This window comes from Aureisphaera galaxeae, assembly GCF_028561275.1.
Taxonomy (GTDB): domain Bacteria; phylum Bacteroidota; class Bacteroidia; order Flavobacteriales; family Flavobacteriaceae; genus Aureisphaera; species Aureisphaera galaxeae.
In genome coordinates, this window is sequence record NZ_JAQQTF010000018.1 from 230,687 (window position 1) to 317,944 (window position 87,258).

Here is an 87,258-nt window from a genome sequence, read left to right on the forward strand (position 1 = left end):
GAATAAGCCAGCGGACTATAAAAAATCCAGCTAGGGTTTTAGCAATAATGATGGGAATATCGAAGACGATTTGACCAATGGGATGCCGCTCTGTCCAAAATTTTAGGGAAAGCCAGAATACGGAGAAAAGGGTAAATGCCCAGATTAATTGGTAGTCAGTTTTGTTTAGTTTAAAGCTGATCATCTACCAAATGTAAGACAATACATCTTTTGAAAGGTCAGGGCCTCTGCCACAAATCGGTTAAGATGGGTTAAAATTAAGTTGAAGGGGATTATTGCATTTCATTCGCAGTTACGAAAACAAAAAAGCCCTTGCTTTCGCAAGGGCTTTTTTTCTGTACTCAAGGTGGGAATCGAACCCACACTCCCGAAGGAACTGGATTTTGAATCCAGCGCGTCTACCAATTCCGCCACTTGAGCGTTACGGGACGGCAAAAATACATAAATATTTAATAAAACAATGCAATTCCTTTCAGCATTTTTTTGAAGAACACTCCCTAGTATTTTTTACATTTGCACCCAACGCAACTAAATAATAAAACACAATGTCGCCATCCGTACCAGCACCTAAAATTTTTGCCTGTAAACAAAGTCAAATCTTAGCCCAACAAATCGCCAATGCCTTTGGCGCGCCCTTGGGCAACGTGATCACTTCTACCTATAGCGATGGCGAGTTTCAGCCTTCTTTCGAGGAATCGGTACGGGGAAGTCGAGTGTTCATTATCGGATCTACCTTTCCCAATAGCGATCACCTCATGGAAATGCTTCTTATGTTAGACGCAGCCAAAAGAGCTTCCGCACGACACATTACTGCGGTGCTTCCTTACTTTGGTTGGGCCCGACAGGATCGCAAGGACAAACCAAGGGTTCCTATTGCTGCTAAATTGGTGGCCAAAATGTTGGAAACCGCAGGAGCCACGCGAATCATTACGATGGACCTCCATGCCGATCAGATTCAAGGGTTTTTCGAGAAGCCGGTAGACCACTTATTTGCTTCTACGATTTTCTTACCCTATTTAAAAAACCTGAATCTGGACAATTTAACAATTGCTTCTCCAGATATGGGAGGATCGAAAAGAGCTTATGCCTATTCTAAGGCCTTAGAAAGTGACGTAGTAATCTGTTACAAACAGCGCGCCAAGGCCAATGTTATTTCCCACATGGAATTGATTGGGGATGTACAAGGCAAGAATGTAGTATTGGCCGACGATATGGTAGACACCGCTGGAACCTTAACCAAAGCAGCCGACCTGATGATGGAACGTGGAGCCGCTAGTGTACGAGCGATCTGTACGCACCCTATCCTTTCTGGAAATGCCTATGAGCGTTTGGAAAATTCGCAATTGGAAGAACTTATTGTAACGGACTCTATTCCATTGAAACAGGAAAGTTCTAAAATAAAAGTATTGAGCTGCGCGCAACTATTTGCAGATGTTATGCTTAGCGTGCAACACAACGAAAGTATAGCGTCCAAATTCCTGATGTAGAAACGAAAGGATTTCTTTTCGCTTTTCGTATAAAAAACGTACATTTGCAGCCGCTTTCTAAGGAAGCGGCTTTTTAAATTTAAAACAATAAGATGAAATCAATTACAATTAACGGATCTCAAAGAGAAAGCGTGGGTAAGGCATCGACCAAAGCCCTACGTAATGCTGGAAAGGTTCCCTGCGTTGTTTACGGAGGAGAAGCACCTATTCACTTTTCGGCAGACGAAATTGCATTTAAGGACTTGGTGTACACTCCAAACGTACACACAGTTGTAGTTGCACTAGAAGACGGTACCAAAGTAGAATGTATCCTTCAGGACATTCAGTTTCACCCGGTAACCGATCGCATCCTTCACATCGATTTTTACCAAATCTTCGATGATAAGGAAGTGACCATGAACATTCCTGTAAAACTTGTTGGAAACTCCCGTGGAGTTCGTAACGGAGGGGTATTGCGTATCGTAAACCGTAAACTTCGTGTAAAAGCACTACCACAGGATTTACCAGACTTTATCGAGGTAGACATTACCGAAATGCGTATTGGAGCTAAGATGTATGTTACAGCGGTAGAGCAAGAGAAATTCAAAATCATGCATTCCGACAATGCTGTAATCTGTCAGGTTAGAACTTCGCGTACTGCCGTGGCCGATGAAGATGAGGAAGAAGAAGAAGAAGGAGAAGAAGGAACAGAGGCTGCTGCAGAAGCACCTGCTGCCGAAGCTCCAGCGGAAGAATAAATTTCTATTCCCTAATAATTCAAAAAGCATCCTGTGTTCGGGATGCTTTTTTTATTTTTACCAAAAATAAAGAAAGGAATGCTATCCTTTTTAAGATCACTTTTTGTTTCAGAAAAAAAGAAACCCTACACGACAGGCGATCCTATGAAAAAATTCCTCATTGCAGGTCTGGGAAATATCGGCCCCAAATATGAAAATACCCGTCACAATATTGGCTTTCGGGTACTGGATCATATGGCAAGGGAAAACGATCTTACCTGGGAAACCGTAAAACTTGGGGACATCACCACCTACAAAAAGAAAGGCCGCACATTTTTGTTCCTAAAGCCCAGCACCTTCATGAATTTAAGTGGAAAAGCTGTTAAATATTGGCTGGACAAAGAAAAGATTCCGTTAGAAAACCTTTTGGTGGTTACCGATGACCTTAACCTCCCCTTTGGAACCCTTCGCGTAAAGGGAAAGGGAAGTGATGGAGGACACAATGGATTAAAGGATATTCAGAACGTATTGCAGACGACAAAGTACAATAGATTTCGATTTGGTATAAGCGACTCCTTTTCCAAAGGAAGACAAGTGGATTATGTATTGGGCGAATGGAATGAAGAGGAAGAATCGAAACTAAAAGAACGTTTGGACATGGCTTCCAAAATTGTAGAATCATTCGGCTTGGCCGGGGTACAAATAACCATGAATTCCTATAACGGCAAATAAATTGGAGGAATACACTTCGACTTTGGCATATAACAACGAAAGGGGCTGTGTCGTCACTATTGGCACATTCGACGGTGTTCATGTTGGGCATCAAGCTATTATTAAACGTTTGGTGAAACTAGCCAAACAGGAACAGCTCGATGCTGTACTCCTCACCTTTTTCCCGCATCCTCGAATGGTATTACAGCGGGATACTGATTTAAAGCTAATTAATACCCTTGCTGAAAAAAAAGAAGTACTGGAATCCCTGGGGATCGACCACATGGTGGTTGAACCCTTCACCAAAGAATTTTCCCGACTTACAGCACTGGAATATGTGCGCGATATTTTGGTAAACCAATTGAATGCCAAACATATCATTATAGGATACGATCATCGTTTCGGCAGAAATAGGACCGCCAACATAGACAACCTAAAAGAATATGGCGAAACCTACGATTTCAATGTGGAAGAAATCACCGCACAGGAATTAAATGATGTTGCCATTAGTTCCACCAAAATACGCAATGCACTAAATGATGGGGACATTTCTACTGCGAACAACTACCTCGGATATCGATATACGCTGTCTGGGAATGTAACGCAAGGCAAAGGAATAGGAAAAGATTTAGGATTTCCTACGGCCAATTTAAAGGTAGATCAGGATTATAAATTAATCCCGAAGAAAGGGGTTTATTTAGTTCAGGCTAACCTTAACGGAAGTCACATTTACGGACTCACCAGTATTGGAACCAATCCCACGGTTGGCGGAACACACACGACCATTGAAACATTCTTGATGGATTTTGAAGGAAACCTTTATGACCAACCCCTTACCTTGGAATTCATTACCCACATTCGGGAAGAAAAACATTTTGAATCTGTAGAACACCTCATAGAAGCCATTAAGGCAGACGAAGCCTATGCTAGGCAGTATTTGAAACAACATGAATAAGTTGCTCTTTTCGCGAATCGATAATACCGGATTAGTGCTCTGGAGGATCGCCTTTGGACTCTTAATTGCTTTGGAAGGATTCGGCGCCATTGCCACTGGCTGGGTGAGACGTGTTTTTGTTGAGCCCGAATTTACATTTCACTTCATCGGCTTCGATTTCCTACAACCACTGCCCGGTGGAGGCATGTATATCTACTTTGCCGTTTTGGGGATTCTGGGGGTTTGCGTTATGATTGGATACCGATATAGGTTTGCCATGTTTGCCTATGCATTGATGTGGACTTGTGTGTATCTCATGCAAAAAACCTCCTACAATAACCACTATTATTTAATGATGCTTTTGTGCTGGATCATGGTGTTGCTCCCCGCCAACCGTTGGCTATCCCTGGATGTAAAAAGAAACCCTGCTTTGCGCTCCCTTTCCATGCCACGATGGGTGAAGGTAATTTTAATACTTCAAGTATTTATTGTCTTTACCTATGCTTCTATTGCCAAAATGTACCCCGATTGGTTCAACCTAAAAGCTCCGGCATTACTAATGCTAGGTAAGAAAGAATATTGGCTCATAGGGGATCTGCTGCAACAAACATGGGTACATTATAGCATTGCCTATTTTGGATTGCTATTCGATTTACTCATCATCCCCATGTTCCTTTGGAAAAGGACTCGCTTTTTGGCTTTTTCCCTGTCTCTGTTTTTCCATCTTTTCAATTCGGTGGTATTTCAAATTGGGATTTTCCCATACATGTCGATCGCATTTGCCTTTTTCTTTTTCTCTTCAGAAACTCTGATCAAGCGATTCAAATTAAAAAGGGAAGTGTATACAGGGGACGAAATTATCACGCCTTCGTATGCCAAACCTGCCATCGTGGCTTTCAGCATTTATTTTCTGGTTCAAATAGGGCTTCCGGTTCGTCACTGGTTCTTTCCAGAGGATGTACTATGGACCGAAGAGGGACACCGCCTTAGCTGGCGGATGATGCTACGATCCCGCTCCGGAGCACTCACTATTTGGGTAGAAGACAAGGAAACAGGCAAGCGCACCAAATATCCGTATCGCGAAATGCTTTCTAAAAAGCAACGCCGTAATGTCCAGACCAAACCCGACCTTATTTGGCAGTTGGCTCAGCGTATCCACGCGATTGAAAAGGAAAAGGGAAAGGACGTAGCCGTATATGCCAATTGTCGTGTGAAAATAAATGGCGGGGTATATCATCCTTTTATCGATTCTGAAGTGGATTTGGCCCAAGAAAAGTGGTATCCCTTACAACACCACGATTGGATTTTACCCACTCCTGCCGATTACCACAGCAAAGCGGAAAAAGAATAAATCCAAAACTTCCCATACAGCCTCTTTTTCCCTAACTTTGCGCTCTTAAAATCCTAAGGAAAATGTTACAAGTACAGAACATTCGCGAGCACAAAGAAGCTTATGTAACGGCATTGGCCAAGCGTGGCCTTGATGCCAAAGACATGCTTGAAGAGGTACTGTCGCTGGACGAACTGCGTCGGGCTACCCAAGCAAAATTGGACGAAACCCTTTCGCAATCCAATACATTTTCCAAAGAGATTGGGATGTTGTTCAAAAATGGGGAAACCCAAAAGGCAAACTTACTGAAAGAGAAAACTTCTCAGCTCAAGGTGAGCAGTAAGGAGCTTCAGGAACAATTGAACGATGCGGCGAGCAAGCTGCAAAAAGCCTTGTATGAGCTTCCCAATATTCCTAATGAATTGGTCCCAGCGGGAACCGACGAGAACGATAATGAAGAAGTTTACAGAGAAGGAGATGTCCCTACCTTAGATAGTGCAGCGTTACCTCATTGGGAATTGGCAAAGAAATACGACCTCATCGATTTCGAATTGGGAGTGAAGATCACTGGAGCTGGTTTCCCTGTGTACAAAGGGAAGGGAGCTAGATTACAGCGCGCCTTGATCACTTATTTTCTAGACAAGAATACGGCGGCAGGCTATACCGAATATCAAGTACCTCACCTTGTAAATGAAGCCAGCGGATATGGTACCGGCCAATTGCCCGATAAGGAAGGACAGATGTACCATGTGGGAATGGACGACTTATACCTTATCCCAACGGCCGAAGTTCCCGTAACCAACTTATTTAGGGGAGATCTTTTAATGCACAACCAATTGCCCATTACCTGTACTGGGTACACCCCTTGTTTCCGTCGTGAAGCAGGAAGTTATGGAGCCCATGTTCGAGGACTGAATCGTTTGCATCAATTCGATAAGGTAGAGATCGTTCGTATTGAGCATCCTGACAACAGTTACGCTGCATTGGATGGCATGGTAGACCACGTAAAGGAAATTCTGAAGGAATTAAAGCTACCCTATCGTATTCTCAGATTGTGTGGTGGCGACTTAGGTTTCACCTCTGCGTTGACCTATGATTTCGAAGTATTTTCTACTGCACAGGATCGATGGTTGGAGATTTCTTCCGTTTCCAATTTTGAAACTTTTCAAGCCAATCGCTTAAAACTGCGTTTTAAGGATACCGATGGAAAGAACAAATTGGCCCATACCCTAAACGGAAGTGCCTTGGCATTACCCCGCGTATTGGCTGGAATTTTGGAAAACTATCAAACTCCCGATGGCATTAAAATTCCGGAAGTATTGGTCCCTTATTGCGGTTTCGACATCATAAATTAGGGCTGAAAGGCTGTTTGGGGATAAATCGGCCTAATATTTGAGAAATTTTTAAGAACTCTATTACGTATATTTATCCCATGCGAATTGTAATTATTCTCTTACTACTTTTTGTTTCCTATGGCTCCTTAGGTCAGACCGAAGGTTTGGCCAAAAATTATTTTGAGCAGGGGAAGTATGAAAAGGCGCTTACCATTTTCAAAAAGCTGGTAAAGCAAAATCCTGGGAATAACAGTCAATTTCTATATCTCATAAAGACCTATCAGCAGCTGGAACGCTATGATGAAGCCCAGGTGGCGATCATGGAAAAACTGAATGGACGAAGACAATATCCACAGTACTATGTGGAATTGGGTCACAACTATACGTTGCAGGACAAAGACAGTTTGGCCAACTTTGCCTATCAGAAAGCCATTAAATCGGTAGAAGAAAATCCCATTTATGCCTATATCGTAGGAAGAACCTTAAGCGATTATAGCCGATTGGATGAAGCCGCGACTGTATATGAAAGGGCCATGGAGTTGGATCCGGAGCGGGATTATAATAGTCAGTTGGCTCGTATTTATGGAGAACAGGGAAAATTGGAATTGATGTTCGAAAAGTACATCGATCTCATCCAATCGAACGTAGCCTATCGACCTTCGGCCCAGCGAAATTTCAGTTTCTATATCAACGAAGACCCTACCAACGAGGCGAATATTGTATTCAAAAAAGCATTGTTGAAACGACTACAAGGCAATCCAGATATTCTCTACAATGAATTGTTGAGCTGGTTATTCATTCAACAGAAAGATTACAGAAAAGCATTTACACAAGAAAAAGCAATATACAAGCGTAGCGGCGGTGACCTAAGTGGTATCATTGATTTGCTTCGAATTTCCATGGAGGAAGAAAGCTATGAGGATGCGAAGCAAGTGGCTGAATTTGTAATTGAAAATGCCCCAACCATCGGTGGCAAAATTTCGGGCTATCAATACCTAATGAACATAGAGTTAGAATTGGCCACCGAGGAGGATTATGCGGCCATTCAACAGAAGTACTTGGGTCTTTTCGAAAGATTTGGAGGCGGTTCGGAGACCTATGCCCTTCAATTGGACTACAATGAGTTTTTGGCTTTCAAATTTGGAAAGAAGGAGGAAGCCATAGACAACCTAAAAACACTTTCCAAGAAACGCCTATCGATATATCAAGAAGCACGCATAAAACTAATTCTAGCCGATATTTTGGTCTTCGATGAGAAGTTCAATCAGGCATTGATTTACTATTCGCAGGTTCAGAAAAAGGTAAAAAACGATCGCTTGGCACAGGAAGCTCGATTTAAAGTGGCACGCACCAGTTATTACAAGGGCGATTTCGAATGGTCTTTGGTACAATTGGATGTCCTGAAAAAGTCGGCCTCTCAACTCATCGCTAACGATGCCATGGAACTAGCCTTGATGATACGCGATAATTCCTTAGAGGATTCTACCCAAACTGCCCTAAAAAAATTCGCCAAGGCGGATTTATTGGTACTTCAGAATAGATACAGTGAAGCCAATGCATTGTTCAATGATATCCTTGAAAATCATAAGGGGGAAGCCGTAGAAGATGAAACCTTGTTGAAACAGGGATTCGTTTATGAGACTTTGAATGATTTCGCCAAAGCCGAAGCGAATTACGAAAAGATCATCGAGTTTTACAATGACGATATATTGGCGGACGATGCTCACTTCCGATTGGCAAAACTGTACGAGGAGAAACTGGATATGCCTCAGAAGGCCAAGGATCTCTACGAGCAGATCATCTTTAATTTTGCCGATAGCATCTTCTTTGTAGAAGCCCGCAAGCGATACCGAATGCTTCGGGGCGATGAGATCAATTAAAGATTCCCAAACATAAATACAACCCTAAAAACCAAAATCCCGGTGTATATCTATAACGTTACCATTAATATTGATGAAAGTATCCATGATGCCTGGTTGGAGTGGATGCGAAATGAGCACATTCCCGCCATGTTAGATACCGGCAAATTTTCGAAAGCACTCATGACCCGTGTGCAGGTGCAAGAGGAAATGGGAGGCCTTACCTATTCGGTGCAATATAGAACCGATAGCAAAGCCACCTTGGATAAGTACTATGCGGAGGATGCACAAACACTTCGCGGACAAAGCAAACCTTTTGAAGGCAAGTTCGTAGCCTTCCGTACCGAATTAGAGGTAGTCGCAGAATTCTAAAATAAATAAACCCGATAGGAGTCCTATCGGGCTATTGCGGGGATTAATGGAAATTATAACTGGTTAGTTAGTTTCCGTTACTATAATAAATTCGATCCTACGGTTGGTTTCGTGTTGTGCTTCCGTACAGGGACGGCAATCAATTACCGGCTCCGACTCTCCATACCCTTTCCAAGTAAGTCGGTCCTTGGAAATCCCTTTAGACAACAAATACTTCACAGCAGAAGCTGCACGTCTGTCCGAAAGATGCATGTTATAGGCATCGTTTCCTCTAAAGTCGGTATGTGCTCCAAGCGCTACAGAAACTTCTGGGTTTTCCTTCAATGTCGCTACAACTTTGTTAAGTGTAATCTTGGATATTTCCTTGATTCGGGCACTGTCATAATCGAACAGGATATTGTCGATCTTAATATACGTTTTCTCTTCCTCTACTACGATAGGAGCAGGAATTGCCTTAAGGGTAACGTCTGCTTCGTACTGGGGAGTTCTATTGTCTGTATTAAAAATGGTAGATCCTTTGTAGAACCCTTCTTTACCAGATACGATAGTGTAGTATTCGAAGGAAGATATTGGGAAGTTAAATTCTCCTTTTTCGTTGGTGATCATGTTCGCTACTTCGGTACCATCGGTGTCGATTAGTTTCACCTCAGCATTGGCCAATGGAATTCCTGTTTCAAAATCAAGCGCCTTTCCACTAACTGTTTGCTTCAATACATATTCGGTAATTCGGTAAATGTCATGATTTCCATAACCTCCATCTTTGTTGGAAGTGATGTACCCAATTCTTTCGGTAGCAGGAACAAAGGCAATCTCATCCTTCTCTGTGTTAATGGTGTTCCCAAGGTTAAGAATGGTTACATATCCCTTCTTAGTGCGGCGGGATTTAAACACATCGTACCCACCAATGTTATCATGTCCTTTCGACGAAAAGAACATGAATTTCTGATCGTACGAAAGGTGTGGGAATTTTTCGTCCTTCTCCGTATTGATAAGACCTTCGATAGGTGTTACTTCGCTATACTCGTTGGCACTTTTCACATCCACTTTGAAGATGTCGAATCCTCCTTTAGAGTTAGGCATGTTAGACGCAAAATACAGCGTCTTTCCATCCTTGCTCAGGTGTGGATTCTCAACGGAATACCAATCGCTGTTGAAAGGAAGCGGAGTTATATTGATCCACTCTCCCTGCTTTTCAGGATTCAATTCGGCGCGATACATTTCGAAGTGCTGGGTATCGCCATCCTTGTTTTTTGTGAAGTACATTACGTTTCCTTCTTGATTGAAAGAAACGGTTCCCAAATTCTCATTCTTGTTTAGGATACTAGAAAACAACAAAGGACGGGTTAGGTCATAGTTCTCCAAAATATCACTGCAGTACAATTTAGTGTAAGGTTCGTTGGTTGCAGGATCTTTACGGGAAAGGGCTCCGATCTTTCGAGCGGAAAAGGAAATGAACTTATCCATGAAAAGTCCCGATCCATAATCTGCGTACTTGGAATTGATTCCCGTAGTTAAGGTTTCGAATTTGAAACCATTATCTCCGATTTTATTAAGCGTGAATTCTGTGGTGGCCTCGGCTATTTCTGTGCTAGTCTCCGTACTAGCAAAACCTTGAGCCTTCGTTTGGTTTGTTATGCATAAAAATGCAACGAAGAAGAATATATATTTTCTCATAACGAGAAGGGATTGACATTTTTAGATTCACGCAAATCTAACTTTAAAAAGGAATTTTCCTACATAAATTAGCTGAACTGTATGTTTTTTCGTTCAACTGCAATTTTTAACGATTCCGGATTTTTAATTTAACAGAAGTATTCTTATGCAGGCATAGTTCCCGCGGTATTTCGTCGCAGAAATAGTCCCAGAATTAGACTACCTTTGAAAGCAATATGCAAGATCATGTTCGCGCAAAAAAACACTTAGGTCAACACTTCCTCCACGACGAGCGCATCGCCGAAAAAATAGGCAACACCCTCACTTTGGAAGGCTATAAAAATGTACTGGAAATCGGTCCGGGAATGGGCGTGCTTACCAAGTACATTATTAAGAAACCATTGCAGGTAATTGCGATGGATTTGGATACCGAATCCATTGCCTATTTACAGCAACATTATCTGGAAGAAAACCTTACCATTTTGGAAGCGGATTTCTTGAAGTTTGACCTTTCTGAAATATTTGACAATCAACCACTTGCAATCACCGGAAATTTCCCCTACAACATCTCTTCCCAAATCGTTTTTAAGGCGTTGGAATGGCGTCATAGAATCCCCGAATTTACAGGGATGTTTCAGAAGGAAGTGGCACAGCGTATCTGTGAAAAAGAAGGAAGTAAAACCTACGGTATTTTATCGGTCCTTACCCAAGCATTTTATCATGCGGAATATCTTTTTACTGTAAAGCCAGGTGTTTTTAACCCTCCCCCAAAAGTGGACAGCGGGGTGCTTCGGCTAAGAAGAAAGGAGGATTTTACCTTGCCTTGCGACGAAAGTTTGTTTTTTAAAGTCGTGAAAACGGCCTTTCAACAGCGGCGCAAGACACTTCGTAACAGTTTAAAAACCTTTAATCTGTCCGATAAACTAAAAGAAGATACTATATTTGCCCAGCGTCCGGAGCAACTTTCGGTTACCGAGTTTATAAATCTCACCCAAAAAATACAGGACGATGGCATTTCAACTCACCAGTGAATTCGTTCAGCACATTGAGCATCTCATAGCTCAAAGGGACGGTCTTGGCCTAAAGGAAATGCTGCGCGAATACCACTTCGCGGACATCGCCGAAATCCTAGAAGAGTTAAAATCCGATGATGCTACCTTCCTTATCCAATCCCTAGAAAGCGAAATCACTTCAGAAGCCTTGATGGAAGTGGATGAAGATGTTCGGGAAAAAATCCTGGACCGTCTTTCCCCCAAGGAAATCGCCAAGGAGCTGGAAGAAATGGATACGGACGATGCGGCAGATGTCGTGGCCGAATTGGATGAAGAGATTCAGCTGGAGGTAATCGACAAGATTGAGGACGAAGAGCATGCTGCCGATATTGTAGAGCTCCTCACCTATGATGACAACACTGCGGGGGCCCTTATGGCAAAGGAGCTAATTCAGGTAAAGGAAACATGGACCGTGGCTGGTTGCGTACGGGAAATGCGTCGTCAAGCCAAAAATGTAACCCGCGTACACTCCATTTACGTTACGGACAAGGATGGATTGTTGAAAGGGAGATTGTCCCTTAAAGACCTGCTCACCGCTTCAGAAAAAGCACACATAAGTGATGTGTATATTCCACGGGTGGACTACGTTACCGTTCATACCGAAAACGAAGAAGTAGCTAGGATCATGCAGAAATATGACTTGGAAGCCATCCCTGTGGTAGATGAAAAAGGTGTTCTAATGGGGCGAATTACCATTGATGATATTGTAGATTTCATTAAGGACGAGGCCGAAAAGGATTATCAGTTAGCGGCAGGTATCTCCCAAGATGTAGAAGCCGATGACAACGTTTGGCTCCTCACCCGTGCTCGCTTACCCTGGTTGGTATTAGGCCTTTTTGGTGGATTGGGAAGTGTCTACATCATGCAGGGGTTCGATGAGGCTTTGAGCAAGTTCCCTATCCTATTTTTCTTCACCCCATTAATCGCCGCGATGGCGGGAAATGTCGGAGTACAATCGAGCGCGATCATTGTACAGGGTCTGGCCAATGATATTATCAAAGGAAGTTTGTTGAACCGCCTTATAAAGGAGGTAGGGCTGGCACTTATAAACGGAGCTACTTTAGGCTTGTTGGTCATTTTATTCGGTTATATAGCGGGCCTAGACCAACTGGTAAGCCTAACCATTGCCCTTTCTTTGTTATGTGTCATCATCGTAGCTGCATTAATTGGGACTTTTGTCCCCATTATTCTGGACAAAAAAGGGATAGACCCCGCTATTGCTACTGGGCCGTTTATCACTACAAGCAATGATATCTTCGGAATCTTCCTCTTCTTTTACATTTCAAAAATCATACTGGGATTCTAATGAGCGCCAAGGTTTTCAAACATCGATTCAAGGTTCCATCTTCGGCCATCGATGTTAGAAACCATGTAAACAATCTTGCCTACTTACAATGGTGTTTGGATGCTGCCGAATCGCATTGGGAACAGAATGCTTCCGAAGAAATGAGATCACAATATGTGTGGTATGTGCTCAATCACAATATCGACTACAAGGCATCCGCTTTTGAAGGGGACGAGCTGGAAATTAAGACGTGGGTAGCCTATGCAGAAGGGGTAAAAAGTGAACGCCATTACGAAATCTTAAACGCCAATACAGGGCGTATTCTGGTAACGGCAAAAACCCTCTGGTGTTTTTTAAATGCCAAGAGTTTGAAACCCACGAAGATTCCCGAGGAAATTCGTAATTTGTTCTAAAATTGAAGCGCTATGAATCCCATTAACATCAAAGAAAAATTCGGGAAGTTCTCTAAGCAATGGCACCCCCATCAAATTGCCACTGTAGATGACATGCAGGTAATCCTTGCTAAGATTCAAGGAGAGTTTGTTTGGCACAAACACGATGAGGAAGACGAGCTATTTTATGTTCAGAAAGGAACCTTGGAAATGCACTTTAGGGATAAGGTAGAGATCGTGAAGGAAGGAGAGATTATTGTGGTACCCAAAGGCGTGGAACATTGCCCCAAAAGTGTTGGGGACGAAGAAGTACATCTGTTACTTTTCGAGAAATTGGCCACAAAGCACACAGGCGAAGTGGTCCATGAACGAACACAAACCCAATACCCAAAAATTTAAGCTAGTGAAAATCCTCCTCCTCGACCAAAATCATCCCCTACTACTTGAAGAACTAGAAAAAGCTGGATATAAAGTTACCGAAGACTACACCGCTTCGAAAGAAGAAATCGAAAAAATTATAGGCGAGTATCACGGCATTGTGATTAGAAGTCGATTTAAAATCGATGCCCCCTTTCTCGATGCAGCCAAAAAGCTCAAATTCATTGCAAGGGTAGGTGCAGGCTTGGAAAGCATCGACATTCCTTATGCAAAAAAGAAAAATATCCGATTGATTTCCGCACCCGAAGGAAACAAAAATGCGGTGGGAGAACACGCATTGGGCATGCTATTGTCTCTCTTCAATAAATTGAATCTGGCAGATCGCAGTGTGAAATCGGGCAAATGGGAACGGGAAGCGCATCGAGGAGTAGAGTTGGATGGAAAAACGGTTGGGATCATTGGTTATGGAAACATGGGAAAGGCCTTTGCCAAAAAGCTCAAGGGATTTAACTGCACCGTTTTTTGTTATGATATTTTGGAGAATGTTGGAAACAAAAATGCAACCCAGGTTTCTTTGAAAACCCTTCAGCAAATGGCGGATGTCGTAAGTATACATACCCCATGGACTCCCTTAACCAATCAAATGGTAAATGCCGAGTTCATCTCTCAGTTTGAAAAACCCTTTTGGTTCTTAAATACAGCCCGGGGTAAAAGCGTGGTTACCCAAGACTTGGTAAATGCACTAAAAGAAGGCAAAATCCTTGGCGCAGGTTTGGATGTATTGGAATACGAAAAACTATCTTTTGAGTCGCTATTTGCCGATGAAATTCCCTCAGAATTCAAAGAATTGCTCCAAATGGATAATGTCATTTTAAGTCCTCATGTGGCAGGGTGGACTGTGGAAAGTAAAATCAAGCTCGCCCAGACCATTGTGGAAAAAATACTGAAGCATTTTTCTTAAATTAACTGATTAGTAGGAATTTAAGGATTACGATTGTTTTATAAATGCAATCGCGACAGTAACCAACATGAAAACGAGGAGCTCTACCTTCATCGGACTTTTGTTTTTTACCTTCAGTTTTGCCCAACAAATGTATGTGGTAAATGGAGGTAACGGTCTTAAAATTGTAGACCTAACTACTTATGAGGTGACGGATCTTTTCTCTGTCTCTGTTTCAACTGTCGGACTCTTAACAGACATTGCTTTTAGCCCAGATGGCACCCTCTACGGCGTTACTACCCAAAAGAAAATAGTAGAAGTAGATTTCGATACCGAATCGTTTAATGTGATAGCAGACCTTCCATTAGATGATATCTATACAGGATTGGTTTGCAGTGCAGATAATATTCTCTATACCAGCAAATCTTTATCGGGCACACTCTACCTTTACGATTTAGATACTGGAACCGCCACTACTACCGAGGGAAATTTCTCATCTGCAGGAGACTTCACTTTCTATAAGGGTAATCTTGTGTTCCCAGGTCCGGACGGCCTTTTCATTCATTCATACGATGGTGCGCAAATACAAACCGTTGGCTGTTCCCCTAATCTTACATGGACCTTTGTGAATGATTTCACCAATTGTGATACCGGTATCATATATGGAATTGATCAATTATCCAACCTCATCCGCTTCGATTTAGAAACCGAAGACAGTGAAACACTGGCCAATCTATTTTTGGGTGCTGGCCAAGTATATGGAGGGGCCATACCTAACGAATACATGGCATCCCAATGCCCTACAGAAACCCTGAATAGTGTTTCTTGCAGCTTATCTACAAATGATCCCAATCCTTATGGAATTTCGGCAGGACCCAACCCAGCAAAAGACCAATTGTATATAACGGTCCAGAAACCGTACGACACCTTCAGCCATGCTATTTACACCAATCAAGGGCAGCTGGTAAGGGAAGGAGCAGTTTCTTCCGAATTTATAGACCTATCGCAACTTTCACAAGGGCTTTATTTTTTAACCGTAAGAAATAGTCAGGGGAGCAGCGTGTTTCAGCAAAAAATCATTCGACAATAAGATCCCCTCGATATGAAAAAAATTTACACCTTACTACTATTACTGTTCATGACCACGGGCTTTGCCCAGGAGATGTACATAGTGAATAATTTCAATGAGATAAAGATCATCGACTTAAACGATTTTTCGGTCACTAATCTATTTACGATCCCCACGTCGGAAGCTGGTTTTATTACCGATTTGGCCTTTGCTCCAGATGGAAAGCTTTACGGAGTGACCAATGTTTGGACCATCATAGAAATAGACTTGGTAAGCGAAACCTTTATTCCAGTCACTACACTTCCTGAAGGCGATTCATACACTTCTTTGGTTTGTAATGCGAACAATGAGCTTCTTACCAGTAGGTGGTTGGCTCAAGAGTTATACTCGCATAATCTGGATACAGGAGTTACGGAATTCGTAGATAACGATATTTCTTCTCCGGGCGACTATACCTTTTACAAAGGCAATATGGTCTATCCAGGGTTTTTAAACGATTTCATCAAGGCCTATGATGGAAGTGAAATTGTCAATATCGGTTGTTCAGTCCCTTTGTTATGGACTTTTGTGAACGATTTTGTGGATTGCGATACGAATACCATTTACGCCATGGATCAGTTTGCCAAATTGTATCGCTATGATTTGGAGACCGAAGACTATGAACTCCTGGCCGATTTAGTATCATTAACCGGACAAGTCTATGGCGGTGCCACCATGACCGAATACATGGCTTCGGCCTGCCCTGTACAAAGCTTGAATACAGTCGTCTGTAGTTTGAATACCGAGGATTTCGATCCATACGGTATAGAATTGATCGAAAATCCTGTACGTTCTACCCTTCGCTTTCAAATCGTGAACCCAGCGAATCTTTCATACTCTATTTATAATTTGGAAGGGAAGTTAATTCGAGCCGGAAAATTACAGAATCAAAGCATTCCCATTTCCGAAATCCCAACCGGGGTATATTTCCTTCAATTAGAGGATAGGAATGGTATGACAGCTTTTAGCGAAAGAATCATTAAGGAATAAGTAGATATTTTTCTACTTTTAGGTGTGAAAAAAACCGTTTTTGTTTTTGGCGCACTTATCATTGCTTTGCTCACTTTGTTTCAATTGAGCAAGTTTACTATTTCTTCTGGCAGTCTAGGTATCGAAGTTGTCATAGCCATTATAGCCATTATATTTTTTATTATCGGGGTATATATCAATAGAAGGGCGCGCAATACCTCCACAGAAAACTCCGAAATCCATAAAATTGACGATCAAAAAGTGGCAGAACTTGGGCTCAGTAAACGGGAACACGAAATCTTGATGAAAATTTCGGAAGGATTGTCTAATAAGGAAATTGCCGACCAACTTTTTGTTTCCGAAAGTACCGTAAAGACCCATGTTTCTAACCTATTCACGAAGTTGGATGTGAAGCGACGCACCCAAGCCGTGCAAAAAGCCAAATCCCTAAAAATCATTGTATAGCTGCGATTCCTACTAAAGTATGAGGGAATTTGGTACTTTAGTATGAGTGCATTTTTTGAGGCTCATCTTACTTTTGACCAAACCAAAAAATTAAATCATGAAGAAAACAATTTTAAAGTACGGGGCGTATTCCCTTCTCACCGCAGCGGGACTTTTCTTGATCGCCCTTTTAATTGGAAAAAGTTTAGACTATTCTGTTCAGGAAGTCATCGGATATGTATCCATGGCGCTCTCTCTTATTTTTGTGTTTTTTGGCATTCGCCATTACCGTGACAATGAGAATGAAGGTAAAATATCATTTGGCAAGGCCCTACTATTAGGTTTACTCATTTCACTCTTCGCAGGCATAGGCTTTGGTATTATCGATTATATCTACACCACCGCTATTAATCCAGATTTTGCGGTAGAATACGAAACCAAAATGTTGGCAGACATGAAAGCCACCTTGACCCCTGCCGAATATGAGACACAGAGCAAGGTACTGAAGGAACAGATGGCACAATACGGCGGGTCCGGATTCATGGCATTTATCATGTTCGCCACCGTACTTATCATGGGATTTGTTATTTCCCTCATTTCAGGACTTATCTTACAACGTAAATAATAAAATCATGCAATACGACGCAGACACTGTAGCAGAGTACATCGAGCAGCTACCCGAAGAACGAAAAGACCCCGTTGAGAAATTAAGACAAACCGTAAAGGAAAACCTCCCTAAAGGTTTCGAAGAAGGAATCACTTATAAAATGATTGGGTTTTACGTACCCCATTCCATTTATCCGGCAGGGTATCATTGCAACCCGAAAGACCCACTTCCTTTCATCAATATTGCTTCACAAAAGAATTTTGTGGCGCTCTATCATAGCGGAATCTACGCTAAGCAAGAATTGTTGGATTGGTTTGTGGCAGAATTCCCTAAACATTCGAAATATAAATTGGATATGGGCAAGAGTTGTGTCCGTTTCAAAAAAGTGGAAGCCATTCCATACGATCTCATTGCCGAGCTATGCCAGAAGATGACCGTAGAAGAATGGATCGACATTTACGATACCGCTAGACAAAAAAGATAAACGATTAACCAAGACAAATAATGAAAAATAGAGTTACAGGATTAGGAGGTTTCTTCTTTAAAACAGAAAATCCCGACAAAATAAAAGATTGGTACAAAACCCATCTAGGTATTCCCACAGATCAATACGGCTGGACCTTTTGGTGGAAGGACGAAGCTGGGAATAAATGCTCTACCCAATGGAGCCCTTTTGCCGCAGATACGAAGTATTTTAGTCCTAGTGAGAAACAATTTATGATGAACTTCCGGGTAGAGAACCTCAAGGAACTCTTAGAGGTCCTTAAAGAGGAAGGTGTTACCGTAGTGGGCGAAATGGAAGAATACGATTATGGGAAATTTGGTTGGATCATGGATCCCGAGGGAAATAAAATAGAGCTTTGGGAACCCGTAGACAGTGCTTTTTTATAAATAATTTTTTACATTTATAACTCACTAATGATCAAACCAAAAACATCATGTCAGAAGAAGAAGACAAAAGCCTAGGGGATGACCTAAAGGACAAGGCCAACGAGGCCGCTAACGAAGCAAAAGAAACTGCCAAGGAATTTGCCGATGAGGCAAAAGAATCTGCTAAGGAATTCAAAGAAAGTTGGAACGAAGCGACCAACAGTGGAGAGAACAAGAAACTACTCGCTGGACTGCTCGCTTTATTTCTAGGATCCTTCGGAATTCACAAATTTATTCTGGGATATCAAAAAGAAGGTATCATCCTTGCCGCTATTACTTTGGTAGGATACGTACTGCTGTGTTTCGGTATTGGGTTTCTTCTTGTTATGGCTACTTCCATTATTGGAGTTGTTGAAGGTATTATTTACCTCACCAAGAGTGACGAAGAATTCTACCAAACATATCAAGCGGGCCAAAAACCTTGGTTCTAAAAACGTTAAAGTCTTTGAAAAATTCATCAAAGACTTTTTTTATATGGTTTATTATCGTAATATTGCGATATATAAATTATAGATCATGGGAGTTTCCAAACGTTTTTTACATTCCGTACAAGTAAATCAGTTGGCCGATATGGCCAAGGTCCTTTCACATCCTGCTCGCATTTCCATCCTTAATTACATAGGCGATTGCGAGGGATGTTCCTGCATGCAGATCGCAGGGAACATACGGCTTTCCCAGCCTACTACTTCCCAGCATCTTCAGGTGATTAAGAAATCTGGATTGCTAAAAAGCCGATTTGTAGGGAAGAGCCAATTGTATACCATAAACAAGGATAAGCTCACGGCCTTAAAGGAACTTTTCCATGATTTTTTCGAAACCACAGAACAAAAATGTTGTTAACCCAAATAGTACAACTATGAAAACACAAGAGTTATTAGAGCTACTGAAAACACATCAGGATAAATCATTATTATTCGAATATACCTCTGGGCAATTGGTAGGAGCCAATTACCATATCACCGAAGTAAAACACATAAAGATCGACTCGGTAGACTGCGGAGCCAATTCCGATGCTTGGAATGAGACTGTCATTCAACTTTGGGAAAGCCCTTCAGAATTGGGAAAAACCGAATTCATGTCCACCTATAAGGCCTTGGGTATTCTCAACAAAGTAGGCCGGATGAAAGCCTATGACTTGGCCTCTGAAGTGAAGTTCGAATATGGCAATTCCCTCTTTCACACAGCGCAACTTTTTGTTAACGATTACGAAATACACGGTACCAACCTACTCCTTAAATTAGCCGTGGAAAAAACCGACTGTAAGGCAAAGGAAACCTGTGGCGTAGAAGAACCCGTTGTGGCAGGAAATGTAGATGCTGGTTGTGCTCCCGGAAGTGGTTGTTGTTAAACCATGAAAATCCTTCCGCTCACAAAAGAACATTTTCCTGAAGTAGCCGCTATCTACCAGGAAGGTTTGGATACAGGGATCGCCACGTTCGAAACGGAAGTACCCGGCTGGGAAACCTGGAACCAAAAGTTCCTCCCCGTATGTCGATACGTGGCTCTAGCCAACGAAAGGGTGATCGGTTGGTGCGCTTTGAGCGCTACCTCCAAACGATACGTATATAGAGGGGTTGTTGAGGACACCATTTATATTTCGGAAGCGGCCCGCGGCCAAGGTTTGGGAAGAAAGTTGTTGGAGTACCTGGTTCGGGAAAGTGAGAAGGAAGGGTTTTGGACCTTGCAAGCAGCAATTTTCCCTCAAAATAAAATAAGCATACAGCTACACGAAAAATGTGGATTCCGCATTATAGGCACCCGTGAAAAGGTGGCGAAACGAGACGGAATCTGGCATGACAACGTGTTGATGGAGCGAAGAAGTAAAAAAATAAATTATATGAAAAACATACTTGTGCTCTGCACGGGCAACAGTTGCCGAAGTCAAATGGCCCATGGGTACCTTAATCAAATAGCAGGAGACAAAGCCAATATTTACTCAGCTGGAATTGAAACCCATGGATTGAATCCAGGTGCTGTGGCTATCATGAAAGAAGATGGTATTGATATTACCGGGCATACCTCCAATCATGTGGACGAATACCAAGGAATTGCATGGGACTTTATCATCACCGTTTGCGACCATGCCAACGAAAACTGTCCCTTTATCCCCGCTCCAAACGCCCAACGATTGCATCACAATTTCTTCGATCCATCCAAAGTGGAGGGAACGGACGAAGAAAAACACACTGCTTTTGAAAAGGCCAGAAATGAGATTAAAGATTACTGCGCCAGTTTTAGCGAAGAATTTCTTTAGGATATAAAATTTCATCGCCTATTTCCGATGGCACAGAAGGGAGAGGTACGTACTTTTACGTAGTGTGTATGTGATTAATTTTCATAACTTTACATTCACTAACTAACCAATGCCTAACCCGCACACCAAAACAGGTATGCATATGTAATATCTGTTTCTCCTCTCATTGGGTACCGTGGATTTCACCCCAAGAAATTTCATGAGCATTGTTAAACACTTGTTTCATGAATTTACGAAAATCGTTTATCCTAGCCAGTGCACTGGGTTTGCTAGCTGTTATTGGATGGGAATTCTATTGGCGTGCTCAAGACCGCCTTCCCAATATTGATGACAATAAGGATCTATGGGCCATACAAAGATCCAAACTAAAGAACCCCTCGGACGATCAGGTAGTATTTATAGGTTCATCAAGAATCCTATTCGACATTCAAAATGATCTATGGAGAAAACATACGGGTACCGATCCTGTAATGCTTGCCGTTCAAGGTTCCTCCCCATTGCCTGTACTTCGCGATATCGTAGAGAATACAGACTTTAAAGGAACTATGATTGTAGGGGTAACTTCGGGCTTGTTCTTTTCGACCACCTTTCCCGAAGCGCCGCCTTGGAAAAGGGCACAGAGCAAAGTCGAGTATTTCAATGACCGAACGTATGCGCAACGACTTAATCATCAATTGTCGATCCCGCTTCAAAAGAATTTGGCATTTATAAGGGCTGGGGAAGAAAACTGGGATACAGATGTTGACCTCAAAACCTTGCTTTCGCACCAACGAAAGGGTGAGCGTGCTGGTCCCCTTCCGTCACCATTTAATCTTTTCGAGGAAGTATCGTTGGATAGAAACGTGCAAATGCTAGAGCGTGCAACAAACGATACTGCCTATGCCAATACCATTAAAGTGGCGTGGCAGGATATATTAAAAGGCGACCGTCCTCCGCCAGATAAGGCTTCCACCATGGCATTCTTTCTTGAATATGCCACCAAATTTCAAGAAAAAGGCGGCCAGATTATTTTAGTTCGCTGCCCTTCAAACGGCTGGTTCAAGGAGATAGAAGCCAAAGCCTTTGCGAGAAGTGAATTTTGGGATTCCTTGGTTTTACAATCAAAACTTCCATCGTACCACTATGATGATTACCCCCAATTCAGGAATTTAAACTTACCGGAATGGTCGCATTTATCGAAGGAAGATGCTGATTTTTTCACCACAGAATTGATTTCTATTTTCAAGAATGATGGAGTATTAACGAATCCTAAAACCAAGTAATTATGCTGTTTAACTCGTTAAGCTTCGTCGTATTCCTAGCTATTGTATTAGGACTCTACTATTCTAGATTATTTGCTTGGACCAACAAAAAGCGCATGCTGCTATTGGCTAGTTATGTGTTCTATGGACTTTGGAATCCCCCTCTGGTCGTACTTCTTTGGATATCGACTGTAGTAGATTGGACGGCAGGAAAGAAATTGGCCGTTTTGGAGAACCAAAGGAAAAGAAAACTTTGGCTTTTGCTGAGCCTTTTCGTGAACCTCGGTTTTCTTGCATTTTTTAAATATGGAGACTTCCTTCTCGAAAATTTTACCGCGCTTTTAAACGCTATAGGAGTAGAATATACAGCGCGTCCCATGGATATTATCCTTCCTATGGGGATTTCTTTTTATACATTCCAAACCATGTCTTACACCATAGACATGTACAATAGAAGGATAGAGCGTGCACGAACTTTTCTTGATTTTGCCCTATATGTAACGTTCTTCCCACAACTTGTCGCAGGTCCTATTGTGAGGGCAAAAGAACTAATTACTCAATTTTACGAAGAAAAAAGGGCAACTACCCAACAGTTCCTTTGGGGTCTTTTTCTTTTGACCATTGGGTTATTTCAAAAAGTAGTGCTAGCGGACACCCTACTATCTGGAACGGCCGATGACGTTTTTGGATCCAGGGATGTTTTACACAGCTTGGATGCCTGGACAGGAACATTGGCATTTTCCGGACAAATATTTTTCGACTTTGCTGGCTACTCAACATGTGCCATTGGGATTGCGTTATTGCTTGGAATTCACCTGCCCGACAACTTTCGATATCCCTATGCGGCCATCGGATTTTCAGATCTATGGCGTAGATGGCATATTTCCCTTTCCAGTTGGTTACGGGATTATCTATACATTCCTTTGGGCGGAAACCGACATGGTATCACCCGAATGTACGTAGCCCTAACGCTCACCATGCTTTTGGGCGGCCTTTGGCACGGCGCGGCTTGGACTTTTGTGGTCTGGGGAGCACTACACGGAATTTACTTGATCGTGGAGCGCCTGCTTCGAGGTGCTATAAAAATAAAGATCAATGCGTGGAATGGTATCATCTTAGCCCTGCTCACATACACTTGTGTCAATATTACGTGGGTATTCTTTAGGGCAAGGGAATTCAGTACGGCCAAAAATATGATCCTATCCATGTTCTTTTTAAACGAAGACGGTAAAAAGGTGCTGTACACCTTCGATATTATCAAGGTCATGCTGGTTATTTTAGGCCTATTTCTATGTCATTGGGTTATGAGAAACACCTCCATGAAAGCAGTGGCTGGAAAAACGAACCCATGGGTATTTGGCGTGTTTTGGGCTTTACTATTCTTTTTCATCGTCATCTCGCAAGGTAGTGGGGAACAATTCATCTACTTCCAATTTTAGAAGGCTGTCGCAACATAAAGAATATTATTGTAGCTTTATAGGGAACAATCTATAAACTATGGAGCTAGCAGCCCAAGTTCTTATCGGCGTCGTAGCGGCATTGCATCTTTACTTCATGTATTTCGAGATGTTTGCCTGGACTACCATAGGACGGAGGATTTTCCGGGGATTCCCGAAGGAACTCTTCGAGCCTACCAAACCTCTAGCGGCCAATCAAGGACTTTACAACGGATTTCTTGCCGCAGGCTTAATATGGACCTATTTTATCCAGGATCCTATCTGGAAAGTGAATGTTTCTCTATTCTTTTTAGGATGTGTTGCGGTAGCGGGTATTTATGGTGCCCTTACGGCCCATAAAAAGATTTTCTTTGTACAGGCACTGCCTGCTATCATCGCTATAAGCCTACTCTTGCTTGCGTAACGTCCACATCATTTTCCTAACAAACAGACTAGCAACTATTTTTATATCTTTAAACCAACTCGTTTGTCATGATCCATTTTTTTCGTCGTATCCGGCAAAAGCTTCTGAAGGAAAACAGGCTTCCGAAATATTTACTATACGCCTTGGGTGAAATCGCCTTGGTCATGATTGGTATATTGCTAGCACTTCAGGTAAATAATTGGAATTCCCAAAGACTGGAAAACGACGAAATAGCCATCCGCTATTCCCGTATCCATGATGAAATAACCTCTACTTTAGAGCAAGTGGGAAGAAAAGCTCTACTTATCGATTCCATCGTTGTCAGCAATAATAGAAAATCCCTCAGTGTCCTTAAATCGAGGGATCCGGATTCGGTTCAATCGCTTCACAACACACTATCTTCACTTTCGAGTGTTATAACTGTCACTTACGACATGCCTGCCACCACCGAATTTCTGGAAGAAGGGTACGCTTCTAAAATTGACAATCCCCTACTCAAGGATTTGTTGCTTAGATTAAAGCGATCATTGAGCTTTGCCAATACGGTAGACAATTACTCCAACACCCAATTAAATACACTCATTGAGCCTTATATGATGAAGCATCTGAACTATGCACAAATCATTAAAAGTTCACGAATGATTCCAATTAACAAAGTTGAAGATTTTACTCCATTTTTCGATGATTTGGAATTGGAGAACCTTATCAACCTAAAAATTGAAGCTGACAGAACTAAGGTAAATTACTTAACCGGTTTCAAGAATTTGTTGGAAGCAACGGCTGGGGAAATAGAAAAAGAGCTACAAGAACATAATGATAATTCGTGAAGACGATCACCTCCCATAGAATCCAATCCATAGACTTTCTTCGCGGGATTGTGATGGTTATTATGGCGTTGGATCATGTAAGGGATTATTATCATTTAGGTGCCTGGGCAAGCGACCCAACCAGTATGGAAACTACCACTCCTTGGTTGTTTTTCACTCGATTCGTAACTCATTTCTGTGCACCGGTGTTTGTGTTCTTGGCAGGGACCTCAGCATTTCTATACGGACAAAAACGAACCAAAAAAGAGCTATCCCATTTCCTTTGGACCCGTGGTCTATGGCTCATCCTTATCGAGGTGACCATAAATACGTTTTTCTGGTGGTTCGATCCTTCTTTTGGCTTCATTAACCTTCAAGTACTCTGGGCGATTGGTATTTGCATGATTCTCTTGGCGGCACTCATTCACCTTCCAAAAAATATACTGATCGTATTCGGGCTTTTATTGGTTTTTGGCCACAATCTTTTAGATGACATTACTGCTGAAAGCAGTGGTATAGGTGTTTTTTGGTCGCTACTCCATAAGTATTCTTTTACCACGATAGGCGATCGTTGGGTAGGCATTTCGTATCCCATCATTCCTTGGATCGGGGTCATGGTTCTGGGATATGTCTTCGGATACCTGTACAAGCGAGACTATAATCCTACTATTCGAAAAAAATGGCTCCTGCGACTGGGGGTAGGTTCGGTTTTGCTTTTCTTTCTATTGAGGGGGATCAATATATATGGGGATTTGGTTCCTTGGTCCGTTCAGAAAAACACCACCTACACGATGTTGTCCTTCTTTAATGTGGCAAAATACCCGCCTTCTTTGGCTTTCTTACTTATTACCCTCGGGCCTTCCTTCCTATTCTTGTATGGAGTGGAAAAAGTACAGAACAAGGTTTCCCAGTTCTTTATCGTTTTTGGAAGGGTTCCTTTCTTCTACTATCTCCTTCATATCCTTGTGGTTCATTTGGGAGCGCTTCTCGGTCTTGTCCTTACTGGAAAGGATTGGAAACTAATGATCTTCACCCAAGAGAACTTTACCAATCCCGAATTAGCGAATTACGGATACTCTTTGGGAGTGGTTTATCTCGTTTGGATCGCCGTGGTTCTTATCACCTATCCCTTCTGTAAAAAGTATATGTACTACAAGCTGGCCAACAAACACAAAAAGTGGCTTAGCTATCTGTAAGCCCTACAGAATATGCTATCTTTGGAAGTATGCCTGCCAATTTCTTTAAAATATGGGTATCCGGGACTCTTTTAACCTGCATTATGGCCTGTGGCTCCAAGTCGACCTTACCCGATCCTTTGGAAGCTGGTTGGAAAGGAAGCCCAGTTTGCCAAAAGGTACTGGACAATGCAGACCTACGCATACTGAAATGCACTTTTCCTCCAGGAGTTGGACATGAAAAGCATTTCCATGCCAAGCATTTTGGATATACCCTAGTGGGAAGCACCTTTAGAATTGAAGACACCACGGGTATTCGGGAAGTGAACGTCCCTACAGGAACCGACTTTTATAATGACGGCATCGATTGGCATAGGGTGCTGAACATTGGCGACAGTACCGCTGTATTCCTTATTGTAGAACCAAAGTAAAAGACATGAAATACAACCTTAACGAAGCCATCTCGGTATTGGAACGGACGCCTTCCGTCATGCGATCCCTATTATCGGGTTTACCCGATGTTTGGACCCAACAAAATGAAGGAGGCGACAGTTGGAGCCCTTACGATGTTATTGGGCATTTGGTCCATGGGGAAAAAACAGACTGGATGCCTCGATTGGAAATTGTGTTAAGTGATGGCCCGAAGAAAACCTTCGATCCCTATGACCGTTTTGCGCAATTCAAAATGAGCGAGGGAAAGACCTTGGAAGATTTATTGGGCGAATTCGAATCCCTTCGCACCTCCAATCTAGATACCCTTCGTTCTAAAAATCTGACCGAGCAAGACCTTTCCAAACAAGCCAACCATCCCGAATTAGGACCTGTGGAACTGCGTGAAATGCTGGCGGCTTGGGTGGTGCACGATCTTGGCCATATCGCTCAAATTTCCCGTGTTATGGCCAAACAATACAAGAACGAAGTAGGTCCTTGGCCTAAATACCTTACCATTCTAAACCACACTCCTAAAGAATGAGATTCGTATCCTTTTTGCTTATTATAGTTCTTTGGGGTTGCCAATCCGGTTCGGAGAAAGAACCGTCGCCTGCTACTGAGCCAGCTAATGATATGATAATCACCGACCCTGCGCATCTTGTGGTTTTGGGGACCCTCCAAGATGCTGGATCACCTCACATAGGTTGCAAAAAGGAATGTTGTAAAGCTTTGTTCGAAAATCCAGATCCCTTACGAAAAGTGGTCTCGTTGGGGCTTATTGATCCCAATACTGACAAATACTATCTTTTTGAAGCCACCCCTGATATTTCGACCCAAACCAAAAAACTGAAATTCATAGCGCAGAACGAAAGCGAACTCCCCCATGGCGTATTTCTTACCCATGCGCATATAGGACATTACTCCGGACTCATGTATCTGGGAAAAGAAGCAACCAATGCTCAAAAAGTCCCCGTGTATGCCATGCCCCGAATGAAAAGTTTCTTGGAAACCAATGGCCCTTGGGATCAATTGGTGAAGAATGACAATATCGAAATTACTGAAATGCAACACCAACAACCCGTACAACTATCCGATGCTGTTTCGGTAACGCCCTTCTTGGTACCACATCGCGACGAATATTCGGAAACTGTGGGTTATATCATAGAAGGACCTGTAAAAAAGGCGCTATTTATTCCGGATATCGACAAATGGGAAAAGTGGGGAACATCGATCATAGATGTTATTTCTGAAGTCGATTACGCCTTCTTAGACGCTACCTTTTACCATGGAGAAGAGATCAACACCCGTGACATTTCGCAGATTCCCCATCCTTTTATCATTGAAAGCATGGAACTTTTTGGTTCGCTACCTCCAGAAGAAAAACAAAAGGTGTACTTCATTCATTTCAATCATACCAATCCCGTACTGAATCCTGAAAGTGATGCGTATCAATCTGTGATTGAAAATGGCTTCAAAATAGCCCTTCCCCACACGCTCTTTGCTCTTTAGACTATACTTTCAATCGCAGTTGTCGGTTGCCTTTATCTAAAAGGTACCGCTGCCCTTCAATCTTTACGATGTTTTGGGTCCGTCTATAGATTTCAGTATAACTATCCAGGGTCAAAGCAATGGAGTTCCAATCATTTCCAGCGGTAAGATCAAATTTTACATAAGCATCGTGTTGATCTAGCGCAGCTTCTTTCAAATTTAAGGAAACATCTTTGTCGTTAATCTGAAGCTGTATTTCTGAATTGAAGTAAGCATCAATGTCTTGATAATACTCTGAAAGTTGGATCATGTTTCCATCTGCAGTTTCCGGGCAGAGACGCTTTACCAAATCCAAAGCAGAGCGTAATGTGAAATGTACGGTTAGTGACTGTTCTTCTTCGTTGAAATCATATCCAATCTGATTGGGATTATGCCCACAAACTGTGGACACCATCCCAATACAAACAACCAACAAATGTATCTTCAATTTCTTCATGATTAAAAGAATCTAAAATCATTACTAGGCGTTCCCGAAAAGCACAATGGAGAAGATGGAAAATTATCCGTTATCACATAATAATACTCATCATCGCTTTCTGGTGTTTTTCCAAAGCGTCCGTTGCATTCATCCAATAAAGAAGTGCCATTCACATATTCATAATCCTGAAAGTACGTACCATCGTAACAACCATCGGGAGCTGTGAGGCCATCGCCAGGGCGTGCTCCTTCGAGCAGTTGATAACCACTTTCCAAAGCCATAATCGTATTGCCATCATCATCGTATCCGTACTTATAATAGATGGGGAAACCATCGGCCGCATATCCTACCTTCACCATCTCACTGCCATCTATACCCAAATCGGCCACATAGGCACTTGGCGTCCCATGGTAGTGATACTTCCCGGTAGGTTGTACATGAGCATTGTTGCAATCCAATCCGAGGTTCACCGAATTGGTAAGCGTGGTAATGTTCCAATCCATGTTCACTCCATTGGTGCCAATAAAAAACTCCGCAGTAAAGGGATCCATGGAAACCCCACTATAGAGCACCCCGAACTCATAACCCTGTGCCCTCGTGGTGGTACTTGCTAACGACGGGGTTAAATCTAAACTATAACTAAAATTCTGTTCGCTAATGGTATTGGGGTTTCCTGCATTGGGAAATGAACCTACCAAATGCTCCGGAATACTATTAATCGTAATAACCCGAGTATCCGAACCTGTATTTACAACTTCCGAGTAGATACTATTGGTGCTTATAGCTGTTGTACAGGTGGAAGCATCCAAGTTAATGGAGAAGGTGCTCGATGTATTGGAACAATCGGTAGTCGTCCCTTGGTCGTCATTGTCGTTTGCTGTAGTGTTGGTGTCGTCATCGCCCGTAGAGCAGTTGAGTAATGCTGGAAGTAGCAGTAGGATAAACAGAAGCTTCTTCATAATATATGGTTTTAGTTTGTTCTTTAGGTCTGACTTACAAAAACCGGGAAGGTTTTTATGTTAGGAAGATTTTAACACGGTGATGACATCTGTATGGTTTTCCGATGAAGGATTAACTCCCCATAACTAAAACACTTTTAAAAATGAAATTACTGGAAGATGTAATCGATAGTCTGGCAGACCCAAAAAGTCGTTATGACGTAAAAACATTAAAGGAAATGGGAGTCCCAGAAAAAACCATTTCAAAAATTCAAATGATCGAAAGCCCCAATGTAGCCCTACAATTGGCCATGAATGCCTCGGGAGTTGAAACCCTCAACCTTGCCAGCAAGCTCAAGTTATCCTTGGAAGCGGCCTTAAAGGAAAGTCAACAGGTGCAAAACATCATAAAAATCATGTTCTCGTTAACCTTCGCTTTGGGTTACATTCTTATAGGAATTGCCATTTATTTTGGTTGGAAAGGAGAAACATTTTTGGCGGCTGCCTTTGGGGGATTTGGTATGTTGAGCATTGTTACTTTATTACTGAAAGACCCTCCTCTTAAAATGCAGGATAGCCGATCCAACTATGCCCAGCTTACCCTTGGAATTCTGGCATGGCTCAATGATCTCAACGATAAGGGGGCCATGGCCAGTCTTAATCAAAATTTTGTAACGGAAATATTAAAATCCAAGGACGAATCTACGGACCAAAAACTGAAGGCACACAAGGAATGCATTGAAAATTATCTATCCATTTCGAACACCCAAGTGTCTAATACAGTAAGGTTAATCAATCTTATAGAAGATGTTGCTGAGCCTTCGAACAAACATCGATTTAGTCTTGAAGATCTTTTGAAAGCGGAAAAAGGAATGCAGCAAGGAGTGAAAGAATAATTATTCCTCCTCGCTTCTATTTAGGTATTTTTTCTCGAGTTCGGCCTGGAACTCCTCCATTACCGGTTTTACGGTACTTTCGGGAAGATCGGCAATACGGATGTACATAAGCCCGTCGACTGCGTTATTGAACATAGGGTCCACGTTGAATGCCACTACCTTGGCATTCTGCTTAATATATTTTTTGATAAGTACGGGTAGTCGAAGGCTTCCCGGTTCTACCTCATCGATGAGCTTGTCGAATTTATTGAGATCGGCAGCACTTTCATCGAAAATGAAATCCTTGTCGGCATCCTTCAACTTCACCTTGTATTCCTTTTTTGGGTGAATGTACTGGGCTACATAAGGATCGTAGTAATTGGATTTCATGAACTCTATCATCAAGGATTTTGAAAACTCTGAAAACTGATTGCTAATGCTTACTCCACCAATGAGGAACTTATGCCTTGGGAAGCGAAGTGTTGTGTGTACAATCCCCTTCCAAAGTAAAAACAAAGGCATTGGACGTTGCTGGTATTCCTTCACGATAAAGGCACGTCCCATCTCGATAGACTTGCTCATCATATCATGGAGTTCTTCATCGAATCTGAAAAGGCTTTGCAGGTAAAATCCATCAATACCATGCTTCTCATAAATCTTTTGCCCCAATCCCATGCGATAGGCTCCCACCAACCGTTTAGCATCATTGTCCCAAAGGAACATGTGATGATAATAGGTATCATAATGATCTAAATCCGTGGCATTGTTGGTTCCTTCCCCAACTTCCCTAAAGGTAATCTCACGTAGACGCCCTACTTCTTGAAGAATATTGGGAATAGCCACCGCCGGTGCCAAATACACCTCATAGTTTTTACTCTTAAGTAAACGCTTGCCATCTTCTTCCAAGGCTTTGATCTCTTCCTGCATGGATTCTATGGAAACTGGACCCGCTATTTGCTTGGGTGGCTTATTTATTTTGATGGTCTTGGGAATGGTTTCCAATAATTTCTTCTTTTCGAACGGATTGGAAAGCACATAGGTTTTCTTCCGTAAGAACTCGGTAAATTCTTCCAAGTTTTCATATTCCGCCTGATCCTTAGCCGAAATGGGATTCCCAATCCTCACCTTGATCACCCGCTCTTTTTGGGTAAGCAATTCTGATGGTAATTTTGCGGTTCGCAAGGTATCGCTCAATTTGGCCAACCGATAGAACAACTTGCTGTTCTTGGCATGAAAATAAATAGGCACCACAGGTACCTCAGCTTTTTTCACCAATTTCATAGCGGCTACCTCCCAAGGTTTGTCCACAACCAATTTTCCATCGCGATAGGTAGATACTTCCCCTGCCGGAAAAATCCCTAGGGGATGTCCTTCCCGCAAATGCATGATCGCGCTTTTAAAACCCATAACGCTGCTCTTGGCATCCCTATGTCCTTCGAAGGGATTCACCGGCATTACATACGGTTTTAAGGGTTCAATTCTATGCAACAGGAAGTTGGCAATGATCTTAAAATCGGGGCGATGCTCCAATAACAATTTCAACAGCAAGATACCATCTATTCCTCCCAAGGGATGATTGGAAATGGTAATGAACGATCCGTTTTTGGGAATTCGCTTTAGGTCTTCTTCCGGAATTTCGAACTTGATTTCAAATTCGTCCAACAAGGCATTCATAAACTCGAGATCGCTTCTGTGCTTGTGCTTGTTATAGATCTTGTTCATGGTAGAAATCTTCAAGATCTTCATTAATAACCACCCCATAGAAGTACCCAAAAAGCCGAACTTTTCGACTTTAATGGCCTTAGCTACTTCTTTGGCATTAACAAGTCCCATAATAGGTGGTTAGGATTAGCGATCCCTTCATTGCGAAGGAGAACAAATATAGGGAAACCCCCGAAATATTAATTTACTCGTTTACTACTACTTGCACCGTTTCGGCACTTTCTTGCTTAAGAAGAACTTCCTTCTCTTCGGTTAACGATTTAATCTCCACAGGCTTAGAATGGCGAATCGTATATAACGTAACCCCGTAGTAACAGGTTACCTTAAATTTCTCCCTTAGTTTGGTGAGTAACGCCTCCAGATTGTTGTATTTATTGTCCACACATACCGAAAAGCTAATGGCCGAGTTCTGAATAAGCTCCACCTTCATTTTGTATTGGTGTAGCAAATTGAACACATCGCTAAAGTTGTCTTCCATCATAAAACTAAAGTCCAAAGAAGACAGTGAAATAAGCACCTGGTTTTTCTTCAGGATAAAACAGGAAGTCATAGGATCCAAGGTAACTCCTTTCCCAACGCAGGTACCTTGGTTCTGCGGATTTTCGAAGGATTTTACGAACAATGGAATCTCCTTTCGCTGTAAAGGCTGCAATGTTTTTGGGTGAATTACCGAAGCTCCATAAAAGGCCAATTCTATGGCTTCACGATACGAAATATGTTTGAGCAGTTGGGTGTTGTTGAAATACCTCGGATCTGCGTTCAAAACCCCAGGAACATCCTTCCAAATGGTTACACTTTCAGCATTGAGACAATAGGCAAATATGGCCGCGGTATAATCACTTCCTTCCCGCCCCAAAGTAGTAGTGAAATTATTCTCGGCTTCTGCTCCCAAAAATCCTTGGGTAATGGTAATTCCTTTCTTCTGAACCGTCTCGGTAATACGGGCTTGCGTTCGTTGCCAGTCCACTTTGGCGTCACGGTAATAATCGTTGGTCCTAATGCAGGTTCTTACGTCCAACCAAGTATTGTCCATTCCTATTTCGTTGAGATAGGTAGACACAATGGTTGTGGATACCAACTCACCGTAAGAAACCACTTGATCGTATACAAAAGCATGGTTTATGGATTTGTTCCCTTCCAAAAACTGACCCATATCGGCAAACAGTGCATTAATCTTTTCGAAGATGGGATGCGATTCGTTCGGAAAAAGATCCTTTAGAATGGTCTGATGGTACTGATAGATTTCACTTTTGGAAGCTTTATAATCCTTGGAATCCGAAAAATAATCCCTGACCATCGCTTCGAAGGCATTGGTCATTTTACCCATGGCCGAAACAACGACAACCAGGTCTTTCTCCCCGGTTGTTTTTAGTACTGAAACCATGTTTTTGACTCCATTGGCATCTTTTACCGACGCCCCACCAAATTTGAAAACTTTCATTTGCTTTTGTGTATGCGTATTAGTTATTATCTACAAAATTTTTGATCCCTTCTTCGTCCATCTCTACTTGCCACCAATCGTCCTGCACTTTTGCCCCGGTGCGTTCGTAAAACTTGATGGCACCTTTGTTCCATCCCAACACCATCCAATTGACCCGTTTTACGCCTTCTTCCCGTGCAAATTTCATGACCTCCTTGTACAGTAGGTTCCCTACACCTTTTCCACGCATCTTCTCACGAACTACCAAATCTTCAAGGTGTACTGTTTTGCCTACCCAAGTGGAGAATCGGAAATAGATCAAGGCCATTCCCATAATTTCATTTTCAAACTCAGCCACGAAGCAAGTATACATGGGGTTTTCACCAAATCCAGCGACTTCCAAATCTTCTACAGAAATCTTTACCCCATCCGGCTCTTTCTCAAAGATGGCCAGTTCGGTAATGAGGTCGAGTACATCGCCCATATCCTTGGGGGTCGCTTTACGAATCTGAATGTCCATAGGCAAGAGATTTTCCAGAGCAAATATCGGTTCAATTTTCCTAAAAATCCCGATATTTGGCCCAAATTCACAACAACCTACGCTATAATGCCACAAAAAAACAAGACCCTAGGAGAATTCATTATCGAAAACCAGGGTGAATTCAAGTATTCTTCAGGGGAACTGTCCAGATTAATCAACTCCATTCGTCTTGCCGCCAAGGTAGTTAACCACGAAGTGAACAAAGCCGGTTTGGTCGACATTTTAGGTGCTGCTGGCGACACCAATGTGCAAGGGGAGGATCAACAAAAACTGGATGTGTTTGCCAATGAAGCATTCATCAAAACCCTGACCAACCGAGAAATTGTGTGTGGTATTGCCAGTGAAGAGGAGGATGATTTCATCACCATTAAGGGACGAAACGAAAAGAATGACAACAAATATGTGGTATTGATAGACCCGCTGGATGGTTCTTCAAACATTGACGTAAACGTTTCTGTGGGAACTATTTTTTCCATCTACCGTAGAATCACCCCAGAAGGAACCCCTGTTACTTTAGAAGACTTCCTTCAACCAGGGAAAAATCAGGTAGCAGCTGGATATATCATTTATGGAACCTCAACCATGATTGTATATACCACAGGTCATGGTGTAAATGGTTTTACATTGAACCCTGCTATTGGAACGTACTATCTTTCCCACCCAAATATGAAGTTTCCGGAAACCGGTAAAATCTATTCGGTAAACGAAGGAAACTATGTACACTTCCCACAAGGGGTAAAAGACTACATCAAATACTGTCAGGCTGAGGGGGGCGATCGCCCTTACACCTCTCGTTATATTGGTTCATTGGTCAGCGATTTTCACCGTAACATGATCAAGGGAGGTATTTATATCTATCCAAATACCGCCAAAGATCCGAACGGTAAATTACGCTTATTATACGAGTGCAATCCTATGGCATTTATTGCCGAGCAGGCAGGTGCAAAAGCCAGTAATGGTTTTGAACGTATTATGGATATTCAACCTACTGAACTTCACCAACGTGTGCCTTTTTTCTGTGGCAGTAAGAAGATGGTAGAAAAGGCCGAGTCCTTTATGCAAGGGGCATAAATACTATAGTTGGCTGGTGGATTATTCGTTTTTTTAGTACTTTTATAAGAACTAAAGTAACCAAATCCGTCAATGGCCAAGAAAAACACACCTCAAGACCCTCAACCCTCATTGGATTCTTCTTCTAAAATCGAGGCGATTAAGAACCTCATTTTTGGTGAAAACATAGAACAGTATGACAGTCAGTTCGACACCTTAAAAAAGGAGATTGACAAGCGAAAGAAGGAACTGGAACACTATATAGACGAAGTTCGTAACGAGCTCATGCAGTCCATCGATTCATTAAGCACCGATGTGAATATTAGAATTACCGATCTAGAGGATAACCTTCAAGCAAAAACCAATGCCCTTTCCGAAGAAAAATTGGATCGGAAAACGTTGGGGAAACTTCTTATCGATTTGGGCGAAAAAATAAGCTCTTAAAATACATTCTACCATGGTAGAGGAGGAAGAAGACAAGCTAAAATTGCTTCGTGAAATCCTGTTGATGGACGACAGGGAAGTCGCGAGTGCGGTAAGCCAGCGTCTGGACAAGATTTCCGACACCATTGAAAAAAGGGAAAAGCTAACCCAAAAGATCGATCCCATTTTAGAAGATCGATTGCAGGAATTTGTAGAAAGTATCCCATCCCGTTTGGGTCCGGTCATCACGGAAACCCTTCAGAAACAAATACAAGAATCCAAAGATGAAGTTGTGGAAGCGCTCTATCCCATCATGGGTAAAATGATAAAACGCTATGTGCAGAACGAAATCGCCCGTCTTTCAGAAAACATCAACAAAAAAGTTAACAACACCTTTTCCTTCCAGGCTTTGAAGCGAAAGCTTCAGGCTATGTTTACGGGGGTAAAGGAAAGCGATCTCATTCTTAGTGAAGCCAATCCCCCTATTTTGAATGAGATATTTGTCATTGAAAAAGGTTCGGGCATTTTGCTGGGTAATTTCAGTAAAACAGAAACCTTGGACAAAGACATGGTCTCGGGCATGCTAACAGCCATTAAAAGCTTCGTAGAAGATGCTTTTTCCGCCGGCGCCCAAAACCTAGAGGCCATAGAATACGAACTCTACACCATTCACATCCAAAACTTTTTCAGCTATTACATTGCGGCGGTGGTTTCTGGAAATTACACCCGCAGTTTTGAAAGTAAGATCGAAAACAAATTATTAACCCTTTCCAAAAAACTATCCCCTAAGGTTTCTACCCTCACACGGGAGGAAATCGACTCGTTTTTGCGTGAATTTTTCAAAAAATGGAAATAACAAAAAAGGTTGTCCTTTTGGGACAATTTGGTGTTGGAAAAACATCGATTGCAAGACGTTATTTAATGGATATTTTTGAACAGGACTATGTCCCCACCTTGGGCGTTCAAATACGAAAGAAGGTCTTGGAATTGCCTTCGGGAAGAAAACTATCCATGATCATTTGGGACTTGGAAGGATTTTCGTCTGTGTCCAAAACCCGAGGGTCTTATTTATTGGGTTCGCATGCATTCATCTATGTGTTCGATGTAACGCGGCCTTACACCTATCAAGGAATTAACAAGGATATCGAGTTTATAAAAGAACGCTATCCCAAGGTAATCCTCGAAATTGTTGGGAACAAAATAGATTTGGAAGAAGAAGAAAACATAAACCCTATTATGAAGAAAAAGAAGATCGATGTCACAGGCTATGTGAGTGCCAAAACCGGAGAAGGAATAGCAGCGCTATTTACACGACTTACCAAAAAACTGGAGTCATGAACAAGCAAAGCACATTCTTTTCGAAGAAGATCCAAGAAATCCATGCCAAGCCCTCAGGCGAGATTTTCTTTAGCAGCAATACCATTTTCGATATTTCCGAAAATGAAGACCTCTACTCCCTACACCCTTTTTTCGAAAGTCTGAAACACGAGTTGGAAAAGGAAGGCATCATGGAAAACAGCCTAGCGTTCCCCTGTGTTCAGTTAGAAGTGCATGGCAAAGAAGCCATTTGCGATGTCACCATAAAAAAGGAGTTGGATTTCCTGGCTATATTATTATTCGACTATTCGCAGCATTACGAACATTTGCACGAGGCGGCCCAGGAGAAGAAAAGCGCTATGCTTTTAGAGAAAGAGCATGAACTTAAATTGAAGTATTCTTCAGAAAAAGCGGCTTATTTGGACTTCATCCGTGAACGGCTAGATACCAAGCTTATTTCGGAAATGGAAGAGGCAGTTCGCAAAATCGAACAGCTGAAACGCACGTCCCTTACCCCAGAGCAACGCCAAAACCTTCAGGAAATAGAAGAGATCATTGGAGGATTTCACCTTAAGGCCATTCAAGTGCGGGAAGGTTTGGATTTCGATTTTGATACATAATTAATCGACATAGTTTCTTTTAAACTCTAATGATTTAAATATCTTTACAACCATAATTTTTCAATTTTAAATGGCCCAAACCAAAAAAATAGTACTCCTCGGGCATTTTGGGGTTGGTAAAACCAGTTTACTGCGTCGTTATGTAGACGATGCCTTTAACGAAGACTATCTCGTAACCGTAGGTGTACACGTAAAGAAAAAAGACATCTCCTTGGAGAATGAAACCGTCACCCTGATCATCTGGGATATAGAAGGAAATACGTCTATAGACAAAGCCCGGAAATCCTATTTGTTGGGTACGCACGGTTTCGTGTATGTGTTCGATGTGACCCGGCCAGAGACCTACGAACAGTTGGAGAGCGAGTTTTCCTATTTAACGGAAAAATTCCCGAACGTTCCGGTGAGCTTGGCGGGAAATAAAGCAGATTTGTTTGATAGTGAGTTTACCAAATCCTTTTTCAAGGATCCTATTTTCGAGAATTGCTTTTTCACCAGTGCGAAAACCGGGAATACGGTAGAAGACCTCTTCAAGGATATTGCGGTTAAAACCACCTAACATGAGCCTAAGCAGTTTAAAATCTGAAATTGCCCACAAACGTATACAGGAAATATCGGTTGCCAAAGACGGCACCATCATAGATAGCGATGAGGCTCTTTTTCCCTTTCCCAAAGGAAAAACCATCGCAGCATTTCATCCCTTTTTTGAAGGATTACAAGCATTTCTCCCTACCCTAGAAGAGGACACCAATTTCCCTTGTGTAAATCTAGAAATAGAGGGTTCCCGGAAAATTGTGGACATCGAAATTCTGAATAAGGGCAACGATGTCACCATTCTTTTGTTCGATTTTACAGAACATTACGACGCTTCCCATCCCTTGGTGCAGGAAAAGAACGAAGTTTCCATTGCAAAGAGTAAGTTGGAGTTTGACAAGCGATTGCTGGAAGCCAAGGAAAATTTTAAAAATGGATTCTTGTCCAACCTCAACCACGAAATCCGAAACCCGCTGAATAGCATGCTCGGGTTCTTGGAACTTTTGGGAGAAACAAAGTTGGACTACGAACAATATGAAACGCTTAAGGTAATTCGCAAAGCCGGAACACATGTAAAGACATTGATGGAAGATATGCTGGATATTTCTAAAATCGAAAGAGGTATCATTACCAAAAAACATGTCAATTTCCACTTGGGATATATCCTAGCCAACATTCAGAATCATTACGATCTAAAATATGGAGGCAAAAAGATAGAGTTTATCATTGCCACCGAAGAACAGATGCCCAAGACCTTTATTGGGGATCCCATTAGGTTGAACCAGATACTTTTCAATTTATTGGAAAATGCCTTCAGAAATACAGAACAAGGAGCTGTAACGCTGGATGTCTCTCATGAAAATGTAGACAAGAAAATGGCCAAAGTCGTTTTCACCGTAAGTGATACGGGCCGAGGCATTGCGGAAGAGGATCTATCGAAAGTATTCGACTCCTATTTCCAACTTAAACTGAAAAAGGATAAGCCCTTGGGCGAAGGATTGGGTCTTAAGATTGTTAAGGATCTCGTAGCGCTACTAGAAGGATCCGTTTCCGTAAGTAGCGAGGAAGGCAAAGGAACTACCTTTGTTTGTGAAATCCCGTTCGAAAAACGTGTGTCTAAGAGGGAAAAGAAAACCGTAAAAAAAGGGACGGGTATTTTCCAGAGCCGACGTATTCTTATTGTTGAAAATGACCCTACGGCACAAATGCTCTTCATGAAAACCTTTTTGAACAATGAAAAAGGATATGTGATCGAAATGGCCAATAATGCAGAACATATGTTCTCAATTTTGGCAAAGAAGAAATACGATCTTATTATCCTGAAAAAGGCACTCCCCGATGTAAAGGCGGCCGAATTGCTGAAGGTTTTGAAAGGGGATTTCGAAAATCAGAAAAGAAAGATTCCGGTATTAATGGCCAGTGGAAGTACGCTCATAAATGAGCAGCAGGAAATGCTAGACGCTGGTGTCGATGCCTTTTTGGCAAAACCGTACACAAAAAAAGAGCTTTTCAAAGTCATTGAAAAGCTCATGGGATAACAAAAAGGTATCTCCTTATTATTTTTTGTTCAATAAGTATCTGTAGTCTTCCAAATCCAAACCTCCGTTGAAGATTTCGATAGAGCGCTTTATTAATTTAGCAGCCAACTCCTCGGTATATCCTAATCCGATGGCATAACGCTCCAAAAGATCACGTTCTTCGTCGTCCAACACTTGATCGGCATAAATCATCTTGAACAAATCCAACATACGCTCCAAGCGCTTATCGGCCGAGTTGGGCGGATTAAGCGGGTATCCCGTAGGGTTTTTTAGGATTTCGACATACTTGGATTCGCTAATGTTCAACTTCGTAGCAAAGCGTTTTAGCAATTCCTCTTCGGGTTCACTAATTACCCCATTTGCTGACGCAATATTTACGATGGAAGCAAAATGCCCTATATTACTATTGCGTTCTCCGCTCTTAAATAAATCTGTGAATGACATAGTGTAATTTTATACTGCAAATATAAAATTATTGCTACGGATTTGATTCAATTTTGTTGGGAAAAAAACCTATAAATCTCAAAAAACAAGCGAACAAAACAATACCTTTAAAGTTCCATGACAAAACCTCTCCTCGTTTTCAATTCCAAAGGGATTTATTGCAAACAGGCCGATGTGTATATAGACGCGTGGCGACCTGTGGAGAAGTGCATAGTTACCCATGGTCATTCCGACCATAGTAGAAGGGGACATAAACAATATATTACCCACCATAACAACATCCCCATCATTAAACATCGGTTGGGAGACATTACCGTTTCGGGGAAGGAATGGGGAGAAACTTTTACCATAAATGGAGTCACCTTTTCCTTGCATCCCGCAGGACACATCGTAGCATCCTCCCAAGTACGGGTGGAATACAAAGGAGAAGTTTGGGTTTTTACTGGCGACTACAAAATTGAAAATGATGGATTGTCCACGCCCTATGAACCCATTAAGTGTCATACCTTCATTACCGAGTGCACCTTTGGTCTCCCCGCATTTAAATGGGAACCTCAGGATGATGTCTTCAATGAAATCAATGGCTGGTGGGCGAGAAACAAGGATGAGGGTCGCACCTCTTTACTTTTCGGATACAGTTTGGGAAAGGCCCAACGCCTCCTGAAACATCTGGACACTTCCATTGGCAAGATCTATACCCATGGAGCGGTGGAACAAATGACCCAAGTGCTTCGCGAACACTATGACTTACCTCCTACCGAACTTATCACAGCAAACACGAAAAAAGAGGATATCCTTGGCAATATCGTAGTGGCACCGCCTAGCGCACAGGGCAGTTCCCTCATGAGGAAAATAGGACCCAATGTAACAGCTAGTGCTAGTGGATGGATGACCTTTCGTGGGGCACGGAGAAGAAGGGCTTTGGATCGTGGATTTGTACTCAGCGATCATGCCGATTGGGATGGGCTCTTGCAGGCGGTTAAAGAAACGGGATGTGAAAAGGTGATCGCCACCCATGGTTATACCGAAATATTCTCACGCTATCTGCGGGAAGAAATGGCGTTGGACGCCCGTACCGAAAGCACCCAATACGAAGCAGAACAAAACGAAGCCGAATCGAAAAAAGAGGAGGGCGCATCATGAAACGCTTTGCCGAACTCATAAAGCAATTGGACAGTACCAACAAAACGAATGAAAAAGTAGGTGCCCTTACCGAATATTTCTTGAATGCTCCTGACCCTGACAAACTTTGGACCATTGCTATCCTCTCTCATCGACGTCCAAAACGTCCTGTAAATACCACTTTGCTTCGTGAATGGGCCACCGAACTGAGCCATATTCCATTATGGTTATTCGAAGAGAGTTATCACATTGTCGGGGATCTGGCCGAAACCATTGCCTTGATTGTTCCCTCCTCAAAGGGAAAGACCGACAAGTCCCTTTCTGAGTTCATTGCCGAAATCATCGAACTACGGGAACTTCCTGAATCAGCCAAAAAAGCCTACCTGCATGAAAATTGGCTTTCACTGAATTACTACGAACGTTTTGTATTCAATAAGATCATCACCGGGGGATTCCGTATTGGTGTGAGCCAAAAACTTATGACACGAGCCCTGTCCAAAGCCACGGGAATAGACGAAGATATTTTGGCCTATAAACTCATGGGGAGTTGGACGCCACCTACGACCACTTTTCAGCAACTTATTTTGGAGGAACACGAGAGCGATTACCTCAGTAAGCCCTATCCCTTTTACTTGGCGTATGCGGTAGAAGACGATTTCCAGGAGCAACTGGGAGACATTCAAGATTGGAGTTTCGAACACAAATGGGACGGTATTAGAGCGCAAGTCATTATACGAAATGATGAAGTCTTTGTTTGGTCACGAGGCGAAGAATTGGTGACCGATAAGTATCCTGAATTCCAAAAGTTCTTGGAAGTGGTTCCCAACGGAACCGTATTGGACGGCGAAATACTGCCTTTTCCTGAAGGAAGGATTGGCGATTTCAATCAGTTACAAACCCGAATTGGCCGAAAGAATGTATCCAAAAGCCTCCTGCAGAAAATTCCTGTGATCCTCACTGCCTATGACCTATTGGAATGGAATGGTGAGGATATTCGTTCGTGCCCTTTTGCGGAAAGAAGAAAATTGTTGGAGCAGCTTATTTCCAAAGTCAATTCAAAAGAAAACCATCTATACCTTAGCGGTAGTATGCAGTTCGAAACCTGGGAAGCGGCTGCTTCCGAACGAGAACGTGCTCGCGAAAAACGAAGTGAGGGCTTAATGATAAAACGAAAAGACTCCCCTTATTTAGTGGGTCGAAAAAAGGGTGATTGGTGGAAATGGAAGACCAATCCCTTTACCATAGATGCTGTACTCACCTATGCTATGCGCGGACATGGAAGAAGGGCCAATCTCTTTACCGATTACACTTTTGGCCTGTGGCATGAAGGGCAATTGGTGACCTTTGCCAAGGCTTATTCTGGGTTAACGGATGCAGAATTGAAGGAAGTAGATGCTTGGATTAAAAAGAACACTTTGGAACGTTTTGGACCGGTTCGAAGTGTAACTCCTTTCCATGTTTTCGAAATTGCTTTTGAAGGCATCGCCAAAAGTAGCCGTCATAAGAGTGGAGTCGCTACTCGATTTCCCAGAATTTTACGCTGGCGAAAGGACAAGCCTATTGAAGAAGCCAACACCCTACAAGACCTCAAAAACCTCATCCCAGAATGAATCAGACCGAACTCATACAATGGGCGGAAGGCTGGTTTCAACAGCAGGAATGGCAGGCATTCCCTTTTCAGAAAAAGACCTGGAAAGCCTTTTTACAGGGAAAGCATGGATTACTAAACGCTCCCACGGGAAGTGGAAAAACCTATGCCCTATGGGTTCCTATTGTACTTAATTACATCAAGAAAAATCCGGAATACGCTACAAAAAAGCCCAAAGGGCTCAAAGCCATTTGGATTACTCCCCTTAGGGCCTTGTCAGTAGAAATTAAACAGGCCGCCCAGCGCTTTGCGGATGAAATGGGTACTGGCCTAACGGTAGGGATACGTACTGGCGATACTTCGCAAGCAGAACGAGCAAAGCAAAAAAGGCAAATGCCCGACCTGCTTATCACAACACCAGAGAGTCTTATGCTATTACTTGCTTCTAAGGGATATGATAAGATGTTTAAAACACTCACGGCCGTGGTGGTGGACGAATGGCACGAACTTTTGGGAAGCAAGCGTGGCGTACAAATGGAATTGGCCTTATCCCGTCTAAAAACCATCTCTACCGATTTACGCATATGGGGAATTTCCGCTACCATTGGGAATTTGGAAGAAGCCCAACAAGTACTTTTCGGAATGGACGATCCTATTCAGAAGCAATCTGTCCTCATACGGGCGAGACATAAGAAAAAGGTGCGGGTACACTCTATGATTCCGAAGGAAATGGAGACCTTCCCTTGGAGGGGGCATATCGGATTGCATCTATTAGAGGATTTAGTAAAAATCATCGAGAAAAGTAAGACGACAATTATTTTCACCAATACGCGCGGACAATGCGAAATCTGGTTTCAGAAATTACTGGAAAAACATCCCGAATTGGCAGGAGAAATAGCCATGCACCATGGCAGTATTTCCAAGGAAACCCGATTGTGGGTAGAACAGGCCATTCGCAACGAATCACTTAAGGCAGTGGTAGCCACTTCCAGTTTGGATTTAGGAGTCGATTTTGCTCCTGTAGAAACCATTGTCCAGATAGGAGGCCCTAAAGGAATTGCCAAATTCTTACAACGCGCCGGACGAAGCAATCACCGCCCTGGAGAAACCTCGGTCATTCATTTTTTACCCACCCATGCGTTGGAATTGGTAGAAGCTTCGGCCTTGAAACGAGCCGTTAAAGAAAACGTGATGGAAGCACGAACCCCTTTCTTGCTTAGTTTCGATGTGCTCATTCAGTATTTGGTGACACTTGCTGTGAGTGATGGTTTTATCCCAGACGAAATTTTTAAAGAAGTAAAAAACACCTTTTGCTACCAAGGTATTACCGAAGAGCAATGGCAATGGTGCCTCAACTTCATCACATTGGGAAGTCAAAGTCTCAAGGCCTATGACGAATACAAACGGGTAGAAGTGAAAGCGGGGCTTTTCAAGGTGGAAAGCAGAAGAATTGCCATGATGCATCGATTATCCATCGGCACAATTGTAAGCGACGCCATGATGATGGTGAAATATGTAACGGGTGGATTTATAGGAACCATAGAAGAATGGTTCATTGGAAAAATGAAGCCAGGCGACAGTTTTGTCTTTGCAGGACGTACCCTCGAATTGGTTCGTCTTCGACAAATGGTAGCACAGGTTCGAAGATCGAGTAAGCGCACTTCTAAAGTGGTAAGTTTTATGGGTGGCCGATTGCCCCTTTCTTCCCAAATGAGTAAGATCCTAAGGGAAGAGCTGCAAAACGAAGTGGAGGCCCTTAGAACTAGAGAATTGAAAGCCATGGATCCCATTTTCGAAAGACAGCAATGGGAATCTGTAGTGCCGAGAGCTCATGAATTTTTGATCGAAACCTTTGCCACTAGAGAAGGATATCACGCGCTTTTCTATCCGTTTGAAGGAAGAAAAGTACACGAGGCCATGAGTAATTTATTGGCTTATAGAATGAGTCTCCTATCACCCATTAGTTTCAGTTTGGCCTATAACGATTATGGGTTTGAGCTGTTAAGCGATCAGGAGATTGACATTCAATCGTTGCTGGATAATGATCTGCTCACGACCCAAGATGCCCTTTCCGATTTGGCCAAAGGAGTAAACTCAAGTGAGCTGGCCCGACGGAAGTTTCGCGATGTAGCCGTAATTAGTGGACTTGTATTTCAAGGGTATCCCAACAAGATCATAAAGACCAAACATTTGCAAAGCAATAGCCAATTGTTGTTCGATGTATTTCGGGATTACGAGCCCGACAATTTATTATACCAGCAAGCCTATACCGAAATGTATGAGCACGAGTTGGAGGTAGGGCGATTGCAAAAAGTTCTAGAACGTATTGCCACTCAAGACATTCTCTGGAAACAATGCGATAAACCGACACCGTTTAGCTTTCCCATCATTACCGATCGACTGCGAAGCAAATTAACCTCCGAAAAGTTGAGTGATCGTATTAAAAAGATGAAATTGCAGTTCGATAAATGACCGAGAACGTTCAAATAGCCAATCAGAATTTTGTGTTGCATCCTTCGGGCGCTGCCCTTTGGAAGGAGAAATCTACCTTGCTTATTGCCGACGTCCATTTGGGAAAGATTGCCCATTTCAGAAAAAATGGACTGGCGGTTCCCCCTCATATTGCGGACACCAATTTTGAAAGATTGAATACAGTTATTTCGCAATTACAACCCAAATCCATCTACTTTTTGGGTGATCTATTTCACAGTTATCTCAATGCCGAATGGTTCGTTTTTGAAGAGTGGGTGCAGCAAACACCTTGCGATATGATTTTAGTGCAGGGCAATCACGATATCATTGCGGATCATAAATTTGAAGCCTTGGGGATCCCTGTGAAAGAAGAGCTGGAAGAAGGACCTTTTTGCTTTACACATCATCCCGAGGATATAGAATCGGCCTTCAATATTTGCGGTCATATTCATCCTGCCGTTCGTATGCGCGGTGGTGGCGGACAAGCGGCTACTTTATCCTGTTTCTTTATTTCGGAAAATCAACTTATCCTTCCCGCTTTTGGTATCTTTACAGGGAAGCACCGACTCACCCCAACGAAGGAGGATCGTGTGTACGCCATCGTAGAAAACGAAGTGGTCTGTGTTTCGAATACCCGATAAAACTATGCTAGAAAACCAGAAACACCTTTTTAATCTTCCCGAAAACCCTATTTACTTAAACAATGCCTATATGGGACCGCAATTGAAGTCGGTCGAGCAGATTGGTATTGAGAACTTAAAACGCAAATCAAGGCCTTTTGAGATTACGGCAGCAGATTTCTTTACCGAAAAAGAAGTGCTTCGTTCCCATTTTGCGGAATTGATCCATGCAGACGATCCTAAAAGTATCGCCATTATCCCTTCGGTTTCCTACGGTATTGCCAATGCGTTGGCTAATATTCCCTTTGATGAAGGAGACGGCATTGTGGTTTTGGAAGAACAATTTCCCAGTAACTTTTATGCTTGGAAAGCTTTGGAAGAAGATAAAGGCGTGGTCATTCATACCATTGCTGCACCCCCCATAGCAGCAGGCCGAGGGCGGCGGTGGAATGACCTCATTTTGGAGGCTATTCAACGCACCACCAAAGTCGTAGCCCTGCCCCACGCCCATTGGGCCGATGGAACCCGATTCGATCTGGAAAAGATTCGAGAAAAGACGGATGAAGTAGGTGCCTACCTCATCATTGATGGTACACAAAGTGTGGGTGTACTGCCTTTTTCCGTAGAAAAAATACGCCCCGATGCCCTCATTTGTGGTGGATATAAATGGCTCTTGGGGCCTTATTCTTTGGGCGTGGCTTACTATGGGGAACGTTTCTACGAAGGAACGCCGATTGAAAATAATTGGATGAACCATGTTGGGAGCGAAGATTTCAGGAATCTGGTCAATTACAATTACGCCATGAAACCCAAAGCGGTGCGCTACGATGTAGGGGAGTCGAGCAACTTTATCCTTACCCCTATGCTTATTGAAGGGATTCGACAGTTATTGGAATGGCAACCCGAACGCATTCAGGAATATTGCAAAAGCATTAGTGAAGGCCCTTTACAGCAGTTACAAGACGCAGGCTATTTCGTAGAGGATGCGGCGTATAGAACGCATCATTTGTTTGGTATTTATTTGCCGGATGTATCGCAAATGGAAGCCCTTCAGCAAATAATTCAAGAAGCTGGGATCTTTGTTTCCTATCGCGGAAATGCCGTTCGCGTGTCCTGTCATTTATACAACACCCAATCCGAATTAGAAAAATTGGTTTCCTGTTTTATATAATGATTGACTCCATTATCTTTGCCGGGCTATGAGCAAAGCCCTTGTTCGATCGCTTTTTGATCAGTCTTCGGAAGTCCGAAAACTAGGGGACGCTATTGCCCAAAAAGAAAAAAACATTCCCGTTTCCGGCTTAGTAGGGTCTTCCCTTCCCCTCAGTATTGCCGAAGTTTATAAGCAAGCCGAATTGCCTTTTCTGTTCATCCTGAACGATAAGGAAGAAGCGGCCTATCACTTGAACGACTTAGAAAATCTGTTGGGAGACCAAAACGTGCTTTTTTATCCAGGAAGTTATCGTAGGCCCTACCAAATTGAGGAAACCGACAACGCCAATGTGTTGCTTCGATCGGAAGTACTGAACCGAATCAACTCGCGCAAGAAACCAGCGCTTATTGTAACCTATCCCGAAGCATTATTCGAAAAGGTGGTGACACGAAAGGAGTTGGAACGAAACACCTTGAAGATTGCCGTAGGAGATGAAGTTTCCATCGACTTTGTGAATGAGGTGATGTTCGAATATCAGTTTAAACGCACGGACTTTGTTACCGAGCCCGGGGAATTTTCCGTTCGTGGGGGAATTCTGGATGTATTCAGTTTCAGTAATGACGAGCCGTACCGTATTGAATTCTTTGGGGACGAGGTAGAAAGTATCCGCACCTTCGATGTGGAGACTCAGCTTTCGTTGGAAACCTTGAAGAAAATTTCGATCATCCCCAATGTGGAAAACAAGTTTTTGGATGAAAAACGAGCCAGCTTTCTAAAATACATAGCCGGTAAGACGGTCATCGTACTAAAAAACGAAGAATTGTTGAGCGGAAGTATCGACAAGCTTTTCCAAAAAGCTATCGATGCCTATCATGAGAATCAAGGGGAAGTGAAAGTAAGTCCGCCGGAAGATTTGTTCTGTACTTCCACCTTATTAAAAGACCAACTTTCAGAATTCACCTCTGTTTATCTCAACAATAAAAAGGATTCATCGTTACAAAGCAATATTACATTTAATATAGCGCCTCAGCCTTCTTTCAATAAGCAATTCAACTTGTTGATTGAAGATTTGAACTCCAATACGGAGAAGGGTTATACCAATTATATCTTCTGTAGTAGTGAGGCGCAGGCAAAGCGTTTTCACGACATTTTTGAAGACGCAGAACAACATGTAGATGCCTTCGAGACCGTTGTTTTTCCATTATACCAAGGATTTATAGATCACCATGGGAAGAACGTTTGTTATACCGATCACCAAATCTTTGAACGCTACCATAAATTCCAACTCAAAAACGGATACGCCAAGAAGCAGGCCATTACCTTAAAGGAACTTACCAATTTGGAAGTGGGTGATTATGTTACGCATATAGATCATGGGATTGGGAAATTTGGAGGACTTCAAAAAATAGAAGTGGAAGGAAAGACCCAAGAGGCCATTAAATTGGTTTACGGGGAGCGGGACATTTTGTACCTCAGCATTCACTCCTTGCACAAGATTTCCAAGTACAACGGAAAGGACGGCACCACTCCCAAAATCTACAAGTTAGGGAGTGCTGCCTGGAAAAAACTCAAGCAGAAAACCAAAAAACGGGTTAAGGAAATTGCCTTTAACCTTATCGAATTATACGCCAAAAGGCGTCTGCAGAAAGGATTTCAATATGATCCAGACAGTTATCTACAGCATGAGTTGGAATCTTCCTTCATTTACGAAGATACCCCCGATCAGATTTCATCTACAGCCGATGTTAAACGGGACATGGAAAGCGAGCGCCCTATGGATCGACTGGTTTGCGGAGACGTTGGTTTTGGAAAAACTGAAGTCGCCATTCGCGCTGCTTTTAAGGCAGTGGACAACGGTAAACAGGTTGCCGTATTGGTGCCAACTACTATTTTGGCCTTCCAGCATTTTAAAACCTTTAGCGAGCGATTAAAGGAAATGCCGGTGAATGTGGACTACCTGAATCGTTTCCGATCGACCAAGCAACGGCGAGAGGTGTTGGAAAATCTAAAAAGTGGCCGATTGGATATTGTCATAGGCACACATCAATTGGTAAATAAGGCGGTAGAGTTTAAAGACCTCGGACTTTTAATTATTGATGAAGAGCAAAAGTTTGGTGTTGCGGTAAAGGACAAATTGAAGACCATAAAGGAAAATGTAGATACCCTTACGCTTACGGCTACGCCGATCCCAAGAACATTACAGTTCAGTTTAATGGCCGCTAGGGATTTGAGTGTCATCACCACCCCGCCTCCCAACCGTTATCCTGTAGAAACACAAGTGATCCGGTTTAGTGAAGAAATCATCCGGGATGCCATTCGCTACGAGATTTCACGTGGCGGACAAGTATACTTTGTGCATAACCGGATCGAGAACATAAAAGAAGTGGCGGGAATGCTACAACGTCTGCTTCCCGATGCGAAAATTGGAATTGGCCATGGACAAATGGAAGGGAAAAAGCTAGAGTCGCTCATGCTCAGTTTCATGAACAATGAGTTCGATGTGCTAGTATCTACCACTATTATTGAAAGCGGTTTGGATGTTCCCAATGCCAATACGATTTTCATTAACAATGCAAATAACTTCGGGTTAAGTGACCTACACCAAATGCGGGGCCGTGTGGGAAGGAGCAACAAAAAGGCCTTCTGTTTCTTTATAACACCGCCTTACTCCGCCATGACGGAGGAGGCCCGTAAGCGAATCACGGCTTTGGAGCAATTTACAGAATTGGGTAGTGGATTCAATATTGCTATGAAGGACTTGGAAATACGTGGTGCCGGAGATCTTCTAGGAGGTGAACAAAGTGGATTTATTAATGAAATCGGGTTCGAAACCTACCAAAAAATACTTTCGGAAGCGATTGATGAGCTGAAGGAGAAAGAATTTAAAGATCTCTATGCCGGAACGGAACATGAAAAGAAAAGCTTCTTGAAGGAAACGACTTTGGATACCGATTTCGAATTGCTGTTCCCGGACGACTATGTAAACAATATTACAGAGCGCCTTAATCTCTACAACCGATTGGGTGAATTGAAAGAGGAAGCCGAGCTACAAAAGTTTGAAGCCGATCTAATAGACCGTTTTGGGGCCTTACCTCAGCCCGTTACCGACTTATTGAACAGTGTCCGCATAAAGTGGTTGGCCATTACCATGGGACTGGAACGCGTGGTAATGAAAAAGGGACGTTTTGTAGGGTATTTTATTAGCGATCAGCAGAGTGATTTCTATCAGACAGATACCTTCGGAAAGATTCTGAATGTGGTACAACGCTATCCTCAATTGGTAAAAATGAAGGAAAAACAGACCCGAAATGGGCTTCGATTATTACTCACTATAGAAAATGCAACAAAGGTGGATGAAATATTGCACCGCCTGCGCCAGTTTTTGGCATAACCATTGTTACTAAGAGTTTGCTATATTTACGATTACGATGAAGAAAATTTTACTTGTTCTACTATTAATTCCGACCTTAAATTTTGCACAACACACCATTTCCGGGACTTTTACCCCGGCCGATGAATTTTCTTGGTGCATATTGTATAAGGTAAATTCCGACAGTTTTAGATATGTTGTCGATGGCAAGGTGACCGATGGAAAATTCTCCCTAACACTCGATTCGACCGTGACCAAAGGAGTGTACAAGTTGGTATACGGTATCCCACAGGAGGAACTCAATTTTGATGTGATCTACAACGGAGAAGAAGACATTGAGTTGACTTTTTCCAAAGGAAAGCGTCTTTCCTTTACAGCTCCCGAAGAGAACAAAGTCTTCCAGGAGTATTTGTTCAATAAATTCCTTTTGGATCAGGAAATTTCGGACGCCTACGCTTCGGAACCGGTTGATGAAACAAAAATCATGGAGCTTTTCGCGCGAAAAACCCAACTTCAAAATACTGCCGAAGAGGCCTTGAAGGGGACCTATTCGGAAAGTTTTATAGTAGCCTCCCGAACGTACATACCTTCGGCATTTGAATCCAAGGAAAGTTACGAGGAGAATAGAAGGCAGACTTATTTCAAGTTTTTGGACCCTAACAATCCGGTCCTTCAAAATTCAAGTTTTGTACTCAATCGATTCATGAAGTACATCGGAACCTTTTCCTTGGAAACGGAAATAGCCTCCTATCGTGAATTGGATGCCATTATCAATTTGGTTCAGAACAGTGATCAGACCTTTCAGAAAAACATATTGTATCAGCTTTGGGGAAAATTGGTACTTCAGGAAATGCCAAGAAGCGCGAATTACCTCACCGAAAAATACCTACTGCAATTGTGTAATACCTTGGGCGAAACCGAAATTGTTTCGAAGTTGGAAAACTATAGACGAACTTCTATAGGTATTAAAGTGCCGGATTTTTCTTGGGAAGTAGAGAATAACGGTAAGATAAAAATGCAGCATTTGTACGAATATGATGTGGCAGAAAACTACATTCTGGTCTTTTGGAGTAGCACCTGTTCTCACTGTTTAAAGGAGTTGCCAAAGCTGCAAAAATTTGTCAATACCCTAGATCAAAAGAAATATAAGGTGATCGCTGTGGGAATTGAAGACAACAAATTCGATTGGAAAAACGAAACGCTGCGTTATCCCGAATTTCAACACGTTCTCGGTTTGGGTAAGTGGGAGAATACCATTGCAAAGTCATTTAGCATATCCCAAACACCTACTTTCTTCTTGTTGGATGAAAACAAAATCCTGACAGCAAAGCCATCAGGATTATCCGAACTTGTTGAAATGATTGCTCAGTAAATGACCGTGAAGTAACCCTAAATCTACGGTCTCATTTGTGGTTCGGAATTTATTTCACGAATTTCTTTGAAATGGCAATGTTCCCTTTCGATAGTTCCAATACGTAGGTTCCTGAAGGCAATCGGGAAACATCTATCTCTGAATATATCTGACCTTGCAATACGTCCATCTTTTGAGAGAGTAAACGACTTCCAAGGGTATCGTACACAAATACTTGATACGCCCCAGCAGGTAACTTTCCTTGCAACATGAGCGCATCTTGGGGCGGGTTTGGAAATAATTTCAGTTCGTTTATTATAATTCGATTGTCATTGGCCCCTAAGGTTACCCCATCTATGATGCGAAGGTTCTTAGGCTGAGCATCACTAATGTACAAGCGGTCGTTGGCTTCATCGGCCAATATTCCGTTGGGAAGATTGAATGTGGCATCTTCTAATGGGCCGTCATCACCGCCAGCAACACTCCCAGCAAAAAGAACTACCTCACCAGAAACAGGATCGATTCGGTATATTTTGTGTTCACCCAATTGTGTGGCAAATAGAAATCCTCCTTTGGCCGTGAGAAATCCTAAAAAGTTACTACCTGCAGCCGTCGCTGGAAGCTGAGCGATTTCAACAAGGGTATCATAATTATCGAGTCTAAAGATCTTGCGATCATTAAAATTTCCAATATAAGGAGTGTTCCCAATATAAGCAATACCCGCTGGACCGTTGAGCGGCGATCCAGAGACCAAAACCTCCACGTCTCCAATATCTGCATCCAACAGTTTAATTCTATTGGCTTGGTATTCTACCACCAACATATAGCCATCCATATCTGGCGTTTCCTTAATACCCGTGGGAGTAGTGAATCCCGTGAAAGTGTCCAATAAATTCCCTGAAGTATCGTACATGTATATCGTATTACCCGTATGATCGCAAACAAACACCTCATCGTCGGAGTTCACCCCAATTCCATTGGGATTGGAAAACCCTGTTTGAAAAACGCTTACCTCTCCGGTGGTGGGATTGTATTTATATACGGTATCCCCTCCGAAATCCGAGCCATAGATATTCCCTTGGGAGTCGATCCCCAAGCCATCGGTTATCGTTCCCTCGGTTACGGTAGAAACGGTTTGGGCTTTTAGCCAGCTAATGGATACGAATGAAATTAGTAGTATCAATTTTGAAGTCATAGTCTCTATTTTTAAAAATTTTAAACGAAACTATGACCGGACACCCTTCCAATCGACACATTGTACACAATGGCACCTTATGCGACGCTTTTTTTCTTAATGTAAGAAGAAGGAGGTTCCCCTTTTTGGGCTTTGAAGACTTTATTGAAATTGGATTTGGAATTAAAACCTACTTCCATGGCTAAAGCCAGTAGGGTTTTCTTGAGGTGTTCGCCGTTGGCTACTTTTTCCAAAAACCGTTCAATGCGCATTTTGTTGATGTAATCACTAAAACTACTGTGATAGACATTATTGAGGAACCACGAAAGATTATTGGGGGTGGTATGGAGTTTTTCCGAAAGAGTTTTTAGGGTAATCGCAGGATCCAAAAACACAGATTCTTCGTGCATAAAATACTGGAGTCGTTTCTTGAGCTGTTGAATTTCCTCCGGTTTTAAACGGGCCCTGACCTCTTTGGGTTTTGGTAAGGGAATCCTGAAAATTTCTGGCTGACGTAAGCTGTAGTATCCCACGGCATAGATGAATACGGGTATGGAAATCCATAGGGATAAGTAACTTAGATAAGGAATGTCATAAAAGAAAAAGTTACTGTTCAAAAAACTGAAAACCCAGAACAATAGGCACAATCCCAAACTCCCCAGAAATACCTTTAGAAACTTAGATACTTGTTGGGGATTGGAAAACTCATCGGTTTTTAGTCGATTGAATTTTTTGAAAACACCAGCGGAAATGATCCAATAATAGGCAAAGGAAAGTAATCCTAACAACTCAAAACCGAAATAGAAATAATTGATCCTTCCCGTCTGGTGCCATTCTTGCAACGTTTCCCTTGAAAGACTGAAATACCAGAAAAAGTAAATAACATGTATAATGGTGGGAATGTAATGTGGCCATGAAACCGTGAATGCAGGATTTTCCTGAAATGTCAACCGCCGTACATACATATAGATGAGTGGGCCAATTAGGAAAATGACCGAGTCCACAAAAAGTGCCACATACCATATCCATTCCACTTTAAAACGGAATAAGGATAGCTTTCCTAAGAGCATTAGGACAGAGATGCTCAATATCCAAACCAAAACAGCATTCGCTTGCTTATTCCGTTCTTTCAGCAATCGGAGGGATAGTGCCAAAAATATCCCTTGGGAGAGTCCCGCAATTAAAACAACATCCAAAAAAGTAAACTCGTACACACGCTATGGATTAATACCGCAAAAGTAGTATTTACCTTTGGAGGTAAGGTGTAATTGTATACAAGTATACTTTTTAAGGACGTCGATTTTTACTTTTTGATCATTCTTTGGGTCACAGTGCTTGCCCCATCAGAAATCTTTACCAAATACACGCCCGCTTGCAAATTGGAAATATTCAATTCTTCAGAAATCCGGTTTCCAAAAGAACTAATCGACATTTCAGACAGCAACTGGCCAGAAATCGTATACATTGATACTGTATAGGTTCCTTCATTCAGATCGCCTTCCAATACCAAACGATCTTGGGCTGGATTGGGAGACAATCTCAATATGCTGTTCTGCAATTGGGATTCTTCCGTGCTTAATATTCCTGAAATAATCCGAAGGTTTTTCGGCCCGAAATCCGTGACATACATGGTATCCCCAGCATCATTAAATGCGATTCCGTTGGGCAAAGAAAATGTGGCTTCAGAAATATCACCGTCCATACTCCCTTGAGTACTTCCCGTAAATACGGTGTATACATCAACAAGATCGGGATCTACACAATAGATTTTGTGACTTCCTAAAACCGTACCCCATATTTTCCCTTGGGCATAGGTAATAAAGCCAAGATTGGGGAAAGCCCCTGCTTCTGAAGGTAGTTGTGCGATATACTCCAAATCCCCATTACCCAAAACCCTGAAAATCTTTCGATCCGTGTAATTCCCAACGTACAGGGTGCCGTTTCCATCCATGGCCAATCCCACAGGTCCATTAAGGTCTGCATCACTGGAGAAAGTGGTAATGGTGCCATCGGTTTCCAAAATATTGATAGTATTACCAATGAATCTTGTAAAATACATGGTTTCTTCATCCAGGAACTTAATGATTCCCGAAGGATGCCCACTAATGGGGTAGGAATCGATTTCAGTACCGCTACTATCGAATCTGTAAATCGTATTGCCTTGACCATCGCATACGTACAATTCGTCGTTGGAATTAAACTCTAGTCCGTTTGGGGTATTGAGACCTGTTACAAAAGATTCTACATCGCCCGCGGGGGTAAACTTAAAAACGGTATCTCCCGTATATTGGGAGCAATAAATGTTCCCGTTGCTATCCAAGACAATAGCATCATCGGGCGTCCCCTGTGAAAAAGTGGTTACGGTCTGTGCATGGGCCCATAGGGAAGCCAACGCACACATACAAAAAGTGATAATTTTTAATTTCATAATCCTGAAAGTTTAATGTTTCTACAAACCTACTTTCAGGAAGGGTGCGAATCGACCGTGTGGATACAGACAAACGTAAAGATTAAGCCGCCCGATGTTTTTTTATGTAGTTGCTAGGGGTATCGTTCATGGTAAGCTTAAATGCTTTGTTGAACGTGGACTTGGATTTAAATCCTACATCGAACGATAAGGCCAAAATAGTATGCTGAAGATGTTCTTGGTTTTCTACCTTTTTAATGAACTCATTTATTCTGTGGGTATTGATAAAATCATAGAAAGTGGTTTGATAGACGTTGTTGAGCAACCAAGAAAGATTGTTACTCGAGGTTTGCAATCTTTTGGAAACTTCGGTCAAGGTAAGCTCGCTTTCCAAATAGATCTTCTCGTCCTTCATTAATTGATCAAGCCTCTTCTGAAGTAAGGACGACTCCGTTTCTGTTAGTCTCTTTTTCTGAACCTTGGTCTCCTTTTCTTGAATTACGCGAAACAGATCGGGTTGTTTTAAACTGTAATATCCAATCACGAAGATGAAGGCTGGAATCACAGCCCAGACCAAATCGTAGCTGAAAAAATTGAAAAAACGATCGAACAGCGAATTGTTCACAAAACCAAGGGCCCATATCACGATGATAAGTAGAATGGCCGATAAGAAATAGGTAAGGTAACTCACCGGATTCTGGTCGAAGGAAAAGGATTCTTTGGATGCTTTTTTAAACTTTCTGAGCATTCCGAAGGACTTTATTAAATAGATTAGATTGGATCCTATGGCCGAAACGAAAATTAAATTAAAGAGCGTTTTAAAGGTCCCTTTCAAATAGGCTTCATAATAGGTATCTGGATTATATACTATAAAAAGGGTTAAGGTCAATACCAAAAAAGAGGCTCCCGGTAAAAAATGCCAGAGTGGAAATCGTTTGTTCTCCTTATTCTGAAATAACAATCGCGAGGTATACAGAAAAAGAAGTGGGCCAAATAGATACAGGGGAATATCGAATATCCAAGAATAAAAGAATGTGGCTTTGGTAAGGAAACGTACCATCAATACCCTTCCAATAAGCATGTGGGTAGCGATCCCGATAAGTAATGCCAGAATGGAATTGGCTCTTTTATTAGCCTGCGGAATCCGTAAAATGGTAAGCATAAGGAAGATTCCTTGGCTAATTCCGATGAGTATAATGACGTCGATCAGCTCAAACATTCGTGGCAGGATTGTTTCCTGTAAAAGTACCAGTTTTAACGAAATTGAACGTACGTCTGGGTACAAACACACGCTATAAACATAAATGAAGGGGACTTTAACATACCTTTAAAAATGATAGAAGGCGTTGGGATAGTGCTCCACTTTTTCTGTGGTTTTATTTTTTAGCACGGCGATAATATCGAACCGAACTTCCTTATCCAAATGCTGAGAGACCATATACTCATTGGCAGCCTTCACCAGTAATTTTATTTTCGAAGCGGTTACGAATTCTTGTGGATTTCCGAAGGCAGCGCTATTTCTTGTTTTCACCTCAACGATGACAATTTCATCTCCCTTTGCTGCAATGATATCTATTTCGGCTTTGTCGTAGCGGAAATTACGTTCCAAAATGGCGTAATCCTGCTTCAGTAAATATTGCACCGCAAGTTCCTCCCCCAATTTCCCCAATTCATTATGATATGCCATGCTTCTTCGTATTAAAATTGAAGGGATACTCCAGAATCTTCTACCTGCAAACGAACCGTTCGCCCTAAAACCAAGGGTTGGTTATCTTGAATATGACCTGCAGGAAATCCGAAACAGATGGGATAATCGTATTCGTTAACGGCTTCCCAGATGATCTCTTCGGCCGTTTTCCCAAAAGGAATGGTATTGTCTTTCATATCGTTCATTCCCCCCACAATCAAGGCTTTTATATGCTTCAGTTTTCCGTTTCGTTTTAGGTTTTGAATCATTCGGTCGATATGATAGAGCATCTCGTCCAAATCTTCAATGAACAGGATTTTTCCATCCGTTTCAATATCCGAAGGACTCCCCAATAATGCATACAGGAGTGATAGATTACCTCCTACCAACTTACCATCTGCCATACCCTTCCGATGAAAATCGGATTTCATTTCATATTGAATCCTATGGCTTTGGCCAAACAGCACATTACGAATTCCACTACGGGTAGCCTCGGTTTTAGCATCTATTTCTATGGCCATATTGGCATGTAGGGTCTCTATTCCCAAATTGTGAACATGACTATGAAGTACGGTCACATCACTATACCCAATGATCCATTTTGGATGCTGTTCGAAGTTGGAGAAATCCAAAGCATCGATGATACGAACCGTTCCGTAACCCCCACGAGCGCACCAAATGGCATGAATGGAAGGATCGTCCATCATTTCTTGAAAATCCCTTGCTCGCAACGCATCATTGCCCGCATATTGATGATCTTCGGCATCTATGGTATTGCCCAATCTATAGTGTAATCCCCAATCGGTAAGGAGTTGTAATAATGGCGCCAGTTCTAGTTTGGAAATCTTTCGGGCTGTGGATACGATTCCAACGGTGTTACCCTTAGCCAATAATGGTGGTGTAATCATGCTTCAAAATAATCTTCGAACTAAGATAAAGGTACTTTTTTTGTTGGATAAAAAATAGCGAAAAGCAAAGTCTAATGACTTTGCTTTTCGTCTTTTCCCAAGCTATATAGACCTTACTCTCTAGGATTCCTATTAAAGCTTTTCGGTATTGCGGTAGCTAAAGACCGAATAAGTAACGGGGCAGTGATGCCTACATGTACAGCGAGTAAGCGATCGTTGACCCCAAAATTGGTTTTACCATTAAAATAGATATAACCTACCACAGTAGCCAAGAAGAAATAGATGAAGAGCGAAATATAAAAAGAGGAATCCTTAAGGTCTATCTTCTTTGCTTTGGGTTGTTGCATACGCTCCAACAATGTTAGCAAGGGATACGCCAACCCGCCAACGGCGGATAGGACAACTCCCTCCGAAAATATGGTCGTTAAAAATTCCATTTTAATCAATTCTGTTTTTAAAAATATCCATAAGCCTCCCAATAAAAGGAGTGCGTTCCTTGTATAATTGTCTCGTGGTCAGCTGTCCCTGACCGTTGATCAACACCTTGTTCGATTGGACAGCAATTTGCTCTACCTCCTGGACAGATACTTCGAGGCATTCGGCAATACGATCTGCCGTGATCCAATAATTGTTTCCTTCCAAACAGTTTGCAATACTATCTGCAATGTCCTGTTCCTTGATGGATTTTACGATGGTCTTTGGCTTTTTAACGGTCGCATTTTCCATAATAACCAAAGAATTAAGGAATTCTCGTCTCTATCGTATCGAAAATCGTCTGGATGACACTGTTCTTGAAATGGCCTAGGCTTATTTTCGACACTCCCGCCCTTTCCAAGGCTTTCAGCGCTATTAGATCCTTTTGGCTCTTTACCAGCCACTGAAAATCGTCCGAGGACAGACCTCCGTTGGCAAGCAGTAACGTCCATCGTTCCAGTTTTTCCTGAGAAGCGGCTAGAAAGGCTTCAATATCCTTTTTGGATTCCCGGCCAAACTCCCCATACTTTTCTCCGAAGAGCTGGCTAAGTCGCTCTTTCAGCTCGTTTAATATATCTTCAAATTCCATATCCATTTTTTTAATTGTTTGCTATTAAATCCAACAGTTTCTCTTTGGCTTCTTTGTCCTTTTGCCCTTCGTACCGAATCAAAAGATCCATGGCTTCCATTACCTGGGCTTTTGCTTCGGTAACGAAAATGCCAGAAAGGGTTTCCTTTTCTTTCCATCGTTTAAAGAAGCCCGAAAGCAGGTTCTTTTCCTCGTCCGACAAGATTTGCCACATGGTATAGGTAATGCCATTATTGGGTTTGTTCTTTTCGTACGCTACGATCTTCTCAATCTCCAGTGAGAGGGATTCGATCTCCTCCAAATGATCGGAGTAAGGCAGGGTTGCCTTATCCATAAGTCTTGAAGCTTCGACCTTTATCTCTACCGATTTTTGATAGGAATATTGGTCGTAGGGTGCTGTTTGTAATGCTGTGCATGAGGAAAAAAACATCCCCGAACCTACAATGAGAACAGCTATAACCACTTTTTTTATCTTTTTCATTTGTGTCTAAATTTTGTTCTTTAATTAAATAATTCTTGTCTGGCCCTAACGATGGCCTTTACGTGATAATCTACAATCCTGCTGCGCCCTTCTCGGGTCATAAGGATATGGTCGAATTCTTCCCGATTGTCCATAAAAAAGTTCTCCGTAAGTACTGCCGGCATTTTGGTTTTGGTGAGCACATAGAACCTTCGCTCTTTGTCCAAGTCACCATCGCTAAAGTCCGTTCTCAATTTCCTATTGGGAAACTCCTTTTTGTATTCCTCGCCAAAAATGGTGGCAATCTTATCGCTCTTGGTATTTCCGGGTGAGGTAAAAAACTCACATCCGTTGCCCCCTCCGGCATTGGAATGAACACTTAGGTAAAAGCTCTTACTAGCGGGATATTTATTGGCCCTTTTCACTCGGGTTTCGAGGCGAACATCCCAATATTCTGGGGCCAAGTTGACATAGGCGATATCGAGACGGGTTAACTGCTCGATAATGCCGTTTACAATGGCGCGGTTAAATTCCCCTTCGTAAATGACATTTCCGTTACCCCAATCTTGTCGTTTGCCTGGGGTTTGGTAATCTCCGTTAATAAGGCCACCGTGGCCATTGTCTAGCAGTACGATCATAATTTTAAATATTTGATTATCAGTGTATTAAATTTTGAATAATTCCATTACACGTCTGACATCCCTATGTTACCATAGGATGTTTTATCACACTTTTACGTGCAATTGCTGTAATAAATCAATATGCCATGTCTGTTATCTGTGATGGGAAGTAACATTCCCATCCTGGGGAGAGATAGTGATAACAGGACTACTATATCGTATATTTTAATTCCTCTTGAGCATCTTCATCTGCCTGAAAAACTTCATAAGCATAAGCCCACTCAACTCACCCGATCATTTCTTTCTTGTCCACTGGTCCAGTGTTTTTAAAATGTCTGGAATCCTATAGATCCCTTTCATATTCTGAACCCTTTGCACGGTAAGATCGAGCTCCATTCCGACGCAGGAAACGAACAAGGGATTCTTGCTCTTTCCCCTGACAATCGGAATGCTTACTTTCTCTGTATTGTGAAACGACTTTTTCGCCACTCCAATTACCGGGATCTTCTTATTGAGCGATTCCCAAAGATGACCTCCAAGTCCGAGTTTTTCGTCATTGTCGACAAAAACATGTCCATCGACTAGAATACCCTCCAACGAATCCAAATCTACCCGATCCAGCAGTTTGAGGATACAGGGCAGTTCCCGTTTGTAAAACTGCCCTGGAATATATGCTGCCACCTGTAAAAAGGTTTCCTCGTATATCTCTAGAGGTTCGGTATCGTCCCAATTAAAGAGGACACCAACTGTTTTGGCTGTGCCGTCTTCCCTGTAATATACGTCTATGGCGAGTATCATTTAATAAGGATACTTTGTATCTATTCTTCAGGTACCCAAATACCATTTTCACTAGGTTCCCAAGTACCATTCTCGTAGCCATTTATATAGTATTCGAGGGGTCTTGCTGTTCCAAAGACAATAACTCTTCCTGTTTCTTTCTCTACCAAAAAAGGAGCATTTCCTACAATGGCATATTGAAAGTCCTCTGTTTCGTGATACTTTTTGTTCGTATAATGAAACACATAACCATAGGCTTTCTCCACTGTATATTTATGTAATATGATCATCTCAATACCTGACTCCGTTTCATCTTCTTTCACATACTTTTTCGCTACTTCTATCGCTTTTTCTTTTGTTAACATGTGTATTACCCATTGGAACTAAAACTCGTAATTACAAAGCCGGAACGACCCATAGCTATGCTTAATATCCTAGATAAACATAATAGTCTTCATTTACAATAATCTTAAAACTTCTCGGGGTAACCTCTAATTGCGATATAGGACTTTCTTCAACTGTATAAACCACGGTATCTCCCAACGTACTCTTACTAAAGTCTTTTCCTTCCAATACCTTTTCTATAGGTACGGTAAGATCCCGTCCTTCTATAAACTCTATCTTTATTTCAGAAGAATACTCAAATTCCCCATCGGTTATTTTCTCCTTATCGGCAAAAGAGATGACATCATGACGAAGCATGTAGTCTTTCCCATAGATTTTGAATCCGTTTTCGTCCTCTTCTACATCAGTTTGTCGAATCTTTTCATTCAAAAAATTGGAAGACCAATAATCTCTAGGGAACTTATCCTTATAAGCAATCACCATTAATTCCACTATTTTGTGAATGGGCTCAGTTTTCATAAAACTATAAAACTTCACTTTATCCTCTCTCCACTTTTCCCAGAAAGGATCTGGAGCATCTAATATAGGCCCTCCTCTTTCTTCCCACAAAAATCCTAAATTAATATCTCTAATTTCCATATTTCTATATTTTAAAAGGTTATTCAATATATTTCACATAATCTACACTTCCCTTCATCGCATCATAGACCTGTCTGAACACATAAGCCTCCTGGAAATAAGTCCCTGCATCTGTAAAGGTTTGCCTTGCAAATGCCTCTTGAGAATCGATTAGATCAAGTAAATCCTTCCTTCTTTTGGTAGTAATTCCAACATTTATCATACTAAAGATAGTGCCATTTTTTCCAATGGCCCTTATTTCTCTCAATTCAAAATTCAAAAACACTTTTACATCAGCTAAACTCAATCCTGAACTATTGGGATGATTATGAGTTAATGTAGATCCTTTGAATTTAGAACTTGGCACATGACTCCAGTCAATATAGTCTGGATATTTCTTCCCTTGGTGCTTGATTTCAATTTTTCTTGCATTATTAAGAATCATTCCGTCTTCAACATCAAGATTCCTAATCTTGTCTTCAAACTTTTTAATTTTTGCACTTACCTTGTCTACAGCTTTACTAAAGGTCCGAGCAAAACGGGAACTATAATCTGCTGACTCCTCAACTATCTGGGCCAAGTGGTATAAAGTCTGTTCAAGTTCCTTTTTCTTAACATTGTTCGGAGAGCTATATAATAAATCCTCCCCAACATCCAACGTCTCCCTAGCAGATTTCCTTAACAATCTTTCTACCAGCACATCACTGCCTAAACTCACCATCTCCAGCCAAAATAGATATTCTCGTAACTTATTTGCAAATGGGCTATCACTATCCGCCAGCGTCAACATAGCATTTAAGGTTCCGCTTGTAATCTCGGCTATACTTACTGCAGTTTTTATATTAAACAGTATCCTATTGGGTTTAATGAGTCCAAGTTTCGTAAGATGCCTGAGGTGCCTCAACTTTAGCAAGTTCCCAAAACCTGTTATTGTGGTTACCACATCTACCCCTAACCAGATACCTTTATCAACATTACTCCAACGCTGTTTATCATCGAAGGCTTTAAGGTAAAAAGCAGGTATGACATTGGTTGGAATTTTAATTTCTCCTTCTTTAGGTACATTTGCAAGGGTAATGGGATGAAAGATATTATACTTCCCTATATCCTTTATCTCCTTTTCCAATTTAGGCCCACCTTTTCCAGGGTTCGTCTTTGTATTGTCTAATCGGGTTTCCTCCTTGGTTACCTTAATCTTAAGCCGAGATTTATCTGTTACAAAATCGAAGCTATAATCGTTATTGTAAAATCCAAGGACTTTATTTGTATCGTAAAGAAGAACCTCAGGACCACCAGTGTATTGCTTTTGGTTTTTTGTGTAGTTCGGATTGGCAAAATCACTTAATGACCAAAACTTATAAAGTTCCTGAATAAAAAGTGTAAAGTTGTCATCGCCAATTCCATAGTCATTAATCTTTTTATAGAGTTTTTCGAAAAGACTACCGTTTTGTCCCTTCAGCGATAACCTATAAAAAAAGTTATTGATTCTATTCCTTAAACGATTTTCACTCACCTCATCCTTTTTTACAACCAGCGAATAATCTATTGCCAATGATCTTAATAAACGAATAATAGCTTTCTCTTTATTATTAGTTACCAAACCATCCAAAATAAGGTATAAGTCTCCCCATTTTAAGTCATCATCTCGGTTCTGCAATACAAATTCGGGTGCCTCCCTGTAAAGAAAAGCCAATTGCGACACCTTCTGTTCCGCTTTTAAGAAGGCAGTAGTGTATTTCTTGAGAACCTCCTGCTCTACTTGGCTTCGTTTGTAGGCCAAATAATCGTAGGCTGCATGGTAGTCATCATATGAGTTTGTGGAAATGGCTAAAGCCACCCGGTTGATATCTGATTTGTCTGTATTATTTTTTCTTTGGTCAAATCCCTCATATACAAAAAGGATGTTATAGGAGACTTTCTTCTTTTCCAAATCTATAGACGTCCGCGCCACATAAATATCAGTTCGGACATTCGCATCCTTCTTATTAAGAGCTCCATAGAGCCTAAGTGCGCGTTCCTTTTGATTACTGTCTATGAATTTAAATGGAACATCCACTAGAAAAGTGGAGGAATGCACTTCCAAAGTTTCCCTATCCGTAACCTCTACGGTTGAAGTGGTATTGCTTACATAATCCTTATAGCTATACCCCTGTAGTAGTCCCACTGTCTTCGAAACTTTAATGTCCTCAACTAAGGTTTCAAAATTAATCTTCCCATTATAAAACCCGGTTATGTCTTTTTTGTCAGAAGTAGATATTGTGAGCGGGGATTCAATCCCGAACAACTCTCCAAATTCAAATGTATTATTCATGTTTTCTAATTTTTTAAAGAACCACCCCCCAGGTCTCAACTCCCCAGATTCGACCCAGAGAGCGGTTCAATAATTATTGATTATACTCCAGACGTCGTACCGCCGACCATAATGCTACTTCCATATGCCAGATTTTGGGTGGCATCGTCATTATGACAGCATGGTAAACCGTTCTCCGTAAGTGGGCCCGAATCGGACTGTACAATGGTAAGTGCCGTAGGTACACGGGTTTCCCATTCTTTTTCCACTTTTCCTTCGGTCTGCTCCATTTCTTCTGCAATGGACAGATACAGGTCGTCTTCACGTTCTACCGCCAATTGGTCTCCCATCATAACATCCCCTGTTTCCATGAAATAGGCCACAGCCTTTTCAAAACCAGGACGTACCGGTACGACCATGCGAGCCATTCCACTTTGTAAAAAGGCTTGGAAAATAGGATCAATACCGTTACTCTCTAGGATAAGACTATCCCAACGCCAACGGTTGGAGTAGAAATACGGATAGAAAATATAGGCCATGATCTCCCAATCGAACGCTTGCTCAAAGAACTTTACATACTCCGCATGTCTTTCTAAAGACAAGGTTAAGTGTGGGTGTGTAAGTTTCGTGAGATAATGATTCCTCGCCGTCGAAATACCAAAAGGTCGAGCCAACATATCTATAGCCAATCGCTTCAACTCGCGCTTCTCCAATGCGCGGTTAAGCAATGGATTGAACTCATGCTTCTTGGTAGTGTTCTCCACCTCTGGAAGTGTAGGCTCAAAATTGGCGTACAACCAGTCGTTATACTCATTTACACGATCTTGATAGGCCGCTACAATGGCATCGTAGGTTTCGTTACGCCATTTCTCCATAGCTTCTGGAAGTAATCGTAGTTTAACAGAAACCGAGGAGTTCCCTGCAATATGTCCCACCTGCGAGAACGAGGCCGGAATCTTTTCTACATGTGGAAGGATATCAACAAGTTCACCCCTGTCCATCATTTTTCTGCCTCCAACGAGAACAACTGTATCACTATACTCGTTACCACCATCCTCACTATCACGCCAATTAGCAGAGGCCTTATATGCCTCATAGCCTTCGGGTATTTCCAGATCTACTTTCTCTGCATTACGCTCGTTAAGTCCTGGGAAATCCCCTCCAATCTCGGCTGCCGTGTAGGCAAAGGAATGCCCTATATACATCTCCTCTACAGGTGGAGCTGTTACAACCGCTTTGTAAAGCGCAGCTTTCACATGGTAATCTTCCGGTTGAATATCCGTGGCATCAAAATCTATTGGTGGCGGCTCCGGCGGTGCCAACAATCCTCCAGGGATACCAGAAATCTGCTCTGGGTTCTCCCCTTCGATAGTCTCTATAATGGCATGTTTAAAATAGCGACTGGGCTCTGGCACGTTGAACTCATACATTAAGCGTTTTCCGTAATTTACAAGCCTGTTCGTGTAGATTTTATCAACCCAACGATACACACCGGTTACATGACTAATTCCCTCTCGGTTATCGAATCCATGCTTGTTACTGTCCTCAAACTCTCGAATGATTCTTGAAGTACGCTTCTTGGTCACTTTCTGCACTACACGCTCCAAGGCACGTTGTGTAACCTCCTCTGCATAATTCTGATAAGTATTGTTCGAGTTGGAAGAAGAGGACGAAGATGCTCCGTTATAGTAGGCATCTGCACTGAACTGAGTCTTAGCTGGTCCTGCACCAAAGCTACCACTCACACCAGCAGAAGCGCCATAGCTATAAGCTTTATCCTCATTGACAATAGACGAGACCTCGGTAGCAAGTTCATTCCTTTCGGAAGTAGTAGTATCTGTAAGGTTTTCTACCTCGTTTTCTTCCGTTACTTCGGTCGTATTTTCCGTACTTAAAAGACGTCGGGTAGAGCGCTCCTTATACTCCTTGGCCAAGATATTCTCAATATGAGATACCTCCCCTGGAACATAACAGCATACTTCCTGTTCAACCCTGCGGAAATCGGCCACCCCAATCTTTTTGATACCGTGGTGCTCCACTTTCTTAGATTCCTGAGCATGTTTTTGATTCGTCATTTCACCATTGCTCTTTTGTCCACCTATAATAAGCTCGGTATCTACTTCAAGGATTTCATCGCCATCCAAAGTAATCGTACCTGTTAAGGTAAGGCTCTTGGCCCCTGATGGAATGGTGATCTCTTGTTCATTGTTCGACAAAATCATGGCCCCTGGAGCAGCATCCACTTGCAGGACATCCAATTTATTGGCCGAAACCTCTGATTCGAAAACAATACTAAGATCTGTTTCAGTAATTCTTAAATCGGAGTTTCCTGTGACAAGGTTAATACTCACCATCACCATGTCCAGATTCTTGGGATTTTGGATAGCACTTGCCGAGTAGCTATTTACCGGAATGGCAGGTGCCCCCACCTTTATCATACTTCCATTGAATAATATGCTTCGAGTGCTTTTTTTGGTTCCCTTTCGGTACAATTCACTCTGCCTTTGCACTTCCTCGTTCAACTTCTTGAACAGTAACTCCTCATTATTAACACCTTCTGCTACAATTTTATTGAAGATATTGAGGGTCGTATCCCCTACCTTGCCCTGAAGGTTGTTGCTATCGAAAATACTAGCCGGAGTGTAATTGAGAGTGGGTAGTACAAGATTTGTATACGTGATCTCTCCTGTCTGACTGTCTACCGACTTGGTAGCATTGTCATAGGCCGTTTTTAAAGCACTATCATAGGTTGTTACTGCCTGTGCATACGCATCACGGTTTTCCTGCTCATTTACTTCCACACGCCCTTTCAACTCTTTCTTTACCTCTCGCAACGTGTCCAACTTCTGTTTGGCCTCAAAAGACTCAAGTTGCTTGTTCAACGTTCCGAATTGTTTTTGCGTTGTGGTTTGTCCAATAGGGGCATTGTTTCGAGATGCATGATTGTTCAGCACCCCGTCCTCAATGACCACATAGGCATGTGCCAGACGTTGCAATTCCTCATCGCTATTAATAAGCTTTTCTGCTAACGCGGTTCGCGAATCGTCCTTTTTCAGGAAGTTGTCGGCTACAATCATACGAATAATAGCCTCTCGCACTGCAGCGGATTTCTTGGTCAATATCTGATAATGCAGGTTGTCCCAAAGAGTAATAAGTTGGCTCGTTGTTAAGGTCGGCAACGTAGGTGCCGCAAGTCGACTCCCTACCTGATCGATAGTGAGCGTGTTCTTGTTTTCCATGAGCCAATGAGAAAACTCATAAAGGTCCGGTTTAACGGCCTCGACAGTACTTCGCTTGCTCAAGCCGTTGTACGTTGCGGTTCTGCCCTCCAGCATTGTCCTTCGGGTGTCGGGATCCTTCTCATCCTCTAAGTCAATTAAAAAATGACTGTTCGATTTTTCATTTGAAGGATAATAAACGAATCCCCTCTCTCTTTCTGTTTTTGATAACAATTTCGGGTTCCGGGTCGTGACGAACCGGAACAAAGTAGAAACAATAGGTTCCTTTGCCATAACTAAAATGGTTTAAAAATTAATAAAAAAATGTGTGGGCCAATGGCCCTTTTTGAAGGGGAGATTTACTACCTAATGAGGGAGGGATGGCCTAGTCCGGACGGACATAGACACTACTAGGTATTTTGAACAATCGTTCGCTTATATAACAGCAAAATCCAGACCAATAGTACGTGAATGAAGCTTTAAATATTTGTTAATCTGACCATACATTTATTCAATTCACTGAAAATCAGTAAGATGTATTGGTGTTAATTTCAAGAATCCAGAGCAGTGGTTTAAATTCATGGATGCAGACGACATCTTGGCACTGACATTTTTCTTTCCTTATTGCCACTGTCACTGACAGGAAGGTCCAATATAAAGGACCAAAATTTCCAAATGCGCCGCAAACCCTTATAAAGAAAAGGAACGCTACACTTAACACTTTTATCAAGGAATTGTAAACCTGACAAACACAAATTTTTGGACCTGACATACATCTCATTTTTTCGTTTCTGACACATTTGCAGTGTCAGTTCTAACCATATAATTTTATATAAAAAGAGCCTGAAGATTTTCAGGCTCTTTTCTTGAATGTTAGGCTTTACTCCAACGAACACTGGTGAGTTCGTCACCTAGTTTGTGAATCTTCAGATCCCGTATGAAGTGGCTTCCGCAGCCAAATTCAATCTTGTCACCTTTAAAATTGTCGTGCTTAAACACCTCCAATTTCATGCCTTTTGGCACAAGGGCTTTTAAAGAAGACGCTCTGTCATTCCAACCGGAAGACTTAAGGTGGGTAATGTTCTGGCCTACCTTAATGGCTTTCGTTTTTCCTTTGAACATGTGATGCTGAAACAAGGTTAAGCCTTGCTTTCGCAATGGTCTTGGCGAACCTATACGCTTGCTCAATACGGCTAAGTAATTGCGTACAGCACTTTCCCATCCCGAATCCATATCCACAAACGAAAGTTTGTCGGCATGCTTATCGAGCATATCAAAGTACTTACTAACATCCTGCCCAAAGTAGGCCCCTACTGCGATGCCGATGGGCTTTAAGGGACCGGTAATGGTTTTTACCAATCCACCGTCTTTCTTCTCTACGATCATCTTATTAGGTGAGGACGGTGTTACTGCAGTCCTCTTCTTTTTGAAAAGGAAATAACATTGATCGTCCTTACGGAATTTAAGACAATGCGAAATCTGTCCGTATACAATAAATTCGCCGTCACAATTCACGGACATGGATACGGGTTTTACATTAAACTCATGTTTTTTGGAACTTCCAACTTCGCTAATCTTTAGCTTCTTGGCTTCCGGGCCATCTATGGCCGCTTTCATTGCTTTTTCGGGTACTCCCATGACTAAAAAATTTAAATTAATAATGGAAGCAAGGTAGTTTCGGGACCCTCCGAATCTAGGGGAATGAGCACGGGTATTCAGCACGTATTTTTATCTCAAATGCCGATATCCTTACCAAAAAATGACAGGAAAAGAACTGGGGATTTAAGTGGTCATTTTAAAGCCTTATTCCGAAGGAAGCTGTTTTTTTCCCCAACCTCGTGTGGTACATTTCCCGAATCCCACGTGAAAAAGACCCGAATATGACTCTAGGTGTACTATTCCTCCCAGTTTAGTCGTACATTTATTTGAAAATCAGTTATTTAATTTTAAATCCAATACTATGTCCGATTTAAATTTCAGCATTATTGCACATAAAGGAGAGAAAAGGGACGGCACTAGAATAGAGGGTGAAATCGCCATTCCCTTCGAAGACTTTAGCCAAAATCACGGCAAACCCATTACCAAGGAATTTGCCCTAAAGCTTATTAAAGAAAATGTTTGGGACGATCCCAATTTAAGACAGGACGAAATCGTATCCATTACCTTCGATGCTCGCCCTATTCTCTTTTTATTATCCCAAAAGGATTGTACAGGAATCCGGTTTTATTTTGCCAAACATGGAAGGGATACCAGTGGTAGACGATCCAACACCTTAGTAATGGTGGGCACGGATAAAGACAGGAACGACCTTATCGTTTGGGATAAGGATATTGAACCTCCAGAAGAACGGTTCAAAAGTGTTTTAGACGATCGTTCCCCTTCAGAACCTTCCTTAATGATTCAAGTGGGAGGAGGGGAAACCCTAAAGGAAATTTCGGATAGAAAAGTTCCGATCACCTAGGATGAAAAAGTTTAGCCAATAAATATGTCCACCGAACGATTCATTTACCTAACTGTTTTTACCCTTGCGTTTCTTATAGGAATCTTTTCCTATAAGTACCATAAAGCCTTGAAAATCCTTTTAGGAGTCATGGGATTAGGTTTGTTTGTAGAGTACTTGGTCGAAATTAACAAATACTGGGGACTTGCCACCGAGCCATACCTTTATAATATATACATCCCCTTGGAGTATTTCTTATACGCTTCATTCTTTTATGTGCTGAATACAGGAAGACGGTATCTAAGAAAAGGCATCCTAATTTCCGTACCAGTATTCCTTTTGGTCATCCTGTTATCGCTCGAAATACCTTTGTTGAATGACAAACTCATCACATTTGTCTACACCGTAAGTGGAATTTTAATCTGTACTTGGAGTATTTGGACTTTGTTTGTTATAAAACCGTTGGAAGGCAGGAAATTCGTGGCGCACCCGTTGATCTGGATCTGTGGGGGACTCATTATTTTCTATTCAGGAATCACCCCCTTCAATATTGCCTATAACATTCTCTTGGTTCGGCCAGAATCCTTGGAGTTGCTTTCAACGATCATTCAGAAGGGATTCAACATCTTTTTATACACCTCAATTGGAATTGGATTTGTATGTTCTCATCGGATGAAGATATCATAACCGTAATCATTATAAGCTCTGCTTTGATATTCATTTTCGCCATTGTGGTGGTCATTGCCATTGCCCAGTACCGAGCCAAACAACGACAACTTGCAGAACGGGAAAACACCATTTCGCAAGAACTTACCAAGGCTATACTCGAAGCTAAGGAAGAAACCTTGAAAACCTTTGCAGAGCGTATCCACGGGGATATTCAACAGAGTCTTTCCCTTATAAAATTGAACTTGAATAAGGTACTGATTCAAAAAGACGATCTCGATTTGGATCGAATTGAACAAAGCAAGGAATTGGTTGCCAATACCATAGCTGAGGTAAAAGACCTTTCTAAAGAAATGGATCCCAAATACATTTCGGGCCATACGTTGGAAGAGAACATTGAGCGCCAGTTGGAACGGGTACGAAAGCAAACAGATCTAAAGACCATTTTTCACACGAGCGACATTGAAGTGGTATTGGATGACAAATCCCAAATCTTCTTGCATCGTATAATTCAAGAAGCCATTAATAATATACTGTCGCATGCGGAAGCAAGCAACGTCACTATTGCCATAGTGCATTTGGGTTCCCATTTTCAACTCTCCATACAAGATGATGGCAAGGGTTTCCATCATTCTTCTCCTATTGAAGAAGGAATCGGCATTATTAGCATGCGCAATCGTACCGAACTCATGAACGGCACTTTTCTTATGAAGAGTGACGAGAAAGAAGGCACCCTCATAGAACTTAAAATTCCATTGAAATGAATCCTGAAACACCTACCCGAATTGGCCTTGTAGACGATCATAAACTGATGCGGCACGGCATTGCCGAACTTATTGAGGATTTTGAGGGCTTTACCATCTGCCTTGAAGCCGATCATGGCAAAGACCTAAAAAAGAAGCTTCACTTCTGCAAGGAAAGTGAATTGCCCCATATCATTTTAATGGACATTGAAATGAAGGAAATGAATGGTTTTGAGACCACCAAGTGGTTATTGGGACATCTTCCCGACACCCACAAAGAACTGTACAAGCACAAGGAAATCTACAAAAACATAAAGGTGGCAGCCCTTTCTATGAATGAAAAGGATTTTTCCATTATCGAAATGCTGAAATGTGGTGCTACGGGATATATTTTCAAAGATGCCGAGCCTCATGAACTGTTCGATGCCATTCGAGACATGCGTGACAAAGGATATTACTATTCCCAAGAAGCCAATAAAGTAATTTTGAGCAACCTAAATACCCTAACCTATCATCCTAACCAACAGGAAACCCAATTGCTGCAATGGGCCTGTACGGAATTGACCTACAAAGAAATCGCGGATAGAATGAACCTCAGCAAACGAAGGGTAGATGGCATTCGAGAAGCGCTGTTCGACAAGCTGAACGTTAAAAGCCGTATTGGTTTGGTGATCTATGCCATTCAACGGGGAATCTACAAAGTAGGTTCCTAATTTCCCATCAATTTCCAGTACAAAAACAAAAAGTAAAGCCTTTCGACTTTACTTTCTGTTCTTAAACTTACGGTACTATTTCTTACTTCTTCAGAAGTAATTTTTTAATTTCTGAAGAACCGTCGGCAAAGATGATCTCCACAATATACATTCCTGCCTGTTGCTTGGATAGATCGAATTCTTGCTCCAATTGAGAAGCCCGGGACTCCACGGTAATCCCCTGTAGGTTTTTCACTATGATCCGATCTACTTTCACTTTAGAACCTTTAACAATCGTAAAGGAATTTGCGGTCGGATTAGGCACTAGCGCAATCAATTTACTATCACCCGAAGAACAGCTCAACAAAATGCTCTGGCTCTTCTCACATATTTGACCATTGGTAAGGTTAATATCTGCATGTACCCATAGATAGCAGTTGTCATAATCATTGCCGGACGGCAAGGTAAAATAAGTAGCGTGGTTAGGGCCCGTAGTATTTCCTATAGGTTGTTCCCCGCTTAATCCGCAGATAGCATAACTCCAATCGATAGAAGCGACCCCCGAATTGGTGGACATGGTGATCTGATAATCCAAACAGTTCTCCACTTCATTGATCACAAAATTATTGGTTGGGCAGGTAGGATTGTTGTTAATTCCACAGGTAAGTGTAAAAGGAATCACTACGGTTTCCTCGGCAAAAGAACAGCCACGCGCTGTACTTTCATAATATGTCATGGTTAGCGTGATGTCATATGTGCCATTGTCCCAATTGGAAAAATCGAAAACAAATTCTTTATCATTGCTCGCGGGGGGAATTAATCCTTGGATACGCCATTCGTAATCATAAATGGCATCGCACATGGGACTAGCCGCATTGCTACCAATAAACTTATAACTACATGGGGTGGAATTGGTAAACCAATTCACATATTCGATTTCTGGGTCAATGGTACACGGTTCGTCACATTCAATGTTGCACGTTGTAATGCAGTTTGAATTAGCTACTGTATCACGAATGAGATTCCCTGGTTGCGCTCCAAACCCATTGGCAAAGGTAATATTACCACAATATGACATGATAGAACCTGTGAGTGGTATTCCAGGATTTACACAAAACCCTTCTACACCTCCACAACCGTCTATGGCCGAGCCAGTGCCATACCAAGCACAAGCTCTCGTGTGTGGAGACCCAAATAAATGACCCAATTCGTGGGTAACCAATGCAAGTGTAGGACTCAGGGAAATTCCGTTATGGGCGTAATTGTCGAGGATTTTCGCTACAGATTTGCGTTCCTCAATTTCATTATTACACGGAAGTCCGCCTGCCGCAGCTCCTTCGAGATTAATCCCATCGCCCCGAAAGGTAAGGAGTTGGGCAATATCTCCATTAAATGACCCCGTTTCGGCTGCATATTGGATCAATAAATCGTGTGCAGAATTGAACGTATAAGGATCGGTAACCGTCCATATCATCACATCACTCAGCCTAATGGCAATGTCTTCATTATAATACACAATGGCCGCTTGGTGAAATAAGCCCCTCACAAAATTGTCCACTGCATTTTCGGTTCCAAGAACATTGTACATATCTACTTCGGTTTCAAAATACACATCCACGCATTTCGATACACTAGGAGCTGTGGGAGACTTTCCCAAGAGAACATCCGCATCGATTGGCTTTATTTGGGAATCGTCGAAGGAGCAATCGAAACTACTCTGGTTTTTTACATTGGACGCATCATATATGAGAACGGCATCGTGCTCTTTCGATTTGGTAATTTCATAATTGGTCGTTTCATCCGAAATAATACCCATGATATTATCTTCAAAAAAACTGATGGCCACCAAGCTATTATGGTTGCCTTCGATGATACCGCTGTAATGGCGTTGTTTTGAATTATTCACCACCATTTTCCCAGATTCGGTTTTCGCTACGTAATCGAATCTATCTTCCCATTCCATCAAATTGAGTTTCAAGGTGCCTTTCTTAAAGGGAATTTCTAGGGTAATGACTTTCCTTCCTGTAGGGAGTTTGGAAAAATCATAGTTCAGATAAGTTACTCCGGTGGGATCTACAAACTTGTTGTCCAGACTCGCTACACGCGCTGTATTTTCAGTAAGTACATCACTTACCGCTTGAAACGTTACTCCTTTGGTCTTCTCGTTTACAATATCCCGGGCAACGGGCTTCAGTTGCTGTGCTTGTAGGGATAAAATTCCTAGAAGGCAAACGCAAATAATGGTAATGATTCTCTTCATGATAAAATCGGTATTCGTTACTAAGTCATTTTTTAGGATATACAAGAGACATCCTATTAGCATCCTAATTTATAGCACGATTTTATGGTTTTAAAGCAAAAAATGACGAGCGTATGTCATATAGGAACAAGCGTTTCCAATTCTTGGGTTAACGATAAAGTGGGGAAGGATGTATTGGCTGTGAAGAGAAGGATAGAATACTAAGTAAAAAAGAACCCCGCATTAAGCGGGGTTCCATGATATTATGCAGATTTAATGTTGATTATAGAAATTAGTGAATTCGGCAACTGGATATTCCAAATAATTACAGTTACTATCGGACAAATCCCTAATAGGTCTGGCAATAAGAATATTATTGGTCTCAATATCGGTTGGGAAGGTTATTGCCGTAAAAGTACAATATTCAGCACTTCGGCAAATTATATGTCTAAATCCATCGTTGGTTGAAACTCTACTTAATGGATGCGCTGTCGACACAATTCTATCAAAATCTGTTATATCAAATAGGGTATTTGGAACATAAATCTCGATACAGTTTTCGGTTAGGATGTAGTCGAAGAATATATCCACTCTTTCAGCTACGGTCAAGGGACTAAACTGGTTTCCACCCCCTGGAACAACTGGAAAACCCGGTGTATCCTCCTGGCTATCCGGATGACCATCACCATACTCAATATAGTGACTTAGATAATCTGTAAACTTATTTCTGAAGTGGTTTTCCTCACCAATATCCACAGCGAAAAGTGCCTTGAGACTCACCCTTCCCTTGCCATCTATATGGGTTTCAAATTCATCTCGTAGTTGATGATTGTGCAATAATACTTGTGCGCACAAAAATGAGGTCCATTGAAGTCTATGTTGAAGTGTATCCGATGCAGAAAACCTATTCTCTTTCTTGGTTGTTAGGTCAACATTTTTACTAGTCAAACTATTTGTCTCTGTTTCTAAGGTTTCGGATTCACAGGAAACAAATACTGCAAAAAAGGCAAGTAGTACTAGGGGAAATAATTTTTTCATTAATTCAATTTTTAAATTTTAAAGGGTAAAATAATGGGTTTACAATGAAATTTCCTTAGGGGTTTTGATAGTCGTTGGTTGCTAATTTGTAGGTGCACGAATCTGTTTGGCAGATGTGGTGTATGCGCTTTGTAAATGATTAATTCTTTATAATAAATTTACCTGAATAGGTTTTATTTTCCTTAGTAGTAACTTTACAAAAATATAATCCAGGCGCATATGAGCCCATCGGAATTCCCAAGGAAAAATCCCTGTTCGCAAGAGTGGCAACTTTTTTACCACTAGCCGTAAAAATGTGGATGTTTTTTATTTCTGAACCGTTTGACGGGTTAACATTAAAATAAGCTATGTCCGAAACCGGATTTGGAAAAACGGTCACTTCACTAGATTTCCCATACTCTTCTATCGACAATACATCCGGCAAAAAAGTATAAACGTTATTATAATACTGATTCAAATCATAATTCCTCCCCGTTCCAAGTATCGCTTTGTTACCCACGACATCACAAAACCCCATACCTCTTATTTCTCCCGGAAACATGACCTCTTCACTCCAGTTATCAGTATTAGGATCATACACATACATTTGGTTTCCGTATATTGAAGTTGCTTCTGTCGAGCCTTCCACGTAATATCCTTTATCCTGAATTGAGAATGAGAACCCTCCTGTTGTTTTGTCGGAAGGGCAGGGTTCTTTCTCCTCCCAAACTCCCGTTGTTAAGTCATAAGCATATAGATCGTCAAAGGCACAGGTGTCAAGATCACAACCGGCCCCTATATAGATCGTATCTTCTATCATCCATCCATAGGCCAGCCATCTTACTGGACCAGGAAAATTGTCGAGCATTGTCCAAGTTTCCGATCCAGCATCAAATACCCAAAGGTCGTTATAATGAACAGCATTGTTTAATCTACCAGACATAACATAAGCGCGATTTTCTCCCGATATGGAAACGGCAAAGTTCCTGCCACCTCCAGGGAAATTGCCTAAATAAGTCCAAGAGTCACTTTGTGGGTCGTATCTCCAAAAATCGGATAATGTTTCGGTTCCATTGTATCCAGAGCCCATATAACCATTGCCTCCAGCCCGAAACGAAAAAGCGTTTCTCCTTGCTTGTCCAGGAAAATCTGCTTTTTGACTCCAGTTGTCGGTTTCAATATCATATGCCCAAACTTCGTTTGAATTTATATTGTTTGATGCTCTCCCTCCACCTACATATAGTATTTCGTCTATTACAAAACTAAATGAGCGCTCTATTCCATTCGATGGATGATCAGTAATTTGTGTCCATTCGGATTGCCCTAAACTTTGATGAACGGGTAAATAAAGAGCCAGTAGAATTAAAAATGTGAAAAATTTATTCATAAGAAAATTCCTTAGGGACCATCTAAATAGATCCCTTTGTTTTTATTTTATTAAGTAAGATTGGTTAATTATTCTATACGATCCAGATTTAATGCTGATTGTAGAAATTTCTAAAGTTGATACGGGAATATTCCGAATAATCGCAATTGCTATCTGACAAATCCCTAACTGGTCTTGCTATTAAAATATTGTCTGTTTCAAGGTTTCTAGGGAAAGAGATTCTGGTCGCACAGAATTCAGTTCCGATACATGTTATACGCATTAGTCCAACACTAAATTGACTTGTAGTTAATGGATGCGCTGTAGAGATTATTTTATCTGTATCCCCAGCAGAAAACAATGCATTTGGAACATAAATCTCGACACAGTTTTCATTTAGAACATAATCCATGAATATATCGATTTTTTCTTCTAACGTTAAACTGACGAATTGATTTCCACCCGTTGGAATAACTGGAAATCCAGGTGAATCTTCTTGTGTGTCCGGGTGGCCATCACCGATATTGATGTAGAGAGAAAGGTAGTATATAAATTTATCCCTAAAGGGGTTTGTCCAACCAATACCTTCTTCAAGGAGTTCTTCCAAGACGACATTTCCGTTGGCATCTATATGGGTTTCAAGATCACCGCGCAGTTCAGGGTGATCCAATAACACTCTTGCACAAAGAAAAGAGGTCCATTGAAGTCTATGTTGAAGCAGGTCCGATGCCGTTCTATTCTGTGAGTCGCTGGATAATTCATAAACCATATCGACTTGTTGCGACTCGGGTGTTTCTAGGGTTTCGGATTCACAGGAAATAAATACTGCAAAAAAAGCGAGTAGTACTAGGGGAAATAATTTTTTCATTAATTCAATTTTAAATTTTAAAGGGTAAAATAATGGGTTTACAATGAAATTTGTATACGGGTTTTGATAGTCGTTGGTTTCTAATTTGTAGGTGCACGTATTTATTTGGCAGATGTGTTTAACCGAAGATTCTTTTTATAAATGAGTCTTTTTTTCTACTGGAAACAGGAATTTTATCCCCAGAGCTAGTTATAAGGGTACCATTCACCTTGTACTTTACAATATGGTCTTTGTTCACAATATAGGAGTTGTGACAACGTACAAACTGTCCTTCCGAAAGAAGTTCTTCGACCATCTTCAGCGTTTTGGACACCATAATGCTTTCCTCGTTTACCGCATACACGTGGGTATAACTTCCATCCGCCTTGCAATAGATAATATCATCTTCTAAAAGCGTATAGTACGTTGAGGTCGTTTTAAGAACAATCCTTTTTCGCTCCAATCCCTTAAAATGAATCTGAGAAGCTTCGATATGATCGTGCATTTCTATTGTCGATCTGTGTTCCTGAATGGTTTTCCCTATAGCGGCGATAAAATCATCGTCATCAATAGGCTTCAATACATAATCTAAAGCTCCTACTTTAATGGCCTTTATGGCTTCATGATCGAAAGCCGTAATGAAAATAAGTTGGAAATCTTTATGCCCCAGTTGCGATAGGATATCGAACCCCGTTCCATCGGCAAGTTGGATATCCAAAAGCAACAAATCCGGTTTCATAGATTGAATGATCTTCACCCCGTTTTTTACCGTCGCCGCTTCGCCAATTACAAGGATTTCCTCGCCAAAATGTTTTTCTAATTTCTCGCGAATCTGTACTCGCAGATATTCTTCGTCGTCTATAATAATTGCTCTCTTCATAGCGAATTAATTGATTTTATAAGGAATGAGAAATGAAACAACAACTCCAGGGCCGCCTAAATTATCCCCATTTTTCGGGCTTATTTCAACGTTAGCACCTGTCGTTTTCTCCAAAAACTCTGAGATAAGTTCAGTAGAAATGGACCTCTTGCTGGTATCTTTACTGTCCTGAATGCCCCTCCCATTGTCTTCGATAACACACTGCAGATATTTATTCTTTTTCGTCATTGAAATTTGAATTTTTCCAGGATAATCGATTCCTGAAAACCCGTGCTCAATCGCATTTTCAACAAAGGGTTGTAAAAGCATGGGAGGAATGGAGTAATTACTTTCCGGAGAAAGGTCATGCGTGGCAATTTCATAGGTAAACCTATCGGGAAATCTAAGTAACTGCAATTCTAGATATTGTTTTATGGAATCCAATTCACTATCAATATCAACATAGTTCACCAGCGAATTTTCCAAAACCAAGCGCAACAGTCCCGAAAACTTCAAAAGGTATTTGGAGGCTTTTTCGGTATTGGCCGACATCAGATTGTGAATAGAAGACAACGTGTTGAACATAAAATGTGGACTCATTTGGGCCCGCAACAACCGTTGTTGTAAATAAAGATGCTTTTTCTCGGTCCTGTACTTTCTAATAAAAAAGAACATGGTCCCAATGGTTATGATTAAGAGCAATAGGATTGAAAGCACGATCATTCGGTTCCTCAGTTGGATATTCCTGATCTCCGTCGCTTGCCGTTCGGCCGCTATTTTTTCTTTCTTTTCAGTTTCAATCTTAAGGGCAATGAGTTCTTCATTGTACTTTTTCTGATACAATCGGTCCTGATAGTTAAAAATGGAATCCAAAAGTCTGTTATTGGACATATCAATTTTTCCACTTAGGGATTGCAGGCGCAATTGATAATTTAATGTGCTGCGCACAATTTTTCTACTGATCTTTTCGAAACCAATACGGTATATGGAGTCAATATATTTTTGGGCGAGTTCATAATTTTTAAGTTCAATATGTATTTCGGCTATATTGGCGTAAGCAGTAGCAAGGGACGTATTCTTTTCGAAATCAGGTGCCGCATGAGCCCTTATATTCTCTAGCGCTTTTTGATTGAATCGAAGTGATTCTTCAAATTGGTTATCGAAATACATGTAAACGGCGTAATTCCCGTAGAGCTGCCTTTTAAAATTCCTGTCTAATTTTTGCTCCTGTAAAATGAGGGAGTCTAAAATGGCGTAGGTTCTTTCTTTCTTCTTTAGGTAGTAATAAATATCGGCCCTGGAGATTAAGGCAGATCCATGAATTTTGGTTTCATCTATTTTATTCAGAAATCCTAGTCTGTCTTTATTGTGATTCAGTGCTATTTCGAACTTCTTTTCGCTTTTTGCAATGTTTTCCCGGAAGAATGATGCATACACAAAATATTTCCAGCTTCTAGGTGGAATCTTCTTTTCAAATTCGGATGCGAGGGCATAACAATCGCCAAATTTTGATAGGGCTTTTAATTTGTAGTAGGTAGCATAATATATATCCACTTCCCTTTGATTCGAAATGGTATCGATCGCTTGAGTACTCTTAAAATAATAATAGAATGCGCTATCATTCTTTTGTTTTGTGCTGAAATGCTCTCCCAATAAAAAATAGTTCTCCATGCTAAGGGAATCCATTTCAAACTGAGCGTCTTTCCTCATTAGTAGCTCGGCTTGTTTCAAGTATTGGTAAATGGAATCGCCCTGCGCTTTTTGAGCCTTATTGTGCAATGTAACAACCTGGTTCGCAGTAGTTACATTTTCTGTAATAGGATTGCAGCCTATAATTAGTAGACAGATAAGAGAACACACAAAAGCTCTAAGCATGCGCGAATTTAACAATTATGGGGGTAGGAATTAAGGGAAATATATGGGTATTCATGAATGGTGTACAAGTTATCGTTCTTTCGTGGTCCAAAAAACACTTACTGAATCGTCACGTACGTCTATCAAATGAATCCTTTCGGCTATTTAGAACCTATTGTGGGGTTTCAGTTTTAGGTCAACATTTGTCTTTGAAATTTTAATTGATGTAAAAAGAAATCTTTATGAAAAAGATCCTCCTGCTATTTTTAGTACTGCCCTGTGTTTTCTACGCACAGATTCCCAATGACGGGCCAGAAACCTATTACATAGACCACAACAATCTAGAGCTTCCAGAGACTCCCAATGCTGCAAGCTTTACGCAATATGGAAATATTCCCGTAAGCACAGCTACGGGATTGCCTACTATATCCATTCCTATTTATACTATTGAAGAAGATGGAGTTTCGATCCCAATTGGGCTCTCCTATCATGCATCGGGTGTACAGGTGGACGAACTGGCTTCCTCTGTGGGTCTTAAATGGACCCTTTCTGCCGGTGGCGGGATCTTCAGAACCGTAAAAAACAAACCAGACGATGTAGATGGATGGCTCAGTAATGATTATGGACCTCTTCCCGACAGTTGGTATTTTGACAATGCAATTACCGACTGGTGGTGGCAACAGGCAATGAGTGGCGGAGAAGGGTCAAATGTAGGAGAAGTGAGAAGACGTGATCATAATCCAGACGAATTCTCATATAATTTTGCCGGACATGCAGGAGATTTCATCCTGAAACCCGACGGAACCACCTTAAAAGCCTATAAGGACAATGTGACCATTAACTTCGGATCCACCAGCATGGATGCTACAGACATACATGGAAACTCATACAGTTTTACGGGTTATTTGGAAAAAAGCGGGAACATGAACACCTATGTAAGCACCTCAGCATCTGGAGCCGTAAACTATGATGGTTATGACTGGGATCGAAACACTATTACGGGATGGATGCTTTCCAGCATTACCACCAAAAACAATAAAACCATTTCTTTTGAATACGAAGAGGTAAACGTAACTTATAGCTCTACCCAACCTGTATCACATCATCTAACGGCCTATGGTAATTGTGTTCCTCAAGCTCCTACCATTACCGATGCTAAAATAAGTTCAACAAATACTGCATATGATTATACCTCGCAGCTTATTAAGAAAATCACGACCGATGCTATAATCGTAGATTTTTTCTATAGCGGGACTAATGTGGAAGACAGCCCTTTTTGGAAGCGACAATTGGATAAAATCGTAATAAATGATCGTCTTACCGGTAACCAAAAAGAATACCGTTTCTCCTACGGTATTTTCAATGGAGATGCTCGGCTACGACTACAGGAAATCCAAGAGTATGGACATAATGGAGTCGCAAAACCACCTCATAAATTCTATTATGACTCGGGGGACTTACCTGCAAAATTCTCATATGGGAAAGATTTTTTTGGATACAACAATGGTAAGGTAAATAACCACTCCTTGGTTCCCTACTCGGGATCCATGCAAACATTTTTTGATAACATCAACCAAGGTTCATACCCTGCCAACCATACGGGAGACCGTACTTTGGATACGGCCTTTATACAAAACGGAGTCCTTAATAAAATAGAATACCCATTAGGCGGGAGCACCGAGTTTACCTATGAGCCCAATGCCATAGGTGATAAATATATGGGGGGACTGCGCATAAAAGAAATTATCGATCTAGATGGAGACAGTGCATCATACAACAAAAAGACGTATACCTACCAAGGGCTCAATGGTACCGATAATATAGAACACTACCACTATACAACAAAACATGAAGGAGAATCGCATTCATTCTACTCTAGTTTTATAGCAGCATCTGATGTATACAAACCAGGATATTTTTATGAAAATGTAACCATTACCAGTTTCGATGGTAGTGACTCCCATACCGAAGAACACATCTACCTAAGAAATCTCAATTTTAAAAAATATGATGCGCTTATAAAGGAGCAACGCTACTACAGAGGGAATGACCTTGTGAAAGTAGATTCCTATGAATACAGCACAGTAGGTACTCAAGAACAAGTCCGTTGGAATATTCTTGGACCCATGGTTTGTTATGATCAAACAAATCCTACTAATCCTGAAGGCTCATTGTTTGGGTATGGAAATAAACTGAGTAGTCAATATACTGGGAATAGAATACAAAAGCCCTCGTTAATAGCATCGACCGAGTTTCTAGAAAAAGAGGGCAGTTTACGGCCTTTTACGACGATAAAAACCTATCAATACGACAATGACTTAGTACTCACCACCCAAGAAACCAGCACCGCCAAGCAAATTCGTGCAGCACTCGCAGGGGTGGTAACGTATCCTGAAAACCATCCGAACGGAGAAGTCATCACCATAGATTACACCTACCCACACCACTATACTAATGAGCCAGCAATGGTTGGACTTCCATCGGCTTACCCTATAAGCAAAACAGTACATAGTGATCATGCAAATACAACCATTTATGGACAGTACTTTGTATATGATTCCAATGGAAATATTTCCAAAACCTATCGATATAACAAAGGAGCAAATACAGCAACAAATCCTTACAATTATATTCCTAACATCTATGAAGAAACGACCTCTTTTGTCTTTTCCAATGGCAATATGGTCGAAGCTAAAAACAAGGATGGCATACCCGTCGCCTACATCTGGGGGTATAATGAGCAATATCCGGTGGCCAAAATTGAAAACAGTACGTATGCGTCCATTCCTGCCTCACTTATCGCAGACATACAATCCGCCTCTAATAATACGCAAACCCTTGGAGAACTGCCGCTCTTAACCGCACTGCAAACCCTTCGAAATGTGCTGCCCAATGCCTTAGTAACCAGTTATACGTATCAACCTTTAAAAGGGGTGTCTTCTATAACGGACCCTACAGGCTACGCTGTCTACTACTATTATGACGATTTGCATCGACTCGAAGAAATAAAAGATGCGGACGGAAATCTGATAAGCACAAACGAGTATAACTATAAAAACTAATAGAAGATGAACAAGCAAATAATCACGATCATTTTCCTTTGTGTCTCTTCTATACTAGGAGCACAAACACCTACGGAAAACTATATAAAAAGTACGAGCTATAGTACCCCTACTTCCGATGAAAATGTTACGGAAGAAGCCAAAATAGAGACCATTATGTATTACGATGGTTTGGGAAAACCCATACAATCCATTTCGGAAAGGGGGGGAGGAAACAAGCAAGACCTCATTACCCATATGTCGTATGATGGCTACGGAAGACAATCAAAAGAATACCTGCCCTTAAGCAAATCCCTGAACAATGGAAACTTTTATACCCCTGTTTCGGGTACCATTGTAACCGAACTCAAGGGTTACTACGCCTCTAAATTCCCAAAGGACTTCGACACCTCATCACCTCCCGGATTGAGTTTCAACAACCCATATACCGAAAAGCTCTATGAAAACTCCCCTTTGCATCGTGTGTTGGAACAAGGTGCCCCAGGATTGGATTGGAGAGTCGATAAGAATAGTGATACCGATCATACCATAAAATATGAATACAGTGTAAATAATACTGACGAAGTACATCACTTTACCTTTAGCCAGGGTTTTGCAGCAGGCACGAATCTTCAATATCATGGCTATTATCCCGCTAACACCCTTTATGCTTCTATTGTAAAAGATGAAAACTGGCAACCCGTCGATGGTCTCAAAAAAACCACCATAGAGTATAAAAATAAAATGGGGCAACTTATCCTAAAGAGGAATCACCTAAAAAACTCTATCGACGGTAAATCGCCACAAAAATTGGATACCTATTATATCTATGATGACTATGGCACCCTAGCTTTTGTAATCTCCCCAGAAGGTTCGGACAAGATTATTTCAGAAAATGCTTTGGCCAGTAACTATCAAAGCATCTTGGATGAGTTAGGTTACCAATACAAGTATGACGAGCGCAACCGTGTTATAGAGAAAAAGATCGCAGGTAAAGGATGGGAATACATGGTGTATGACAGACAAGATCGTCCCATCCTTACACAAGATGCCAAGCAACGATTGGATAATGAATGGCTTTTTACCAAGTACGATGCCTTGGGTAGGATTGCATACACTGGGATATTTACAAGTAACCGTTCTAGGACCTATCATCAAAATGCCGCAAACATTAGTGCAAACCCCCTACACGTTACTAGAACGACTTCTGCAACCTCAGTAAATGGAACATTACTTTATTACAATGTCGCAGGGTATCCTACGGCTTCACTAGACATACTCACTGTAGATTATTATGATAGTTACGCAGATCATACTGGAGTTACATTACCGCCAGCAACCCTTTACGGAGCTACTATACTTACGAGTTTACATAGCCTACCCACCGTACGTAAAGTAAGAACATTGGGAACCAATGAATGGACCACTACGCTCACTGGTTATGATGAAAAAAGAAGGGTTGTTTATACCACTTCCCATAGCCAAACATTGGCTACGACCGATGTGATTTGGTTGCAACTGAATCATACCGGCAACATAATAAAAAGCCGCCAGGCGCACACAAAATCTGGGAATGATGCGATCATAACCAAAGATTACTTTACCTACGACCATATGCTTCGCCCCTTAACCCACATGCAACAAATTGATGATACTTCTTGGCAACTCATAAGCAATCATGTTTATGACGATCTGGGACAATTGGTAGATAAAAAAGTGGGAGGAGAGCTCTTTGATAGTGGGTTTACCAACGATCAAAATGTAGCAATTACCGAAGACGATATAATTACCAAAAATTCCAGAGGGAATGCTTGGGATGCTGGTCTAAACACCAAAGGACAATTGGATGATGACGGTGGGATCGCTTTTACGGTAAATTCAGACAACAAATGGTTCGCGGTAGGTTTAAACGACCTACAACAAAACTATGGCCCCGGGGATATGGAATACGCCTTCTACTTTTTATCCTGGAACGGCAAATACAAAATTCGAAGGGAAGGAAGTTATGACAACAACTTTCCTCAAACGGCCTATCAAAATGGTGACCGCTTCAAAATAGAACGAGAAGGAAATACCATTGTCTTTTACCAAAATAATGTAGAAGTCTATAGGCATACCCCAACCGCTCCTTTACCCAATATGGTAGGAGATGTAGGTATGCATACTGTAGGCACCTCCATAAGGGATCTACAGCTCTATACCACAACTATAAACAATCCCTTACAACGAATAGATTACACCTACAATGTACGTGGTTGGCTTACTGATATTAACAATGTTGATGCGGCCCCTAGAAGTACCGATCTTTTTAACTTCCGTATTGCCTATAACAATCCGGAGGTAGCAACGATAACGCCGCTCTATAACGGCAATATCTCACAGACTCTGTGGAAAACGAAAAATACCAATATCGACATTAGAAGTTATATCTACGAATACGATGATTTGAATCGCATTCTAGAAGGCACTTCATATCAGGGAGCTACTTCAGGAACCTTGGCCTTAGTCAACGACCATAACGTATTTGGAATCGATTACGATAAAAACGGTAATCTGCTATCCTTACAACGCAATGGATGGGACGATAATGGACAGGCAAATGGTTTGTGGGACAATTTACAATACACATACGATACAAATAGTAATCGATTGGCTAGAGTTACCGATGCTAGCACAGATGCCCTTAACAACGAAGGATTTACCGTTGTCAATGGTGCCACTGCCACCTATACTTACGACATTAATGGGAATATGCTAACCGACTCCAACAAGGATATTACAAGCATTACGTACAACCATTTGAACTTACCCACTACGATCACTTTCAACAATAATCCTAACAAAAAGATCGTGTATACCTATGATGCTACCGGGATCAAGTTAGAGAAGAAAGTGTATGATGTAGGGATCGATACCAAGACAACCGCATATGCCGGCAGCTATATGTACTCAGACTACGAGCAGATAGGGGTGATGGCACTTCAGTTTCTGAACCATCCCGAAGGCTATCTCCAGCCCACGGCTACAGGCACTTACGAGTTTGTGTATCAATACAAGGACCATTTGGGTAACATACGTCTCTCCTACTCCGACACCAACTTGGATGGCATCATAGATCCTAGTACCGAGATCATAGAGGAATCCAACTACTACCCTTTTGGATTAAAACAGAAGGGGTATAATACCAATATCTCAAGTCAAGGAAACGCATTAGCACAAAACTACAAATACAACAGCAAGGAGTTGAACTCCGAAATGGGATTGGAATGGTATGACTATGGGGCCAGAAATTATCAGGCTGATTTAGGGCGCTGGATGAATATTGATCCTTTAGCTGATGATTATGTTCGATGGTCCCCATATAATTATACAATGAATAATCCTGTTTTCTTCATTGATCCTGACGGAAAAAGGGTGAAAATTGGTGATGAATACTATGAATACGATGAAAATAGAGATTATGACGCTATAGAAAATGATTTTGAACGCGATACTTATATCGCATTGGATCGGTTATATTCCACTGGAGCTTTGAATGTTTGTATAGGAGGTGATGAATGCCAATCGGAATCTCCGAGTATCCTAGATACAATAATTAATGATGAAAATATTACCGTGACAATAATTGAGGGATCGGAAGAAAATGGCTCAAGATACAATCCATCTACTAATGAAATTGAGTTTGTTTCAAGGCAAGGAGTAGCTTTTATTAAAGATGCATCAAAAATAGTAGATAAGAGTAATACTGGCTATAATTCACCTACCTCGGTATTGGGACATGAGATTATCCATAGTTATAACAATAATTTCGACAACGAAAACTATTTAGACAGAAAAAAAGATACTTCAACCGCAGGGAAGATTATTTCATCGACTCATGGAGATCTAAGTTTTACTAATAGAGAAGAACAATATACTACTACCTTGTCAAATCAGGTAAATGAAAAATTGGGAGAAGACAAAAGATCCAATTACGGAATTCAAAGGTATAATGTGGAAAGTCCAACATCGATAAGTCCAAAATTTGAATAATGAAAAACGTAACTTACATTCTATTACTTGTTGGGATATCCATAATCATAGATTCTTGCAGTCAGAAGACAGAAAGGAACTTAGAAATTGAAGTTTTAAAGTTTAGTTCTGAAAAATACGATGATGATATTATTAATGGAGATAACTTGGATCAATTTTTTAATCGAAAGGAGGGCATTACAAAAACTAAAGTTATTCTTTCTTTTGATGATTTGAACGAATTTGATACGATAATTAAGATGTTTAGAAAGGGGAACAAAAGTGCGAATTATTCGTTAGGTGTCGGGACTTATCAATATGCTATTATATACGATAATGATACATTATACTCAAATCCAACTTTTAAAGTTTGGCGAAAAGAAAATAATCTCATTGTTGTTCAATCCGATAAAATTGAAAATATTCTAATGAAATATTTTGAGTAGAACTAGAAACAAGATTCCCCACGCTATCTCCCCTTTGTAACTTTGCTTCACAACAGTAAAGCTTCGCTAAAAGAACACTTTTAAAGGCCTTCCCTCAACAATACAACCACGACGCTCCATGGAGCGTCGTGGTTGTATTG

General features: G+C 41.5%; 84 protein-coding genes and 1 tRNA gene (1 of these 85 running past the window's edge). 53 read left to right on the top strand and 32 right to left on the bottom strand.

Annotated elements, in window-relative coordinates; translation table 11 throughout:
• Together POV27_RS18060 and POV27_RS18065 are read right to left on the bottom strand one after the other, a co-directional pair.
• Positions 1 to 184, bottom strand: the beginning of a protein-coding gene (locus POV27_RS18060; protein WP_272864196.1) for a sensor histidine kinase. The gene continues 836 nt to the left of window position 1, outside the view; only the first 184 of its 1,020 coding nucleotides appear in the window; its start codon is at positions 182 to 184; its stop codon lies beyond the left edge, outside the window.
• A gap of 154 nt (positions 185 to 338) precedes the next feature.
• Positions 339 to 420 (bottom strand) — tRNA-Leu (locus POV27_RS18065).
• A 125-nt stretch (positions 421 to 545) separates the two neighbouring features.
• On the opposite strand from POV27_RS18065, the gene POV27_RS18070 reads away from it, so the two are divergent.
• The 8 genes from POV27_RS18070 (at position 546) to POV27_RS18105 (ending at position 8,743) form a co-directional block, all read left to right on the top strand.
• Complete coding sequence (locus POV27_RS18070) at positions 546 to 1,487, top strand: ribose-phosphate pyrophosphokinase (protein ID WP_272864197.1); 942 nt, start codon at positions 546 to 548, stop codon at positions 1,485 to 1,487.
• 92 nt (positions 1,488 to 1,579) lie between these two features.
• The gene (locus tag POV27_RS18075) at positions 1,580 to 2,224 is read left to right on the top strand and encodes a 50S ribosomal protein L25/general stress protein Ctc (protein WP_272864198.1); all 645 of its coding nucleotides are present in this window, start codon (positions 1,580 to 1,582) and stop codon (positions 2,222 to 2,224) included.
• 78 nt (positions 2,225 to 2,302) lie between these two features.
• The gene (pth, locus tag POV27_RS18080; RefSeq protein WP_272864199.1) at positions 2,303 to 2,935 is read left to right on the top strand and encodes an aminoacyl-tRNA hydrolase; all 633 of its coding nucleotides are present in this window, start codon (positions 2,303 to 2,305) and stop codon (positions 2,933 to 2,935) included.
• 22 nt (positions 2,936 to 2,957) lie between these two features.
• A complete protein-coding gene (locus POV27_RS18085; RefSeq protein WP_272864200.1) occupies positions 2,958 to 3,869 on the top strand; it encodes a bifunctional riboflavin kinase/FAD synthetase in 912 nt (303 codons plus the stop codon).
• Positions 3,862 to 5,199, top strand: a complete 1,338-nt coding sequence (locus POV27_RS18090) for an HTTM domain-containing protein (protein WP_272864201.1) — start codon at positions 3,862 to 3,864, stop codon at positions 5,197 to 5,199. The genes POV27_RS18085 and POV27_RS18090 overlap by 8 nt, the downstream gene beginning before the upstream one ends.
• Positions 5,200 to 5,261: 62 nt before the next feature.
• The gene (gene serS, locus POV27_RS18095; RefSeq protein WP_272864202.1) at positions 5,262 to 6,533 is read left to right on the top strand and encodes a serine--tRNA ligase; all 1,272 of its coding nucleotides are present in this window, start codon (positions 5,262 to 5,264) and stop codon (positions 6,531 to 6,533) included.
• Between the two features lie 77 nt (positions 6,534 to 6,610).
• Positions 6,611 to 8,392: a tetratricopeptide repeat protein gene (locus POV27_RS18100; RefSeq protein ID WP_272864203.1), complete on the top strand. Its 1,782-nt coding sequence runs from the start codon at positions 6,611 to 6,613 to the stop codon at positions 8,390 to 8,392.
• A gap of 42 nt (positions 8,393 to 8,434) precedes the next feature.
• The gene (locus POV27_RS18105) at positions 8,435 to 8,743 is read left to right on the top strand and encodes a DUF4286 family protein (RefSeq protein WP_272864204.1); all 309 of its coding nucleotides are present in this window, start codon (positions 8,435 to 8,437) and stop codon (positions 8,741 to 8,743) included.
• 63 nt (positions 8,744 to 8,806) lie between these two features.
• Here the strand turns inward: POV27_RS18105 and POV27_RS18110 are convergent, their stop codons facing one another.
• Positions 8,807 to 10,417, bottom strand: a complete 1,611-nt coding sequence (locus POV27_RS18110; protein ID WP_272864205.1) for an OmpA family protein — start codon at positions 10,415 to 10,417, stop codon at positions 8,807 to 8,809.
• A gap of 215 nt (positions 10,418 to 10,632) precedes the next feature.
• Here POV27_RS18110 and rsmA point away from each other — a divergent pair, with 215 nt between their 5' ends.
• From rsmA to POV27_RS18230, 23 genes are all read left to right on the top strand, one after another.
• Complete coding sequence (rsmA, locus tag POV27_RS18115; RefSeq protein ID WP_272864206.1) at positions 10,633 to 11,427, top strand: 16S rRNA (adenine(1518)-N(6)/adenine(1519)-N(6))-dimethyltransferase RsmA; 795 nt, start codon at positions 10,633 to 10,635, stop codon at positions 11,425 to 11,427.
• Entirely contained in the window at positions 11,405 to 12,754 is a 1,350-nt protein-coding gene (mgtE, locus tag POV27_RS18120; protein ID WP_272864207.1) for a magnesium transporter, read from the top strand. The genes rsmA and mgtE overlap by 23 nt, the downstream gene beginning before the upstream one ends.
• Positions 12,754 to 13,146: an acyl-CoA thioesterase gene (locus POV27_RS18125; protein ID WP_272864208.1), complete on the top strand. Its 393-nt coding sequence runs from the start codon at positions 12,754 to 12,756 to the stop codon at positions 13,144 to 13,146. Before mgtE ends, POV27_RS18125 begins: the two co-directional genes overlap by 1 nt.
• Before the next feature lie 12 nt (positions 13,147 to 13,158).
• A complete protein-coding gene (locus POV27_RS18130) occupies positions 13,159 to 13,524 on the top strand; it encodes a cupin domain-containing protein (RefSeq protein ID WP_272864209.1) in 366 nt (121 codons plus the stop codon).
• Positions 13,525 to 13,528: 4 nt separating this feature from the next.
• A complete protein-coding gene (locus POV27_RS18135; RefSeq protein WP_272864210.1) occupies positions 13,529 to 14,464 on the top strand; it encodes a 2-hydroxyacid dehydrogenase in 936 nt (311 codons plus the stop codon).
• Between the two features lie 67 nt (positions 14,465 to 14,531).
• Positions 14,532 to 15,533 carry a T9SS type A sorting domain-containing protein gene (locus POV27_RS18140; protein ID WP_272864211.1) on the top strand — a complete coding sequence of 334 codons (1,002 nt, stop codon included), beginning with the start codon at positions 14,532 to 14,534 and terminating at the stop codon, positions 15,531 to 15,533.
• 12 nt (positions 15,534 to 15,545) lie between these two features.
• Positions 15,546 to 16,541, top strand: coding sequence for a T9SS type A sorting domain-containing protein (locus tag POV27_RS18145; RefSeq protein ID WP_272864212.1), 996 nt, complete (start codon positions 15,546 to 15,548; stop codon positions 16,539 to 16,541).
• 24 nt (positions 16,542 to 16,565) lie between these two features.
• Entirely contained in the window at positions 16,566 to 16,985 is a 420-nt protein-coding gene (locus tag POV27_RS18150) for a response regulator transcription factor (protein WP_272864213.1), read from the top strand.
• Between the two features lie 97 nt (positions 16,986 to 17,082).
• Entirely contained in the window at positions 17,083 to 17,589 is a 507-nt protein-coding gene (locus POV27_RS18155; RefSeq protein WP_272864214.1) for a DUF4199 domain-containing protein, read from the top strand.
• A gap of 7 nt (positions 17,590 to 17,596) precedes the next feature.
• The gene (locus tag POV27_RS18160; protein WP_272864215.1) at positions 17,597 to 18,055 is read left to right on the top strand and encodes a DUF1801 domain-containing protein; all 459 of its coding nucleotides are present in this window, start codon (positions 17,597 to 17,599) and stop codon (positions 18,053 to 18,055) included.
• 20 nt (positions 18,056 to 18,075) lie between these two features.
• Positions 18,076 to 18,462, top strand: coding sequence for a VOC family protein (locus POV27_RS18165; RefSeq protein WP_272864216.1), 387 nt, complete (start codon positions 18,076 to 18,078; stop codon positions 18,460 to 18,462).
• A gap of 47 nt (positions 18,463 to 18,509) precedes the next feature.
• Complete coding sequence (locus POV27_RS18170) at positions 18,510 to 18,932, top strand: NINE protein (protein WP_272864217.1); 423 nt, start codon at positions 18,510 to 18,512, stop codon at positions 18,930 to 18,932.
• An 85-nt stretch (positions 18,933 to 19,017) separates the two neighbouring features.
• On the top strand, positions 19,018 to 19,341 hold the full coding sequence (locus POV27_RS18175; RefSeq protein WP_272864218.1) for an ArsR/SmtB family transcription factor: 324 nt from the start codon (positions 19,018 to 19,020) through the stop codon (positions 19,339 to 19,341).
• Positions 19,342 to 19,357: 16 nt separating this feature from the next.
• Positions 19,358 to 19,849, top strand: coding sequence for a DUF6428 family protein (locus POV27_RS18180; protein ID WP_272864219.1), 492 nt, complete (start codon positions 19,358 to 19,360; stop codon positions 19,847 to 19,849).
• A 3-nt stretch (positions 19,850 to 19,852) separates the two neighbouring features.
• Positions 19,853 to 20,755, top strand: a complete 903-nt coding sequence (locus POV27_RS20320) for a GNAT family N-acetyltransferase (protein ID WP_336375846.1) — start codon at positions 19,853 to 19,855, stop codon at positions 20,753 to 20,755.
• A 224-nt stretch (positions 20,756 to 20,979) separates the two neighbouring features.
• Positions 20,980 to 22,017, top strand: a complete 1,038-nt coding sequence (locus POV27_RS18195; protein ID WP_272864220.1) for a hypothetical protein — start codon at positions 20,980 to 20,982, stop codon at positions 22,015 to 22,017.
• A 2-nt stretch (positions 22,018 to 22,019) separates the two neighbouring features.
• Complete coding sequence (locus POV27_RS18200) at positions 22,020 to 23,435, top strand: MBOAT family O-acyltransferase (RefSeq protein WP_272864221.1); 1,416 nt, start codon at positions 22,020 to 22,022, stop codon at positions 23,433 to 23,435.
• A gap of 58 nt (positions 23,436 to 23,493) precedes the next feature.
• Positions 23,494 to 23,856 (top strand): DUF1304 domain-containing protein, encoded by a 363-nt coding sequence (locus POV27_RS18205; protein WP_272864222.1) that lies wholly within the window; start codon positions 23,494 to 23,496, stop codon positions 23,854 to 23,856.
• A 68-nt stretch (positions 23,857 to 23,924) separates the two neighbouring features.
• Positions 23,925 to 24,683, top strand: a complete 759-nt coding sequence (locus POV27_RS18210) for a hypothetical protein (protein ID WP_272864223.1) — start codon at positions 23,925 to 23,927, stop codon at positions 24,681 to 24,683.
• Entirely contained in the window at positions 24,680 to 25,858 is a 1,179-nt protein-coding gene (locus tag POV27_RS18215; RefSeq protein WP_272864224.1) for an acetyltransferase domain-containing protein, read from the top strand. Before POV27_RS18210 ends, POV27_RS18215 begins: the two co-directional genes overlap by 4 nt.
• Before the next feature lie 29 nt (positions 25,859 to 25,887).
• Positions 25,888 to 26,268, top strand: a complete 381-nt coding sequence (locus POV27_RS18220; RefSeq protein WP_272864225.1) for a cupin domain-containing protein — start codon at positions 25,888 to 25,890, stop codon at positions 26,266 to 26,268.
• Positions 26,269 to 26,273: 5 nt separating this feature from the next.
• Complete coding sequence (locus POV27_RS18225) at positions 26,274 to 26,810, top strand: DinB family protein (protein ID WP_272864226.1); 537 nt, start codon at positions 26,274 to 26,276, stop codon at positions 26,808 to 26,810.
• Entirely contained in the window at positions 26,807 to 27,778 is a 972-nt protein-coding gene (locus tag POV27_RS18230) for an MBL fold metallo-hydrolase (protein WP_272864227.1), read from the top strand. Before POV27_RS18225 ends, POV27_RS18230 begins: the two co-directional genes overlap by 4 nt.
• A gap of 1 nt (position 27,779) precedes the next feature.
• Here the strand turns inward: POV27_RS18230 and POV27_RS18235 are convergent, their stop codons facing one another.
• A complete protein-coding gene (locus POV27_RS18235; RefSeq protein WP_272864228.1) occupies positions 27,780 to 28,253 on the bottom strand; it encodes a DUF6702 family protein in 474 nt (157 codons plus the stop codon).
• 2 nt (positions 28,254 to 28,255) lie between these two features.
• Positions 28,256 to 29,194: a YHYH protein gene (locus POV27_RS18240; RefSeq protein WP_272864229.1), complete on the bottom strand. Its 939-nt coding sequence runs from the start codon at positions 29,192 to 29,194 to the stop codon at positions 28,256 to 28,258.
• 143 nt (positions 29,195 to 29,337) lie between these two features.
• On the opposite strand from POV27_RS18240, the gene POV27_RS18245 reads away from it, so the two are divergent.
• Positions 29,338 to 30,069, top strand: a complete 732-nt coding sequence (locus POV27_RS18245) for a hypothetical protein (protein WP_272864230.1) — start codon at positions 29,338 to 29,340, stop codon at positions 30,067 to 30,069.
• Here the strand turns inward: POV27_RS18245 and POV27_RS18250 are convergent, their stop codons facing one another.
• The 3 genes from POV27_RS18250 to POV27_RS18260 form a co-directional block, all read right to left on the bottom strand.
• Positions 30,070 to 31,881, bottom strand: coding sequence for a lysophospholipid acyltransferase family protein (locus tag POV27_RS18250; RefSeq protein ID WP_272864231.1), 1,812 nt, complete (start codon positions 31,879 to 31,881; stop codon positions 30,070 to 30,072).
• 73 nt (positions 31,882 to 31,954) lie between these two features.
• Positions 31,955 to 33,211, bottom strand: coding sequence for an aspartate kinase (locus tag POV27_RS18255; protein WP_272864232.1), 1,257 nt, complete (start codon positions 33,209 to 33,211; stop codon positions 31,955 to 31,957).
• A 19-nt stretch (positions 33,212 to 33,230) separates the two neighbouring features.
• The gene (locus tag POV27_RS18260; protein WP_272864233.1) at positions 33,231 to 33,710 is read right to left on the bottom strand and encodes a GNAT family N-acetyltransferase; all 480 of its coding nucleotides are present in this window, start codon (positions 33,708 to 33,710) and stop codon (positions 33,231 to 33,233) included.
• Between the two features lie 87 nt (positions 33,711 to 33,797).
• Here POV27_RS18260 and fbp point away from each other — a divergent pair, with 87 nt between their 5' ends.
• The 7 genes from fbp to POV27_RS18295 all read left to right on the top strand — a co-directional run bounded on the left by fbp (position 33,798) and on the right by POV27_RS18295 (position 39,210).
• Entirely contained in the window at positions 33,798 to 34,802 is a 1,005-nt protein-coding gene (fbp, locus tag POV27_RS18265) for a class 1 fructose-bisphosphatase (RefSeq protein WP_272864234.1), read from the top strand.
• Positions 34,803 to 34,874: 72 nt separating this feature from the next.
• Positions 34,875 to 35,225 carry a fructose 1,6-bisphosphatase gene (locus POV27_RS18270; RefSeq protein WP_272864235.1) on the top strand — a complete coding sequence of 117 codons (351 nt, stop codon included), beginning with the start codon at positions 34,875 to 34,877 and terminating at the stop codon, positions 35,223 to 35,225.
• A 13-nt stretch (positions 35,226 to 35,238) separates the two neighbouring features.
• Entirely contained in the window at positions 35,239 to 36,060 is an 822-nt protein-coding gene (locus POV27_RS18275; protein WP_272864236.1) for a cell envelope biogenesis protein OmpA, read from the top strand.
• A complete protein-coding gene (locus tag POV27_RS18280; protein WP_272864237.1) occupies positions 36,051 to 36,542 on the top strand; it encodes a Rab family GTPase in 492 nt (163 codons plus the stop codon). The genes POV27_RS18275 and POV27_RS18280 overlap by 10 nt, the downstream gene beginning before the upstream one ends.
• Positions 36,539 to 37,141: a hypothetical protein gene (locus tag POV27_RS18285; protein ID WP_272864238.1), complete on the top strand. Its 603-nt coding sequence runs from the start codon at positions 36,539 to 36,541 to the stop codon at positions 37,139 to 37,141. Before POV27_RS18280 ends, POV27_RS18285 begins: the two co-directional genes overlap by 4 nt.
• Before the next feature lie 70 nt (positions 37,142 to 37,211).
• Complete coding sequence (locus POV27_RS18290) at positions 37,212 to 37,697, top strand: Rab family GTPase (protein ID WP_272864239.1); 486 nt, start codon at positions 37,212 to 37,214, stop codon at positions 37,695 to 37,697.
• 1 nt (position 37,698) lies between these two features.
• Positions 37,699 to 39,210 (top strand): ATP-binding response regulator, encoded by a 1,512-nt coding sequence (locus tag POV27_RS18295; protein ID WP_272864240.1) that lies wholly within the window; start codon positions 37,699 to 37,701, stop codon positions 39,208 to 39,210.
• Positions 39,211 to 39,228: 18 nt separating this feature from the next.
• Here POV27_RS18295 and POV27_RS18300 read toward each other — a convergent pair whose 3' ends face one another.
• Positions 39,229 to 39,654, bottom strand: a complete 426-nt coding sequence (locus tag POV27_RS18300; RefSeq protein WP_272864241.1) for a tellurite resistance TerB family protein — start codon at positions 39,652 to 39,654, stop codon at positions 39,229 to 39,231.
• Positions 39,655 to 39,771: 117 nt separating this feature from the next.
• Here POV27_RS18300 and POV27_RS18305 point away from each other — a divergent pair, with 117 nt between their 5' ends.
• From POV27_RS18305 to POV27_RS18335, 7 genes are read left to right on the top strand one after another with little or no spacing between them, the layout of a single operon-like run.
• Complete coding sequence (locus tag POV27_RS18305; RefSeq protein WP_272864242.1) at positions 39,772 to 40,797, top strand: ligase-associated DNA damage response exonuclease; 1,026 nt, start codon at positions 39,772 to 39,774, stop codon at positions 40,795 to 40,797.
• A complete protein-coding gene (locus POV27_RS18310) occupies positions 40,794 to 42,386 on the top strand; it encodes an ATP-dependent DNA ligase (protein ID WP_272864243.1) in 1,593 nt (530 codons plus the stop codon). The genes POV27_RS18305 and POV27_RS18310 overlap by 4 nt, the downstream gene beginning before the upstream one ends.
• A complete protein-coding gene (locus POV27_RS18315; protein ID WP_272864244.1) occupies positions 42,383 to 44,836 on the top strand; it encodes a ligase-associated DNA damage response DEXH box helicase in 2,454 nt (817 codons plus the stop codon). The genes POV27_RS18310 and POV27_RS18315 overlap by 4 nt, the downstream gene beginning before the upstream one ends.
• Positions 44,833 to 45,477, top strand: coding sequence for a ligase-associated DNA damage response endonuclease PdeM (gene pdeM / locus POV27_RS18320; RefSeq protein WP_272864245.1), 645 nt, complete (start codon positions 44,833 to 44,835; stop codon positions 45,475 to 45,477). Before POV27_RS18315 ends, pdeM begins: the two co-directional genes overlap by 4 nt.
• 4 nt (positions 45,478 to 45,481) lie before the next feature.
• A complete protein-coding gene (locus POV27_RS18325; RefSeq protein ID WP_272864246.1) occupies positions 45,482 to 46,627 on the top strand; it encodes an aminotransferase class V-fold PLP-dependent enzyme in 1,146 nt (381 codons plus the stop codon).
• A gap of 28 nt (positions 46,628 to 46,655) precedes the next feature.
• Entirely contained in the window at positions 46,656 to 50,000 is a 3,345-nt protein-coding gene (gene mfd / locus POV27_RS18330; protein ID WP_272864247.1) for a transcription-repair coupling factor, read from the top strand.
• Between the two features lie 37 nt (positions 50,001 to 50,037).
• The gene (locus POV27_RS18335) at positions 50,038 to 51,351 is read left to right on the top strand and encodes a TlpA family protein disulfide reductase (protein ID WP_272864248.1); all 1,314 of its coding nucleotides are present in this window, start codon (positions 50,038 to 50,040) and stop codon (positions 51,349 to 51,351) included.
• A gap of 49 nt (positions 51,352 to 51,400) precedes the next feature.
• Here POV27_RS18335 and POV27_RS18340 read toward each other — a convergent pair whose 3' ends face one another.
• The 17 genes from POV27_RS18340 to POV27_RS18420 form a co-directional block, all read right to left on the bottom strand.
• Complete coding sequence (locus POV27_RS18340) at positions 51,401 to 52,525, bottom strand: T9SS type A sorting domain-containing protein (protein ID WP_272864249.1); 1,125 nt, start codon at positions 52,523 to 52,525, stop codon at positions 51,401 to 51,403.
• 77 nt (positions 52,526 to 52,602) lie between these two features.
• Positions 52,603 to 53,718 carry a helix-turn-helix domain-containing protein gene (locus POV27_RS18345; protein WP_272864250.1) on the bottom strand — a complete coding sequence of 372 codons (1,116 nt, stop codon included), beginning with the start codon at positions 53,716 to 53,718 and terminating at the stop codon, positions 52,603 to 52,605.
• 89 nt (positions 53,719 to 53,807) lie between these two features.
• Positions 53,808 to 54,932 carry a virginiamycin B lyase family protein gene (locus tag POV27_RS18350; protein WP_272864251.1) on the bottom strand — a complete coding sequence of 375 codons (1,125 nt, stop codon included), beginning with the start codon at positions 54,930 to 54,932 and terminating at the stop codon, positions 53,808 to 53,810.
• Positions 54,933 to 55,014: 82 nt separating this feature from the next.
• Positions 55,015 to 56,130: a helix-turn-helix domain-containing protein gene (locus tag POV27_RS18355; RefSeq protein WP_272864252.1), complete on the bottom strand. Its 1,116-nt coding sequence runs from the start codon at positions 56,128 to 56,130 to the stop codon at positions 55,015 to 55,017.
• Between the two features lie 108 nt (positions 56,131 to 56,238).
• Positions 56,239 to 56,598 carry a YraN family protein gene (locus POV27_RS18360; protein WP_272864253.1) on the bottom strand — a complete coding sequence of 120 codons (360 nt, stop codon included), beginning with the start codon at positions 56,596 to 56,598 and terminating at the stop codon, positions 56,239 to 56,241.
• A gap of 11 nt (positions 56,599 to 56,609) precedes the next feature.
• On the bottom strand, positions 56,610 to 57,506 hold the full coding sequence (locus POV27_RS18365; RefSeq protein WP_272864254.1) for a S66 peptidase family protein: 897 nt from the start codon (positions 57,504 to 57,506) through the stop codon (positions 56,610 to 56,612).
• A gap of 113 nt (positions 57,507 to 57,619) precedes the next feature.
• Entirely contained in the window at positions 57,620 to 57,943 is a 324-nt protein-coding gene (locus POV27_RS18370) for a hypothetical protein (RefSeq protein ID WP_272864255.1), read from the bottom strand.
• 1 nt (position 57,944) lies between these two features.
• The gene (locus POV27_RS18375) at positions 57,945 to 58,232 is read right to left on the bottom strand and encodes a hypothetical protein (protein ID WP_272864256.1); all 288 of its coding nucleotides are present in this window, start codon (positions 58,230 to 58,232) and stop codon (positions 57,945 to 57,947) included.
• Between the two features lie 13 nt (positions 58,233 to 58,245).
• A complete protein-coding gene (locus POV27_RS18380) occupies positions 58,246 to 58,569 on the bottom strand; it encodes a hypothetical protein (RefSeq protein ID WP_272864257.1) in 324 nt (107 codons plus the stop codon).
• 10 nt (positions 58,570 to 58,579) lie between these two features.
• Complete coding sequence (locus POV27_RS18385; RefSeq protein ID WP_272864258.1) at positions 58,580 to 59,050, bottom strand: hypothetical protein; 471 nt, start codon at positions 59,048 to 59,050, stop codon at positions 58,580 to 58,582.
• Positions 59,051 to 59,070: 20 nt separating this feature from the next.
• Positions 59,071 to 59,667 (bottom strand): N-acetylmuramoyl-L-alanine amidase, encoded by a 597-nt coding sequence (locus POV27_RS18390; protein WP_272864259.1) that lies wholly within the window; start codon positions 59,665 to 59,667, stop codon positions 59,071 to 59,073.
• Between the two features lie 276 nt (positions 59,668 to 59,943).
• The gene (locus tag POV27_RS18395) at positions 59,944 to 60,447 is read right to left on the bottom strand and encodes an endonuclease V (RefSeq protein ID WP_272864260.1); all 504 of its coding nucleotides are present in this window, start codon (positions 60,445 to 60,447) and stop codon (positions 59,944 to 59,946) included.
• A 20-nt stretch (positions 60,448 to 60,467) separates the two neighbouring features.
• The gene (locus POV27_RS18400; protein ID WP_272864261.1) at positions 60,468 to 60,791 is read right to left on the bottom strand and encodes a YrhB domain-containing protein; all 324 of its coding nucleotides are present in this window, start codon (positions 60,789 to 60,791) and stop codon (positions 60,468 to 60,470) included.
• Positions 60,792 to 60,852: 61 nt separating this feature from the next.
• The gene (locus POV27_RS18405) at positions 60,853 to 61,410 is read right to left on the bottom strand and encodes a hypothetical protein (protein WP_272864262.1); all 558 of its coding nucleotides are present in this window, start codon (positions 61,408 to 61,410) and stop codon (positions 60,853 to 60,855) included.
• A 19-nt stretch (positions 61,411 to 61,429) separates the two neighbouring features.
• Positions 61,430 to 63,700 carry a hypothetical protein gene (locus POV27_RS18410; protein ID WP_272864263.1) on the bottom strand — a complete coding sequence of 757 codons (2,271 nt, stop codon included), beginning with the start codon at positions 63,698 to 63,700 and terminating at the stop codon, positions 61,430 to 61,432.
• Positions 63,701 to 63,780: 80 nt separating this feature from the next.
• On the bottom strand, positions 63,781 to 67,191 hold the full coding sequence (locus POV27_RS18415; RefSeq protein WP_272864264.1) for a hypothetical protein: 3,411 nt from the start codon (positions 67,189 to 67,191) through the stop codon (positions 63,781 to 63,783).
• A 579-nt stretch (positions 67,192 to 67,770) separates the two neighbouring features.
• On the bottom strand, positions 67,771 to 68,535 hold the full coding sequence (locus POV27_RS18420; RefSeq protein WP_272864265.1) for a hypothetical protein: 765 nt from the start codon (positions 68,533 to 68,535) through the stop codon (positions 67,771 to 67,773).
• A gap of 322 nt (positions 68,536 to 68,857) precedes the next feature.
• Here POV27_RS18420 and POV27_RS18425 point away from each other — a divergent pair, with 322 nt between their 5' ends.
• Genes POV27_RS18425 through POV27_RS18440 form a run of 4 tightly spaced genes read left to right on the top strand, consistent with a single transcriptional unit; the run spans position 68,858 to position 71,459 of the window.
• Entirely contained in the window at positions 68,858 to 69,358 is a 501-nt protein-coding gene (locus tag POV27_RS18425) for a hypothetical protein (RefSeq protein ID WP_272864266.1), read from the top strand.
• A 24-nt stretch (positions 69,359 to 69,382) separates the two neighbouring features.
• A complete protein-coding gene (locus POV27_RS18430; protein WP_272864267.1) occupies positions 69,383 to 70,024 on the top strand; it encodes a hypothetical protein in 642 nt (213 codons plus the stop codon).
• Positions 69,997 to 70,767, top strand: a complete 771-nt coding sequence (locus POV27_RS18435; protein ID WP_272864268.1) for a sensor histidine kinase — start codon at positions 69,997 to 69,999, stop codon at positions 70,765 to 70,767. The genes POV27_RS18430 and POV27_RS18435 overlap by 28 nt, the downstream gene beginning before the upstream one ends.
• Positions 70,764 to 71,459 (top strand): response regulator, encoded by a 696-nt coding sequence (locus POV27_RS18440; RefSeq protein WP_272864269.1) that lies wholly within the window; start codon positions 70,764 to 70,766, stop codon positions 71,457 to 71,459. Before POV27_RS18435 ends, POV27_RS18440 begins: the two co-directional genes overlap by 4 nt.
• Before the next feature lie 82 nt (positions 71,460 to 71,541).
• On the opposite strand, the gene POV27_RS18445 is transcribed toward POV27_RS18440, so the two are convergent.
• The 6 genes from POV27_RS18445 to POV27_RS18470 all read right to left on the bottom strand — a co-directional run bounded on the left by POV27_RS18445 (position 71,542) and on the right by POV27_RS18470 (position 79,476).
• Entirely contained in the window at positions 71,542 to 73,698 is a 2,157-nt protein-coding gene (locus POV27_RS18445) for a zinc-dependent metalloprotease (RefSeq protein WP_272864270.1), read from the bottom strand.
• A 252-nt stretch (positions 73,699 to 73,950) separates the two neighbouring features.
• Positions 73,951 to 74,715, bottom strand: a complete 765-nt coding sequence (locus POV27_RS18450; RefSeq protein WP_272864271.1) for a hypothetical protein — start codon at positions 74,713 to 74,715, stop codon at positions 73,951 to 73,953.
• A gap of 139 nt (positions 74,716 to 74,854) precedes the next feature.
• The gene (locus POV27_RS18455) at positions 74,855 to 76,081 is read right to left on the bottom strand and encodes a Kelch repeat-containing protein (RefSeq protein WP_272864272.1); all 1,227 of its coding nucleotides are present in this window, start codon (positions 76,079 to 76,081) and stop codon (positions 74,855 to 74,857) included.
• 88 nt (positions 76,082 to 76,169) lie between these two features.
• Complete coding sequence (locus POV27_RS18460; RefSeq protein ID WP_272864273.1) at positions 76,170 to 76,928, bottom strand: hypothetical protein; 759 nt, start codon at positions 76,926 to 76,928, stop codon at positions 76,170 to 76,172.
• 118 nt (positions 76,929 to 77,046) lie between these two features.
• A complete protein-coding gene (locus POV27_RS18465) occupies positions 77,047 to 77,787 on the bottom strand; it encodes a LytR/AlgR family response regulator transcription factor (protein WP_272864274.1) in 741 nt (246 codons plus the stop codon).
• Between the two features lie 6 nt (positions 77,788 to 77,793).
• The gene (locus tag POV27_RS18470) at positions 77,794 to 79,476 is read right to left on the bottom strand and encodes a histidine kinase (RefSeq protein ID WP_272864275.1); all 1,683 of its coding nucleotides are present in this window, start codon (positions 79,474 to 79,476) and stop codon (positions 77,794 to 77,796) included.
• A gap of 386 nt (positions 79,477 to 79,862) precedes the next feature.
• Here POV27_RS18470 and POV27_RS18475 point away from each other — a divergent pair, with 386 nt between their 5' ends.
• From POV27_RS18475 to POV27_RS18485, 3 genes are read left to right on the top strand one after another with little or no spacing between them, the layout of a single operon-like run.
• Complete coding sequence (locus POV27_RS18475) at positions 79,863 to 82,682, top strand: RHS repeat domain-containing protein (protein WP_272864276.1); 2,820 nt, start codon at positions 79,863 to 79,865, stop codon at positions 82,680 to 82,682.
• Positions 82,683 to 82,688: 6 nt separating this feature from the next.
• Positions 82,689 to 86,693 (top strand): DUF6443 domain-containing protein, encoded by a 4,005-nt coding sequence (locus tag POV27_RS18480; RefSeq protein WP_272864277.1) that lies wholly within the window; start codon positions 82,689 to 82,691, stop codon positions 86,691 to 86,693.
• Entirely contained in the window at positions 86,693 to 87,118 is a 426-nt protein-coding gene (locus POV27_RS18485; RefSeq protein WP_272864278.1) for a hypothetical protein, read from the top strand. Before POV27_RS18480 ends, POV27_RS18485 begins: the two co-directional genes overlap by 1 nt.
• The last annotated feature ends 140 nt before the right edge of the window (positions 87,119 to 87,258 follow it).

Bases quoted from the DNA above. Each gene is read 5' to 3' on its own strand.
- POV27_RS18070 (WP_272864197.1), top strand. From the start codon at position 546: ATGTCGCCATCCGTACCAGCACCTAAAATTTTTGCCTGTAAACAAAGT.
- POV27_RS18075 (WP_272864198.1), top strand. From the start codon at position 1,580: ATGAAATCAATTACAATTAACGGATCTCAAAGAGAAAGCGTGGGTAAG.
- pth (WP_272864199.1), top strand. From the start codon at position 2,303: ATGCTATCCTTTTTAAGATCACTTTTTGTTTCAGAAAAAAAGAAACCC.
- POV27_RS18090 (WP_272864201.1), top strand. From the start codon at position 3,862: ATGAATAAGTTGCTCTTTTCGCGAATCGATAATACCGGATTAGTGCTC.
- serS (WP_272864202.1), top strand. From the start codon at position 5,262: ATGTTACAAGTACAGAACATTCGCGAGCACAAAGAAGCTTATGTAACG.
- POV27_RS18100 (WP_272864203.1), top strand. From the start codon at position 6,611: ATGCGAATTGTAATTATTCTCTTACTACTTTTTGTTTCCTATGGCTCC.
- POV27_RS18110 (WP_272864205.1), bottom strand. From the start codon at position 10,417: ATGAGAAAATATATATTCTTCTTCGTTGCATTTTTATGCATAACAAAC.
- rsmA (WP_272864206.1), top strand. From the start codon at position 10,633: ATGCAAGATCATGTTCGCGCAAAAAAACACTTAGGTCAACACTTCCTC.
- mgtE (WP_272864207.1), top strand. From the start codon at position 11,405: ATGGCATTTCAACTCACCAGTGAATTCGTTCAGCACATTGAGCATCTC.
- POV27_RS18125 (WP_272864208.1), top strand. From the start codon at position 12,754: ATGAGCGCCAAGGTTTTCAAACATCGATTCAAGGTTCCATCTTCGGCC.
- POV27_RS18130 (WP_272864209.1), top strand. From the start codon at position 13,159: ATGAATCCCATTAACATCAAAGAAAAATTCGGGAAGTTCTCTAAGCAA.
- POV27_RS18140 (WP_272864211.1), top strand. From the start codon at position 14,532: ATGAAAACGAGGAGCTCTACCTTCATCGGACTTTTGTTTTTTACCTTC.
- POV27_RS18145 (WP_272864212.1), top strand. From the start codon at position 15,546: ATGAAAAAAATTTACACCTTACTACTATTACTGTTCATGACCACGGGC.
- POV27_RS18155 (WP_272864214.1), top strand. From the start codon at position 17,083: ATGAAGAAAACAATTTTAAAGTACGGGGCGTATTCCCTTCTCACCGCA.
- POV27_RS18160 (WP_272864215.1), top strand. From the start codon at position 17,597: ATGCAATACGACGCAGACACTGTAGCAGAGTACATCGAGCAGCTACCC.
- POV27_RS18165 (WP_272864216.1), top strand. From the start codon at position 18,076: ATGAAAAATAGAGTTACAGGATTAGGAGGTTTCTTCTTTAAAACAGAA.
- POV27_RS18170 (WP_272864217.1), top strand. From the start codon at position 18,510: ATGTCAGAAGAAGAAGACAAAAGCCTAGGGGATGACCTAAAGGACAAG.
- POV27_RS18175 (WP_272864218.1), top strand. From the start codon at position 19,018: ATGGGAGTTTCCAAACGTTTTTTACATTCCGTACAAGTAAATCAGTTG.
- POV27_RS18180 (WP_272864219.1), top strand. From the start codon at position 19,358: ATGAAAACACAAGAGTTATTAGAGCTACTGAAAACACATCAGGATAAA.
- POV27_RS20320 (WP_336375846.1), top strand. From the start codon at position 19,853: ATGAAAATCCTTCCGCTCACAAAAGAACATTTTCCTGAAGTAGCCGCT.
- POV27_RS18195 (WP_272864220.1), top strand. From the start codon at position 20,980: ATGAATTTACGAAAATCGTTTATCCTAGCCAGTGCACTGGGTTTGCTA.
- POV27_RS18200 (WP_272864221.1), top strand. From the start codon at position 22,020: ATGCTGTTTAACTCGTTAAGCTTCGTCGTATTCCTAGCTATTGTATTA.
- POV27_RS18205 (WP_272864222.1), top strand. From the start codon at position 23,494: ATGGAGCTAGCAGCCCAAGTTCTTATCGGCGTCGTAGCGGCATTGCAT.
- POV27_RS18210 (WP_272864223.1), top strand. From the start codon at position 23,925: ATGATCCATTTTTTTCGTCGTATCCGGCAAAAGCTTCTGAAGGAAAAC.
- POV27_RS18220 (WP_272864225.1), top strand. From the start codon at position 25,888: ATGCCTGCCAATTTCTTTAAAATATGGGTATCCGGGACTCTTTTAACC.
- POV27_RS18225 (WP_272864226.1), top strand. From the start codon at position 26,274: ATGAAATACAACCTTAACGAAGCCATCTCGGTATTGGAACGGACGCCT.
- POV27_RS18230 (WP_272864227.1), top strand. From the start codon at position 26,807: ATGAGATTCGTATCCTTTTTGCTTATTATAGTTCTTTGGGGTTGCCAA.
- POV27_RS18235 (WP_272864228.1), bottom strand. From the start codon at position 28,253: ATGAAGAAATTGAAGATACATTTGTTGGTTGTTTGTATTGGGATGGTG.
- POV27_RS18240 (WP_272864229.1), bottom strand. From the start codon at position 29,194: ATGAAGAAGCTTCTGTTTATCCTACTGCTACTTCCAGCATTACTCAAC.
- POV27_RS18245 (WP_272864230.1), top strand. From the start codon at position 29,338: ATGAAATTACTGGAAGATGTAATCGATAGTCTGGCAGACCCAAAAAGT.
- POV27_RS18250 (WP_272864231.1), bottom strand. From the start codon at position 31,881: ATGGGACTTGTTAATGCCAAAGAAGTAGCTAAGGCCATTAAAGTCGAA.
- POV27_RS18255 (WP_272864232.1), bottom strand. From the start codon at position 33,211: ATGAAAGTTTTCAAATTTGGTGGGGCGTCGGTAAAAGATGCCAATGGA.
- POV27_RS18260 (WP_272864233.1), bottom strand. From the start codon at position 33,710: ATGGACATTCAGATTCGTAAAGCGACCCCCAAGGATATGGGCGATGTA.
- fbp (WP_272864234.1), top strand. From the start codon at position 33,798: ATGCCACAAAAAAACAAGACCCTAGGAGAATTCATTATCGAAAACCAG.
- POV27_RS18270 (WP_272864235.1), top strand. From the start codon at position 34,875: ATGGCCAAGAAAAACACACCTCAAGACCCTCAACCCTCATTGGATTCT.
- POV27_RS18275 (WP_272864236.1), top strand. From the start codon at position 35,239: ATGGTAGAGGAGGAAGAAGACAAGCTAAAATTGCTTCGTGAAATCCTG.
- POV27_RS18280 (WP_272864237.1), top strand. From the start codon at position 36,051: ATGGAAATAACAAAAAAGGTTGTCCTTTTGGGACAATTTGGTGTTGGA.
- POV27_RS18285 (WP_272864238.1), top strand. From the start codon at position 36,539: ATGAACAAGCAAAGCACATTCTTTTCGAAGAAGATCCAAGAAATCCAT.
- POV27_RS18290 (WP_272864239.1), top strand. From the start codon at position 37,212: ATGGCCCAAACCAAAAAAATAGTACTCCTCGGGCATTTTGGGGTTGGT.
- POV27_RS18295 (WP_272864240.1), top strand. From the start codon at position 37,699: ATGAGCCTAAGCAGTTTAAAATCTGAAATTGCCCACAAACGTATACAG.
- POV27_RS18300 (WP_272864241.1), bottom strand. From the start codon at position 39,654: ATGTCATTCACAGATTTATTTAAGAGCGGAGAACGCAATAGTAATATA.
- POV27_RS18305 (WP_272864242.1), top strand. From the start codon at position 39,772: ATGACAAAACCTCTCCTCGTTTTCAATTCCAAAGGGATTTATTGCAAA.
- POV27_RS18310 (WP_272864243.1), top strand. From the start codon at position 40,794: ATGAAACGCTTTGCCGAACTCATAAAGCAATTGGACAGTACCAACAAA.
- POV27_RS18315 (WP_272864244.1), top strand. From the start codon at position 42,383: ATGAATCAGACCGAACTCATACAATGGGCGGAAGGCTGGTTTCAACAG.
- pdeM (WP_272864245.1), top strand. From the start codon at position 44,833: ATGACCGAGAACGTTCAAATAGCCAATCAGAATTTTGTGTTGCATCCT.
- POV27_RS18325 (WP_272864246.1), top strand. From the start codon at position 45,482: ATGCTAGAAAACCAGAAACACCTTTTTAATCTTCCCGAAAACCCTATT.
- mfd (WP_272864247.1), top strand. From the start codon at position 46,656: ATGAGCAAAGCCCTTGTTCGATCGCTTTTTGATCAGTCTTCGGAAGTC.
- POV27_RS18335 (WP_272864248.1), top strand. From the start codon at position 50,038: ATGAAGAAAATTTTACTTGTTCTACTATTAATTCCGACCTTAAATTTT.
- POV27_RS18340 (WP_272864249.1), bottom strand. From the start codon at position 52,525: ATGACTTCAAAATTGATACTACTAATTTCATTCGTATCCATTAGCTGG.
- POV27_RS18350 (WP_272864251.1), bottom strand. From the start codon at position 54,932: ATGAAATTAAAAATTATCACTTTTTGTATGTGTGCGTTGGCTTCCCTA.
- POV27_RS18355 (WP_272864252.1), bottom strand. From the start codon at position 56,130: ATGTTTGAGCTGATCGACGTCATTATACTCATCGGAATTAGCCAAGGA.
- POV27_RS18360 (WP_272864253.1), bottom strand. From the start codon at position 56,598: ATGGCATATCATAATGAATTGGGGAAATTGGGGGAGGAACTTGCGGTG.
- POV27_RS18365 (WP_272864254.1), bottom strand. From the start codon at position 57,506: ATGATTACACCACCATTATTGGCTAAGGGTAACACCGTTGGAATCGTA.
- POV27_RS18370 (WP_272864255.1), bottom strand. From the start codon at position 57,943: ATGGAATTTTTAACGACCATATTTTCGGAGGGAGTTGTCCTATCCGCC.
- POV27_RS18375 (WP_272864256.1), bottom strand. From the start codon at position 58,232: ATGGAAAATGCGACCGTTAAAAAGCCAAAGACCATCGTAAAATCCATC.
- POV27_RS18380 (WP_272864257.1), bottom strand. From the start codon at position 58,569: ATGGAATTTGAAGATATATTAAACGAGCTGAAAGAGCGACTTAGCCAG.
- POV27_RS18385 (WP_272864258.1), bottom strand. From the start codon at position 59,050: ATGAAAAAGATAAAAAAAGTGGTTATAGCTGTTCTCATTGTAGGTTCG.
- POV27_RS18390 (WP_272864259.1), bottom strand. From the start codon at position 59,667: ATGATCGTACTGCTAGACAATGGCCACGGTGGCCTTATTAACGGAGAT.
- POV27_RS18395 (WP_272864260.1), bottom strand. From the start codon at position 60,447: ATGATACTCGCCATAGACGTATATTACAGGGAAGACGGCACAGCCAAA.
- POV27_RS18400 (WP_272864261.1), bottom strand. From the start codon at position 60,791: ATGTTAACAAAAGAAAAAGCGATAGAAGTAGCGAAAAAGTATGTGAAA.
- POV27_RS18405 (WP_272864262.1), bottom strand. From the start codon at position 61,410: ATGGAAATTAGAGATATTAATTTAGGATTTTTGTGGGAAGAAAGAGGA.
- POV27_RS18410 (WP_272864263.1), bottom strand. From the start codon at position 63,700: ATGAATAATACATTTGAATTTGGAGAGTTGTTCGGGATTGAATCCCCG.
- POV27_RS18415 (WP_272864264.1), bottom strand. From the start codon at position 67,191: ATGGCAAAGGAACCTATTGTTTCTACTTTGTTCCGGTTCGTCACGACC.
- POV27_RS18420 (WP_272864265.1), bottom strand. From the start codon at position 68,535: ATGGGAGTACCCGAAAAAGCAATGAAAGCGGCCATAGATGGCCCGGAA.
- POV27_RS18425 (WP_272864266.1), top strand. From the start codon at position 68,858: ATGTCCGATTTAAATTTCAGCATTATTGCACATAAAGGAGAGAAAAGG.
- POV27_RS18430 (WP_272864267.1), top strand. From the start codon at position 69,383: ATGTCCACCGAACGATTCATTTACCTAACTGTTTTTACCCTTGCGTTT.
- POV27_RS18435 (WP_272864268.1), top strand. From the start codon at position 69,997: ATGTTCTCATCGGATGAAGATATCATAACCGTAATCATTATAAGCTCT.
- POV27_RS18440 (WP_272864269.1), top strand. From the start codon at position 70,764: ATGAATCCTGAAACACCTACCCGAATTGGCCTTGTAGACGATCATAAA.
- POV27_RS18445 (WP_272864270.1), bottom strand. From the start codon at position 73,698: ATGAAGAGAATCATTACCATTATTTGCGTTTGCCTTCTAGGAATTTTA.
- POV27_RS18450 (WP_272864271.1), bottom strand. From the start codon at position 74,715: ATGAAAAAATTATTTCCCCTAGTACTACTTGCCTTTTTTGCAGTATTT.
- POV27_RS18455 (WP_272864272.1), bottom strand. From the start codon at position 76,081: ATGAATAAATTTTTCACATTTTTAATTCTACTGGCTCTTTATTTACCC.
- POV27_RS18460 (WP_272864273.1), bottom strand. From the start codon at position 76,928: ATGAAAAAATTATTTCCCCTAGTACTACTCGCTTTTTTTGCAGTATTT.
- POV27_RS18465 (WP_272864274.1), bottom strand. From the start codon at position 77,787: ATGAAGAGAGCAATTATTATAGACGACGAAGAATATCTGCGAGTACAG.
- POV27_RS18470 (WP_272864275.1), bottom strand. From the start codon at position 79,476: ATGAGGAAAGACGCTCAGTTTGAAATGGATTCCCTTAGCATGGAGAAC.
- POV27_RS18475 (WP_272864276.1), top strand. From the start codon at position 79,863: ATGAAAAAGATCCTCCTGCTATTTTTAGTACTGCCCTGTGTTTTCTAC.
- POV27_RS18480 (WP_272864277.1), top strand. From the start codon at position 82,689: ATGAACAAGCAAATAATCACGATCATTTTCCTTTGTGTCTCTTCTATA.
- POV27_RS18485 (WP_272864278.1), top strand. From the start codon at position 86,693: ATGAAAAACGTAACTTACATTCTATTACTTGTTGGGATATCCATAATC.